124 protein-coding genes and 2 pseudogenes (2 of these 126 only partly in view) are annotated in these 108,366 nt (G+C 67.2%); 63 read left to right on the top strand and 63 right to left on the bottom strand.

All coding sequences use genetic code 11. The features are described 5' to 3' along the window. From M0R89_RS23540 to M0R89_RS05745, 4 genes and pseudogenes are all read right to left on the bottom strand, one after another. Nucleotides 1-640 (bottom strand): annotated as a pseudogene (locus M0R89_RS23540) (CbiX/SirB N-terminal domain-containing protein) (its annotated part extends 218 nt beyond the left edge of the window); the annotation flags it as partial. Then, nucleotides 633-956, bottom strand: coding sequence for a DUF6360 family protein (locus M0R89_RS05755; protein ID WP_248651608.1), 324 nt, complete (start codon nt 954-956; stop codon nt 633-635). The gene M0R89_RS05755 and the pseudogene M0R89_RS23540, both read right to left, overlap by 8 nt. A gap of 1 nt (nt 957) precedes the next feature. Then, the gene (locus M0R89_RS05750; protein ID WP_248651607.1) at nt 958-2,736 is read right to left on the bottom strand and encodes a nitrite/sulfite reductase; all 1,779 of its coding nucleotides are present in this window, start codon (nt 2,734-2,736) and stop codon (nt 958-960) included. A gap of 167 nt (nt 2,737-2,903) precedes the next feature. Continuing rightward, complete coding sequence (locus M0R89_RS05745; RefSeq protein WP_248651606.1) at nt 2,904-3,242, bottom strand: DUF8134 family protein; 339 nt, start codon at nt 3,240-3,242, stop codon at nt 2,904-2,906. 248 nt (nt 3,243-3,490) lie between these two features. Here M0R89_RS05745 and M0R89_RS05740 point away from each other — a divergent pair, with 248 nt between their 5' ends. After that, nucleotides 3,491-3,658: a DUF8595 family protein gene (locus M0R89_RS05740; protein ID WP_248652331.1), complete on the top strand. Its 168-nt coding sequence runs from the start codon at nt 3,491-3,493 to the stop codon at nt 3,656-3,658. A gap of 129 nt (nt 3,659-3,787) precedes the next feature. On the opposite strand, the gene M0R89_RS05735 is transcribed toward M0R89_RS05740, so the two are convergent. The 4 genes from M0R89_RS05735 to thpR all read right to left on the bottom strand — a co-directional run bounded on the left by M0R89_RS05735 (nt 3,788) and on the right by thpR (nt 5,562). Then, nucleotides 3,788-4,453 (bottom strand): translation initiation factor IF-6, encoded by a 666-nt coding sequence (locus M0R89_RS05735; protein WP_248651605.1) that lies wholly within the window; start codon nt 4,451-4,453, stop codon nt 3,788-3,790. A gap of 4 nt (nt 4,454-4,457) precedes the next feature. Further along, a complete protein-coding gene (locus M0R89_RS05730) occupies nt 4,458-4,736 on the bottom strand; it encodes a 50S ribosomal protein L31e (protein WP_135853401.1) in 279 nt (92 codons plus the stop codon). Then, entirely contained in the window at nt 4,736-4,888 is a 153-nt protein-coding gene (locus tag M0R89_RS05725; RefSeq protein ID WP_128476843.1) for a 50S ribosomal protein L39e, read from the bottom strand. The genes M0R89_RS05730 and M0R89_RS05725 overlap by 1 nt, the downstream gene beginning before the upstream one ends. 116 nt (nt 4,889-5,004) lie before the next feature. Beyond that, entirely contained in the window at nt 5,005-5,562 is a 558-nt protein-coding gene (thpR, locus tag M0R89_RS05720; protein WP_248651604.1) for an RNA 2',3'-cyclic phosphodiesterase, read from the bottom strand. 129 nt (nt 5,563-5,691) lie between these two features. Between thpR and M0R89_RS05715 the strand changes: the two genes are divergently transcribed. The 3 genes from M0R89_RS05715 to M0R89_RS05705 all read left to right on the top strand — a co-directional run bounded on the left by M0R89_RS05715 (nt 5,692) and on the right by M0R89_RS05705 (nt 7,184). After that, on the top strand, nt 5,692-6,021 hold the full coding sequence (locus tag M0R89_RS05715) for a YbjQ family protein (RefSeq protein ID WP_248651603.1): 330 nt from the start codon (nt 5,692-5,694) through the stop codon (nt 6,019-6,021). A gap of 120 nt (nt 6,022-6,141) precedes the next feature. Further along, nucleotides 6,142-6,897, top strand: a complete 756-nt coding sequence (locus M0R89_RS05710) for a tetratricopeptide repeat protein (protein WP_248651602.1) — start codon at nt 6,142-6,144, stop codon at nt 6,895-6,897. After that, entirely contained in the window at nt 6,894-7,184 is a 291-nt protein-coding gene (locus M0R89_RS05705) for a DUF424 domain-containing protein (protein WP_248651601.1), read from the top strand. The genes M0R89_RS05710 and M0R89_RS05705 overlap by 4 nt, the downstream gene beginning before the upstream one ends. A 93-nt stretch (nt 7,185-7,277) precedes the next feature. On the opposite strand, the gene M0R89_RS05700 is transcribed toward M0R89_RS05705, so the two are convergent. Both M0R89_RS05700 and M0R89_RS05695 read right to left on the bottom strand, forming a co-directional pair. Further along, nucleotides 7,278-7,565 carry a GYD domain-containing protein gene (locus M0R89_RS05700; RefSeq protein ID WP_248651600.1) on the bottom strand — a complete coding sequence of 96 codons (288 nt, stop codon included), beginning with the start codon at nt 7,563-7,565 and terminating at the stop codon, nt 7,278-7,280. A 66-nt stretch (nt 7,566-7,631) separates the two neighbouring features. Continuing rightward, nucleotides 7,632-7,832: a hypothetical protein gene (locus tag M0R89_RS05695; RefSeq protein WP_248651599.1), complete on the bottom strand. Its 201-nt coding sequence runs from the start codon at nt 7,830-7,832 to the stop codon at nt 7,632-7,634. 248 nt (nt 7,833-8,080) lie between these two features. On the opposite strand from M0R89_RS05695, the gene M0R89_RS05690 reads away from it, so the two are divergent. From M0R89_RS05690 to sufU, 5 genes are all read left to right on the top strand, one after another. Then, the gene (locus tag M0R89_RS05690) at nt 8,081-9,325 is read left to right on the top strand and encodes an aminotransferase class V-fold PLP-dependent enzyme (RefSeq protein ID WP_248651598.1); all 1,245 of its coding nucleotides are present in this window, start codon (nt 8,081-8,083) and stop codon (nt 9,323-9,325) included. A gap of 131 nt (nt 9,326-9,456) precedes the next feature. After that, complete coding sequence (locus M0R89_RS05685; protein ID WP_248651597.1) at nt 9,457-11,190, top strand: right-handed parallel beta-helix repeat-containing protein; 1,734 nt, start codon at nt 9,457-9,459, stop codon at nt 11,188-11,190. 87 nt (nt 11,191-11,277) lie between these two features. Next, a complete protein-coding gene (locus tag M0R89_RS05680) occupies nt 11,278-11,904 on the top strand; it encodes an HD domain-containing protein (RefSeq protein ID WP_248651596.1) in 627 nt (208 codons plus the stop codon). Nucleotides 11,905-11,958: 54 nt separating this feature from the next. After that, the gene (locus M0R89_RS05675; RefSeq protein WP_248651595.1) at nt 11,959-12,405 is read left to right on the top strand and encodes a hypothetical protein; all 447 of its coding nucleotides are present in this window, start codon (nt 11,959-11,961) and stop codon (nt 12,403-12,405) included. Between the two features lie 60 nt (nt 12,406-12,465). Then, nucleotides 12,466-12,894: a Fe-S cluster assembly sulfur transfer protein SufU gene (gene sufU, locus M0R89_RS05670; protein WP_248651594.1), complete on the top strand. Its 429-nt coding sequence runs from the start codon at nt 12,466-12,468 to the stop codon at nt 12,892-12,894. Between the two features lie 60 nt (nt 12,895-12,954). On the opposite strand, the gene M0R89_RS05665 is transcribed toward sufU, so the two are convergent. The 4 genes from M0R89_RS05665 to htpX all read right to left on the bottom strand — a co-directional run bounded on the left by M0R89_RS05665 (nt 12,955) and on the right by htpX (nt 16,961). Next, on the bottom strand, nt 12,955-13,944 hold the full coding sequence (locus M0R89_RS05665; protein WP_248651593.1) for an AI-2E family transporter: 990 nt from the start codon (nt 13,942-13,944) through the stop codon (nt 12,955-12,957). A gap of 280 nt (nt 13,945-14,224) precedes the next feature. Beyond that, on the bottom strand, nt 14,225-15,259 hold the full coding sequence (radA, locus tag M0R89_RS05660; RefSeq protein ID WP_248651592.1) for a DNA repair and recombination protein RadA: 1,035 nt from the start codon (nt 15,257-15,259) through the stop codon (nt 14,225-14,227). 174 nt (nt 15,260-15,433) lie between these two features. Beyond that, a complete protein-coding gene (pspAB, locus tag M0R89_RS05655) occupies nt 15,434-16,057 on the bottom strand; it encodes a PspA-associated protein PspAB (RefSeq protein ID WP_248651591.1) in 624 nt (207 codons plus the stop codon). A 37-nt stretch (nt 16,058-16,094) separates the two neighbouring features. Further along, nucleotides 16,095-16,961 (bottom strand): zinc metalloprotease HtpX, encoded by an 867-nt coding sequence (gene htpX, locus M0R89_RS05650; RefSeq protein ID WP_248651590.1) that lies wholly within the window; start codon nt 16,959-16,961, stop codon nt 16,095-16,097. Between the two features lie 126 nt (nt 16,962-17,087). On the opposite strand from htpX, the gene M0R89_RS05645 reads away from it, so the two are divergent. The 5 genes from M0R89_RS05645 (at nt 17,088) to M0R89_RS05625 (ending at nt 21,611) form a co-directional block, all read left to right on the top strand. Next, nucleotides 17,088-17,846: a CPBP family intramembrane glutamic endopeptidase gene (locus M0R89_RS05645; protein WP_248651589.1), complete on the top strand. Its 759-nt coding sequence runs from the start codon at nt 17,088-17,090 to the stop codon at nt 17,844-17,846. A gap of 25 nt (nt 17,847-17,871) precedes the next feature. Continuing rightward, nucleotides 17,872-18,768 (top strand): NAD-dependent epimerase/dehydratase family protein, encoded by an 897-nt coding sequence (locus M0R89_RS05640; protein ID WP_248651588.1) that lies wholly within the window; start codon nt 17,872-17,874, stop codon nt 18,766-18,768. Nucleotides 18,769-18,812: 44 nt separating this feature from the next. Further along, nucleotides 18,813-19,262 carry a DUF2243 domain-containing protein gene (locus M0R89_RS05635; RefSeq protein WP_248651587.1) on the top strand — a complete coding sequence of 150 codons (450 nt, stop codon included), beginning with the start codon at nt 18,813-18,815 and terminating at the stop codon, nt 19,260-19,262. Between the two features lie 61 nt (nt 19,263-19,323). Then, nucleotides 19,324-20,472, top strand: coding sequence for a 60S ribosomal export protein NMD3 (locus M0R89_RS05630; protein WP_248651586.1), 1,149 nt, complete (start codon nt 19,324-19,326; stop codon nt 20,470-20,472). Next, nucleotides 20,469-21,611, top strand: a complete 1,143-nt coding sequence (locus tag M0R89_RS05625; protein WP_248651585.1) for a class I SAM-dependent methyltransferase — start codon at nt 20,469-20,471, stop codon at nt 21,609-21,611. Before M0R89_RS05630 ends, M0R89_RS05625 begins: the two co-directional genes overlap by 4 nt. A gap of 33 nt (nt 21,612-21,644) precedes the next feature. Here M0R89_RS05625 and M0R89_RS05620 read toward each other — a convergent pair whose 3' ends face one another. From M0R89_RS05620 to M0R89_RS05610, 3 genes are all read right to left on the bottom strand, one after another. After that, entirely contained in the window at nt 21,645-21,860 is a 216-nt protein-coding gene (locus M0R89_RS05620) for a hypothetical protein (RefSeq protein ID WP_248651584.1), read from the bottom strand. A 42-nt stretch (nt 21,861-21,902) separates the two neighbouring features. After that, complete coding sequence (locus M0R89_RS05615) at nt 21,903-22,619, bottom strand: type 1 glutamine amidotransferase (RefSeq protein WP_248651583.1); 717 nt, start codon at nt 22,617-22,619, stop codon at nt 21,903-21,905. A gap of 113 nt (nt 22,620-22,732) precedes the next feature. Then, nucleotides 22,733-24,271, bottom strand: coding sequence for a hypothetical protein (locus M0R89_RS05610; RefSeq protein ID WP_248651582.1), 1,539 nt, complete (start codon nt 24,269-24,271; stop codon nt 22,733-22,735). 165 nt (nt 24,272-24,436) lie between these two features. Here M0R89_RS05610 and M0R89_RS05605 point away from each other — a divergent pair, with 165 nt between their 5' ends. Beyond that, complete coding sequence (locus M0R89_RS05605; protein WP_248651581.1) at nt 24,437-25,507, top strand: DHH family phosphoesterase; 1,071 nt, start codon at nt 24,437-24,439, stop codon at nt 25,505-25,507. A 21-nt stretch (nt 25,508-25,528) separates the two neighbouring features. Here the strand turns inward: M0R89_RS05605 and M0R89_RS05600 are convergent, their stop codons facing one another. Together M0R89_RS05600 and M0R89_RS05595 are read right to left on the bottom strand one after the other, a co-directional pair. Further along, entirely contained in the window at nt 25,529-27,073 is a 1,545-nt protein-coding gene (locus tag M0R89_RS05600) for a class I adenylate-forming enzyme family protein (protein WP_248651580.1), read from the bottom strand. A gap of 144 nt (nt 27,074-27,217) precedes the next feature. Continuing rightward, nucleotides 27,218-28,036: an alpha/beta fold hydrolase gene (locus M0R89_RS05595; protein WP_248651579.1), complete on the bottom strand. Its 819-nt coding sequence runs from the start codon at nt 28,034-28,036 to the stop codon at nt 27,218-27,220. A 433-nt stretch (nt 28,037-28,469) separates the two neighbouring features. Between M0R89_RS05595 and M0R89_RS05590 the strand changes: the two genes are divergently transcribed. From M0R89_RS05590 to M0R89_RS05575, 4 genes are all read left to right on the top strand, one after another. Next, nucleotides 28,470-29,396 (top strand): hypothetical protein, encoded by a 927-nt coding sequence (locus M0R89_RS05590; protein WP_248651578.1) that lies wholly within the window; start codon nt 28,470-28,472, stop codon nt 29,394-29,396. A 2-nt stretch (nt 29,397-29,398) separates the two neighbouring features. Continuing rightward, nucleotides 29,399-31,096: an outer membrane protein assembly factor BamB family protein gene (locus M0R89_RS05585; RefSeq protein ID WP_248651577.1), complete on the top strand. Its 1,698-nt coding sequence runs from the start codon at nt 29,399-29,401 to the stop codon at nt 31,094-31,096. A gap of 3 nt (nt 31,097-31,099) precedes the next feature. Further along, on the top strand, nt 31,100-32,296 hold the full coding sequence (locus M0R89_RS05580) for a CHRD domain-containing protein (RefSeq protein WP_248651576.1): 1,197 nt from the start codon (nt 31,100-31,102) through the stop codon (nt 32,294-32,296). A 121-nt stretch (nt 32,297-32,417) separates the two neighbouring features. Next, entirely contained in the window at nt 32,418-33,581 is a 1,164-nt protein-coding gene (locus M0R89_RS05575; protein ID WP_248651575.1) for an HD domain-containing protein, read from the top strand. Nucleotides 33,582-33,627: 46 nt separating this feature from the next. On the opposite strand, the gene dps is transcribed toward M0R89_RS05575, so the two are convergent. Further along, entirely contained in the window at nt 33,628-34,383 is a 756-nt protein-coding gene (gene dps, locus M0R89_RS05570; protein ID WP_248651574.1) for a DNA starvation/stationary phase protection protein Dps, read from the bottom strand. Nucleotides 34,384-34,729: 346 nt separating this feature from the next. Here dps and M0R89_RS05565 point away from each other — a divergent pair, with 346 nt between their 5' ends. Continuing rightward, complete coding sequence (locus M0R89_RS05565) at nt 34,730-35,971, top strand: YihY/virulence factor BrkB family protein (RefSeq protein ID WP_248651573.1); 1,242 nt, start codon at nt 34,730-34,732, stop codon at nt 35,969-35,971. A gap of 35 nt (nt 35,972-36,006) precedes the next feature. Here M0R89_RS05565 and M0R89_RS05560 read toward each other — a convergent pair whose 3' ends face one another. The 6 genes from M0R89_RS05560 to M0R89_RS05535 all read right to left on the bottom strand — a co-directional run bounded on the left by M0R89_RS05560 (nt 36,007) and on the right by M0R89_RS05535 (nt 43,470). Further along, nucleotides 36,007-36,528 (bottom strand): hypothetical protein, encoded by a 522-nt coding sequence (locus M0R89_RS05560; RefSeq protein WP_248651572.1) that lies wholly within the window; start codon nt 36,526-36,528, stop codon nt 36,007-36,009. 70 nt (nt 36,529-36,598) lie between these two features. Further along, nucleotides 36,599-39,391 carry an alanine--tRNA ligase gene (gene alaS / locus M0R89_RS05555; protein ID WP_248651571.1) on the bottom strand — a complete coding sequence of 931 codons (2,793 nt, stop codon included), beginning with the start codon at nt 39,389-39,391 and terminating at the stop codon, nt 36,599-36,601. A gap of 91 nt (nt 39,392-39,482) precedes the next feature. Next, nucleotides 39,483-41,189, bottom strand: coding sequence for a hypothetical protein (locus tag M0R89_RS05550; RefSeq protein WP_248651570.1), 1,707 nt, complete (start codon nt 41,187-41,189; stop codon nt 39,483-39,485). Then, nucleotides 41,186-41,968, bottom strand: coding sequence for an ABC transporter ATP-binding protein (locus M0R89_RS05545; RefSeq protein WP_248651569.1), 783 nt, complete (start codon nt 41,966-41,968; stop codon nt 41,186-41,188). The genes M0R89_RS05550 and M0R89_RS05545 overlap by 4 nt, the downstream gene beginning before the upstream one ends. 168 nt (nt 41,969-42,136) lie before the next feature. After that, a complete protein-coding gene (locus tag M0R89_RS05540; RefSeq protein ID WP_248651568.1) occupies nt 42,137-42,319 on the bottom strand; it encodes a hypothetical protein in 183 nt (60 codons plus the stop codon). 152 nt (nt 42,320-42,471) lie between these two features. Continuing rightward, on the bottom strand, nt 42,472-43,470 hold the full coding sequence (locus M0R89_RS05535) for a replication factor C small subunit (protein ID WP_368408898.1): 999 nt from the start codon (nt 43,468-43,470) through the stop codon (nt 42,472-42,474). Between the two features lie 249 nt (nt 43,471-43,719). Between M0R89_RS05535 and M0R89_RS05530 the strand changes: the two genes are divergently transcribed. Beyond that, nucleotides 43,720-44,778 carry a bactofilin family protein gene (locus M0R89_RS05530; RefSeq protein ID WP_248651566.1) on the top strand — a complete coding sequence of 353 codons (1,059 nt, stop codon included), beginning with the start codon at nt 43,720-43,722 and terminating at the stop codon, nt 44,776-44,778. Between the two features lie 83 nt (nt 44,779-44,861). Here M0R89_RS05530 and M0R89_RS05525 read toward each other — a convergent pair whose 3' ends face one another. After that, a complete protein-coding gene (locus M0R89_RS05525; protein ID WP_248651565.1) occupies nt 44,862-45,500 on the bottom strand; it encodes an NAD(P)-dependent oxidoreductase in 639 nt (212 codons plus the stop codon). Between the two features lie 162 nt (nt 45,501-45,662). Here M0R89_RS05525 and samp2 point away from each other — a divergent pair. From samp2 to M0R89_RS05505, 4 genes and pseudogenes are all read left to right on the top strand, one after another. Beyond that, nucleotides 45,663-45,857, top strand: a pseudogene (samp2, locus tag M0R89_RS05520) (ubiquitin-like small modifier protein SAMP2); the annotation flags it as partial. Continuing rightward, on the top strand, nt 45,834-46,472 hold the full coding sequence (locus tag M0R89_RS05515; RefSeq protein WP_248652322.1) for a peroxiredoxin family protein: 639 nt from the start codon (nt 45,834-45,836) through the stop codon (nt 46,470-46,472). The pseudogene samp2 and the gene M0R89_RS05515, both read left to right, overlap by 24 nt. Beyond that, complete coding sequence (locus tag M0R89_RS05510; RefSeq protein WP_248651564.1) at nt 46,469-46,954, top strand: GNAT family N-acetyltransferase; 486 nt, start codon at nt 46,469-46,471, stop codon at nt 46,952-46,954. Before M0R89_RS05515 ends, M0R89_RS05510 begins: the two co-directional genes overlap by 4 nt. Before the next feature lie 190 nt (nt 46,955-47,144). Beyond that, a complete protein-coding gene (locus M0R89_RS05505) occupies nt 47,145-47,348 on the top strand; it encodes a hypothetical protein (protein ID WP_248651563.1) in 204 nt (67 codons plus the stop codon). On the opposite strand, the gene M0R89_RS05500 is transcribed toward M0R89_RS05505, so the two are convergent. Beyond that, nucleotides 47,345-48,745 (bottom strand): phosphoglucomutase/phosphomannomutase family protein, encoded by a 1,401-nt coding sequence (locus M0R89_RS05500; RefSeq protein WP_248651562.1) that lies wholly within the window; start codon nt 48,743-48,745, stop codon nt 47,345-47,347. The genes M0R89_RS05505 and M0R89_RS05500 overlap by 4 nt on opposite strands. Nucleotides 48,746-48,841: 96 nt before the next feature. Continuing rightward, entirely contained in the window at nt 48,842-49,501 is a 660-nt protein-coding gene (locus M0R89_RS05495; protein ID WP_248651561.1) for a helix-turn-helix domain-containing protein, read from the bottom strand. Nucleotides 49,502-49,584: 83 nt separating this feature from the next. On the opposite strand from M0R89_RS05495, the gene M0R89_RS05490 reads away from it, so the two are divergent. The 3 genes from M0R89_RS05490 (at nt 49,585) to M0R89_RS05480 (ending at nt 52,550) form a co-directional block, all read left to right on the top strand. After that, entirely contained in the window at nt 49,585-50,949 is a 1,365-nt protein-coding gene (locus M0R89_RS05490; RefSeq protein WP_248651560.1) for a cytochrome P450, read from the top strand. Nucleotides 50,950-51,032: 83 nt separating this feature from the next. Next, the gene (locus tag M0R89_RS05485; protein WP_248651559.1) at nt 51,033-51,647 is read left to right on the top strand and encodes an NADPH-dependent FMN reductase; all 615 of its coding nucleotides are present in this window, start codon (nt 51,033-51,035) and stop codon (nt 51,645-51,647) included. Between the two features lie 6 nt (nt 51,648-51,653). Next, complete coding sequence (locus tag M0R89_RS05480) at nt 51,654-52,550, top strand: SDR family oxidoreductase (protein ID WP_248651558.1); 897 nt, start codon at nt 51,654-51,656, stop codon at nt 52,548-52,550. 9 nt (nt 52,551-52,559) lie between these two features. Here the strand turns inward: M0R89_RS05480 and M0R89_RS05475 are convergent, their stop codons facing one another. The 3 genes from M0R89_RS05475 to larB form a co-directional block, all read right to left on the bottom strand. Continuing rightward, nucleotides 52,560-52,823: a GIY-YIG nuclease family protein gene (locus tag M0R89_RS05475; protein WP_248651557.1), complete on the bottom strand. Its 264-nt coding sequence runs from the start codon at nt 52,821-52,823 to the stop codon at nt 52,560-52,562. Nucleotides 52,824-52,880: 57 nt separating this feature from the next. Continuing rightward, nucleotides 52,881-53,036, bottom strand: coding sequence for a DUF7563 family protein (locus tag M0R89_RS05470; RefSeq protein ID WP_248651556.1), 156 nt, complete (start codon nt 53,034-53,036; stop codon nt 52,881-52,883). A gap of 199 nt (nt 53,037-53,235) precedes the next feature. Then, on the bottom strand, nt 53,236-54,093 hold the full coding sequence (gene larB, locus M0R89_RS05465; RefSeq protein WP_248651555.1) for a nickel pincer cofactor biosynthesis protein LarB: 858 nt from the start codon (nt 54,091-54,093) through the stop codon (nt 53,236-53,238). A 181-nt stretch (nt 54,094-54,274) separates the two neighbouring features. Here larB and M0R89_RS05460 point away from each other — a divergent pair, with 181 nt between their 5' ends. Further along, nucleotides 54,275-54,442: a DUF1931 family protein gene (locus tag M0R89_RS05460; protein ID WP_248651554.1), complete on the top strand. Its 168-nt coding sequence runs from the start codon at nt 54,275-54,277 to the stop codon at nt 54,440-54,442. Between the two features lie 157 nt (nt 54,443-54,599). Here M0R89_RS05460 and rpiA read toward each other — a convergent pair whose 3' ends face one another. Then, nucleotides 54,600-55,286: a ribose-5-phosphate isomerase RpiA gene (gene rpiA / locus M0R89_RS05455; RefSeq protein ID WP_248651553.1), complete on the bottom strand. Its 687-nt coding sequence runs from the start codon at nt 55,284-55,286 to the stop codon at nt 54,600-54,602. Between the two features lie 161 nt (nt 55,287-55,447). Here rpiA and M0R89_RS05450 point away from each other — a divergent pair, with 161 nt between their 5' ends. Both M0R89_RS05450 and M0R89_RS05445 read left to right on the top strand, forming a co-directional pair. After that, nucleotides 55,448-56,251, top strand: coding sequence for an ABC transporter ATP-binding protein (locus tag M0R89_RS05450; protein WP_248651552.1), 804 nt, complete (start codon nt 55,448-55,450; stop codon nt 56,249-56,251). Then, nucleotides 56,251-57,495: an ABC transporter permease gene (locus M0R89_RS05445; protein WP_248651551.1), complete on the top strand. Its 1,245-nt coding sequence runs from the start codon at nt 56,251-56,253 to the stop codon at nt 57,493-57,495. The genes M0R89_RS05450 and M0R89_RS05445 overlap by 1 nt, the downstream gene beginning before the upstream one ends. Nucleotides 57,496-57,507: 12 nt before the next feature. On the opposite strand, the gene M0R89_RS05440 is transcribed toward M0R89_RS05445, so the two are convergent. Together M0R89_RS05440 and M0R89_RS05435 are read right to left on the bottom strand one after the other, a co-directional pair. After that, nucleotides 57,508-58,122 carry a class I SAM-dependent methyltransferase gene (locus tag M0R89_RS05440; protein ID WP_248651550.1) on the bottom strand — a complete coding sequence of 205 codons (615 nt, stop codon included), beginning with the start codon at nt 58,120-58,122 and terminating at the stop codon, nt 57,508-57,510. Nucleotides 58,123-58,262: 140 nt separating this feature from the next. Beyond that, nucleotides 58,263-58,565, bottom strand: coding sequence for an amphi-Trp domain-containing protein (locus M0R89_RS05435; RefSeq protein ID WP_248651549.1), 303 nt, complete (start codon nt 58,563-58,565; stop codon nt 58,263-58,265). Nucleotides 58,566-58,732: 167 nt separating this feature from the next. On the opposite strand from M0R89_RS05435, the gene M0R89_RS05430 reads away from it, so the two are divergent. Next, entirely contained in the window at nt 58,733-59,041 is a 309-nt protein-coding gene (locus M0R89_RS05430) for an ArsR/SmtB family transcription factor (RefSeq protein WP_248651548.1), read from the top strand. 390 nt (nt 59,042-59,431) lie between these two features. Then, on the top strand, nt 59,432-60,724 hold the full coding sequence (locus tag M0R89_RS05425; RefSeq protein ID WP_248651547.1) for a hypothetical protein: 1,293 nt from the start codon (nt 59,432-59,434) through the stop codon (nt 60,722-60,724). Nucleotides 60,725-60,824: 100 nt separating this feature from the next. On the opposite strand, the gene M0R89_RS05420 is transcribed toward M0R89_RS05425, so the two are convergent. Further along, nucleotides 60,825-61,958: an ORC1-type DNA replication protein gene (locus M0R89_RS05420; RefSeq protein ID WP_248651546.1), complete on the bottom strand. Its 1,134-nt coding sequence runs from the start codon at nt 61,956-61,958 to the stop codon at nt 60,825-60,827. Between the two features lie 227 nt (nt 61,959-62,185). Next, the gene (locus tag M0R89_RS05415; protein WP_248651545.1) at nt 62,186-64,225 is read right to left on the bottom strand and encodes a MutS2 family protein; all 2,040 of its coding nucleotides are present in this window, start codon (nt 64,223-64,225) and stop codon (nt 62,186-62,188) included. 175 nt (nt 64,226-64,400) lie between these two features. Here M0R89_RS05415 and larE point away from each other — a divergent pair, with 175 nt between their 5' ends. Continuing rightward, complete coding sequence (larE, locus tag M0R89_RS05410; RefSeq protein WP_248651544.1) at nt 64,401-65,327, top strand: ATP-dependent sacrificial sulfur transferase LarE; 927 nt, start codon at nt 64,401-64,403, stop codon at nt 65,325-65,327. 224 nt (nt 65,328-65,551) lie between these two features. Here larE and tatC (M0R89_RS05405) read toward each other — a convergent pair whose 3' ends face one another. Beyond that, entirely contained in the window at nt 65,552-66,388 is an 837-nt protein-coding gene (gene tatC / locus M0R89_RS05405) for a twin-arginine translocase subunit TatC (RefSeq protein ID WP_303657512.1), read from the bottom strand. Nucleotides 66,389-66,481: 93 nt separating this feature from the next. On the opposite strand from tatC (M0R89_RS05405), the gene tatC (M0R89_RS05400) reads away from it, so the two are divergent. From tatC (M0R89_RS05400) to M0R89_RS05370, 7 genes are all read left to right on the top strand, one after another. Then, nucleotides 66,482-68,758 carry a twin-arginine translocase subunit TatC gene (gene tatC / locus M0R89_RS05400; RefSeq protein ID WP_248651543.1) on the top strand — a complete coding sequence of 759 codons (2,277 nt, stop codon included), beginning with the start codon at nt 66,482-66,484 and terminating at the stop codon, nt 68,756-68,758. 97 nt (nt 68,759-68,855) lie between these two features. Beyond that, nucleotides 68,856-69,029: a ribbon-helix-helix domain-containing protein gene (locus tag M0R89_RS05395; protein WP_248651542.1), complete on the top strand. Its 174-nt coding sequence runs from the start codon at nt 68,856-68,858 to the stop codon at nt 69,027-69,029. Nucleotides 69,030-69,043: 14 nt separating this feature from the next. After that, a complete protein-coding gene (locus tag M0R89_RS05390) occupies nt 69,044-69,772 on the top strand; it encodes a queuosine precursor transporter (RefSeq protein ID WP_248651541.1) in 729 nt (242 codons plus the stop codon). 92 nt (nt 69,773-69,864) lie between these two features. Beyond that, nucleotides 69,865-70,623, top strand: coding sequence for a DUF7537 family lipoprotein (locus M0R89_RS05385; RefSeq protein ID WP_248651540.1), 759 nt, complete (start codon nt 69,865-69,867; stop codon nt 70,621-70,623). A gap of 78 nt (nt 70,624-70,701) precedes the next feature. Beyond that, nucleotides 70,702-70,908 (top strand): DUF8132 family protein, encoded by a 207-nt coding sequence (locus M0R89_RS05380; RefSeq protein WP_248651539.1) that lies wholly within the window; start codon nt 70,702-70,704, stop codon nt 70,906-70,908. 85 nt (nt 70,909-70,993) lie between these two features. Beyond that, nucleotides 70,994-71,203, top strand: a complete 210-nt coding sequence (locus M0R89_RS05375) for a hypothetical protein (protein WP_248651538.1) — start codon at nt 70,994-70,996, stop codon at nt 71,201-71,203. A gap of 60 nt (nt 71,204-71,263) precedes the next feature. Continuing rightward, a complete protein-coding gene (locus M0R89_RS05370) occupies nt 71,264-71,806 on the top strand; it encodes a GrpB family protein (protein WP_248651537.1) in 543 nt (180 codons plus the stop codon). 56 nt (nt 71,807-71,862) lie between these two features. On the opposite strand, the gene M0R89_RS05365 is transcribed toward M0R89_RS05370, so the two are convergent. Further along, nucleotides 71,863-72,627 (bottom strand): SAM-dependent methyltransferase, encoded by a 765-nt coding sequence (locus M0R89_RS05365; RefSeq protein ID WP_248651536.1) that lies wholly within the window; start codon nt 72,625-72,627, stop codon nt 71,863-71,865. A gap of 140 nt (nt 72,628-72,767) precedes the next feature. Here M0R89_RS05365 and M0R89_RS05360 point away from each other — a divergent pair, with 140 nt between their 5' ends. Continuing rightward, the gene (locus tag M0R89_RS05360; protein ID WP_248651535.1) at nt 72,768-73,511 is read left to right on the top strand and encodes a DNA polymerase sliding clamp; all 744 of its coding nucleotides are present in this window, start codon (nt 72,768-72,770) and stop codon (nt 73,509-73,511) included. A 163-nt stretch (nt 73,512-73,674) separates the two neighbouring features. Beyond that, entirely contained in the window at nt 73,675-73,908 is a 234-nt protein-coding gene (locus M0R89_RS05355) for a DUF7385 family protein (protein WP_248651534.1), read from the top strand. Nucleotides 73,909-73,973: 65 nt separating this feature from the next. On the opposite strand, the gene M0R89_RS05350 is transcribed toward M0R89_RS05355, so the two are convergent. Continuing rightward, a complete protein-coding gene (locus M0R89_RS05350) occupies nt 73,974-74,564 on the bottom strand; it encodes a DUF7474 family protein (RefSeq protein ID WP_248651533.1) in 591 nt (196 codons plus the stop codon). Between the two features lie 204 nt (nt 74,565-74,768). After that, on the bottom strand, nt 74,769-75,470 hold the full coding sequence (gene merB, locus M0R89_RS05345) for an organomercurial lyase (protein WP_248651532.1): 702 nt from the start codon (nt 75,468-75,470) through the stop codon (nt 74,769-74,771). 75 nt (nt 75,471-75,545) lie between these two features. Here merB and M0R89_RS05340 point away from each other — a divergent pair, with 75 nt between their 5' ends. Together M0R89_RS05340 and M0R89_RS05335 are read left to right on the top strand one after the other, a co-directional pair. Beyond that, nucleotides 75,546-75,968, top strand: coding sequence for a winged helix-turn-helix transcriptional regulator (locus M0R89_RS05340; RefSeq protein WP_248651531.1), 423 nt, complete (start codon nt 75,546-75,548; stop codon nt 75,966-75,968). Nucleotides 75,969-75,993: 25 nt separating this feature from the next. Further along, entirely contained in the window at nt 75,994-76,431 is a 438-nt protein-coding gene (locus M0R89_RS05335; RefSeq protein ID WP_248651530.1) for an MOSC domain-containing protein, read from the top strand. 27 nt (nt 76,432-76,458) lie between these two features. Here M0R89_RS05335 and M0R89_RS05330 read toward each other — a convergent pair whose 3' ends face one another. Continuing rightward, nucleotides 76,459-77,253 (bottom strand): aldo/keto reductase, encoded by a 795-nt coding sequence (locus M0R89_RS05330; RefSeq protein WP_248651529.1) that lies wholly within the window; start codon nt 77,251-77,253, stop codon nt 76,459-76,461. Nucleotides 77,254-77,386: 133 nt separating this feature from the next. Then, nucleotides 77,387-78,706 carry an MFS transporter gene (locus tag M0R89_RS05325; RefSeq protein WP_248651528.1) on the bottom strand — a complete coding sequence of 440 codons (1,320 nt, stop codon included), beginning with the start codon at nt 78,704-78,706 and terminating at the stop codon, nt 77,387-77,389. Between the two features lie 106 nt (nt 78,707-78,812). On the opposite strand from M0R89_RS05325, the gene M0R89_RS05320 reads away from it, so the two are divergent. Together M0R89_RS05320 and M0R89_RS05315 are read left to right on the top strand one after the other, a co-directional pair. After that, entirely contained in the window at nt 78,813-79,064 is a 252-nt protein-coding gene (locus M0R89_RS05320) for a hypothetical protein (RefSeq protein ID WP_248651527.1), read from the top strand. 281 nt (nt 79,065-79,345) lie between these two features. Next, on the top strand, nt 79,346-79,666 hold the full coding sequence (locus M0R89_RS05315) for a 4Fe-4S dicluster domain-containing protein (protein WP_248651526.1): 321 nt from the start codon (nt 79,346-79,348) through the stop codon (nt 79,664-79,666). 110 nt (nt 79,667-79,776) lie between these two features. Here M0R89_RS05315 and M0R89_RS05310 read toward each other — a convergent pair whose 3' ends face one another. Both M0R89_RS05310 and M0R89_RS05305 read right to left on the bottom strand, forming a co-directional pair. After that, nucleotides 79,777-79,941, bottom strand: a complete 165-nt coding sequence (locus M0R89_RS05310; protein WP_248651525.1) for a DUF6757 family protein — start codon at nt 79,939-79,941, stop codon at nt 79,777-79,779. Between the two features lie 180 nt (nt 79,942-80,121). Further along, nucleotides 80,122-80,913: a PHP domain-containing protein gene (locus M0R89_RS05305; RefSeq protein ID WP_248651524.1), complete on the bottom strand. Its 792-nt coding sequence runs from the start codon at nt 80,911-80,913 to the stop codon at nt 80,122-80,124. A gap of 144 nt (nt 80,914-81,057) precedes the next feature. On the opposite strand from M0R89_RS05305, the gene M0R89_RS05300 reads away from it, so the two are divergent. Beyond that, nucleotides 81,058-81,342 carry a DUF5789 family protein gene (locus tag M0R89_RS05300; RefSeq protein ID WP_248651523.1) on the top strand — a complete coding sequence of 95 codons (285 nt, stop codon included), beginning with the start codon at nt 81,058-81,060 and terminating at the stop codon, nt 81,340-81,342. A gap of 283 nt (nt 81,343-81,625) precedes the next feature. Here M0R89_RS05300 and M0R89_RS05295 read toward each other — a convergent pair whose 3' ends face one another. Further along, entirely contained in the window at nt 81,626-82,645 is a 1,020-nt protein-coding gene (locus tag M0R89_RS05295; protein ID WP_248651522.1) for a DUF5784 family protein, read from the bottom strand. Nucleotides 82,646-82,972: 327 nt separating this feature from the next. On the opposite strand from M0R89_RS05295, the gene M0R89_RS05290 reads away from it, so the two are divergent. Continuing rightward, complete coding sequence (locus M0R89_RS05290; protein WP_248652321.1) at nt 82,973-83,149, top strand: DUF5786 family protein; 177 nt, start codon at nt 82,973-82,975, stop codon at nt 83,147-83,149. Nucleotides 83,150-83,224: 75 nt separating this feature from the next. Here the strand turns inward: M0R89_RS05290 and M0R89_RS05285 are convergent, their stop codons facing one another. Then, the gene (locus M0R89_RS05285; protein WP_248651521.1) at nt 83,225-84,109 is read right to left on the bottom strand and encodes a YkgJ family cysteine cluster protein; all 885 of its coding nucleotides are present in this window, start codon (nt 84,107-84,109) and stop codon (nt 83,225-83,227) included. A gap of 117 nt (nt 84,110-84,226) precedes the next feature. Between M0R89_RS05285 and M0R89_RS05280 the strand changes: the two genes are divergently transcribed. Then, nucleotides 84,227-84,577, top strand: coding sequence for a DUF7967 family protein (locus M0R89_RS05280; protein WP_368408854.1), 351 nt, complete (start codon nt 84,227-84,229; stop codon nt 84,575-84,577). Here M0R89_RS05280 and M0R89_RS05275 read toward each other — a convergent pair. Then, nucleotides 84,574-84,897 carry a HalOD1 output domain-containing protein gene (locus M0R89_RS05275; RefSeq protein WP_248651520.1) on the bottom strand — a complete coding sequence of 108 codons (324 nt, stop codon included), beginning with the start codon at nt 84,895-84,897 and terminating at the stop codon, nt 84,574-84,576. The two genes, M0R89_RS05280 and M0R89_RS05275, sit on opposite strands and share 4 nt — an antisense overlap. A 116-nt stretch (nt 84,898-85,013) precedes the next feature. On the opposite strand from M0R89_RS05275, the gene M0R89_RS05270 reads away from it, so the two are divergent. The 3 genes from M0R89_RS05270 to M0R89_RS05260 all read left to right on the top strand — a co-directional run bounded on the left by M0R89_RS05270 (nt 85,014) and on the right by M0R89_RS05260 (nt 88,322). Continuing rightward, on the top strand, nt 85,014-85,223 hold the full coding sequence (locus M0R89_RS05270; RefSeq protein ID WP_248651519.1) for a DUF7561 family protein: 210 nt from the start codon (nt 85,014-85,016) through the stop codon (nt 85,221-85,223). Between the two features lie 110 nt (nt 85,224-85,333). After that, on the top strand, nt 85,334-87,229 hold the full coding sequence (locus M0R89_RS05265) for a helicase C-terminal domain-containing protein (protein ID WP_248651518.1): 1,896 nt from the start codon (nt 85,334-85,336) through the stop codon (nt 87,227-87,229). A 142-nt stretch (nt 87,230-87,371) separates the two neighbouring features. Next, a complete protein-coding gene (locus M0R89_RS05260) occupies nt 87,372-88,322 on the top strand; it encodes a cupredoxin domain-containing protein (protein ID WP_248651517.1) in 951 nt (316 codons plus the stop codon). Between the two features lie 302 nt (nt 88,323-88,624). Here M0R89_RS05260 and M0R89_RS05255 read toward each other — a convergent pair whose 3' ends face one another. From M0R89_RS05255 to M0R89_RS05235, 5 genes are all read right to left on the bottom strand, one after another. Continuing rightward, nucleotides 88,625-88,804 carry a hypothetical protein gene (locus M0R89_RS05255; protein ID WP_248651516.1) on the bottom strand — a complete coding sequence of 60 codons (180 nt, stop codon included), beginning with the start codon at nt 88,802-88,804 and terminating at the stop codon, nt 88,625-88,627. A gap of 25 nt (nt 88,805-88,829) precedes the next feature. Continuing rightward, nucleotides 88,830-89,069: a hypothetical protein gene (locus M0R89_RS05250; RefSeq protein WP_248651515.1), complete on the bottom strand. Its 240-nt coding sequence runs from the start codon at nt 89,067-89,069 to the stop codon at nt 88,830-88,832. Between the two features lie 95 nt (nt 89,070-89,164). Then, a complete protein-coding gene (locus tag M0R89_RS05245) occupies nt 89,165-89,755 on the bottom strand; it encodes a uracil-DNA glycosylase (RefSeq protein ID WP_248651514.1) in 591 nt (196 codons plus the stop codon). Nucleotides 89,756-89,837: 82 nt separating this feature from the next. Further along, nucleotides 89,838-90,410 (bottom strand): endonuclease dU, encoded by a 573-nt coding sequence (locus tag M0R89_RS05240; protein WP_248651513.1) that lies wholly within the window; start codon nt 90,408-90,410, stop codon nt 89,838-89,840. 33 nt (nt 90,411-90,443) lie between these two features. Next, on the bottom strand, nt 90,444-90,635 hold the full coding sequence (locus M0R89_RS05235) for a DUF5786 family protein (RefSeq protein WP_248651512.1): 192 nt from the start codon (nt 90,633-90,635) through the stop codon (nt 90,444-90,446). Between the two features lie 83 nt (nt 90,636-90,718). Here M0R89_RS05235 and M0R89_RS05230 point away from each other — a divergent pair, with 83 nt between their 5' ends. Further along, entirely contained in the window at nt 90,719-91,330 is a 612-nt protein-coding gene (locus tag M0R89_RS05230; RefSeq protein ID WP_248651511.1) for an MBL fold metallo-hydrolase, read from the top strand. A 44-nt stretch (nt 91,331-91,374) separates the two neighbouring features. Continuing rightward, on the top strand, nt 91,375-91,680 hold the full coding sequence (locus tag M0R89_RS05225) for a MazG nucleotide pyrophosphohydrolase domain-containing protein (protein WP_248651510.1): 306 nt from the start codon (nt 91,375-91,377) through the stop codon (nt 91,678-91,680). An 83-nt stretch (nt 91,681-91,763) separates the two neighbouring features. Here M0R89_RS05225 and M0R89_RS05220 read toward each other — a convergent pair whose 3' ends face one another. Further along, complete coding sequence (locus M0R89_RS05220; protein ID WP_248651509.1) at nt 91,764-91,913, bottom strand: 50S ribosomal protein L40e; 150 nt, start codon at nt 91,911-91,913, stop codon at nt 91,764-91,766. Between the two features lie 107 nt (nt 91,914-92,020). Between M0R89_RS05220 and M0R89_RS05215 the strand changes: the two genes are divergently transcribed. Further along, a complete protein-coding gene (locus M0R89_RS05215) occupies nt 92,021-93,283 on the top strand; it encodes a right-handed parallel beta-helix repeat-containing protein (RefSeq protein ID WP_248651508.1) in 1,263 nt (420 codons plus the stop codon). Here the strand turns inward: M0R89_RS05215 and M0R89_RS05210 are convergent, their stop codons facing one another. The 7 genes from M0R89_RS05210 to M0R89_RS05180 all read right to left on the bottom strand — a co-directional run bounded on the left by M0R89_RS05210 (nt 93,284) and on the right by M0R89_RS05180 (nt 100,137). Next, nucleotides 93,284-93,805, bottom strand: a complete 522-nt coding sequence (locus M0R89_RS05210) for a DUF367 family protein (RefSeq protein ID WP_248651507.1) — start codon at nt 93,803-93,805, stop codon at nt 93,284-93,286. A gap of 587 nt (nt 93,806-94,392) precedes the next feature. Continuing rightward, nucleotides 94,393-95,556 carry an acyl-CoA dehydrogenase family protein gene (locus M0R89_RS05205; RefSeq protein WP_248651506.1) on the bottom strand — a complete coding sequence of 388 codons (1,164 nt, stop codon included), beginning with the start codon at nt 95,554-95,556 and terminating at the stop codon, nt 94,393-94,395. Between the two features lie 95 nt (nt 95,557-95,651). Next, nucleotides 95,652-96,068 carry a DUF7344 domain-containing protein gene (locus M0R89_RS05200; RefSeq protein WP_248651505.1) on the bottom strand — a complete coding sequence of 139 codons (417 nt, stop codon included), beginning with the start codon at nt 96,066-96,068 and terminating at the stop codon, nt 95,652-95,654. 158 nt (nt 96,069-96,226) lie between these two features. Beyond that, nucleotides 96,227-97,129 (bottom strand): DUF7537 family lipoprotein, encoded by a 903-nt coding sequence (locus tag M0R89_RS05195; protein WP_248651504.1) that lies wholly within the window; start codon nt 97,127-97,129, stop codon nt 96,227-96,229. 197 nt (nt 97,130-97,326) lie between these two features. After that, nucleotides 97,327-98,334: a phosphonate ABC transporter, permease protein PhnE gene (gene phnE, locus M0R89_RS05190; RefSeq protein ID WP_248651503.1), complete on the bottom strand. Its 1,008-nt coding sequence runs from the start codon at nt 98,332-98,334 to the stop codon at nt 97,327-97,329. Continuing rightward, nucleotides 98,331-99,086: a phosphonate ABC transporter ATP-binding protein gene (gene phnC, locus M0R89_RS05185; RefSeq protein ID WP_248651502.1), complete on the bottom strand. Its 756-nt coding sequence runs from the start codon at nt 99,084-99,086 to the stop codon at nt 98,331-98,333. Before phnC ends, phnE begins: the two co-directional genes overlap by 4 nt. Before the next feature lie 82 nt (nt 99,087-99,168). After that, entirely contained in the window at nt 99,169-100,137 is a 969-nt protein-coding gene (locus tag M0R89_RS05180; protein ID WP_248651501.1) for a phosphate/phosphite/phosphonate ABC transporter substrate-binding protein, read from the bottom strand. A gap of 179 nt (nt 100,138-100,316) precedes the next feature. On the opposite strand from M0R89_RS05180, the gene hisH reads away from it, so the two are divergent. After that, complete coding sequence (gene hisH / locus M0R89_RS05175) at nt 100,317-101,003, top strand: imidazole glycerol phosphate synthase subunit HisH (RefSeq protein ID WP_248651500.1); 687 nt, start codon at nt 100,317-100,319, stop codon at nt 101,001-101,003. A gap of 56 nt (nt 101,004-101,059) precedes the next feature. Here the strand turns inward: hisH and M0R89_RS05170 are convergent, their stop codons facing one another. Then, entirely contained in the window at nt 101,060-101,407 is a 348-nt protein-coding gene (locus M0R89_RS05170) for a hypothetical protein (RefSeq protein ID WP_248651499.1), read from the bottom strand. A 267-nt stretch (nt 101,408-101,674) separates the two neighbouring features. Here M0R89_RS05170 and M0R89_RS05165 point away from each other — a divergent pair, with 267 nt between their 5' ends. The 3 genes from M0R89_RS05165 (at nt 101,675) to M0R89_RS05155 (ending at nt 104,990) form a co-directional block, all read left to right on the top strand. After that, the gene (locus M0R89_RS05165; protein WP_248651498.1) at nt 101,675-102,784 is read left to right on the top strand and encodes a tRNA (guanine(26)-N(2))-dimethyltransferase; all 1,110 of its coding nucleotides are present in this window, start codon (nt 101,675-101,677) and stop codon (nt 102,782-102,784) included. 72 nt (nt 102,785-102,856) lie between these two features. Beyond that, nucleotides 102,857-104,095 (top strand): YihY/virulence factor BrkB family protein, encoded by a 1,239-nt coding sequence (locus tag M0R89_RS05160; RefSeq protein WP_248651497.1) that lies wholly within the window; start codon nt 102,857-102,859, stop codon nt 104,093-104,095. Between the two features lie 67 nt (nt 104,096-104,162). Further along, complete coding sequence (locus M0R89_RS05155) at nt 104,163-104,990, top strand: phosphatase PAP2 family protein (protein ID WP_248651496.1); 828 nt, start codon at nt 104,163-104,165, stop codon at nt 104,988-104,990. A gap of 51 nt (nt 104,991-105,041) precedes the next feature. Here M0R89_RS05155 and glnA read toward each other — a convergent pair whose 3' ends face one another. Then, nucleotides 105,042-106,412, bottom strand: a complete 1,371-nt coding sequence (gene glnA, locus M0R89_RS05150; RefSeq protein WP_248651495.1) for a type I glutamate--ammonia ligase — start codon at nt 106,410-106,412, stop codon at nt 105,042-105,044. A gap of 125 nt (nt 106,413-106,537) precedes the next feature. Here glnA and lrp point away from each other — a divergent pair, with 125 nt between their 5' ends. The 3 genes from lrp to M0R89_RS05135 form a co-directional block, all read left to right on the top strand. Further along, nucleotides 106,538-106,999, top strand: coding sequence for an HTH-type transcriptional regulator Lrp (gene lrp, locus M0R89_RS05145; protein WP_248651494.1), 462 nt, complete (start codon nt 106,538-106,540; stop codon nt 106,997-106,999). A 72-nt stretch (nt 107,000-107,071) separates the two neighbouring features. After that, a complete protein-coding gene (locus M0R89_RS05140; RefSeq protein WP_248651493.1) occupies nt 107,072-107,725 on the top strand; it encodes a helix-turn-helix domain-containing protein in 654 nt (217 codons plus the stop codon). A gap of 51 nt (nt 107,726-107,776) precedes the next feature. Further along, nucleotides 107,777-108,366, top strand: partial view of a TrkH family potassium uptake protein gene (locus M0R89_RS05135; RefSeq protein ID WP_248651492.1) — the beginning only. Its footprint extends 970 nt past the window's final position; the window shows 590 of its 1,560 coding nt (coding positions 1-590); the start codon lies at nt 107,777-107,779; its stop codon lies off the right edge, out of view.

Below are 108,366 nucleotides of genomic sequence, written 5' to 3'. Positions count from 1 at the left end.
CCTGCGTGTGGAAGCCGTCGGCGGTGAACAGCGGGACCACGGCGATTTCCTCGGCCGCGAACTCGTCGAGAACGTCGTCGACGTAGGGCGCTTCGTCCATGAACAGCGCGCCGACCTCCGCGAACTCGCCTCGCTCGCGGAGCGCCTCGACGTGGTCGTACACCGCGTCCGCGCTGTTGGGGTTGCGCTCGGTGCCGTGGCCGATTACCGCGAGCGCGGCGTCTTCGGTCGCGACGGGCGCGGCGTCCGCCGACGACTCGTCGGCGGACTCGCCTTTCAGCATCCGTCGAGCGCGGGCCGCGATGACCTCCGTCATCGCGGGATGGGTACCTATCGGGTCGGCGTAGCGCAGCGTCGGCGCGTCGTCACCGCGGTCGTCCTCGCCGAGACCGAACTCTCGGGGGAGGACCTGCTCGACGAAGTAGCCCTCGCTGACGAACAGCGGGACGACGATTGCCTCGTCGGCGTCCACGGTGTGGACGACCTCGCGCAGCGACGGGGCCTCCTTCCAGAACGCCGGGCGGACCTCGGCGAAGTGGCCCTCCTCGCGGGCGGCCTCGACCGCCCGGTGGACCGGCGTCGCGGAGTCCGGGTTCCGGTGAGAGCCGTGGCCCGCGACGACGAGCGCCTGCTCAGTCATCGTCGGTGGCGGTGGCCGTGGTTCGCTCGCCGGCGCTCTCCTGCGCCCGCTCGACTCGCTCGGCGTGCTTCTCCAACTCCGCGGCGAGCGTCCGGGCCTGTTCGGGCGAGAGGTCCACGCTGTCGGCGTGTGCCGGGAGCGCGTCGAGGTCCGTGTTGTCGAGTTCGAGTTGCAACTCCACGCTCTCGGGGTCGTTGCGGGCCGCGGTCGCGTTCAGCGTGGCGTACGCCGACTCCTCGAAGTCGTGGCCCTCGGCGCGGGCGTCCACGAGGTCCAGCGTCGTGTACGCGTTGACTTTGAGGACGCGGTCGGCCATCTCAGTCGTCCCCCGTGATGGGCGCTCCCTGCGCGTCGGTCGGCGCGGGCGAGTCGGCCATCTCGTCGTCGTCGGCGTAGGGGTACCACGTCATCTTCGTGTTGTGCATGTAGGGGTCCTCGTAGTCGGTCTCCTCGGGGTCTGCGAGGGCCTGCATTTCGTCTTCGTCGCGCTCTCGCACGAAGTCCCGGAAGCTCTGGCCCGACTCTCGCTCCTCCTCGTAGGTCGCGAGCAGGTTCCGGACGTAGCCCGGAATTTCGTCGGCGGGGACGCGCATCTCCACCCAGTCGGCGAACTCCGGATTCTCGCCGAGTCCGCCGCCGAGACCCACGTCGAACGCCTCGACCGGTTCGCCGTCCTTGCGCGCCTTCATCCCGCGGAGCGAGATGTCCGCGATTTGGGGCTGGGCGCAGGAGGCCGTACAGCCAGAGAGGTGGATGTGGAAGTCCTCGACGCCCTCGGGGACCGGCACGTTCTCCTTCAGCCAGCGGCCGTAGCGCACCATCCGGTTCTTGGTCTCGACGATGGACAGCGAGCAGTACTCGGTTCCGGTGCAGGCGATGGACCCGCGGAGGAACGGGTGAGGGTCGGGCGAGTACTCGTCCAGCAGCGACTCGCCGAGGAAGTCGTCCAACTCCTCGGAGGCGATGTCGCCGACGATGACGTTCTGTCGCTGAGTGAGTCCTATCATCTCCGACCCGTACGACTCCGCGAGGTCGGCGAGGTCGATGACGTCCTCGGCGGACATCCGGCCGACCAGCACCGAGAGACCGACGAAGTGGTCGCCGTCGTTCTGGTCGTGGACGCCGACGTAGTCGCCGGGTGCGTCGGCGCGCCCGGCGTTGTAGTCGTACTGCTCGCGCAGGTTCTCGCCCGCGGTCGGGAGGTCGTACTCGACGTACTCCTCCTGAAGCACGTTCCGGACTTTCTCCGGTCCCCACTCGTCGACGAGGAACTTCATGCGGGCGCTGAATCGGTCGTCGCGGTCGCCGTAGTCGCGGAACAGGCCCGAGAGGCCCGCGGCGACCTCGGCGGCGTTCTCCGGTCGGCAGAACACGTCGATGTCGCGGGCGAACCGGGGTTCCTTCCGGGCGAGTCCGCCGCCGACCCGGACGTTGAACCCCGCGATTCCCTCGCCGTCGTCGCCTTCCTTGACGGCCGGTTCGAAGGCGAGGTCGTTGATGTCGCCCTGTCCTGCGCCGCGAGTGTCGCCCGTGACCGCGACCTTCCACTTCCGGGGCAGGTTCTCGTAGAGGTCGTTGCCCTTGAACTCGTCGTGGAGGTCCTGCACGACGGGCCACACGTCGAGGAGTTCGTCGGCGTCCCGTCCCGCGACCGGAGAGCCGACGATGTTGCGCCACGAGTCGCCGCAGGCCTGAATCGTAGAGAGACCGACAGACTCCAGTTTCTCGAAGATATCGGGCACGTCCTCGACCTTTATCCAGTGGAGCTGAATCGACTGGCGCGTCGTGAAGTCGGCGTAGGCCGCGCCGAACTCCGGGTTGTCTACCGGGCCGGTCGCGTAGTCGCGGGCGATTTCGCCCACGACCCGCAACTGCTCGGGGGTCAGCCGACCCATCGGGACGCCGACCCGCATCATGAAGTACGACTCTTGGCCCTTCCGCTGGTGGTACAGCCCCCACCACTTGAACCGCTCGAACCACGCGTCGTGTTCGTCCTCCGGAATGGCGTCCCACCCCTCCTCGGCGAATCGTTCGAGGTGGTCCCGAATCTCCACGCCGTAAAGCTCGTCCTTCCAGCTTTCGACTTTACTCGGCATGGGCGTTGCAACGCGAGCGGACAGTAAAGGGGCAGTTGCTCCGTCAAACTTCCCCGAGGCTCTCGTTAACCGGCGGACGTTGCCGGTGTTCGGGACGGCCCGGCGCGTCGCTCCGCCGACGCGACCGACCGGGTCCGGTCACGTCGGGGCGGCTAGCCGAGTTCTCGTCACTCCGCAGGCGTCGCCAGCCGAGTCCGGCGCTCGGGCACGTGAACGCTCGACGGGTCGACCCGACGGAACTCTCCGGTCGCGCGCTCGACGCGACCGAGCGCCAGCCAGTCGGTGACGCCGCTCGCACCGCAGCGCACGCACTGGCCCGCGATGCGACCCTCCACGTCGGGCCAATCGACGCCGACCTCCACGAACCCCTCCGCGAGGAAGTCGGCGGGTTCGCACTCGCAGAAGTCGTGGCGCGCGAGTAGCCAGAGTTCGCTCACCGGCACCGACCGCGAGTCGTTGACGCTGAGCCACGCGCCGTCGTCCAACTGGTGGATAGAGACGACCATGCTCTCGTGGAGGACCAGCCGTCGAGTAAGCGTGTCGCCGCCCGCGACGCTTGCCGAGTGTTCCGGGATTCGTTGACGCTGACGAGACGCAGAAAGTATCCCGACGCGGCGTCTCAGAGCGCCTCCCGAACGCCAGCGCCGACTGGCGCCCGTCACGATTACCGGAAAGAACCGCCTCCGAAGGAGAGCATCGGTAGCGATTACACCTGAGCGCGGGTTTATTCGCTTCGTCCCACTATCGCGTATCAATGACCGCCGAAGAGAAATTCGACGAGCAGTCCGCGGGCGAGGAGTCGGCCGACGGGGACGCCGACGCCGAACGGAGCCATCTGACGGACGTGGAAGACGGGGCGGGATGCACGGAAATCTGGGAACACCTGAGCGAGCGCCGCGAAGAGGAGTCCGACGAGGAGTGAGGCCGACCGCGGCGCGAGCTACCGAGGCGCGGCGTCGTCGACATTCGACTGCCTGAATCGACTCTCAGAAGACGAAATCGTTCGGAAGGAGAGAATCGGCAACAGCCTGCTCTGGTACGCCGAATAGCGCTACTCGATGTAGCCGAGCGACTGCTCGATGCGACCAAGTTCCGGCCCGGTCGTCTCCTGTCCGACGACGTAGCCGTTTTCGTTCGCGAGCAGGCCCGACCCGACCAGCGGCGCGCCGTAGTTGATGGTGCCGATGTCGGCGGGCACGTCCAGCACCTCCTCCAGACGGTCGAGTTGGGCGTCGGTCGCCTTCGGGTGGCAGAGGACGCCGTCGTTCGTGGCGACACCGGCGGTGCCGACCGTCCGAACGTCGGCGAGTTCGCCGCGCTCTATTTCCACTTCGAGCGCGTCCTCCACGGCCTGCATCGCCTTCCGGGAGAGGTCCGGGTGGACGTAGGCCCCGTTGTCGTTAGCGAGGACGACGTTCCCCGCGGCGTTGATTTTGCCCGGCAGCTCGGTCACGTCCACGTCCGCGGCGTCGGCGATGCGGTCGCGCTCGCGGTCGGTGACGCGGCTACTGACCAGTAGCCCGTTCTCGTTGCCGACCGCCAGCGCACCTACGGTCGACGAACCGCCGACCGTGGTCTCGATGGCGTCTACGTCGAGTTCGTCGCTCACGTCGGCGACCATCTCGTCGTCGATGTCGGGGCGCACCAGCAGATACTCGTCAGTGGCGCGAGCGAAGACACCGACGTACGACGACCCGACGAAAGCGGCGCGGAGCAAAGGTCTACTCGGCGTGTTCCGCTTCGACGACCGTTTCGCCCTCTTCCTCGAACCGGGCGGCGCGGACGCGAAGCTTGCTCGGGGGCTTCTTGCGACCGCGCGACCAGACGGCCTCGTTGATGGAGGGGTCGAGGCGGACTTCGTCGTCGTCTACCTTGAAGTGCTGTGCGAGGTGGTCGCGGACGAGCGTCATCGCCTTGTCGGCGCGCTCGTGCTTCGCCGCGGCCTTGGCGTCGCGAAGCGGCACCGTGATGACGCGCTCCTCGAAGTCGTTGGCACTCATTATTCGTCGGTGTCGTTACGCCGCCAGTTTCGGCGCTTGGGGTTGCGCTGCGTCTCGCGGTCGGTCTTCATGATGACCCACGCGGGAACGCGGCTGTTCTGCCGGTCGAGCTTAGAGAGGCGCTTCTTCTTCGCCTTCGATTTCTTACTCATGGTACCATGCTCTTCCCCGTCGTAGCTTAAAATCGTGTTGCTTTGGGCCCGGTCCCCGTAGTCGGCAATCGACGGGCGATTCGCCCGCCGAGAGGCCGGTCCGGAACGAGGCCGTCTCACTCCAGTTCGAACGACTCGACCGTCGAGTACTCCGGCCCGTCGTCGGTCAGGACGCTCTCGGTCAGTCGAATCTCGGACACTTCGGTCGTCCCCACCGTCGGAGTCAGTTCCTCGACGTTCTCCTGTACGAGTTCCTTGCCCCCGGCGTGTTCCATCCGCGCGAGGGTGACGTGGGGCGTGAAGTCGTGGTCTTCGGGGTCGAAGCCGAGTCGCGTCACCTCGCGTTCGATGGCTTCGTGGAGTCCGGTCATCTCCTCGCCGCCCGCGCCGACCCCGAGCCAGAGGACCTGAATGTAGCCGAGGCCGGGGAAGACGCCTAGGCCCTCGTAGGTGGTCTCGAAGGGACCGACCTCCGCCTTCCCGATTGCACGCCGGACGGCGTTCTTGACCCGCGGGAGTTCGCCCTGATTCACCTCGCCGAGGAACTTGAGCGTGACGTGGGCCTGCTCCGGGTCGGTGAAACTCAGCCCCGAGGCGTCCGCGAACTCGTCTTGGACCGCCTCGACTTCCGCGGCGAACTCGTCGGGGAGGTCGATGCTAACGAAGAGTCGCATGGTCTCGTGTGGTCGTCCGAGGGCTTGAAGGTAGGTGGTCAGCGAACGCCGGGACTCGCCGGTCGTGCGCGACCTTGCCGCCCGCTCTCACGGCGAATTTATGTTACATCGCGTTCAATTCGACCCCGTATGGATGAAGTCACCATCACGACCACGGACGGTCTCGACGGCCGCGAAGTCTCGGAGTACCTCGGCGTCGTCTCGGGCGAGGCGGTCGTCGGCGCGAACGTCGTCAGCGACATCGCGGCGGGCATCCGCGACGTGGTCGGCGGCCGGAGCGGGTCCTACGAGAAGAAGATAGAGACGGCTCGGACGGAGGCCATCGAGGACCTCCGCGCGGAGGCCGAGGACCTCGGTGCCGACGCGGTCGTCGGCGCGTCGTTCGACTACGAGGAGATGGCCGAGGGCATGCTCTGGGTCAACCTCTCGGGGACTGCGGTCGAGACCCAGCGCCAGTAGCGCGGCGGCCCATTCGCGACGCTCCGTCGGTCGCCGAAACGCACGCCCGGAACGACTCGGCGCGACCGCGGAATCTCGATAGCGTAGTTCTTAACCCCGCTGAACGCCAAACCCCGAGACATGACTGAGCCCGAGGACCACGATTTCTCCGAGGACGAGCGGTTCGACGACCCCTACGAGGGGTTCGACCTCGACCCGCCCGAACTGGACGTGGACCCCGACAAGGTGGACCCGGTGGACTCGCGCGTCGTCGCCGACCTGCTCGACGACCAGAGCGTCCCCGACGAGGAAGTAGACGTCGAGGAACTCATCGACGTCGGACTGAACTACATGAAGATAAACCGGTTCGAGCAGGCCGCCGACACCTTCGAGCGCGCGGCCCAGTTCGCGCCCGACGAGAGCAAACTCGAACAGGAGGCGTGGACGAACAAGGGCGCGGCCCACGCGGAACTCGAAGAGTGGGACGCCGCCATCGGCGACTACCGGGAGGCCATCCGCATCGACGACGACAGCGAACACGCCGCCACCGCCGAGACGAATCTGGCCTACGCGCTCTGGGAGGCGGGCCAGAGCGAGCAGGCGCTCGAACACGCCGAGAAGGCGGTCGAGATAGACGAGCGGTTCGCCGAGGCGTGGTTCAACCGCGGGTTCTTCCTGCTCGAACGCGGCCTCGCCGAGGACGCGCTGAACAGCCTAGAAAACGCCATCCGACTCGGACTCCGGAACTCGCAGGTGCTGGACGAGAAGGCACGCGCCCTCGAAGAACTGGGTCAGTACGACGAGGCCGAGGAGATAGCCGAGGAGGCCGAGGACCTCCGCGAGCAGGCCGAGCAGGAACTCATCGACCAGCAGGAGCAACAGCGACAGGAGCGATGATTCTGAACGAGCGCCGGACCGACGAGGGACTGCTCGTGGCCGTCTGCGACGACGACGTTCTCGGCGAGACGTTCGAGGACGACGGCGTCTCGCTGACCGTCACCGAGGAGTTCTACGGCGGCGACGAGGTGGACGAGCAGGCCGTAGTGGACAGCCTCGCCCGCGCGTCGGTGGCGAACCTCGTGGGGACCGAGGCGGTCGAACTGGCGATTCGAGAGGGGTTCGTGGACGAGGCCAACGTCCTCGACGTGGAGTCGACGCGCCACGCCCAGTTCCTCCGGATGTAGTCGCCCACCGCCCGGGCGGGAGTTCGGTCTGTCTCGCGAACTCGTTGATTCGAACGTAAGCCAGAGCGGTCAGTCTGCGTTCGCACGCTACTCTCAAACGTCGTCGACGAGTTCGCCCAACCGGTCGATAGACATCGCTCGCATCGTCTTCGTGTCCAGCCCGTGCCGCTCGATAGCCATCGCGATTTGAATCGCGGCGTCCTCCTCTTCGACCTCGAACGTGAGTTGGAAGTCGTAGTCGCCGATGAGCGCGTAACTCTCGCGTAACTCTCCGCCGAGTCGTTCGATGTCCGCTCGGATTTCGCCCCAGACCGTCACTAGCTCCTGCGGGTTCTGGAACTCCTGTTCGTTCACGTCGGCGAGTACGGTGTACGTTACCATGCTATACTACCGGGCTTCGTTTCGCATAGCTCTTATCGCCACCGAGCGGCGCGCCCCGAGCGTCGTTCAATCGGCGTCGTCCCCGCTCCCCCCGCCGAGCGCCGGGAGGTTGACGACAAGCAGCGACAGCACGGAGATGCCCGCCAGTCCCGCCCCGACCGAGGCCAGTCCGGTGTCGAACGCGACGGCCGCGACGGCGTGAAACGCACCGACGAACGCCAACCCAAGCAGGAGCATGCTCGCGCCGAGTCGTCGTTTCGAGACCATACCGTGGCATCGGGTCGAAACGTCTTAACCCCGTCCCCGGTGGTCTTCTCCGACTTCCGTCCGGTTGTCTCGCTTGACTCCTGTCCGGTGGTCTCGCCCAACGCTCCCGGCGGTCCTGCCCGACTCCCGTTCGGCGGTTCGACTTCGGTTTCACCGACGCGCGCTCGGCGGCGAACGAAACTAGTTCCGGTTACGGACTGTCGCCGGGACCGAAGGAATGTTCTTGCTCGAAACCCTACCTCCGGGCAATGGGACTACAACAATCGGACGCGCTCGACGCGGCGCGGATACGGGAGGACTTCCCCATCTTAGAGCGGGAGTTCGACGGCGAGCAGGTCGTCTACCTCGACAACGGCGCGACGACTCAGAAGCCCAATCAGGTCATCGACGCCATCGCGGACTACTACCGGAACTACAACGCCAACGTCCACCGCGGCATCCACCACCTGAGCCAAGAGGCCTCCATCGCCTACGAGGAGGCCCACGACACGGTCGCGGAATTCGTCGGGGCCGACGGACGCGAGGAGATGGTCTTCACGAAGAACACCACCGAGGCCGAGAACCTCGTGGCCTACGCGTGGGGCCTGAACGAACTCGGGCCGGGCGACGAAATCGTCCTGACCGAGATGGAACACCACGCCTCGCTGGTGACGTGGCAGCAAATCGGCCAGCGGACCGGCGCGGACGTGAAGTACATCCCCGTGACCGAGGACGGCTACCTCGACATGGACGCCGCCGCCGAGATGATTACCGACGACACCGAGATGGTCAGCGTCCTCCACGTCTCGAACACGCTCGGGACCGTCAACCCCGTCTCGGAACTCGCCGACATCGCCCACAATCACGACTCGTACATCTTCGTGGACGGCGCGCAGGCGGTGCCCAATCGCCCGGTGGACGTGAAGGACATCGACGCCGACTTCTACGCCTTCTCGGGCCACAAGATGGCCGGACCGACCGGCGTCGGGGGTCTCTACGGCAAGCGGGAGATTCTCGAAGCGATGGAGCCGTTCCAGTACGGCGGCGACATGATAACGAAGGTCACCTTCGAGGAGGCCAAGTGGAACGACCTGCCGTGGAAGTTCGAGGCCGGGACGCCGGTCATCGCGCAGGGCATCGGCCTCGCCGAAGCGGTCGAGTACCTCGAAGATATCGGCATGGACGCGATTCGGCGCCACGAGGAGGCGCTGGCCGAGTACGCGCTCGACCGGATGGCCGAGTTCGACGACATCGAAATCTACGGCCCGACCGACCCGACCGACCGCGGCGGCCTCGTCGCGTTCAACCTCGACGGAGTCCACGCTCACGACCTCGCGTCCATCATGAACGACCACGCTGTCGCTATCCGCGCGGGCGACCACTGCACCCAACCGCTCCACGACAAACTCGGCGTGGCGGCCTCCGCGCGAGCGTCGTTCTACGTCTACAACACGACCGACGAAATCGACGCGCTGATGGACGCCATAGACAGCGCGCGACAGCTGTTCGCGTAGACTCTTCTCTCGACTTTTCGCGGGCGACCGACGGAACTCCGTGAGCAACCGACGGAAGCGAGCGGGCAAAACGACGACCTGTTGCCGTCCGGCCAAAGAAGCTACGACGCTCTCGCGGGTCCTTCATACGCATGGGGGAGATTCCCCGGCGGACGTTCTGCGCCCTGCTGGCAGCGTCGGCCGGAACCGCGTCGGGGTGTACCACGATGAGTCAGGACCGGCCGGCGGAGACGAACCGACAGAACGACGCGGGGGACGTCACCGTCGTCACCACCCGGAAGGGACTCGAATCGGCGTTCGAGACCCTCTCTCCGGGGGACACGATACGCATCACGGACGAGAACGCGCCCTACCGCACGACCCAGTGGCTCGACATCGACGCGGACGGGGTGACGGTCATCGGGCCGGGAGTCCGGGCGCTAATCCAACCCGCCGAGAGCGCCGACGTCGGCGGATTCCGAATCGGCCACGACGGCCAGTGTTCGGAGATAGACATCCGCGGAGTCGGCTATCACGGGACTCCGTCGGGGCGACCGAAGCGGACCGAACGGCTTCACGCTATCGCCGTTCGGGACGCGACGAACGTGACCGTCGAGCGGAGCCACATCCGTCGGACGTACCCCGTCAAGCACGGCAACGGCGGGAGCGGAATCAGCGTCACGCACAACTGCTCTGGCGTTCGAATCGTCAACAACCAAATCCACGAGTACGGCGACAGGGGTATCCAACTCGCCGGGAAGCGCCACGTGGTGTTCGGAAACGTCGTCACGAACGGACTCGACCGACCGATAGCGTGCGACCTCTGGTCGTCGAAGGGCAAGAACCCCACCGCCCAGAGCGTCTCTATCTTCGGTAATCTGTTGGGCAACAGCGTTCAGGGAAGCCTCGTCGGCATCGCGCGGAACACCTCATCGTCGGTGAGCGACGGATACGTCGGAATCTACGGCAACGTGGGGTTCGGAACGCACAAGTCGTTCTGTCACGTTCGCGGGTCGAAACCGCTCCGGAACGTGAACGTCCAGAACAACGTGAGCCTCCAGAAGACCGACGACCTCAAAACGAAGCAGACGACGAACTTCTCGGGCGTCGCCGTAGACGTCTCGGAGATACGCAACCTCGCCGTCAAGAACAACGAGTTCTACGACTACAGCGGCCACGGCGTCCGCGTCGACAGCGACGTTTCGGACACGAGCATCCAGAACAACACCCTCGCCAGTCCGGGACTCGCCGGAATCCGATTCGTCGGCGGCGCGGACAGTCTCATCGACGGCAACCTGATTACGGACGCGACGAAAGCCGGGATTCGACTCGAAGAGGCTACCGACACCGTCGTTCGTGGCAACTTCGTCCGCGGGGCCGGCACGGAAGGCATCGCCGTCGGCGGTTCGCAGTCGCCGACTGGCAACGAAATCGCCGACAACTACGTCGAGAACAGCGGCCGGCGGTCGTCGAAGTCGTCCCCCGGGATTGCAGTTCGCGACGGCGGAGTGCGAGTTCGCGGCAACGCCGTCCGCCGGAACGACGCCGCCGCGATAGCCGAACCCGCCGGCGTCGAAGGGAACGTCTACGAAGGGAACTGGGCGGACGGCGACGACCCGTGGCGGTTCGCCAGTCCCGCGTCCCGAGTCCGGAACAACGACCCGCCGACGGGCGTCCATCGGGGCCTGTCGGCGGACTCCGGGACGGAAGTGAGCGTGGAGTTCGACCGGGCGTACTCTCGCCCGCCGAAACTCGCGTTCGGTCGAGCGAACGGCGGAGTCGAGGGCGTATCGTACGCGACGAACGACGACGGGAACTTCGTCGGAGCGACGGTGACGTTGGGAGAGAACGACGGGACGCTCGACGTTTTCGTGACTCAGCCGTAACGGGCGAATCGACCGACCGGACACCGTTCGTCCTCGTTCGACGTACGAGTCGGTCGTTTTTTCACCGCCTCGTTTGTCTGTCGGATTATGCGAGACGAGGTGCGCGAACGCGCCGAGACGTACTTCGGAGACGTGTCGCCCTCCCACGACTGGCAGCACGTCCGGCGAGTCGCCAGACTCGCCGAGACGCTCGCCGACGAGTACGACCCGGACGAGGACGTGCTGTTCGCGGCGGTCTGGCTACACGACATCGGCCGCGCGAAGGAGGACCGCGGGGAAATCGAGGACCACGCCGAGTGGGGCGCGACCGAGGCCGCGGACATCCTCCGGGACCTCGGCGCGGACGACGACACCGTCGAGGCGGTCCAGCACTGTATTCGCGCCCACCGCTACTCCAACGACGTGGAACCCGAGACCCGCGAGGCCGAGATTCTCTCGGACGCCGACAACCTCGATGCGCTCGGTGCGGTCGGCGTCGCGCGCACCTTCGTCTACGGCGGCGAACTCGGCCAACCGATGCACGACCCCGACCTGCCGCCCGAGGCCGACGACACCGAGACCGGAGAGACGCAGTTCAACCACCTCCACAAGAAAGTCCTCTCGCTCCGCGACCGGATGTACACCGACGCGGGCCGGGAGATAGCGGCGGCCCGCAGCGAGTACGTCGCCGAGTTCGCCGGGCGGTTCGAGCGCGAAGTCGCGGGTGACGCCTGACTCCGAGAGACCGGAACCGGCCGCTTTTTGTCGGTTCCGTCGCACCTTCCGGTCATGGTAAACTGGACGCTCGCGGCCGTGATGTCGATTCACGTACTGATGGCCGTCCTCTGGACCGGCGGCTACCTCGTGACCGGTATGCTCGTCCTGCCCGCGGCCCGGCGCAACGACGCGCCGGAGTTCGCGCTCGACGTGCTGGACTCGCTGAAGTGGTTCGCGTTCGGCGGCATCGTCGTGATGGGCGCGTCGGGCGGCGCGGCGCTCTGGTACATCTACAACAACGAACTTCCGGGGGGAACGCGGGGAACCGCGCTCATTGCCATGATGACGCTCTACGGCGTCTTCGCGCTGACGAGCGTCTGGTCGTGGTACGAGACCAAGAGCGCCCGCGAGGACGGCGTCCGGGAACTCCCGACCCGACTCAAGATGGCCTTCCGGACGAACTCGCTGGTCGCCACCCTGCTGGTAGTGGACGCCGCGCTCATCGGCTACGTGGTCTGAACCGGCGAAACCGCGTCTGCGCAACTCTTTTACGCGATACTCACCTACCCTCTTTCAACAATGGGCATGGGCTCGGACATGTATCGCCAGCAGATTCTCGACCACTACAAGAGTCCCCGCAACTACGGGGAACTGGAGGAGAAGACCTTCTCCCACGCTGGCGAGAACCCGATGTGCGGCGACGAGATAACGATAGACGTGCAACTCGACGAGGACGACGAGGTCATCGAACGCGTCGCCTTCCGCGGCGATGGCTGTGCCATCAGTCAGGCCAGCGCGAGCATGCTGACCGGCGAGTTGCAGGGCATGACCGTCGAGGAGATGCAGGACCTCGACCGCGACGACGTCATCGACATGCTCGGGGTGGACATCAGTCCGATGCGCGTCAAGTGCGCGGTCCTCGCCGAGAAGGTGGTGCAGGACGGCGCGGACATCTACGAGGGCGAGAAGCAACTCGACAAGACGACGACCGAATCGGACGACGAGTAAGCGAGTTCTCGATTCTGCGTTCCGGTCTCCGCGGAGAGCGTCGCGAGCGTCGCGGTCGTCTCAGGTGAGGTCGTAGTACTCGACGAACACCTCGACAGTCTCCTTGAACAGCGCGAGGATTATCGGACCGACGAAGATACCGATAGCGCCGAGGAAGTAGGCCGCCCCGAACACCCCGAGCAGGATGACCCCCGAGTGGAGCGACGACTCCTTGTCGATGACCAGCGCCCGGAGGTAGTCGTCGGTGACGGCGACCACCGTCATGCCGTAGACGACCAGCAGCGCGGCCGCGAGGATTCGGCCGTTCACCACGAGATAGACGGTCGCGCCGCCGAGAACCGGCGAGACGCCGACGATGGGAATCATCGCCAAGAACATCAATACCACGGTCCAGAACATCGCGTTCGGAACTCCGAGCGCGATGAGTCCGAGACCGGACACGAACCCCTGCACGGTGGCGACGAGGACGTGACCCTTCAGCACCGCCCACGCCGCTTCCTCGGCCTCGGCGTAGAGGTCGTCCTGCACGTTCCGGGGAAGCGGCGTGACGCGCTTGGCCCACCGAACCAGCGTGTCGGCGTCCTTAAGCAGGTAGTAGAGCAGGAACAGCAACAGGAGGATGCCCAGCGTGAAGTGGACTCCGGCGCTCGCCAGTCCGGAACTCCGCTGGGCGAGCGCGGAGGTGAAACTCCCGAGAACCTGGTCGAACTGCGCGCCGATTTGGACGCCGAGGGAGCGCTCGACGATTCGCTCGACCGACCGATACGTCGGCAGTTCGCTCACGCTAGTCGGCAGGTCGTCCACGTCCGAGAGCACGACTCGCACGAACAGTCCGACCGGACCGACGAACAGCAGGACGGTCAGCGTGACGAGCGCGAACGCCGAGAGCCGCGCTCCGATTTCCGGCGCGAGTCGGCGCTGGGCGGGCCTGAGGACGAACGCCAGCAGCATCGCCGCGAGGACGTAATCGAGGAACGGCCTGACGACGAGCACCGACAGGACTGCCAGTACCCCGACCAAGATGGCGGCGAACGCGGTCCGCGCCTTCATGTGTGGGAACAGACGCTACCGCCGCGTAAATGGCAAGCGGCCGACTCGCTGCGTTACGGCGGGACACGCGCGTTCTGGCCGCGCTTCGACTCGGCAGTGGCGAAACGTGGCGTTCGTCGGGGATTTCTCGGCAGGCCGAGAGGGGAGACGAAGGCAGGGAAACGAACGGGGGCGAAAACAGCGGCGAACGTCGAAAGCAGAGCGCCGAACGCCCCAAACAGATGCGAGAAGACGAAAGTAGAGAGAAGAGACGCGAACCGAGAAGGCGGCGGCGAAACGCTTACTCGGGCTTCAGGCCGCCGTCCTCGACGCGCATCACGGCCTCGCCGTCGGCGAGGTTCGGCGCGTCCACGAGTCGGACGATGCGCTTGTCGCCCTTCGACTTGCGGAGGTAGATGCGGAAGGTGGACTTGTGCCCGAGGATGTTACCACCGATAGGCTGGGTCGGGTCGCCGAAGAACGAGTCGGGGTTCGACGCGACCTGATTCGTCACGACGACCGCGGTGTTGTGGAGGTTGCCGACCTTGTCGAGGTCGTGGAGGTGCTTGTTGAGTTTCTGCTGGCGCTCGGCGAGTTCGCCACGGCCGACGTACTCCGCGCGGAAGTGGGCCGTCAGCGAGTCCACGCAGAGGAGGCGGACGGGGTACTCGTCGTCCTGCGTCTCGTTGGCGAGTTCCTGAGCCTTCTCGGCCAGCAGCATCTGGTGGTTGGAGTTGAACGCCTTGGCGACGTGAATCTTGTCGAGGAAGTCCTCGACGAGCGCCTCCATCGCCTCGTCGTCGTCCGGCGTGCCCTCGATTTCGCGGTCGTCCATCGCGGCCTGAATCGCCTCGTCGGGCAGGCCCCGGACCATGTCGTCGATACGCTCGGGTCGGAACGTGTCCTCGCTGTCCACGAACATGGCGCTGCCGCCGAGACCGCCGTGTTCGCGCGGAAGCTGGACGTTGACCGCGAGTTGGTGGGTGACCTGCGACTTCCCGGCGCCGAACTCGCCGTACACTTCCGTAATCGACTGAGTCTCGACGCCGCCGCCGAGGAGGTCGTCCACCTCGTCGATTTTCCACTTCAGTTTCCCGATCTTCTCGCGGCGCTCCAGCACGGCCGCGCCGGTCTCGAACCCGCCCACGTCGGCGGCCTCGCGGGCCGCCTGCACGATGTCGGAGGCGGTCGAGTCGCCCACGTCGGCGGTGTTCGAGAGTTCGCTGGGGGCCGCGACTGCGAGGCCCTCGTAGGAGTCGAAGCCTGCGTCTCGGAGCTTTTCTGCGGTCGCCGGACCGACGCCCGGCAGTTCTTCGAGGTCTACGTCTGCTGCCATCGTATGCTTGCCTTGTGCCCCACTTCATATAAACCCCCGTTAACACCATACTGAAAGTGAAAATGCGGGAGGGCGACGGCGTGATGACGCACGTCTGACGCAGTTTAAGATGAGAAGATTCGAGCGAACGACGTCACGCGGGCGGTGCTCTCGCGGACCGCTCCCGACCGCGAATTACTCCCACGGATGCTTACCGGACGTACTCGGCAGCAGCGCGTACCAGTACTCCTTGTCGTTCTCGATGTCGAGTTCGCCGTCGAGTTTGCTCTCCAGCTTGAACTCCGCGCTGGAGTCGCGGTCGTTGGTCCCCTTCGGCACGAGAGGGTAGTACGCGCCCCGGCGGAACGAGTAGACCCAGTAGGCGTACCGGCCGTCCTGCTGTCGGCCCGACGTGTCCCGGAATCCAAACAACGCCGCGAGCAGGCGCGACCCGTACCCTCGCTCCATCAGCGTGTCGGCGGCGAAGTTGAGGCTGGTCACGAGGTCCTCGAAGTCGGAGTCGCGCAGAATCACCCACGAGTAGCCGTAGTCGTCGGTGTGGGCCTCGGTCTCGGTGCCGGTCTCCTCCGCGCCGACCTCCAGAATCTCGTGGACCTCCTCGACGGCGTCGGAGAAGTCGGCGCTGTCGACCTCCGAGAAGCAGAGCGCCGCCTCGCCGACCGCTTCGTAGCCCAGTTCGGCCTCCATCGTGACGTAGGCCGTACTCATCCCGAACAGGTCGTCGGGGTCGGCCTTCCGAGTGGCGTCGGTCTCGGCCCGGATACCCAGCACTTCCCGCAGTCCGTCGAACAGTCCCATGGCTCTCCCTTCGGGTCCGCGGATAAAAAGAGTCGTTCTACAGTTCGCGTTCCAGTTCTCGGAGTCGTTCGACGCGGGCCTCCGTGCTCGGATGGGTGCTGAACACCTTGCCGATGAAGTCGTTCTTCAGCGGGATAATGAAGAACGCGTTCATCTCGGACTGCTCGCGGAAGTCCTCCTTCGGAACCTTGCTCATGCCGCTGTCGATGGTCATCAGCGCCGAGGCCAGCGCCGAAGGCTTGCCCGTGATGGTCGCCCCGCCGCGGTCGGCCGCGAACTCGCGATAGCGCGAGAGCGCCCGGATGAGCAGGAAACTCACGACCCAGACAACCAACGAGGCGACGATGGCGACCCAGATGGCCGGTTGCCCCCGCTCGCGGTCGCCGCCGCCGAACCACCAGCCCCACCGGACCACGAGGAACGCGATGGTCGAGAGGAACGACGCGACGGTCATCACCATCATGTCGCGGTTCTTGACGTGGGCGAGTTCGTGGGCCAACACGCCCTCCAACTCGTCGCTGTCGAGCGTGTTCATGAGACCGGTCGTGACCGCGACCGCGGCGTTCTTCTGCGAGCGCCCGGTCGCGAAGGCGTTGGGAACGCGGCTATCGACCACGGCGACCTTCGGTTTCGGCAGGTCGGCCTGCTGGGAGAGGCGGCCGAGCATGCGATGCAGTTCCGGGTACTCGTCCTCCGTGACCTCCTTCGCGCCCATGCTCCACAGCGCCAGTTTGTCGCTGAAGAAGAACTGGGCGATGGAGAACCCGCCCAGCAGTACGACCGCGAAGAAGATGTTGTTGAAGTACAACAACAACCCGCCGACGAAGGCGACGTACAGCGCGAACAACAGGAACATCGTCAGGGCCATGCGCCCGCGAAGTCCCCAGTCTGCTTTCCACTTCATGTCCGACCGTAGGGTTTCACACCGTTTAAACGTTCGTCGACGCTCGTCCTCGCGGCGACGACGACACGGGCGGGCGGTTCGACCTCCCGCAAATCTACTTGTTACTCGGCGTTGTCAGTACTCGCGATGTCTCACCAGTCCGTCAGTCCCGCCCGGCGCGTCGGAGTCGCGACCGGTCTCGCGGTCCTCGGCGTCGTCCTCAGCGTCCTGCTGTCGATTCCGGTCTTCGTCGTCTCGCTGGGAACCGTCGCGCAGTTCGCGGTCGCACTCGTCCTCTCGGAGTTGGGATTCGTCGCGGCCGGACTCGTCTTCCTCCGAGCGACCGACGAGGGCCTCGACTTCCTCCGGATTCGGACGCCCGACCTCCGGGCGCTCGGCGTCGTCGTCGCCGGGACCGTCGCGCTGTTCGGCTACCGACTCGTCGCCATCCTGACCGCGCAGGCCGCCGGTCTCCCGCTGGCTGGCAACTCGGTGACGCAACTCGCCGAACAGGGCGTCCTCGCCACTCTCCTCCTGCTCGTCCCGCTCTCCGTCCTCGTGGTCGGTCCGGCCGAGGAGTTCCTCTTTCGCGGGGTCATCCAACCGTACCTTGACGGCGCGTTCTCGCGTGCGCTCGCGGTCGTCCTCACCAGCGCCCTGTTCGCGCTGGTCCACCTGCCGACGACGTGGATAGCCACGCCGAACCCGATTGCGGTCTCGGTGACGCTCGTCATCCTGTTCGGCCTCTCGCTGCTGCTGGGGTATCTCTACGTCTGGACCGACAATCTGGTCGTCCCCATTCTGGTCCACGGCTTCTACGACGCGCTCCTGTTCGGACTGGCGTATCTGGTGCTGTCCTCGGAGACGCTTCCCGACGGAGCCTCTGCCGTGGCCCTGAACGTTTAGACCCGTCTGGCCGTACCCCGAACCGATGCCAGAGCAAGTCATCGTCACCGGCGGCCTCGGACGCTCGGGGCGCTGGATAGTCGACCACCTCGCGGACGACGGGCGGGAGGTCGTCTGCGTGGACCAGACTCACCCCGGGTGGGAAATCGACGCGCGCGAGAACCTCGATTTCCGCGCGGCGGACCTCACGAACCGGGGCGAAGCCTTCGACCTCCTCGCGGACCTCGACCCCGACGCCGTGGTCCACTGGGCCGCCCTGCCCTCGCCGACGCGCCACGCCGGGGGCCGGGTCTTCGAGACGAACGTGCTGGCGGCGTACAACGTCCTCGTGGGCGCGGGCCGGGCGGGAGCGCGCGTCGCGTGGGCCTCCAGCGAGAGCGCCTACGGCTACGCCTTCGCCGAAGAGAAGCGCCTGCCCGACCGCCTGCCGATTCGGGAGGCCGACGCCCTGCGCCCCGAGGACCCCTACGGGACCTCGAAGGTCGTCGGCGAGGAGGTAGCCAAGATGGTGACTCGGCGGTTCGGCGTGCCGGTCGCCTCGATTCGTCCGTCGTGGATTCAGTACCCCGGCGAATACGAGTGCGTCGAGGGCCGAGAGGACCTCGCGGCGGGTGCGGGCAACTTCTGGTCGTACGTGGACGCCCGCGACGTGGCCGGCATCGTCGCCCACGCACTCGACGCCGACTTCTCGGGCCACGAGGCGTTCCACGCCGCGGCCGCGGACAACTATCTGGAGCGCCCCATCGAGGAGGCGCTCGAATCGTTCTTCGGCGAACTCCCCGACCACTGCAACGTCTCGGGTGACGAGTCGGCGCTGTCGGTGGCGAAGGCCGACGAAGTGCTGGACTGGGACCCCGACCACTCGTGGCGCGAGGCGGCGGACGAGGAAATCGCGGGGCCGGAACTGGTCCGGGACGAGTAGGGTTCGGCCGCCGGTTCTTTCGCTCTCTCGCTCGAACCGCCCGTATGGCTCGACCCGAGGGTGAGCGAACCGTCCTGTTCGGCGCGGGCGTCTTCGGCTTCGGGTCGGGGGCGCTCCTCGACGTGCTCGTCTTCCACCTGATTTTCCAGTGGCACCACCTGCTCTCGGACTTCTTCACGCCGAACACGCTCGCCGGCCTGCGGACGAACATCTACTACGACGGACTGTTCTCGCTCGCCATGGTCGGCGTGATGGCGGTGGGGATGGGGGCGGTCTGGCGAGAACTGAACCGGGCCTCTGAATCGCACTCGGCCGTCCGGGCGCTCGGCGCTATCTTCGTCGGTGCTGGACTGTTCAACCTCTTCGACGGTATCGTGGACCACTACGTGCTGGGGATTCACGACGTCGTTCACGGCACGCAGGCGTTCAATCCCCACTGGGTCGGGGCGAGTCTGTTGCTTCTGGGCGCGGGAATTCTCGCGGTGACGCGGTGAGTCGGCTCCGGACTTCCGGCGGTTCTTCAGACTTAAACCCGCCAAACCCCTACCGACTCCCATGACTACCGAAGCCCGCGAGTTCTGTCCCAACTGCGGGGACCCCATGGAAGTGGACCCCGCCGAGCGGACGCCCCTCCCCGATACCGCCGGCAAGCGCGGCAAGGAGCAGAAGCTCTGCGATTCGTGTTACTTCGACCGATTCGACCTCGTGGACGCGCCCGACCGCATCGAGGTGCTGGTCTGCGCGCGATGCGGGGCGGTCCACCGCGGCAACCGCTGGGTGGACATCGACGCCCGCGACTACACCGACGTGGCCATCGAGGAGGTCAGCGACGCGCTCGGCGTCCACCTCGACGCCTACGACGTGTCGTGGCAGGTCGACCCCGAGCAGGTCGACCAGAACACCATCCGGATGCACTGTCACTTCTCGGGCATCGTCCGCGAGACGTTCGTGGAGGAGACGGTCGTGGTCCCAGTGAAAATCTCGCGCCAGACCTGCACGCGGTGCGGTCGCATCGCGGGCGACTACTACGCCAGCACGGTGCAGGTCCGAGCGCGCGAGCGCGACCCGACGAGCGAGGAGGTCGAGCGGGCCGAGGAAATCGCCCACGAAATCGTCGCGGAGATGGAGGAGACCGGCGACCGCAACGCCTTCGTCACCGAGGTCAGCGAGACCGACGACGGCGTGAACATCAAGGTCTCGACCACCAACATCGGGAAGAAAATCGCGGCCAAGATGACAGAGGAGTTCGGCGGCGACTTCTCCGACTCCGAGACGCTCGTGACCGAGGACGAGGACGGCGAGGAGGTCTACCGCGTGACCTACGCGGTCCACCTGCCGCCGTACTCGCCCGGCGAGATAATCGACCTGCAGGACGACGACGGCGGCCCGGTCCTCGTCCGGAGCGTCCGCGGCAACCTGAAGGGCACGCGACTCACCACCGGCGAGGACTACGAGGCCGGATACGAGGTCGGCGACGCGCCCGAGGCCCGGCGACTCGGCCGCCTCGCCGACGCCGAGGAGACGACGCTCGTCGCGGTCGAGGACGAGCGCGCGGTCCAAGTGCTGGACCCCGAGACCTACCGGACGAAGACCATCGCCCGGCCCGACTACGTGGACACGGACGCAGAGACGGTGCCGGTGCTGAAGAGTCGCGCGGGCCTCCACATCGTGCCGGACGAACGCGGAGACGGCGAGGACGAATGACCGAGCGCGACGGTCTCGGCGACGAGAGCGACGCAGACGACGCCGAACGTCACCTCGCCGCGGTCGTCCGGAAACCCGAGAGCGAGGCGACCATCGCGGCCCTGCGCGGGGAGGGCGTCTACGACGCGACCCGGAAAGTCCGGGAGCACGACGAGGCGTTGGTCGAACTCCCCGTGACCGACCCGCCGAGCGAGACCGACGTTCTCGACGTTGTCGAACAGGTCGCCCCGGACCGACGCCTGCCGGACCTCGAATCCCGCCTCCGCGAGCGCGGGTGGACCGAGGCGGAAATCGAGCGCGCGCCGGGGTCGTGGGCGGTCGTCGGAAGCGTCGTCCTCGTCACCTTCGAGGACTGCCCCCGCAGGGAAGAAGTCGGCGAGGCGCTACTCGCCCTCCACGGCGAGGCCGACACCGTGCTGGCCAACGAGGGCGTCTCGGGCGTCCACCGCGAACCCTCGGTGTCGGTCGTGGCGGGCGCGGGCGACACCGAGACGGTCCACACCGAACACGGCACCCGGTACGCGCTCGACTTGGCGGAGGTCATGTTCTCGCCGGGCAACAAGGCCGAGCGCGCCCGCATGGGCGAGGTGGTCGAACCCGGCGAGCGCGTCTTCGACATGTTCGCCGGCATCGGCTACTTCACCCTGCCGATGGCCCGGGCCGGGGCCGACGTGACCGCGGCCGAGCGCAACCCCGCCGCGTTCCGGTTCCTGATAGAGAACGCGATGCTCAACGACGTGTCCGAGCGCGTCTCGGCGTTCCGCGCCGACTGCCGCGACGTCGTCGAGCAGTTCTCGACTGGTAGCGAGACCGAGTCCAACGACGCGGAGACGGACCCCCGCGCCGACCGCGTCGTCATGGGCTACTACGACGCCTCCGAACCCCGGTCGGCGGACGCTCCCGATTCGTCGGACGCCTCCTACGAGTACCTCGATTCGGCGCTCGCGGCGCTGAAACCCGGCGGCGTCGTCCACATGCACGAGGCCACTCCCGAGGAGTTGCTCTGGGACCGGCCGGTCTCGCGCCTGCGCGAGGCGGCCGCGAACGCCGGACGCGACGTCGAGGTGCTGGACCGCCGGAAAGTAAAGAGCCACAGCGAGGGCGTCTGGCACGTCGTCGTGGACGCCGAGGTGACGTGAGGAGTAGTCGTCCCCGCCGGGGTGGAGTGGGGATTAGTCGTACTTCCCGGCCCACCACAGTATGAGGATGACTGTACCGAGACAGAGCGCGGCGAGATAAAAGGCGAACTCGACGTCGTTCGAGGAGAGGTATCCCAGAACCTCCGCAAGTACCGTCGCGACGCCGAACACCACGAGGAGAACGAGCGAGAGTTTCGCTTCGAAGAACTTGTACTCCAACAGCGTGTCGAACCGCCTCGGCGGAGCCATCACTCACCGCGTATCTGATTAGAAATATAAAACGACTGGTCGCTACGCCGAGACGGTTCCGCTTCCGCCCTCGGAGTCGCGCTCGCGGACCTCGCGGACGAAGTCACAGAAGTTCTCGAAGACGAGTTTCGCCTCGCAGGCCGCCCGGTAGTTCTCCTCGTTGATGCCCGAGAGCACCTCGTCCATCCGGTCGTCGGCGAGGTCCTTGCCCTTCGTCACCGATTCGGCGGTCTCGGTGTCGTACTCGGGGTGGAACTGCACGCCGAACACGCGGTCCTTCCGGAAACCGTGGTTCGAGTAGTCGTTCGCGGCGATTTCTTCCGCGCCCGGCGGGAGTTCCGTTACCGCGTCGGAGTGGGTCGTGAACACCGTGAACCGGTCGTCGATGCCGTCGAACAGTCGCGCGTCGCCCGTCTGTTCGACCTCCCGATACCCGATTTCGTACTCGCCCATGTCGGCGACTTCGCCGCCCAACACGTCCGCGAGCAGTTGGTGGCCCCAACAGACGCCGAGGCAGGGGAGTCCGGCGTCGATGGCCTCGCGGACCCACGCTTTCGTCGGTGCTATCCACTCTTCGTCCCAGTAGACCGACGACCGGGACCCCGAGACCACGACGCCGTCGAAGTCGGTGGTCTCTGGCAGGTCGCCGCCGGTCGCGTCGAACTCCACGAGGTCGGCGTCCAACTCCCGCCGGAAGTTCCGCCGAGTGTCTGCGCCGTCGTGGGCGGCGTTGACGAACGCGATTCGCAATCGACTCATTACCAGATACGAAATGCTTCTACCTCAAAAGGCGTTCCCCTGTGGGGAGTACTGCCGGTACTCGCGACTGGCGGCGATATCCGACGGTGGGAAGCGACCCCGACGGTCTCCGGTCAGGACTGGCTGTCGAGTTCGACGCCGACCGGCCCCTCGACAGCGAACTCGGTGATGTCGCCGCTGAACCGGTAGGCGTCCTTCCCGCCGATAACTCGGCCGGTTATCACGCCGTCGTTCACTTCGTCGGCGACGTTGATCGAGCCGAGTTCGCCGCTCTTCGCCGCGCTTCCGCTGACCGCGAACCTGTAGGTGCAGGCCGCGTTCGGCGCGCCGCCTCCGTCGATTATCAGCGTGTTCGGGAGGTCGCCGGTCCCCGACGCGGACCCCGAATCGGCCCCCGAACCGGAGTCGGTCGTCGTGCCGGAGTCGGACCCGGTGGCGGTCAGGTCGGCGACGCTGGTCTGTTGGCCGCCGTACCTGAGCGTCCACTCGCTCTTGTCGAGTCGCATCGCCGTAATCGAACCCTCGACCGCGTAGGCGTCGCCGTAGCCGTTTCCGGACGCGCCCGTCACCGTCACCGTGCCGTCGCCGTTGTCGGTGAGCGTGTCGTTGCCCTCGGCCGCGATTCCGTCGCTGACGGAGTGTTTCGTGACCGTGCCGTCGACCGTGAACTCGTACGCGGCGTTCTGCGCGTCCGCGTTTGCGACGAGTTCGAGGACAGTCGCCTGCTGGTCGCTCTCGGACGAGTCCGAGTCGGAACTACCGCCGCCGCTGCTGACCTCCCTCCACGTCGGACCGGTCGCGCTGCTGGTGCCGTTTTCGGCCTCGGACGCGGTCATCGGCACGCCTTTCGGCGGATTGATTGTCGGGTTTCGCCCCGAGTTCTGGAGCGTGATGTTGCCCTCGTGGCCCCTAATTTCGCCCGCCACCTGCGAGTTCGAGACGGTGACCGTCGGGATGTTCGACCCGTAGTCGCCGTACGCGCTGGTCGAACCGCGGGTCATGAGCGCGAGCGAGTTGCTCCCGTGTTTGACGTTCGACCCGTCGATGTCTATCTGGCAGTGGCGCATGTTGATTTCGCCGCCGCCTTCGTAGTACGAGAAATGACCAGCACAGAGGTAGCCGCGGGTCGGGAAGTTCTCGCCCGTGTTGTGGATGTGGGTGTTCCGGACCTCGGTGCCGCCGTTGACGCGGAGGTTTCCCCGCGTGTTGTCGTGGAAGTAGCAGTCCTCGATGGTGAGGGTCCCGCCCTTCCCCCACGGTTCGTGGAGTTCGGCGTAGACCGCGTTGTCGGCGTGTCCCTCGATGTGGACGTTCCTGATGGTCAGGTGGCCGAGGTGCTGTTTCGGGTCGACCCAGATGGCGGGTTTGTCGCTGCTGTCGGTCGACCGGATGTAGACGTGTTCGATGACCCCTTCGCCGTCGGGGTCCGTGACGGCGCACCCGATGCCGAGTTCGTTGCTGCCGGTCTCGATGTAGCGGTTCCGAATCTCCCAACTCCCGCTCACGGGACTGGCGGCCCGTGCGGTGGTCGCGGTAACGCCCGCGCCGGCGACGGCCCCGACCAGCGCCGTGCCGGTCGCCCTGAGATAGTCGCGCCGGTCGAGACGCGACTCGCTTCGTCCGTCCTCGCCTGCCCGCTTCTTGCGTGCCATGCGAATTCAATGTATTATGGCTATTTTAAATACTCTCTGGTCCTCCGCGAAACGTGGCGCGAGTCTAACGATTCGGGCCTCCGCCGTCCCCGGGGTCGAAGCGTTCGACCCCGGCGTGCGACTCCATGCACAGTCTCTTGGCGCTGTATCGAGTAGAGAGAGGAAATGAGCAAGGCCGAGACGCTCCGCGAACTCCTCGCCGACGGCGAAGAACTCGCCATCGTCTGTCACAACAACCCCGACCCGGACTGTCTGGCCAGCGCGCTCGCGCTCGGCCGCATCGCGGCCGCCGCGGGCATCGACGAGCGCCGCATCCTCTACAGCGGCGACATCTCCCACCAGCAGAACCGGGCGTTCGTCAACCTGCTGGAGGTCGACCTCCGGGAGTTCGACCCCGAGAGCGTCCGGGACCGGGCGGAGAACTCGCTGGTCGCGCTCGTGGACCACTCGGTGCCCGGCGTGAACAACGAGGTGCCCGAGGACGTGCCGATAGACGTGGTCATCGACCACCACCCCGCCGAGGGCATCGAGGCCCGGTTCGTCGACCACCGCGAGGCGGTCGGCGCGACGGCGACTATCCTGACCGAGTACGTCAGCGAACTCGACGTGGCGTTCGACGAGGTGCTGGCGACCGGCCTGCTGTTCGCCATCCGGCGCGAGACACTGGGTTTCCTCCGAGGCGTGACCCGCGACGAGTACGAGGCCGCCCGGACTCTCCACGACTACGCCGACCCCGACATGCTCCGGCGACTCTCGACCCCGGCGGTCAGCGGCGCGACGGTGGACGCCATCGCCGACGCGGTGGACAACCGGACCGTCAAAGGGTCGGTCCTCATCTCCCACGTCGGCCGGACGAGCGAACGCGACGCGCTCCCGCAGGCCGCCGACTACCTCGCGACGCTGGAGGGCGTCGAAACCGCCATCGTCTTCGGCATCGTGGACGACGAGATAGAACTCAGCGCGCGCTCTACCGACCCGCGAATCCACATCGGCAACGCCCTCGGCGACATCTTCGGCGACGTGGGGAGCGCGGGCGGCCACCGCGAGATGGCCGGCGGTCAGATTCCGCTCGGCGTCTTCGCGGACCTGACCGCCAGCGGGACCGACGCCGAACTCGTCGGCATCGTGGCGCGCGTCGTCACCAACCGCCTCGTGTCGGGTCTCAAACTCGCGAGCGACTCCGGCGACTCCGGCACCTCCGGCAACTCCGCGGACTCGGGAAGCGACGCGAACTGAGTCGTCGGGCGCGGGTCGGCGTCACCCCTTGCCGATGCGCTCCTCGTCGTCCAGTTGCCGCCGGAGCGCGGCCCGGTCTATCTCGCCGGTCCGCCGCCGTGGAAGCGATTCGACGCGGTTGACCTCCCGAACCGTCGCGTCCTCCGGCAGTTCGTCGCCGAGGACGCCCTGCAACTCGCCGGGGTCGGCGTCGCCGACGAACGCCGCCAGCACGCCCTCCGCGTCCGGGACCACTCCCGCCGCGGTGACGCCGTTTCGCGCCTCCAGCGCGCGCTCGATTTCCCGCGGGTGGACCCGGGCCGACCCGTCCGCCCCCGAATCCAACGCCTCGGTCGCCGGCCCGAGGAGGTAGTAGTCGTCGCCCTCGCGGAAGCCGAGGTCCCCCGTCGGCACCCACTCGGGGAACGCCTCGGTCGTCCCGTCGTCTGTCAGCCGTCCCTTCGGCGTCACGACCCCCCTGAACCGGAGTTCACCGATTTCGCCGTCTTCTACCGCCGTTCCGTCGTCGTCGGCGACGCGGACCTCGCAGTCGGGGAACGGTCGGCCCACCCGGTCGGCGTCGCGCTTCGGGGAATCGGCCGCGCTCCCGGACTCGCCGGGCGGCACGAAGAGGTTGCTCGGACCGGTCTCGACCCGGCCGTAGGTCCGGACCACGGGCGCGCGCCGGGCCAGTTCCTCGCGGGCGTCCGCCGGGAGCGGGGACCGCGTGCCGACCCACTCGACGGCGTCGAAGTCGGTCGCGCCGAACTCGTCGCTGGCGACGAGTTCGCGGTACTCGGTCGCGCCGCCGAACAGCGCGGTCGCGCCCTCCTCGGCGATCGCGGCCAGCGCGTCCTCGGGGTCGAACGCCCGGAGCAGGGGGACTCGCCCGCCGACGTAGAGCAGCGGCAGGACGAGGCGGAGGAGGCCGTCGGCGTCCGAGAAGGGAAGCAGGGCGGGCGCGCAGTCGCTCCGGCCCAGTCCCCACGCGGCCGCGGCGGTGACGCAGTTCCACTCCACGGCCCGCGCCGGGTAGTCCACCACCTGCGGGGCCGTCGTCGGGCCCTCGCTCAGCGACTCGTCGCGGCGTTCGCGCTCCTCGTCCTCCCCGACCATGGGCCGGTCGGCCTCGGCCTTCGAGTGGAGGTAGACCAGCGAGTCCTCCGGGTCGCGGTCGGCGCGCTCGTAGTCGGCGCCGTCGCGGCGACCCAACTCCTCGAAGGAGTGGGTCCGCTCGTCTGGTAACTCACGGACGAGGTCGCGCTGTCCGGCCTCGTGGACCACCACCGCGGGGTCGATGCGTTCCAGCGGTCCCTCGACCGTCGCGGGCGTGAGCCGATACGAGACCGGCGCGAAGACGCCGCCGAGTCGCCGGACGGCGAACAACAGCGCCAGCGTCTCGACCCGATTGCGCGAGACGACCGCGACCGGGTCGCCCGGTCCGACCCCGAGCGCCGAGAGTCTGCGCGCCATCGCGTCGGCCTCCGATTCGAGGTCGGCGTAGCTGACCCGGCGGTCGGCGCTCGCGTCCACCACCGCAGTTCGGTCCCCCCAGAGCGCGGCCCGGCGTTCGAGCGAGAGCGTCATGTCGAGAGGTTCGGCGTCACCGACCGTAGGCGTTGTTGCGAAGACGGGGGTACTCCGTCGTCTCGGAGGTGGTGGGAGAACTACCGTAGAAATCGGGTGTCTCTCGGCGAGTGTCTCGGAGCAGTCCGGCGAAATCCGGCCCGCTCACTCCTCGGTTCGGTCGGTGAGGAATCCGACCAGCGAGTCGTTGACCGCCTTCGAGCGCTCGACGTAGAAGAGGCGTTCGCCGGGGAACGCCTCGAACTCGCCCTTCGGGAGGCCGTCGGCCAGCAGGCGGCCGTCCTCGGCCGGAATCACCCGGTCGTCCGCGCCGTGGCAGACGAGCGCGGGAATCGTAATCTCGTAGAGGCTGTCGCTGGCGTCGAACTCGGCCATCGCGTCGAAGTGCGCGAGCTGGACCGTCTCCGAGGCGTCCTCGTCGCGCCGCCACGCCGCGATTCGCTCCACGAGGTCCTCGGTCTCCAGCAGTTCCGCGGAGGCGACCGGTTCGAGCGACCGGCGGAGGGACCCGGCGTCGTCGGGGTCTGCGCGCAGTCGCTCGCGCAGGCCGTCGGCGACGGGCGTCGCGCGCGGACCGCCCGGCGAGGTGCCGAGCAGGGTCAGCGTCCGAGCGCGCGAGAAGTCGAGCGCGTACCGGAGCGCGACCATCCCGCCCATCCCCGCGCCGACGAGGTGGGCCTTGCGCGCGCCGTAGTCGGCGAGGACCGCTTCGAGGTCCGCGGCCATCGTCTCGATGCTGTACGAGTCGGCGGCGTCCGGGTCCGGGGTGTCGGAGTCGCCGGTTCCGCGCGTGCTGGGGATGACGACTTCGAAGGGGCCTGCGAGCGCCGAGTACTGCCAACCCCACTGCCACGGGCCGTAGCCCGCGTCGGCCAGCAGGACGACCGGCGCGTCGCTCTCGACTGCGCCGTCGCCGCCGACCTCGTAATGGATAGAGACGCCGTCGTTGTCCGCGTGTGGCATGGCCGGGGGTTCGAGGTCGGGTCGTTTCAGTGGTTCGCTCTTCGAGTCGGCCGCGTGGCGCACCGAGACAGACTCGATCGAACTTCGAGCGCGGACTCTCGTGTGACGCCACTGTCAGCCCGGCGGACCGGACTGCGAGTGATGTTAGAAATCTTACGCCCCGCCGCCGTGTCGGCGCTCGTCTTGGCGACTCCCGCGGCGTCGGTTACTCGAAACTTGACCGAGTTCGCGCGACCGTCGCGAGCGGTGACGAGCAATACTCGCGCACTCGATTGCGAAACGGCGTCTTCGAACTCTCCCGGACCGTTCCGGAGACGGCGCTCTCCATCGAACCTCGCGTTTCGCGTTGAACGATTGTCGGTAGGTATGTGTGTAGTTAGCGTACGTCGTCGCGGTTCACCGCACTCGGCTATCCGGTGAATGAGGAGCAAGAATGCCAGGAGAACACCACTACTCACAGATATCGGACGAGGATCGTCGGGAGTTCCTCAAGGTACTCGGCGTGGCCAGTGCCGCCGCGACCGGCGGTTCGGCCGTCGACGACGTGACACTGAGCGACCTGCAGGACCTCGTCGCCGTCGAGTCGGCGGGCGAGTTCGCTCGCCGCGGGGAGGCCATCCGAAACGACCTCTCCGGCGCACTCGACGCCGAACTACTGGCGACGGAGATGACGGGCGTCGCCGACGCGATAGAGGGCCTGTCGGCGGTACGCGCCGCAGGCGTTCCGGACCGCGGCGAGGAACTGTACGCGGAACTGACGACTCCGGCGTGGCGAATCGACGACCACCTGACCGAGGTCGACTTCTACGCGAGCGCCGAAGCCAACCTCCCGCGGTTCACGTCCGAACACATCGAGCGCATGACGAAACAGCTCGTCCACACGGCGTCGCTCGCGGGGACTCTCTCTGAAGTCGGGTTCGACGAGCGCGAACAGACGGCACTGGTCGCGAACGTGGTCAGTCAGGCCGACCGACTCGCGCTCTGGGAACCCACGTGGGTGCTGGAGGAAGCGCCGGTCGAAGAGGTGAATCCCGACTACGTCTCGCCGCTCCAGAAACGGGCGGCGAGCGGCGCTCTCCTCTGGATAGACGGGTTAGACAAGCACCTCCGCAAGAACGAGGTGCTGATAACCGACGAGATGCTCGACGACGGCATCGCCGACGTCCGCGCAATGCTCGGTGGGTTCTACCTCCTGAGCGCGGCCGCGGACCGACTCGGTCGCGGGGAGATCTCCGACGAGGAACTGACCGCGCTCGTGTCCGGGAGTGCGGCAATCATGATCGCCGCGCAGACCGACTTCCAGTACGACCTCGTCCGCATCAGCGACGACATGCGAGCGCCGCGACTCGGAGGCGACTGACTATGCAGGACGGACATATTCCCAAGCCAGGCACTGCAGAAATCGAACAGTACGAAAACGTCGACGACATTCCGAAGCGCGAGGTGACCCAGAAACAACTCCTCGACAGCGGCGACGACCCGGAGGGGTGGCTACTGTACGGCAACAACTACGAACGTCACCACTTCAGCACTGCCGACATCATCACGCCGAAGAACGTCTCGAATCTCTCGCTCGAGTGGAAACACGAGACCGTCCAGAACGCGAGGCAGGCCGCATGGTTCCAAGGCTCGGTGCTCGTCATCCCCGGCGATCCCCCGATTATCTATCAGACGAACGGCACCGAACAGACGCGGGCGATCAACGCCCGCACCGGCGAGGTTCTCTGGTTCCACCAGTACCACCCCAAAGGAATCGTGAGCGAATCCGAACCGCCCGCTAACCGCGGCGTGGGCGTTCTGGGTGACACAGTGTACAAGGCGACGCTCGACCACGGCGTACTCGCGCTGAACCGCTACGACGGGACCGAAAAGTGGTACTACAACGGAGCCTACGAGTACCGGGGCGAAACGGCCGAAGGCTCCCGTCAGTTGGCGATGCACGACGAGCTACAGACGTGGAAGCGCAACCGCAGTCAGGCGTCGAACTACCCCATCGTCCCCTTCGAGGACATGTTCGTCATGGGGAGCAGTGGCGGCGAGTGGGGCGTCCACGGGTGGGCCGATGGCGTCACGACCGACGGCGAGCAAGCGTGGCACACGGGGATGACGCCGCCGGACCAGTGGGTCGGCGACGCGTGGAAGCACGGTGGTTCGACCGTCTGGCAGGCTCCCGCTATCGACCCCGAGTCCGGGACGACGGTGCTGCCGACCGGAAATCCGGGCCCGTGGTTCGGCACCGTCCGACCCGGGTGGAACCCCTACAGTGCCGGGAAGGTGGCGGTCGACTTCCACAGCGGCGATGTGAAGTGGAACTATCAGGAGTCGCCCCACGACTGGTGGGACTACGACTCGCCGAGCCCCGCGGTCATCTACGAAGCGGAGATGGACGGCGAGACGCGGAAGCTCGCCTCGTGGCCCGGCAAGACCGGATGGGTGTACACCGTGGACCTCGAAACAGGCGACCTCGTCGAGCGAAGCGAGGAGTACGTCGAACACATTAACACCTGGGCGATCCCGCCACAGAACATGGAGGATGCGGAGTGGACGGCTCCGCACCTCCTCGGCGGGACTGACCCCCAGCCCTCGTCGTTCGATCCCCAGCGCCGGACGTTGTTCCTGAAGGCGAACAATCAGCCGATGAAGATGGCGTGGTCGTACATCGACTACGAGATGGGCGAAGAGTACAAGGGCGAGACGTTCATCACGGCCAGCGACAACCAGCAAGGTTCGATTCCCGAGTGGGAGAAACCGCCGGGGAACATCACGGCGCTGGACCCGGTGACCGGGAAGATAAAGTGGCAGGACTGGATGGACGAAGCGCCCTGGGGCGGGCTGCTCTCGACGACGACCGGCCTCACCTTCGCCGGCACGCCGTCGGGGAACCTCGTCGCGTACGATTCCGAGACGGGCGACCGGCTGTGGACCGAACAGATCATCCCCCGCCTCGACGGAAATCCCGTCACGTGGGTCGACCCGACGACTGGGAAACAGTACGTCTACATCCAAGGCGGCGGTGGAACCGAGCAGAACGTCATCGCGGTCTACTCGATGGAGGGCTAATTCATGGCAGATAACTCGACGGGAGGGTCGTCCCGGCGGCGGTTCCTCTCGACGACGGCGACGACCGGAGCGGTCTTCGGACTCGGAGGCATCGCACGCGGCCGCCAACAGGTCGCAACGTCGTACGCCCTCGGTGGTGTCACGAGCGGTTGGCGAGGGCGCAGACCGGAGTCGATCGCGGACGCGGTCAACCCGACGTTGAGATTAGAAGCGGGGAAGAAGTACGAGGTGACGTGGGAAAACGTCGACGGTGCCCCGCACAACTTCGCCGTGCTCAGTCAGAACGGAGACGTGATGGTGCGAACCGAGATCATCAGTCAAGGTTCCCAGACGGTGACGTTCACGGCCAAGGAGAGTATGGCGGAGTATCTCTGTCAGGTCCATCCGTCGTCGATGCAGGGACCGGTCCAGTTCGGCGGTGGGGGACAGACGACCCAGACGGCACAGAATCAGACGACCCGGGCCCAAGGGACGACGCAGAACCAGCTCGCCTCGAACCAGACGACCGCAACCCCGACCCAGAATCAGACGACCACGGCGGGACCCGGAACGACTACCGAGCAAATTCCCCAACCACCGGAAGGGGCGCTCGGGGAAGGGCCCCAGAAGTATATCGCCCGTTTAGCGCCAGCACAGGGGATACAATCGGACGCCAAGGGAACGACCTACTTCACGCTACATCCGCCCAACGGTGTCCGAGCGAAGCTCATGTACGCGCTGTACGTGCAGAACGTCAACGACGTGACCGCGGCGTACCTCCGTCTGAACCGGCCGGGACGAGACGATCCAATCGTGGCTCGACTGTTCGATACGACAAACCCCGTCGATCACGTCGAAGGAACGCTAGTAGACGCCGTACTCACGGCTTACGATCTCGAGGGACCGTTCGAGGGTCGGCCTCTCGTCCCGCTGATCCAGGCGATACGCAGTGGCAACGTGTACGTCGAGGTACAGACCGAACAGTATCCCGATGGACTGTTGCGCGGACCGGTTCGACCGCTCGGAGGAGCGAGGACGCGAACCACCAGGAGGACTACCTTGAGTCCGGGGACCACCGAGCGGAATCAGACGACGGCAGCGAACGATATCGGTGCGAGCGAGGTAGCACAACGGGCACGCGCACCCGGTTTTGGAGTGCTCACCACGCTCGGCGGACTCGCCGGAGCCGCAGGGTACCTACTGAATCGCGGCGACGACTGACCACCTCGACCGCAGATACTTTTTGCAGTCGGTCGTGCGACCGCCCGTCCGAGGGAGACCGCCGACGCGCGAAGGCGACGAGACGGGCCACTTTTGCCATCGGTCTGTCAATCCGGACCCAATGAAGGCCATCAAGGACAGCGTCCACGACCACGTCCCCGTCTGCGACCTCGCGGCCGACCTGCTCGACACGCCCGAACTCCAGCGCCTGCGCCACATCAAGCAACTCAGCACGGTCCGCCTCGTCTACCCCTCCGCGAACCACACGCGATTCGAACACAGTCTCGGCGTCTACCATCTCGCCCGCGAGGCCTGCTCGCTCCTCGGCGTCGAGGGCGACCGTGCGCTGGCGGTGCGGGCGGCCGCGCTCCTCCACGACGTGGGTCACGGACCCTACGGCCACCAGACAGAGGGCATCATCGAGCGGCGACTCGGCCGCCACCACGACGAGGTCGGCGACCTGCTCACGTCCGGGCGACTCGCCGCGGTGCTGGAGCGCCACGGACTCGACCCCGCCGAGGTCGCCGCGCTGGTCGAGGGGAGAGGGCGACTCGGGCAGTTGGTCGCCGGGGAACTCGACGTGGACCGCATGGACTACCTCGTCCGGGACGCCCACCACACCGGCGTCCCCTACGGCACCATCGACCACTCGCGCCTGCTGGCCGCGCTCCAGTTCCGCGACGACGACCTCGTCCTCTCGGCGGGCAACGTCCAGACCGCCGAGGGGACGCTCGTGGCCCGGACGCTGATGAACGCCACCGTCTACCGCCACCACGTCTCGCGCATCGCGGGCGCGATGCTCGAACGCGCGGGCGAGCGCCTGCTCGACGCGACCGACCTCCTGCCGGAGGAGTTCGCTCGGATGACCGACGACCGCCTGCTCGGGGCCCTGCGCGACTGCGAGGCGACGGCCGACGCCGCCCGGCGACTCGAACGCCGCGACCTCCACAAGCGGGCGGTCTGGGCGAAACTCGACGCGGTTCCGCGAGCGGTCGTGACCGCCGACCGCGACGACGTCCGGGCGTTCGAGCGCGACATCGCGTCGGTCGCCGACGTGCCTCCCGAGTCCGTGCTGGTCGATACGCCCGGCGAACCCAGCATGCCCGAGTCCTCGACGCGCGTGGTCGTGGACGGCGAGGTTCGGCGACTCGCCGACGAGTCGCCGCTGGTCGAGGGCCTGCGCGCGGCCGGTCGCTCCCAGTGGCGGCTAGGCGTCTACGCGCCCGAGGAGTCGCTTCCGGAGGTCGAGGCGGCGGCCGAGCGCGTCCTCGGACTGGCGACCTGACGGCGCGAACGGAGCGACGGGACCGCGGTTCGGAGCGTCGCTCGCGCTACTGTCTGGGTCCGCCGTACCGGCGCTGGCCCGGCGGGTGGCCCGTCTGGGACTGCTGGCGGTACTGCGACGGGAGGTCTCCCTGTGACTGCTGGCCTCCTTGCAGCGACCCGCCCGGGTTCTCGGGAATCGCCTCGGGGCTGACCGCTTGCAGGTGTGCTTCGAGGAAGTAGAGCTGCTTGTCCACCTCGCGGGAGAGTTCGGTGTACATGTCGGCGGTGTCCTCGTCGTCGCGCTCGACCGCGATTTCGATTTCGCGCCGGAGGTTGTTGGCGTGGATGCCGACGCGGTCGACCAGCGCCGCGACGTACTCCGGGCCGGTGGTCGCGTCGGGCGGAATCTCGGGAATCCGACTGTTGGCGGCGGCGGTTCGGACCGTCCCGGTCGCCTCCCCGCCGAGCGCCGTCGCTCGCTCGGCGACGATGTCGGCGTGTTCTTCGAGCGTCTCGGCGATTTCGTCGAACAGCAGGTGCAACTGGTAGAAGTTCATCCCCTTGACGTTCCAGTGGGCGAACTTGCATTGGGTCATCAGGTCGGTGGTGTCGGCGAGTGTCTGGTTGAGCAGTCCCACCATCGCTCGCCGGGTCTCGTCCGGGAGGCCCACCGCGCTCCGGTACGTCCGTCCGTGGCGTCGGCCGTTTCCGGACTGCTGGCCGGTCTGGAACGGAGTTCCGGTCCGGGACTGCTGGCTCCCCTGTCGCTGTCGTTCGGTCGGTCCGGACTGTCTGCGTCGTGACTGTCGCTGTGAACTCATCGTTTCTCCCCCGGACAGCGAACGACGACGCCGGGTAAGAAGGTTCGGGCGAGAAATCGAAATCGCCGGACGACGCGGCGTCGAAGCGCGCGGCCGACGAGCGGAGCGCGTCGGTTCCGGCCGACGGCGTGCCGCCGTAACGCCACCGCCGAATCGGAAGAATCCGACACCGACGAGATGTAACACCGACGCGGCGCGACACCGAAGCACAGCACCGACGAGACCGCTTCGAGCCGTCTCGGACAGATATAGACACTCTTACCACGTACGAAAGATTATATGAAGAAGAAAAATCGTTCTCCAACGGGCAACGACGTTTTACCCCGGAGGACCGTGACGTAGTGGCATGGGGCGTCGGGGGAGGGAGGTCTGGAGCGCGACCAAGCGGGTCGTCCGCGCGTCGTGGCGCGAGATACACGACCAGAACATCACGTTCATGGCGGGAAGCATCGCCTACCACGCCTTCGTCTCGATGCTCCCGCTGTTGCTGTTCGTCATCGTAATTCTCACGACGGTCGGCAGCGAGGCGTTCACGGCGTCGCTGACCGAGGCGACCGAACCGTTCCTGACGCCGTACGCCCGCGAGTTGCTGGCCGAGTCGCTCGACGTCGCCACCGCTCGGACCGGCATCTCGGTACTCGGGGCGGTGACGCTCCTCTGGGGCATGTCGAAGATATTCCGGGGTCTCGACGTGGCGTTCTCGGAGATTTACGGCACCCAGTCGAACAAACGCCTGCTCGCGCAGTTGGAGAACGCCGCCGTCGTGTTCGTGGCGCTCGGATTCGCGGTGGCCGCCTTCCTCGTCGTCGGCGCGGTGGCTTCGCGGGTCCCCGACCTGCCGTATCCGGCGGTCCTCAATCCGCTGTTGCTCGCCGCGGGACTCGGGGTCGCGTTCTTCCCCATCTACTACGTCTTCCCCGACGCGGACGTGACCGCCCGCGAGGTCCTGCCCGGCGTGGTCGTCGCCGCCCTCGGGTGGACCGTGCTGGAGGCGCTGTTTCAGGGCTACGTCGTCCTCGCCGGCCGCTACGAAGCCGTGTACGGCACCCTCGGGAGCGTGTTCATCCTGCTCATCTGGCTCTACTTCAGCAGTCTCGTCCTGCTCGTCGGCGGCGTCGTCAACGCGGTCCTCGCGGGCCGCATCCGCGACGAACGCGCGCTGGCGGCCCTCTATCCGGAGCGGAGCGAGACCGACCGGACCGACCGCGGGACCGGGCCGACCCGCGGCCGCGCCTCGGACCGCAGTTCGACGGCCGACCGCGCTCCGAACGGCGGGTCGTTCTCGCCCTCGGACAGCGGTCTTTCCTCGGACCGCGCCCGGACCGCGGAACTGGCACATTCGGACGGGGAATGGTCGCGTTCCGATACGGAACTGCCGCCTTCGGACGCCGAACTACCGCACTCGGACGCGGAACTCCGTCAGGCGTACCGCCGACTCGACGCCGACCGCCGGCGACTCCGCGAGGAGGCTCGACAGCTAGAGGCCGACAACGAGCGACTCCGTCGGGTCAACGACGCGCTGAACCGGCGACTCACCCGCCGCCGGTCGGTCGCGGAACGGGCCAAGCGGTGGCTGTTCGACCGGTAGTCCGCCCGAACGCGGCGGCCCGGACCTGCCGGTCGTTACGGGTCGCTCACGCGGAGCGTGAACTCCCACTCGGCGACGGCGTCCCAGTCGGCGACGTAACTCCGCCCCCCGAACGAGTAGCGGCCGACCGGCAGACACCCCTCCGCGCGGTGGTCGGTCCAGAGTTGGGCCTCGCAGGCGAACTCGTCGCCCGGACCAACCTCGCCGGTCCACAGTCCGAGGCCGTAGCCCTCGCTCGGGTCCTTCCCGACCCGCCAGCACTCCGGTCGGGCGTCGTCCCGGTCGAAGCGGTCGCTCGGAACGAGCGCTAGCGTCGGGTTCGAGACGTCGTCCACCACAGGGAGTTTCAGCGGGGGCGGACCGCCCTCCAGTCGCACCTCCTCGTCGCCGGTCCAGCGCAACTCGACGCGAACCGTCGCGGGCGTCTCGCTGGTCACGTCTCCGTTCAGCATCTCGACCGAGAGGTCGGCCGGAATCACGCTCGGCGGCGGAACCTCCGCGACCGAGACCCGACGGAACGGCGTCGCGTCCCCGGTCGTCGGCGTCGAGTCGGTCATCGTCCGTGCGAAATCGCTCGCCGCCTTAAAAGAGATGTCGGAGGTGTGAGAGCGGTTCTGGAGGTGTTCCTCAGGCGTTCCGAACCTGCTTCAGCACGTCCGGGGCCTCGTCCAGCGCGTCGTCCAGTTTGTCGGCGTCCGGACCGCCGCCCTGCGCGAAGTCCGGCGGGCCGCCGCCGCCCCCGCCGACCTTCTGGGCGAGTTCGCCGACGACTTCGCCGGCGTTGACGCCGACGCCGTCGGGCACCGCGACCACGAACGTCGCGCCGTCAGCGCCGCTTCCGAGGACCGCTATCTTGCCCTCCTCGACGAGCGCGTTGGCGGTCGCCCGGAGTTCGTCCATGTCGGCGTCGAGGCGCTGGACGACGGCCACCGCGTCGCCGACCTCTACCTCCTCGCCGCCTCCGCCGCCCGAGGCGCGGGCCTCCGCGAGTTGTTCCTTGAGGTCCTCTATCTGCTTGCCCCGGCCCTTCCACTCGTCGAAGAACCGCTGGGCGGTCTCGGGGACCTCTTCGGGGGCAACGTCCAGCACGTCGGCGGCCTCCGCGAGCGCGGTTTCGGTGCGCTGGGTCGCCTCGATGGCGGCCTCGCCCGCGGCGAAGGTGATGCGCTCGACGCCGTCCTGCACGCGCTCGGTGTTCAGAATCTTGATGGTGCCCACGTCGCCCGTGCGCCGGACGTGGGTGCCGCCGCAGGCCTGCACGTCCTCGGAGACGTGGATGAGTCGGATGTTCTGACCCGCGGGGATGCCGCCCTGATACAGGTCGAAGCCGTACTCCTCCTCGGCCTCGTGGCGGTTGGGCCACTCCTGCTGGACCGACGTGTTCTCCATCACGAGTTCGTTGGCGACCATCTCTATCTCCTCGCGGGTCTCGCGGTCGATGCGCTCGTAGTGGCGCACGTCGATGCGAGAGCTATCGATGCCCTTCTGGGCGCCCGCCTGCCGGACGTGGTCGCCCAGCACCTCGCGGGCCGCGTGGACCACGAGGTGGGTCGCGGTGTGGTGGCGCATCAGGCGACGACGGCGTTCGCGGTCTATCTTCCCGCGGACGATGTCGCCCTTGTCGATTTCGTCGTCGGTCCGGTGGAGGATGACGCCGTTCCGGGTCTGAACGTCGCTGACCTGCACGCTCTTCTCGTCGGTGGTCAGCGTCCCGTGGTCGGCGGGTTGGCCGCCGCCCTCGGGGTAGAACATCGTCTGGTCCAGCACCACGTCGTACACCGGTTCGCCGTCCTCGCCCTCGCGCTCGAACACGTCGAGGACCACGGCCTCGAAGTCGGTGCCGTACTGGTCCTCGTAGAACTGGCGCTCGGTCTCGGGCAGGTCGCCGAGTCGGTCGTCCTGCTCCTCTTCGTCCTCGAAGGCCTGCCCGGAGTCGTGGCGCGAGGCGACGACGCTGTAGAAGTCGTCGGGCACGTCCACCTCCGCGCCGAACTCCGCGGCTATCTCCTCGACCATGTCGGGTTGGATGCCGTGGGAATCGTAGAGTTCGACCAGTTCGTCGGTCGGAATCGGGTCGCCCCGCTCGGCGTACTCCTCGGCGAGGCGCTCGACGCGGCGGCCGCCCTGTTCGAGCGTCTCGCGGTACTTCTCGACCTCGGTCCGGACGATGTCGCGGACGGTGTCGCGGTTCTCGTAGCCCAGTCGCTCGGCCTGCATGTCCACGAGTTCGTCGAGCGGCGCGTCCACGCCGACGTTGTCGCAGAGGCGCTTGGTCCGCCGGAGGACCATCCGCGCGAGGTAGCCCGTGCCGACGTTGCTCGGCACGATGCCGTCGCCGAGCATGTACGCCAGCGTCCGGCAGTGGTCGGCGATGGCGTAGATGTCTTCGAGGGGTTCGAGCAGGGCCTCTAGCTCGTCGGTGGACACGTCCAACTCGCGGGCGATGTTGTCGCGGGCGGCCTCCATGTCCTCGGCCTCGTCGATGTCCATGTGGCCCGCGAGTTTCGAGGCGCGGTGGACCAGCGTCTCCTCGTCGTCCGAGTGGTCGATTCCGGCGTTGTCCTTCAGGAACGATATCATCTCGGGGTAGACCGCCTCGTAGACGGTCGGGGTGCCCTGCGAGACCCACGTCCAGCGCTCCAGTCCGTACCCGGTGTCCACGATGTAGGTGTCCATCTTGGAGTACCGGTTGCCGTCCTTCATCTCGTACTCGCCGTCGGGGTCCTGCTCCATCGACATGAAGACCAACGTCGCCAACTCCGCGCCCTTGTAGATGACCTCGATGGCGGGGCCGGCGTTGCCGCCGCCGACCCACGGGTCCTCGATGTAGGTGATTTCGTCCAGATTGGCCCCCATCGACTCGAAGAACCGGTCGCAGTACTCGACGGTCTCGTCCTTCCAGTAGACTTCGCCCTGATAGGCGTACTTCTCGGGGTCTTCGAGGTCCTCGCGGGCGTTGAACGCGTGGTGGGCCATCATCTCGAAGGCCATCGTGTGGCGCCCGGTCTTGCCCACGTTGTCGATGTCCTGCATCCGGATGCAGGGTTGGCTGATTGTCAGCGGGTTGGCCGGCGGCGGGGTCTCGCCCGACGTGACGAGCGGCTGGAAGTCGTAGATGGACGCTTGGGTCAGCAGCACGTCGTCGCGCCAGCGGTTCGCCGCGACCGGGTAGGGTTCGATGCGCTCGTGGTCGTTCTCCTCGAAGAACGAGAGGAACGCCTCGCGCATCTCTTCGAGCGTGTGTCGCTCGGGGAACCCGGGGTCGTCGATGAACTGGTAGTTCTCGCACGGCGGTTCGCCGCAGGTCTCGCGGTCCTCGTCGCGCGTCCAGAAGAAGTCACCGCACTCGGTACACTCCTTCCTGACGAAGCCCTCTTCCTCGAAATAATCGAGGCGGTACTCCTCTTCGAGTTCGCTCATTATTACCCGTATTTCGCCAACGAACGGGTAAAACAGTTCCGCAAGTCTGTGACTGCGTCGGAGACGGCGATGCGAGACGGTCCCGACGCGCTCAGTCCACCACGAACGTCTCGAACTTCCGGGCCGCCCACCGGAACCCCGCCGCCGGACCGACGACGCCGACTGACACCGCGAGGACGCCGCCGACCGCTCGGACCGCAATCGCCGGCACGCCGACGACTCCGGCCGCGAATCCGGCCAGCGGTGCTAGGAGCGCGACCATCGCGCCGACCGCTCCGCCGACGAGCGCCAGCGAGTAGGCCGCGAACGCGCCCTTGCTCGGCATCGTGACCTCGCGGCTTCGGAACACCTCGACCGTGCCGAACCGCGGGAAGAGGGTGCCCACCGCCACCGCCAGCACGGTGCCCGAGACCACGAGGACCGCGGTCGCGGCCGTGACTGTCAGCCACTTCGCGGGCGCGAGCGGACTCAGCGCGCCCGCCACCGCGGTCGTCAGCGCCACGACCGGCACCCCGAACAGCGCCGCCGAGAGGACGTGCCCCGCGACGAACTGGCGGCCGTCGATGCCCGACAGCAGGGTCGTCGGCAGGACCGACCCCTCGTCGCCCAGCGGGTTCAGCACCGTCGCGCCCGCGGCCCACGTCCCGTAGAGCGCCAACACCACCGGCAGGACGGTCGAGACGCCGGTCTCGAACGCGGTCCGGAGCGGCGCGTAGAGCAGGAACAGCGGGTAGGCCACGTAGAGCAGTCGAATCGGCGAGCGCTTCGTCCGGCGCCAGACCGCGAGCGTCACGATTCGGGTCGGCCGGGCGAGGACCCCCGAGAGCGGTGCGAGCGCACGCTCGCCGACGCTCGACGCGCCCGTCCGCTCGCCCGCACTCGATTCATCTTCACCTGTCGCGCCGACGCGGCCGTTCGCGGCCCCGTCGGCCGTTTTGCGGTCCGATTCGTCGCCCGTCGTCTGCGCTCGGTCGGTGTACCAGAGCGTGGTCGCCGAGCGGAGTCCGACGGCCGCGAGCGCCGGGAGCAGGACCGCCGCCAGCGCGGCCGCGCCGACCGCGTGGACCGGCACCGCCGAGATGCCCGGCAGACCGAGCAGGGCGGCGTCGCCGAACCACGCCAGCGGCGTGTCCCGGAGCGCGCGCTGGAGGACCGAAACCACGTCGTCGAACGCCTCCGACGTGATGGCGACGAAGTAGAGGGCGAACGCGGCGACCAACAGCGCGGTCCTGTGGCGGGCCAACCACGGGGTCCTGAGCGTGATCCACTTGACGCCGATGCCGACCGGGAAGCCGACCGCGAGACCGACCCCGAGCAGGACCGCGGCGGTCGCCGGGACCGCGAGAAGCGGCGCGACCGCGCCCGCGCCGACCGCGAGCGCCGCGGCGACGGTCACTACGGGAATCGCGGCGACCGTCGCCATCCGGGCGTACTCCGCGAGCAGGAGGCCGAGCGCGGCGTCCCGCGCGGGCACGGTCGTCAGAACGCCCTCCGGCGAGTCGAGTTCGCCCTTCTTGCCCGCGGTCCGGGCCGCCGCCAGCGCCGCGAGTCCGACCCATCCGACCGCGGCCCCGCCGCGGACCGCGTCCAGCACCGGGAACCCGAACGGGACTTCGGGGAGTTCCTGCCCGAGTCGGTACGCCAGAAAGCCGCCGCCGAACGTCGGGAGCGCGACCCAGAACAGGAGCGCGACGCCGAACGCGGCGGTCCGGGTGTTGCTCGACCGGACCGCCCGGACGCTCCGCCGGACCTCGACCCGGGCGATTCGCGTCGCGTGCGAGAGGTTCGGGACCTTCATCGCGCGTACTCGGAGGACCCCTCGGCGACCGTCTCCTCGGGGCGTTCGCTGGTCACTTCGAGGAACACCTCTTCGAGCGTGGACTCCTCGCCCGACTCGGCCCGGTGGGTCAGCGACTCGGGCGACCCCTCGGCGACGAGGCGGCCGTCGTGGAGGACGCCAACGCGGTCGGCGAGTTCCTCGACGACGGGCAGGATGTGCGTCGAGAGGAAGACGGTCATCCCCTCCTCGCGCAACTCCGCAATCAGGTTCCGGACGGTCCGGGCCGCGCGGGGGTCCAGCCCCGAGGTGGGTTCGTCCAGAAACAGCACCGCGGGGTCGTGGACGAGGGCCTGAATCAGCGCGGTCTTCTGTTTCATCCCCTTCGAGTAGGTCGAGATGCGGTCGTCGGCGTCCGCCGCGAGGTCGAAGCGCGCCAGCAGGTCCCGAATCGTTCGGTCGGCCTCGGCGTCGGGCAGGTCCCGGAGGCCCGCGACGTACTCCAACTGCTCGCGCCCGGTGAGTTCGTCGTAGACGGGCGGTTCCTCGGGCAGGTAGCCCAACTGTTCGACCACCGCGTCCCGGTCGGTGACCGGTTCGCCCGCGACCCACGCCTCGCCGGCGGTGGGCCGGGTCAGCGTCGTCAGCATTTGCATCGTCGTGGTCTTGCCCGCGCCGTTCGGCCCGAGAAAGCCGAACACCTCGCCCCGCTCGACTTCGAGGGTGAGGTCACGGACCGCGACCGCGTCGCCGTACCGCTTCGTCAGCGACTCGGTCCGGATGGATGGCGTCGCGGTCATCGATGGCCGAGAGCGCAAAGCGATTCGAGGAGTGCGAGCGCGTCTGTCGTCGGGTCGAGACGGGCGTTGCTCATGCACGCTCCTTCGCCGACCAGTGACAAAAATATGGTTCGTGTCGGTGCGGCCGAGTGACGGTCGGTCGCCGGTGTCGGCGCGCCCGAACGGCGGTCAGTCGTCCGCTGGAGACCGCGCGTCCTCCGAGGCGGACGCCGTCGCGTTCGACCGGGCGCTAATCGGCGCGGCACCGCAGTCCACGCAGGCGTAACTTCCTTCGACCGTCTCGACGACGGGCGCGTTGCACTCGATACACTTCAAGCGCGCGTCCCGTGCCTCTCGCGGATAGCGTCCCATGTGTACTCCTTCGGGGCTACACCGGTCTGAGGTATAAGAGAGGTGGCCGTTTTGAACCGTTTTTCCTCACAACGCCGGCTTTCTCGGGAGCAACGCGCGTCGCTCGCGCCGAACGGTCAGAAACGGTCGATTGCGTCGGCGTCAGTCCCGCTCTAATTCTGTTCGAGCGACAGCGACGCCAGCAGCGCCTCCAACTGGACGCGCTCGTTCGCGCCCTCGGTGATGCGGTAATCGACCTCGCCCACGCGGTCCATCAGTCGGACCGTGGCCTCGTCGCTCAGGTCGAACTCCCAGACCGACCGGTGGAGTTGGTCGATGATGTCGCCGCCCGCCATCCCCTTGTTCGTCAGGAGGTCGTCGAGAATCGAGCGCGACTTGCTGAAGTCGCCCTCGATGGCGTGAGTGACCATCTCCTCTATCTCCTCGGGGCGGGCCGTGCTGGTGATAGTGAACACGGCCTCCTCGTCGACGACCTCGCCCATCACGGCCGCGGCCTGTAGCGCGTTGATGGCCTTGCGCATGTCGCCGTCGGCGGCGTAGACCAGCGCTTCGACGCCGTCCTCGGTGGTCTCGATGCCCTCCTGCTCGGCGACCTTCAGAATCTGCTCGGTGACGCCCTCGTCAGAGATAGGGCCGAACCGGAACGTCGCGCACCGCGACTGGATGGGGTCGATAATCTTACTGGAGTAGTTACACGAGAGGATGAACCGGGTGTTCGACGAGAACTGCTCCATCGTCCGGCGGAGCGCCGACTGGGCGTCGCTGGTCAGCGAGTCGGCCTCGTCGAGGAAGATGATGCGGTAGTTGTACCCGCCGAACGACGACCGCGCGAAGTTCTTGATGCGGTCCCGGACCACGTCGATGCCGCGCTGGTCGGAGGCGTTGAGTTCGAGGAAGTTGCTCTCCCAGTCGTCGCCGTAGAGTTCCTTGGCGATGGCGACCGCCGAAGTCGTCTTGCCGACGCCCGCCGGTCCCGAGAACAGCAGGTTCGGCAGGTCGTCGCGCTCGACGTATCGGCTCAGGCGCTCGGTGATGTCCTCGTGGCCCGCCACCTCGTCCAGTCGCTCGGGCCGGTACTTCTCGATCCATATCTCGTCGCGCCCGGCCTCGGCCGCCTCGTCCGGTTCGACGGCCTCGTCCGATTCGGCCACCTCGTCGGCCTCGCTCTCGACCTCGCTCATGAGAGAGACGTGGGGCTTCCCGGTCTTAAACTCCCCGAGGTTCCGGCCGGCCGTCCCCCGCCGGCGTCGGACTCCGACCCCGACCGACGCTCGATTTCCCCGGAGCGTTTGGCCCCGTCTCCTCGACATTCCGACTCGTCGGCCCGTAGGGCGGGCTTAACCTTCGGTTTTGACGATAACCGCGAAACTACTATCCACCGACCCGCCGACAGGTTCGACATGGACAAGCGATACGCGTTCCTCCTCGCGGTGCTGGTCGTCCTCGCCGCGGTGCCCGCGCCGGTCGCGGCCGACGAGACCCGGAGCGGCGGCACCGTCGTCGTCGAGGAGGGCGAGACGGTCGCCGAGGACCTGACCGCGTTCGGCGGGACGGTCGTCGTTCGGGGCACGGTCGACGGCGACGTGACCGCGTTCGCGGGCAACGTGTTCGTGGAGGGGCGGGTGAACGGCGACCTCGACGCCTTCGCGGGGAACGTCCGGGTCAACGGCACCGTGACCGGCGACGCCAACGTCGCGGGCGGCAACTTCCTCCTCGCCGAGGGCGGTCGAATCGGCGGTCAGTTGGAGGCCGCCACCGGCAACGCCGTGGTCGAGGGCGAAATCGGCGGGACCGCGCGGGTCGGTGCGGGAACCATCAGACTCGGCCCGAGCGCGGCCGTGGGCGGCGACTTCGTCTACGACGGCGACCTCGACCGGGCGCCGGGCGCCCGAATCGACGGCGAGGTCCGCCGAGAACCCGACCTCGACCTCGGGGTCGGGTTCACCGGGCCGCTGTTCCCGAACTGGGTCGGCGCGGTGTACGGGTTCGTCGCGAACTTCGTCCTCGGCGCGATTGCGCTGTTGGTCTTCCCGCGGTTCTCCGCGGGCGTCGCCGACCGGGCCGCCGCGGACCCGCTCCGGTCGGCCGGAGTCGGTCTCCTGCTGTTCGTCGGGGTTCCGGTACTGCTTGTCCTGCTATTCATCTCGCTCGTCGGGATTCCGCTCGGTCTCCTCGGAATACTGCTCTACGGCTTCGCGCTGTGGCTGGGATACGTCTACGGCGCGTTCGCGCTCGGCGGATGGCTGGTCGGACTCGCCGACGGCGACAGCAGGTGGGTCGCGCTCGCGGTCGGTCTCGCGGTGGTCTCGCTGGTCGGCTTCGTCCCGATTCTCGGCGGCCTGCTCCAGTTCGTCGTCCTCTTGCTCGGCCTCGGCGCGTTGGCCGCGGGCGTCTGGGGCGGCCTGCGGAAGCGGCGCAGTCGCCGGGCGGACGAGTACGACCGCGAGACGGCGGTGTAGCTCGCGGGGTCGCCGCCCCGCACGATTCCGCGTCCGACCGCGGGTTCTCGGCAGTGCAATCGGGGCGCGTCGGAAGCCGCCGGTCAGTAGCCGGTCCCGAGGTAGGTGTGGACCGCGTTCTCCTCCTCCAGTTCGTCGGCGAGCGCGATGGCGAAGTCCTCCATCGAAATGTAGCTGTCGCCGTCCTCGTCGGCGACGAGTTCGCCCTCGGCGGTGCGGTACTCGCCGGTCCGCTCGCCGGGTTCGATGACGGCGGCGGGCGCGACGTACGACCAGTCGAGGTCGTCGGCCTCCCGGAGGACATCGTAGGCGTCGATGGCGGCCCGCGCGAGCGACTCCCACTCCTCGGGGAAGTCGTCGGTCTCGACCAGTTTCGTGTCCGGGGCCACTTCGAGGCCGCCAGCGCCGCCGGTCCAGACGAGTCGGTCGACCGAGGCGCGCCGCAGTCCGTCGATGACCGCCTCCATCATCTCCGTGAGGACCGCGGGGTCCTCCTCGCCCGACGGGCCGAGCGTCGAGACGACCGCGTCGTGGCCCGCTGCGAGCTTGGCCACGTCGTCGGCGTCGGTTGCGTCGCCAGCGACGGCGGCGAAGGCGGGGTGGTCGACCTCCTCGACGGTGCCGCTCCGGGAGACGCCGGTGACGGCGTGGCCGCGCTCCAGCAGTTCGTCTGCGGTTCGTCGACCGATGCGTCCGCTCGCGCCGAGTAGAAGTACGTCCATCGTGCGAACGTAGCGTCGTGGATTCCATAGATTTTCGCAAAGCGGCCGCTCCCTCCGGATTCGATCGACGCTCCCGAAGCACTCTCGGACCGCCGCGAACGCGATGCACGCTCTCCGCCACTCCCGACACGCTTACCACTCGCGACGCGGAACCTCGCTAGCATGAACGTGACCGTCGAAGTCGTCGGCGAGGGGAGCCACGACTTCGAAGTCGAGGACGCGACTTACGCCGACCTGCTGGCCGAGGTTGACCTCAGCCCCCACGAGGTCTCGGTGATGGTGGACGGCCGCCCGGTGCCCGAGGACCAACCCGTCGAGACCGACCACGTGAAAGTGCTTCGACTCATCAAGGGCGGGAGCGGCCCCAGAGAAGAAGTCGAGGCCGGACTCGTCCACGAATTCGACCGCGAGCGCCGGGACCTCGGGGTCTCGGAACTCGACTTCGAGTTGCCCAACGCCGGCGCGGGGCCCGACCCGCTCCGTCTGTCCGACCTCGCGGCCGACCCCGACACCGTCGGGCGACGCCGGACGGCCAGCAAGACGCCGCCGGACGACAACGCCGCCGTCGTCCTGCTGTTCCACCGCGATTACCGCTGTCGGAACTGCCGCCAGCAGGTTCAGGAGGTGGCCGACCGGTACGGCGAGTTCCGCGAGCGCGACGCCGCGGTCGTCTCGGTCCTGCCCGAGTCGCGGGAGAAGGCCGAGAAGTGGCAGAAAAAGACCCACTCGCCGTTTCCGGTGGTCGCCGACGCCGACAAGTCGGTCGCCGAGCAGTACGGCCAGCCGACGCGACTGGGCAAACTCGGCGGTCTCCACGACCTCGTGGGTCGGCTTCCCGAGACCGCGATTCTGGACGGCCGCGGCGGCGACCTGCGACTGTTCGCCGTCCACCGCGGCGACAAGCCCGCCGACAGGCCGTCGGTGGACGACGTGCTGGCGATGGTCGACCGCATGCTCGCAGACGGGGAATGAGCGGGGACCGGGGCGCGGACGGCCCGGACCGCGTCGCGGTCCGCGAGGCCACCGCGGACGACCGACTCGGCGTCCGGCGCGTCCTCGACGCCGCGATGCTCGACGTGCGCGACGACCTCGAAGCGCGAATCGACGCCGGAGACGTGCTGGTCGCTAACGAGCGAGACCGCGAGAACGGGCCGATTATCGGCGCGCTCGTGCTGGTTCCGCACGGCGACGGTGGGCCGGACGCGACCGACGAGGCCGCGCCCACCGTGACCGGCGACGCCGCGCACATCGACGCCGTGGCGGTCCGGCGCGCCCGCCGCGGGCAGGGCGTCGGGGCCGCGCTGGTCCGCGCCGCGGCCGAGCGCCGCGCGCCACTCACCGCCGCGTTCGACCCCGGCGTCCGGCCGTTCTACGACTCGCTGGGCTTCGAGATTTCGCGGAGCGAGAGCGACGCCGACCGACTCCGCGGGCGCTACGACGCCGACGGGGCGTGACTGACCGGGGAGACGCGACGCCGACTGCTATCAGTCACGTCCGGCGGTCGGTATCGAAGCCTCAGACAATGATGTGTGATTGTAAAAGAAATCTAGAGATGTTCCAAACGCCTCTACACCGTGGCAGATGCGCCAAACCGCGCCGGACGAGTCCAACAGACCCAACTTCCCCGACGCCCCTCCACCGTGCATGGACGAGCAACGACGCCGACGAGTCGCCGTCATCTGGACCGCGTTCGCGGCCGTGATGGCCTACATCGTGCTCGCCGACGGGTTCACGGTCGGCGCGAGCGACGTACTCGGACTGGTCGCGGTGCTTCTGGGTCTCGGACTGGCGTACGTCTACTACGCGAACCCCGGCGGAATGCTGGACCTCGGCGAGAGCGAACCTTAGACCAACGGCTCGACCAACTCGCGCCCGGCGTCCAGCAGTTCCGACACCCTGTCCTCGCTCGCGGCCTCGGCGTAGATTCGCATCTTGGGTTCGGTCCCGCTCGGCCGCACCAGCAGCCACGACCCGTCTTCGAGCAGAATCTTGAACCCGTCGGTGTCGTTGACCTCTTCGACGCGCTCGCCGCCGACCTCCTCGGGGAGTTCGGTTTCGAGGGCGGCCAGCACGTCCTGTTTTCGGTCGTCGGGACAGTCCACGCTGACCTTGCTCTGGTGAATCTCGCCGAACTCGTCGAGCAGGCCGTCCACCCGGTCGTCGTAGGAGCGGTCGCTCTCGACCGCACCGGCGAGCAGCGCCATCAGCACGCCGTCCTTCTCGCGGACGTGGCCTCGAATCGAGAACCCGCCCGACTCCTCGCCGCCGATGAGCGCGTCGTGTTCGCCCATCGCCTCGGCGACCCACTTGTAGCCGACTGCGGTCTCGACTATCTCCTCGCCGTGGGCCTCCGCGACCCGGTCCACGAGGAAGGTGGTCGAGACGGTCCGGACCGCCGGTCCCGAGTCGCTTTCGAGCAGGTAGTCGTACGTCGCCGCGAAGAAGAGGTTCTCGTCGAGGAAGCCCCGGTCGGGCGTCACGACGGCGATGCGGTCCGAGTCGCCGTCGTTGGCGATGCCGAGGTCGGCGTCGCGTTCGCGGACCTCCTCGACCAACCCCTGCAGGTTCTCGGCGCTGGGTTCGGGATTCGTGCCGCCGAACTCGGGGTCCCGCTCGCAGCGCCGCCGGTGGACGGTCGCCCCGGCGCGTTCGAGCAGTTCGTCGGTGAACCCGCGGCCCGACCCGTGCATCGCGTCGTAGACGACTTCGAGGTCGTCCAGATTTCCGTCCTCGTCGGGACCGACGCCCACCACGTCGAACACGTGTTCGGCGTAGGGTTCCAGCAGGTCCTCCTCGCGGACGCTCCCCTGTTCGTCGTCGGGGAGCGCGCGGGGTTCGGCGATGCGGGCCATGATTTCGTCGGTCACGTCCGGCAGGGCGGGCGCGGCGTCGTGGGGGAAGAACTTCACGCCGTTGTAGTTCGGCGGGTTGTGGGAGGCCGACACCACCAGCGCGCCCGCCAACTCGCGGTCCGCGATGGTCCAGACCGCCAGCGGCGTCGGGCAGTCCCGCGGCGGAATCAGCGCGTCGAACCCGTTGGCCGCCAGCACGCGGCACAGTTCCTCGGCGAACCCGCGCGAGGTCTCGCGGGCGTCGTAGCCGACCGCGACCGTGCCGCCGTCGCGGTCCTCGACCTCCCGGAGGTAGTCGGCGACCGCCTGCCCGACCATCCGGACGCGCGGTGCGGTGAACTCGTCGAGCGTCGCTCGCCAGCCGTCGGTTCCGAACGAAATCGGCGTCTCCATACCTCCAACGTCGCCACCCCGGCCGAAAAAACCACCGCGTGGGCCGGTCGCACGCCGACCCCGTAGCGCCCGGATTCGCGCCCCGGCGACGCCGCCTCACCGCTCGCGGGCGAACTGCGCGAACACTCGCGACTCTATCTTCCGGAGGTGCTCGCCCGCGGTGCCCGGCGAGACGCCGAGTTCGTCGGCCACGTCCTCGTGGGTCGCCTGCCGGGGGTTCTCGTAGTAGCCCAGTCCGACCGCGGCGTCCAGCACTTCCCGCTGGCGCTCGGTGAGGCGGGCGAAGAGGTCGTCGGCCCGCGGCGGACGCTCGCCGGTCTCCAGCAGTTCGACCTCGTAGTGGTCGGTGTCGGTCGGCATCGCGGCCGCGAAGGCGTCCTCGTCGCCGACGAAGGTAATCTCGCGCGCGCCGTCGGGCAGGGCCTCGATCGGCATCTCGACCATCAGTTCCGAGTCCCGGAACGCGGCCAGCGTCTCCCTGACGCGCTCGTTCGGTTCGAAGTGGACGTAGGCGTACCAGTCGCCCTCGGCCCCGGTGACGGCGTAGTCGTGGACGAACTCGCTGTCGGCGAGCACTCGCTCGTACCGGTCCCGGTCGCCGCTCGCCTCGGCCAGCAACAGGCCGGTGCCGTCGTCGAGGAGTTCGATGCGGTGGACTCGTTCGCGCTCGACCCCCTCGACTTCGGCGAGGCGCGCGCCGAGCGGATGGTCGCCCGTTCCCTCGGTCGGCGTGACTCGGACTCGCGCGTATCGCACGGGTTCGGCTACGGTCGCCCCTGATAAAGAAGCCGCGTATCCACGGCAGCAGAGTCAGGCCGCACGCTCCCTTACGTTCGCACATGACGACACGAACTCCGCCGGGGCCGCGCGGCCTGCCGTTCGTCGGCAACACCCACCAGTGGGCGCGCGACCCCTGCGACTTCCGCGAGCGTTGCGCCGAGGAGTACGGCAGAGTGGTCAACTTCGAGATAATCGGCTGGGACGCCTACATGCTGACCGACCTCGCCGACGTCAAGCGCGTGCTGGAGGACACCGACACGTTCCCGAAGCACGACAGTAGCACGGACGAACTCCGCGAAATCGTCGGCGACGGTCTCCTCACCAGCGAGGGCGACCGCTGGGAGCGCCAGCGCGAGGCCATCCGACCCGCGTTCTTCATGAGCAACATCAAGAACTACGCCGACGTCATGGTCTCGCGGACCGAGGACACCGTCGGTCGGTGGCGCGACGGCGGCACGGTGGACCTCCGCGACGAGATGATGCGCACGACGCTCGAAATCCTCGTGGAATCGATGTTCGGAGAGGATATCGACTTGGCGGCCCGCGGCATCTACGACGCGGTCGAGGCGATGCAGGAACCAATGAAGCCCCAGAACCAGCCAGTCACCTTCCTCGCGCCCGACTGGGCGCCCGTGCCCTTCCTCCGGCGGGCGAACCGCGCTCGCGACCACCTCGACGCGCAGGTCTACGACATCATCGACGAGCGCCGCCGCGCCGACACCGACCGCGAGGACCTGCTGGCGATGCTGCTCGACGCGGACGCCGAGATGGGCGACGACCAGATACGCGACGAGATGCTGACCTTCCTGTTCGCGGGCCACGAGACCTCCGCGCTCACGCTGACCTACGTCTGGGACCTGCTGTCGCGCAACCCCGAGGCCGAGGCCCGACTCCGCGAGGAGGTCGACGCCGTCGTGGACGAGCGCCCGACCGTCGAGGACGTGTTCGAGTTCGAGTACGCCGAGGCGGTCGTGAGGGAGGCGATGCGCCTCTACCCGCCCGCCCACGAGATTCGGCGCGAACCCGCCGAGGAGGTGACGTTCGGCGACTACGCGGTCCCGGAGGGGTCGATGCTCGTCCTGCCGACGTGGGTCCTCCACCGCGACGACCGGTTCTGGGACGACCCCGAGGCGTTCCGGCCGTCGCGATGGCTCGACGGCGAGAGCCGAGACCGGCCGGAGTACGCGTTCTTCCCGTTCGGCGGCGGTCCCCGCCGGTGCATCGGCCAGCAGTTCGCCATGACCGAGGCCCAACTCGTGCTGGCGACGATGGCCGACGAGTGGACGATAGAGCGCGAGTACGGCGACCTCGACCTCTCGGCGGCGGTCACGCTTCAGCCGAAAGGCGACGTGCCGGTGACGACCCGCCGCCGCGAGCGCGACGACCGAGCGCCCCGAGCGACGCCGAAAGCGGAGCGACGCTGAGCGCCCACCGGTATTCTCACAATTTTTACAGAAACGAGGTTCCGGAAACTGTTTTCCTTCTCAGACCCCTACCACCGACCAAGATGACTCGAACCCCCGTCGTCGTGGCGCTCTCCGGGAGTATGCGCGACGGAAGCTACACCCGCATCGCCCTGACCCACGCCCTCGACGCGGCGGCCGAGCGCGGTGCCGACACCGAACTGCTGGACGTGCGCGAGTACGACCTCCCTGTCTTCGACCCCGACGAGGACGAACCGCCCGCCGCGACCGAGTTGAAGCGCAAGATTCGGGAGGCCGACTCGGTAATCTGGGGGAGTCCGGTCTACCATGGGTCGTACTCGGCGGCGTTCCGGAACGTCCACGACTACTGCGGATTCGACGAGTACGAGGACACCACGGTCGGCCTGCTGGCGTCCGCCGGCGGCGGGTCGTTCGCCAGCACGCTCGACCACATGCGAATCACCGCCCGCGGGGTCCACGCGTGGGTCCTGCCCCATCAGGTCGGCGTCCGGAGCGCCCGGAACAAGATAACCGACGGCGAAATCACCGACGAGGACATCGCGGAGCGCGTCCGGAAACTCGGCGAACAGGCCGTCGAGTACGCCTTCATCCACCCCGACGTGACCGCGCCCGACGCCGGAGTGGACGAGGTCGAGAGCGCCGACGGCGACCAGACCGAGGCCGACGCGGACGACTGATTCGCCGTGAGTCGCGTCGTCCTCCTGACCGGCGCCACGAGCGGTATCGGCCGTGAGGCCGCCCGGCGACTCGCCGAGCGAGGCGCGACCGTTCTGTTCACAGGTCGGGACCGCGACGCGGGGCGAGCGGCCCTGTCCGAGGTCCGGCGCGCCCACCCCGAGAGCGAGGGCGCGTTCTACCCCGTCGATTTCGCGGACTTCGACGCGGTCCGGCGACTGGCCCGCGAGGTCCGCGCCGACCGTGACCGCCTCGACGTACTGGTGAACAACGCCGGGACCTCCCGGAGCGAGCGCCGGACGACCGAGGGCGGCGTCGAACTCACCTTCGCGGTCAACCATCTCGCGCCCTTCCTGCTCACGAACCTCCTCGCGTCGCGCCTGCGCGAGAGTGCGCCCGCACGAGTCGTCACGACGACCAGCGGTCTCCACGAGAGAGGGTCACTGGCCGACCTCGACGCGGTCGTTCGCGGCGAGGACTTCGACGGACTCGACGCCTACGCCGACTCGAAACTGGCGAACGTCCTGTTCACTCGCGAGTTGGCCGCTCGACTGGACGGCGCGGGCGTCACCGCGAACTGCGTCCATCCCGGTTGGATTCCGAACACGAACCTCGTCCGGAACGCCACGGGGTTCTCGCGCGTCTTCACGAGCGCGGCCGCTCTCGCGGCCAGCGTCGCGCCGGTCGGTCCCTTCGAGCGAGTCGAGGGGGCCGCCGACGCGCTGGTCTACCTCGCGACGAGCGACGACGTGGCCGACGTGTCGGGCGCGTACTTCGACCGGAAGAAGCAGTCGTCTGCTGCGAGCGCGGCCGACGACCCGGCGCTCCGGCGACGCCTCTGGGAGCGGAGCGCGGAACTGGTCGGCCTCCCAGTGTCTGCGCCCGAGGGCGACCCGCTGGCGTGAGCGGACCCGTCACCCCTCGCAGTCGCCGTCGCCTTCGACCAACCGCTCTTTCTGCCGGCGCGAGAGCTGTTTGATTTCGTACTCGCGGGACATCGCCGCCGACCGGGTCTCGAACTCCTCGGCGTGGACGAGTTCGACCGGAGTGCGTCCGCGGGTGTACTTCGCGCCCTCGCCGCGGTCGTGTTCGCGGACACGCCGCTCTACGTCGGTGGTATAGCCCGTGTAAAAGCTGCCGTCAGCGCACTCGATAACGTAAGCCCAGTGGACCGACACGCCTTACAGGCTTCGCGTGGTGGTTCTTATCGTTTCTGTTCCCGCTCGCGAGGCGGGCTATGCTCCGGCCTCTCTGGCGCGTTGACGCGCGACTTCTGCGATTCCGGCGTTCGCCGAGCAGGAGACGCACGCTCGCACGTCACCGTTCTCGTCGGCGAACACTCGGACGAACTGTTCGGAGACGTGCGCGCCACAGTGGTCACACTTTGGCATTGGGTTTCATCTGGCAGGGACGCTGCCAGCACTTCGACCTTCGCGCCGCACCACCAAAAATCCTTCTCAACTGCAAATCGCTTTTTCGGAAACGCAAAGAACATTTCCGAAAGTTCCGTTTCATTCTCTCGGACGTAATCCGAGAACGCCGATTGTAACAGTCCGTTGTATCGCGGTAAGGCGGCGTATCGGTCGGGAGCTACTCGGAGACGGTGTCGCCGTTACTGTCTGAGTCGGTCGCTCTCCCACTCCCGCCGCCATCGGTCGATTCGTCGCTCTCGGCGCTGTCACTGGACGACCCGCCGCCGTCAACCGCTCTGGCTATCAGGCCGGCCTGCGCGCCCGCGACGAATCCCGCGTCGACGTTGACGACCGACAGCACCGAACAGGACTGGAGCATCCCCGAGAGCGCGGCCTCGCCCTCGCCGCCGTGGCCGTACCCCGTCGAGACGGGTAGGCCGATTACCGGAGTGTCGACCAGTCCCGCGACCACGGTCGGAAGCGCGCCCTCCCGGCCCGCGGCGACGATTAGCACGTCCGCGTCTCGGAGTCGGTCGAGTTGGTCGACGATGCGGGTCAGCGCCGCGACGCCCACGTCGTCGATTCGCTCGACGGTCGCGCCCGTCTCCGCTGCGAGGACCGCGGCCTCGCCCGCGGGAACGGCGTCGCTCGTGCCCGCGGTGACGACGCCGACGGTCGCGCTCAGGTCGGGCGGTTCGAAGTCCGCGGCGTGGGCGACCACGACCGCCGACCGCTCGTGAACTGTCACCTCGGCTGCGGGGTGGTCGTCGGCGAGTCGCCGCCGGACCGCCCGCTGTTGGTCGTCGTCGGTCCGCGTCACGATGGCCCGCCCGGTGGTCTCGACCGCGGTCGCGGCGAGCGACGCGGTCTCCTCGGGCGTCTTCCCGTCGCCCAGAATCGCCTCCGGGATGCCTCTCCGGGTCTCTCGCGCGGCGTCGAACCGCCCCGCTTCGTCTGTCGCGTACCCCGCGAGTCGCGCCTCGGCGTCGGCCGGACTCACCTCGCCCGCCGCAACGGCTTCCAGTAATTCGCGCATGTCCGACTCTGGGCACTCTACGTACTCCTATCCTCCGACCCCGGCGAGCCGGCGGCACACAACTCGCTAGTATTTAGTATTTTTGGCCTTCTTGATAGATGACCGGGAATTGAACGACACAGGCCCGTTAGCCCGGAGATTTGAGAAGCTTTATTAGGGGTGGCAGGAAAGAAAAGCCCGTATGGCAGACCTCATCGTCAAAGCAGCTGTCAAGGACGCACTGGACGACAAGAACGTCGCGTCGGATTTCTACGACGCCCTCGACGAGCGCGTCGACGAACTCCTCGACGAGGCCGGCCGCCGCGCCGAAGCCAACGACCGAAAGACCGTCCAGCCGCGCGACCTGTAAATCGGGAACCGTCACGTTTCTTTTATTGCACCCACTGTTCCGTAGCTCGTAGCTTCTCCGTCGAACGGCGAGCGCGAGCGAGGCGCCGAGAGGTGAAAGGTCGAGAGGCGAAAGGCCGAGACGCGAGACGAACCGCCAGAGGACTCAAAACCGCGACTCAGAAGGTCTTCACGTCCGCACCGTCCTCGCGGCCGACGTGAATCTCGTCGGCCATCCCGACGAACAGGCCGTGTTCGACGGCGCCGGGGAGTCCCGCGAGGTCCGCCGCGAGTTCCGCCGGGTTGGCAATCGTCCCGAACTCGCAGTCCAGCACGAGGTTGCCGTTGTCGGTCACGACCGGGCCGTCCTTGCGCTCGGCGCTCCGGAGCGTCGGCGACCCGCCGAGTCCCCGGACCTCCGCGGCCACCGTCGTTCTGGCGTCGGGCAGGACCTCGACGGGGACCGAGTGGTCGAGTCGCTCGGCGGCCTTGCTCGGATCGGCGACCACCAGCAGGCGGTCGGCCGCCGCGTCCACGATTTTCTCGCGGGCGTGTGCCGCGCCGCCGCCCTTCACGAGGTGCGGGCCGGAGAACTGGTCGGCCCCGTCGATGGCGAGGTCCACCGTTCCGGCCTCGTCGAGCGTCGTGAGGGGAATCCCGGCCTCCTTGGCGAGTTGTCGCGACTGGAACGAGGTCGGAATCCCGCGGACGTCGAGTCCGCTGTCGACCCGCCGGCCGACGGCCCGAATCGCGTGGGCCGCGGTCGACCCCGTGCCGAGACCGACGACCGTGCCGTCTTCGACCGCTTCGGCCGCGCTCTCGCCCGCCGCGCGCTTCTCCGCGTCGCTTCCGCCGGTCGATTTCATGTCTCCACGTCGGTCGCCGCGGGTGAAAAGTCTGGTCGAAGGCGCGCGATGGAGCCGGCGGGAGGGCCGGGGCGATTCACCCGCCGAGGGCGGGCAACGGAACGTTTCGGGTCGCAACGGGCGCTAGTGTTTTGGCGACGCCGCCCGTATCACCCGAAACAATGGCTGCCAGCGACTCGGACACCGGGTCCGACGCGGACGAGGGGTCGGGGCCCAGAAACGACGGGGGCGACGAGGCGCAACGAGAGTCGCGCGAGGCGGCGGTGGAACTCCGCGACGTGCGCAAGACCTACTTCCTCGGCGAACCGGTTCACGCGCTCGACGGAGTGGACCTGTCGATTCCGAAGGGGTCGTACACCTCGGTCATGGGGCCGAGCGGGTCGGGCAAGAGTACGCTGCTCAACCTCATCGGCTGTCTCGACACGCCCACCGAGGGCGAGGTGTGGGTCAACGGCCGAGAGACCTCCGGACTCTCTCAGCGCGAGCGCACGACGGCCCGCGGCGAGGAAATCGGCTTCGTCTTCCAGACGTTCAACCTGATGCCGAAACTCACCGCGGCCGAGAACGTGGCGCTCCCGCTGGTCTTTCAGGGCGTCTCGAAGAGCGAGCGCATCGACCGCGCCGAAGACCTGCTCTCGCAGGTCGGACTCGGCGACCGGGGCGACCACCGGCCGAACGAACTCTCGGGCGGCCAGCGCCAGCGGGTCGCCATCGCCCGGGCGCTGGCGGCCGACCCGGCCATCATCCTCGCCGACGAACCGACCGGGAACCTCGACAGCGAGACGGGCCAGCAGATAATGGGCCTGTTCCAGCGCCTCCACGACGAGGGCAACACCATCCTGATGGTCACCCACGAGCGACCCATCGCCGAACACTCCGAGCGCGTGGTTCACGTCCTCGACGGGACCGTCGAGAAGGTCGAGGAGATAGAGTCGCCCCGGCGCGTTGAGTCGGAACTCCCTTGATGGAGTTGGCAGAGAGCCTCCGCCTCAGTTGGCGGTCCATCAGGAGCCACAAACTCCGCTCGACGCTGACGACGCTCGGCATCGTCATCGGCGTCGCGGCGGTCATCACCTTCGTCACGCTCGGAACCAGCCTCCGGGCCGACGTTCTCGGACAGGTCGGGGCCGACCGCACGCCGAACGTCTACGTCTGGGCCGGACCCGAGGGCGAGGAGGGCGGGCCGGGCGCGGGTTCGCAACCGGTGTTCACCGCGAGCGACGTGGACGCGCTCCGTAACGTCTCGGGCGTCGAGTCGGTGGTCCCGCGGGGCGTGGTACCCACCGCGGCCATCTCGGCGGGCGGCGAGACGGTCGCCCAGCGACAGGTAATCGCCACCTCGCCGAGCTATTTCGACGACGGCGCGTTCGTCGAGGGCCGAGCCTTCCGGCAGGGGTCGCGCGAGGTCGTGTTGAACCAGCAGGCCGCCAGCCTGTTCGAACCCTCGGTGAACGTCGGTCAGAACGTCACGCTCAGGCTCGCTTCCGGCGACTCCGTCGAGGCCGAGGTCGTCGGCCTGCTCAACGGCTCGTCGGGCGGCGGGGCCTTCGAGGGACTGGGCGGCTCTCAGCCGCTGGTCTTCGTGCCGACCGACCCGTTCTACCGGACGACCGTCGAGAGTCCGACGACCGGCGAGAGCCAGCGCGTCTACCCCACGCTCACGGTCGTCGCCGAGGACTTCGCGGCGGTCCCGGAGGTGAAGGCCGGCGCGCAGTCGTACCTCGCCAACGAGTCGGACGCGTCTCGACTCGTGCCCGACGACTACGCCTTCTCGGTCCAGACCGACCAAGACCTCGTGGACCGGATAGAGGAACTTCTGAACACCCTGACGAACTTCATCACGGGCATCGCGGTCATCTCGCTGGTCGTCGGGTCCATCGGCATCGCCAACATCATGCTGGTCAGCGTCACCGAGCGCACCAAGGAAATCGGCATCATGAAGTCGGTCGGCGCGCAGAACCGCGACATCCTCCAACTGTTCCTGCTGGAGTCCGTGATGCTCGGCCTGCTCGGCGCGGTCGTGGGCATCCCGGTCGGCATCGGCGGGGCCTACGCCGCCGGTGAGTACATCGGTCTGAGCCTCGTCCTGCCCTACGAGTGGTTCGCCATCGCGGTGGCCGTCGGGATTCTGGTCGGCGTGGTCGCGGGACTCTACCCGGCGTGGAACGCGGCCAAGACCGACCCCATCGACGCGCTCCGGTACGAGTAGTCCGACATCCGATTACGCCCGCTCGACCACAGCGAGCAGTCCCGGCACCGCCGCCTCGCGCGTCTCGAACTCGACATCACGCATCTCGCGGACTGTCCACTCCACACCAGCGAAAGCCCCGCGCACGTCGGCCCGACCGAAGGGATTCGGCCCCCAGTCCTCGGGTGCGCCCTCTCGAAACCCGACGAGCCACACCTGCCCGCCAGCGGAGACGAGCCCTGCGAGTTCGTCGGCGTAGACTTCGCGCTGGGCGGTCTCGAACGCGTGGAAGAGGCCGCTGTCCAGTACGGTGTCGAACGGGCCGAGGTCGTCGGGCATGTCGAGCGCGTCGGCGACCCGAAACGTCGCGTCGAGGTCCGAGTCGTCAGCGCGCGTTCGGGCGCGCTCGATTCCGCGTTCGGACACGTCCGTGCCCGCGGCCGAGTGCCCGCGCTCGGCGGCCCAGCGGGCGTGCATCCCGGTTCCGCATCCGATGTCGAGGACGCGACCGTCCAACCTCCCTTCGGCAGCGAGGTCCACGAACGCCGGTTGTGGCTCGTCGGTGTCCCACGGTGCGGGGTCGTCGCTGTCGTAGGCCTCGTCCCACCACGCTGCAGGGTCCTCGTCGTGTTCGCCGTCTTCGGACATGGAGGCCGAAATTGTAACATAGGATATAAATAGGTTCTCGTCTCCCTCCAGCGGCCGGCGGCGTGGTCGCTGTGTCGCAGGTTCGGACGCGGTCGATGCGACAGACAGCGAGGACGCGAGCGCAGTTTTTGCCTCGGCGGTCACTCCACGCTCAGTTCCTCGCCCCCGCGCGGTTCGGTGAACTCCAGTTCGACCTCCAACTCGGACTCGCGCCCGCCCGAGAACTCGACTTCGACTTCGACCGGTTCGCGGTAGTCGAAGGGAATCTCCCACTCCTGCGAGGAGAGCGTGAGACTCGTGTCGGTCTCGATTTGGTCGGCCAAGTCCCGCAGGAAGTTCGCGGTCGCCTCCCGCGAGAGGTGGATTTCTCGCTCGAAGAAGCCGTCGGTCACGGTCGTTCGCTGTCGGTCCCTGTCGTCGGGCAGATTGACCCGGTCCCCCATGGCGTCCGCTACGGCCCGGCGCGCCTAATACGACCCGGCCTCTCGGTGTCGATCTCCTCTGCGCTCTCGATGCGAGTCTCCCCAGTCCTCTCGGGGGTCTCGCGACCGTCACTCGCCCCGCTGACCGCCCAGTTACTTTTGAGGAGCGACGACGTACCAGCGACACCGTGTCGCTCATCGACCTGCTCGGGAGCAAGGCCCGAATCGAAATCGTCCGGGAACTCTCGCGGGAACCCCAGTACGTCTCCCAACTCGCCGAGACGGTCGGCATGGACGGCAAGACCGCGGTTCACCACCTCTCGAAGATGGAGGACGCCGGACTCGTCGCCCACTACGAGCGGGGCAACCGGAAGTACTACTACCTCGCCAAGACCGTCGAGTTGCGGGCCGCGCCGCCGCCCGAGCGAACCTTCGTCCTCCAGACCGGCGAGCGCCGCGACGACCCGACCGCGGTCGAGTCCGCCACCGACGACTGAGATTCCGCGTCGGCGGTCCATCACCGACTGCTGAGGTTCTACCTGCGTCGATTCACGACGACGTTCGAAGTCGCGCACCGTCGGGTGCGCCGCCGTTCGAAGGCGTGTGCCGTCGGGTACATCGCCGCCGACCGGCGTGACCGACCGCCCGAGTAAACACGGGATTTTGGCCCGTTTCGGTCGGGCTACGGCCACCCTAACGACAGACCGATTACTGTAACACGCTGTTATCGACGGAGTACGCGCGTCCGACCGCGACCGGCGTCGAACGCGCCGGACTCGAAGTGTCGCGAATTATCTCGGTGGAAAACCCGGCTTATTTCCGTGAACGATTGAAACGGTATCTCCGATTTATTCGAGTGTCCGGATTAGAACTGCGGCGTGAGAAGCATGAAACGGCGTCAGTTCGGCGCGATGCTCGCAACCGCAACGTTCTCGCTCGGTGGCGTATCGAGCGTGGCGGCCGACGCATCCGCACAGGAGACCGAACCGTTGCAGATCGAAGACGTGTCCGTGGACCTCGGCGAGGCGACCGCGTCGGTCGGCCGCGCCACGTTCCGCTATCAGAACGGCACGATGCGGTTGCAGTTGAACGACTGGTCGATGGAGACCGGGAGCAAGTCGCTGTCGATAGCCCGCACGCGCGTCGACGTGAGCGACGTGTCGGCCGAGACCTACGCGACGGTCAGGGCGGCGATGGTCGAGGCCTACGAGGGGCAGTCGCTGTCGCCGTTGCTCTCCGCGCTCGCGGAGGCCGACGTTGACCCGGCGAGCGGCCTTCAGGTCACGCTCGGCCCGGTCAGGAGCGACGGTTCGCTCCTCGCGAACAAGGTCGTCGCGACCGGCACGGTCGGGAGCGTCGTCCCCTCGGGGACCCGCGACCTCTTGGCGGGCGGCGCGTCGCTGTCGGCGCTCGCGTCGCTCGGCGCTTCGGAGTGGAGCGAACTCACCATCAAGCGCCGCAACGCCACGCTCACGGCCAGCGACGTGACGATGCAACTCGAGGGCACGACGTTCGCCATCTCCTCGCCCAGCGGAACCGCGAAGGTCTCCGGCCGGACGTTCGAGTTCAGCGACCTGATGCTGAACATCATGCCGCCCGAGACGATTCCCGCGCCCCACATCGAGTTCCTCTCGCAGGTGCGCCAGTTGGGCGCCGAGGGGAACCTGACGCTCTCGGCCATCAAGTCGGCCGCGGCCGACGCCGGCGTCACCGCGGCCAACACGCTCGAGGCGCTCCGGAGCGCCCAGTTCGAGCTCTCGTTCGCCGAGGTCACGGAGGGCGGCGAGGCCGTCGTCTCCGACTTCCAGACGAGCGGAACGCTCGCGGAACTGATGCAGGCGGTGCGCCAGCGGACCGGAATGGAGAGCCAACAGGACCAGGCCGAGGACGACCAGGCCGAAGACGACCAAGCGCAGGACGGCCAATTAACGAAGCAAGCTATCGTCTCCAGTCCGAACACCGACCAGCAGATGAACTACGTCTTCGAGGTGACGGGCGACCTCGAAGAACTCGAACCCAACGAGGACGGCGGCGCGGCCGTCGACCAAGTGTCCCGGACGGGCGACAGGGTCCGCGTCGAGGGCACGGTCGGCGAGGGCGACGACCGGTTCGCGTTCTCCGGGGACCTCATCGAGGTGGAGGTGCCGTCCGGCGTCCAGATAGAAGTCACCCAGCGGTAGTCCGCACGCTCGCTACTGCGGTCCTTATTTTGCGTCCACGTCGCGAGTAACAGTCGTCGCGTAATCCGGGGAGCGACGCCAACGCACCCGTGGCCGACGCCTAACTTCCTTCGAGTCGATTAAGCACGGCCTCGGGTTCGTAGCGCAGGGAGAGTTGCCGCGAGCGCCCGCGACCCTCGACGTTGGTGTAGGTCGCGTCGATGATGTCGAGTTGGTCGAGTTTGTTGATTATCTCCGAGTAGCGCGTGTAGCCGAGTCCGGTCTGGTCGTGGAAGGAGTCGTACACGTCGCCCGCACGCTCGCCGTCGTTCTCGGCGATGACTTCGAGCAGTTCGATTTCGCTCTCCGAGAGCGCCTGTAGACTGTGGCTCAGGTGGACGTACTTCGACTTCTCGTAGGCCTGCTCTACGTCTTCGAGGTTGACGGTCCGACTGGCGCGCATCTCGGCGTTGAGGCCCGCGCGCCGGAGCAGGTCGATGCCGACCCGGAGGTCGCCGCTCTCGGCGGTGAGTCGGGCCACCTCGTCCAGCACCTCGGTGGAGACGACGCCCTCGTGGAAGCCCCGTTCGACGCGTTCGCGCAGGATGTCCACGATTTCCTCGCGGTCGTAGACCGGGAAGTACACCTCCTCGGGTCGGAAGACGCTCTGGACCCGGCCGTCCAAGTCCTCGATGACGTCGAGGTTCAGGTCCGAGGAGACGACGATGACGCCGATTTTCGCGCCGGAGTGGGCCTCGTGGGCGCGCAGCAGCGAGTAGAGCGTGTCGGAGGCCTCGCCCTCGTAGAAGAGGTAGTTCACGTCGTCGAGCGCGACCACCAGCACCTCGTCCTCCTCGACCAGTTTCTCGGTAATCTGGCGGAAGAGCTTCTTGAACGAGATGCCCGAGGAGGGCGGTTCGTACTCGAAGATGCCCTCGAAGACCCGGGAGAACACCGAGTAGCGCGTCGAGTCGACCTGACAGTTGACCCGGACGGTCCGGACGTCGGTCTGGGTCCCGAGTTCGCCGAACACCTTCTGGACCGCGGTGGTCTTGCCGGTGCCGGGCGGACCGCGGGTGATGACGTTCAGGGGCCGGGATCCACGCGCGGCGGGGCGGAGCGCGTACTTCAGGCTCCGCATCTCGCTTTCGCGGTGGGCGAACGTCTCCGGGACGTAGTCGATTTCGAAGACGTGTTCGTCTCGGAACACGGACTCGTCCCACGAGAGCATCCCCTCCTCGGGGTCGTCTGCCATCACTTTCACCTCGCTGTCCCAGCTACTTAACCTTTCGGCAGCTAAAAATATTAACGCATAGAGGGTTCCAACACGCCGATTTGGAGGTTCTCGACTCGGCCGAAGTCACTTGAGCCGACCGGCTGTCAGCCGCCGGACCTCTCCGGCGACGAGGTGGTTCGTCGCCCGACCTGCGGCACCTCGCCGTCCGGCCCTTCGTTTCCGGTGGAGGTGGAGTCGGCCGACTCTCAGAACTTCTCCAGCAGTCTGTCGTAGAACTCCCCGTCGGAGTCCCCGGCCAGTTTCTCCACGATGAGTTCGGGCGTCGAGCGCGCGAGGTGGTTCTTCACCGGCGAGCGGTTCACGACCAACTCGCCGTCCTCCAGTCCCTTCGCCTCGATGCCGTCCACCGGCACGTCGTAGTCGGCCATCTCCCGAATCTCGGCCGCGAGGTGGGAGACGAACACGCCGGTCACGTCCCGGCCGCGCAACTCCTCGAGGATTCCGGCGATTATCTTGGCGCTCGCGCCGGGTTCGGTGATGCTCTCCAGTTCGTCCACCAGCACCAGTCGGTTCGCGCCGTTCGTCCCGTCGGCCCCGCCCGACCCGTCGGCGGCGCTCGCCCGGCCGTTCGCCGACGACCGCTCGCCGCCGGTCGCCAGTCCCGCGAACTCCCGGAGCGTGGACTCGAAGGCCCCGGCGTCGAGGGTGCCCTGCGTCTTGGCGTGGTAGTGGAGTTCGCCGAATCGCTCGATGCGGACCGACTCGGCGGGCACCGGCAGGCCCATGTGTGCCAAGATAGCGACGAGCGCGACCAAATCGAGCGTCGAGGTCTTCCCGCCGCTGTTGACGCCCGAGAGGAGCGCGACGCCCGACACGTCGTAGTCCACCGGTTCGACCGCCTCGAACGACACGTCAAGTAGGGGCGAGCGCCCGCCGACGATTTCGAAGCCCGAGTCCGTGAACTCCGGCATCACGCAGTCGAAGTCCCGAGCGAAGCGCGCGACGGCCAACTCCACGTCCAACTCCAGCGCGGTCCGGACCAGTCGCTCGGCGTCCTCGCGGCGGTCCGCGAGGTCGGCCGCGAGTTCGCGCTTCCGGCGGGTGGCCCGGCGGTCCTTGGCGGCCTGCAGGTCGTCGCGAAGCCGCGAGACGACCTCCTCGTCGCGTTCGACCGGGAAGGTCGGTTCCTCGGAGAACGCCCGGCGGGCGACCTCGGCCTCGCCCGAGTCCAAGTCGAGCGAGTCGATTAGCTCCTCGCGGGCCTGTTCGACCGCGGCGGCGTACTCGTCGCTCAACTCCCGGGCGAGGAGCGAGTCGACGCCCGCGCCCTGCTCGACCAGCGAGAGCAGGTCCGACCCCTCGACGGTCACGTCCTGCTCCTCGATGGCCTCCCGGAGCGCGTCGTTGGCGACGCTCTCGGCGGTCGAGGCCGCGGCGTCGAGGTCGTCCACGGCCCGCGAGAGGCGGTCCAACTCGTCGTCGCCGACGACGGTCCCCTCCGAGTCCACCCGCGCCAGCGCGTCTTCGAGCGCGTCCAACTCCAGCGGCGGGTCGATGCCGGCGGCGCGGTGGACCCGCGCCGCGGCCTGCAGACACTCGCGGTTCGCGGCGTAGAAGGCCAGCACGCGCTCGGGAACGACCTCCGCGGGGCGCTCCAGCGCGTCGGGTTCGACCCGCACGTCGCCGTCGACGGCCACGCCGGCGAACTCCTCGTCGAGCGCGACCACCGTCGAGTAGCCCCGCGCGAGGTCCGCGAGGTCGCGGGCGTCCTCGACCACCTCGACGCTCAGTTCGGGAATCGCGTCCTTCGCCTCGGTGTACCGCTCGGCGTCGGCGGTCGCCAGACACCGGTCGCGGACCGACACGTCGCGGGGCGGGGAGAGCGGTTCCACGTCGGCGAGCGCGTCCAACACGTCGGGGTCGGGGGACCGTTCCAGCGCCGACTCGGCGAACTCGCGTGCCTCCTCGATGCGCGACTCGACGCCGCTCGGGTAGAGCGTCTCGAGGCGCTTCTCGCCGTAACTCGTGACGGTCCGGTCCTTGAGCAGGCCGAGCGCGTCGCGGTATATCTCCTTGGCTCGGTCGGTCGCCAGAAAGCCGCCGGGGTCGTCGTGACGCCGTCGGACGGCACCGCGCGCGATGGCCGCCGCTCGGCCCTCGGTGATGCCGGGGGCGCTGGCGAGTTCGGCGACGTCGCCGGTCTCCAGCGCGCGCTCGGGGTCGTCCAACTCCGAGAGCGCCGCCGCCGTCTTGGACCCGACGCCCGGTATCGCCTCCAACTCCATTCGGCGACTCCTACCGACCCCGTGGTAAAAAAGCTCGTGGGTCCTCACGCGGTCCTCCGGCGCTCGCGAGTCGGCGCGGGGCCCGCTGAACGGCATCTCCGACGGGTAACCTGCTCACTCACACCGACCGCCGCGTTCAACGCACTTTTTGCCCGCAGACTCCAACCGCCGGGACATGGCTACTATCGAGGAGAAGGCGCGGGCGGTCCGGGAGGACCTCGCCGAGCGCGAGGGCGTACTCGTCGCGTTCTCGGGCGGAGTGGACTCGTCGGTCGTCGCGGCGCTGGCCCACGAGGCGCTGGGCGACGACGCCGTGGCCTGCACGGCCAAGAGCGAGACCCTGCCGGAGGCGGAACTCGACGACGCCAAGCGAGTCGCCGACGAAATCGGCATCCGCCACGAACTCGCGGAGTTCTCCGAACTCGACGACCCCGACTTCGTGGCGAACGACGGCGACCGGTGTTACCACTGCCGGACGATGCGCCTCGGCAAGATGTTCGAGACCGCCGACGAACTCGGTCTTCCGGTGGTCTGCGACGGCACGAACGCCAGCGACGCCGACGGCGGCCACCGCCCCGGTCTGGAGGCCGTCGAGGAGTTGGACGCCTACTCGCCGCTGTTGGCCCACGATATCGACAAGGAGGAGGTTCGGGAACTGGCCGACGCCTACGACCTGTCGGTCGCCGACAAGCCGTCGATGGCCTGTCTCTCCTCGCGGATTCCCACCGGTCTGGAAGTGACCGAAGCGAAACTCTCGCGGGTCGAGCAGGCCGAGACCCTGCTCCGTCAGTGGGGCTTCTCGCAGTTCCGCGTCCGGGACCACGACGGTCTCGCGCGCATCGAGGTCGGCGAGGACGAACTGGAGGCCGCGCTGAACCCCGACTTCGCGGCGGCCGCCCGCGAGCATCTGACCGACGTCGGCTTCGACCACGTGACGCTGGACCTCCACGGCTACCAGACCGGGAGCGTCAGTCCCGAAGGTACTGATAGCGCGGAAGACGAAGGCGAGACACCCGCGAGCGGAGACGACGCGGGTGGGGCCGGGGAGGACGAACCGCTGGTCGAAGACGTGTTCGCCTCGGAGTATCCGACTGCGGAATAGCGCGATTCGCACCGCTAGGCAGTCTGGTTCTAGAAAGTGGCATGGGCGTTCGCACCCAGGGTGGCAGTTTGCTGGCACGCGAACTGCGGTTTGTAGCTGCTGGCACGCGAGCTATGTGGCAGGCGCGAACGCTATCTCTCCGTTGGTACTCCTTCCCCTTAGTTATATGCCGGTTACGCCGGTGGAAACGAGTCGTTGGCGCGGTCGAAAAAGGTGCGACGGGGTCAGTTTCCGGTCCACTTGAGGAGGAACAGCGTCCCCTCGAAGAGCGTAATCATCGTCAGCGTGACGAGGATGGGTGCCATCCCGGTCGGGTCGGGGGTGAACAGGAACGAGATGCCGAGGAACGCACCCCAGAACAGCAGGCGGCGGTCGGCCAGCCACTGGCGGGTCGTCAGTCCCATCATGATGGCGAGCATGATGAACAGCGGAATCTGGAACACGACCGCGAGATAGCCCATCAGCATCAGGATGAGGTTGAACGTCTTGGTCAGGCCGAACGCGAGCACGGCCGCCGTCTTGCTGTAGGAGATGAAGTACGTGAACACCGCGGGCAGCACGAGGAAGAAGGCGAAACTCACGCCGACGACCGCCAGCACGAGGCTGGTCGGGACCGCGGCGAGGTAGTAGCGACGTTCGTGGGGGTAGAGACCGGGCCGCATGAAGAGGTACGTCTCGTAGACGAACACCGGGAGCGCGACGATGACGCCCGCGAGGCTGGCGACCTTCAGTTTGGTCAGAACCAGCGCGAGCGGGTGGTAGAGCCGCGGCCGCGCCTGCTCCCCGAGCTGGTCGAACGGGATGATGTTGTACCACAGGAAGTTGATGACCTGTTCAGAGGCCGGGAGCGCGACAGCGGTAACGACCCCTGCGACGGCGATGACGACCGCCAAGCGTTTGACCATCTCCTCGATGTGGTCGGCCAGCGGCATCTCCTCGTCTTCCAGCGGCTCCTCCGGCCTCGCGGCCGGGTCGTTCAGCGCCTCCGTCTCCCGCGGCGGCGTCCCGGCGTCCTCCGCGGGCGAGAGATTGCTGGCCGTCGCCTCCGATTCGTCAGCCATTCAGTAGCTCTACGTCCTGCCGTTCTTATAGGTCTTCTGTGACCGTCTGTACGAGAAGATTGATAACTGAGACACGGCTACCATTTCCAAAGAATGTCCGGGTCCGGAAGTAGCGTCGTCGACGAGGACACCGCCCGCGCCGTCAACAGCGGCCGAGAGACCATCGGAGCGATGCTCTCGACGGCGCAGACGCATCTCCAGAAGGTATTCATCGTCTTCCTCGTCGGCTTCGTGGCGTCTTTCTACGCGCTTCGTTCCGTCGGGTGGCCGTTCCTCAAGGAGGTCACGAAGGCCCAGATGCCGCCGTCGCTGGCCGAAAGCGTCACCATCATCGCCGTGACGCCGTTCGACGTCATCCTCTTGCAGGCGAAAATCGGGGCGGTGGCCGGCATCGTCATCGCCCTACCGGTCCTGTTGTACTACTCCCGCGACTCGCTCCGACAACGCTCGTGGTATCCGGGCGCCCCCATCGCTGGCTGGAAGATAGCGATTCTGGCCTTCCTCGCGCTGGCGCTGTTCACCGGCGGCATGCTGTACGGCTACGGCGTCTTCTTCCCGCTGATGTTCAAGTTCCTCGCCAACAACGCCATCACCGCGGGCTTCGAGACGCGCTACTCCATCGTGAAGTGGACGGAGTTCATCGCGTTCCTCTCGCTGTCGTTCGGTCTCGCCGCGGAACTCCCGCTGGCGATGAGCGGACTCGCCTACACCGGCATCGTCCCCTACGAGACGTTCCGCGACAAGTGGCGCTACGCCATCATGGGAATCTTCGTGTTCGGGGCCGTCGCATCGCCGCCGGACCCGTTCACCCAGATTATGTGGGCGACGCCGCTCGTCCTACTGTACGCTTTCAGTCTCTATCTCACCAAAATCGTCGTGACGCTCAAGCGCGGCAGCGAGCGACTCAGTTTCGTCGGGGTCGCCAGAGAGAACGCGATTCGTCTCCTCGGCGCTCCGGCGCTGGTCTTCCTGCTCGTCCGGTTCTTCTTCACGCGCGCCGGCGTCGATGCCGTGAACGCCGAACTCCCGACCAAGTACGCGCTCCCGGCCGTCGAGTCGGTCGTCGGTCTCCCGCGTAGCGAGTCGATACTCGTCGTCTCCGGGGCCGTCGCGGCGGTCGCGCTCGTCGTCACGTTCTTCTACTACCTGACGCAGGAACTCAACGAGGTCGCCGCGAACGTCGCCGCGCCCGCCCCTGCCCCCGGAGCGCCCGGCGACATCGACCTCGGGAACCTCGACGCGGGCGCGGTCCGCGCCGCCCCGCCCGAGGTCTTCGCCGACATGAGCGAGGAGGACGCCGTGGACTACGCCCGCGAGGCGATGGAGGCCGACGACGCCGAGAAGGCCCAAGCCATCCTCGACCGCTACGACGAACTCCACCCCGAGGACGAGGACGACGCCGAAGAGGCCGCCGCGGGTGCCGCGGCGGGCGCGGAGGCCGCGGACGGTGCGCAAGCGGCCGACGCCGAGGCGGCGGACGAGGCGACGTTCCCCCGCGAGTCCGACCGACCCGAGGAGGCCGAATCCTCGGGCAACGTCTTCGAGAGTACGGCCGCGGGCATGGCCGACGCGTTCACCGAGGACGAGACCACCGAGGAGGACATCGGCGGATGGTTCTACGACCTCCGGTTCATCTTCGAGAGTCTCACGTCCAAGATGTTCCGCATCGTGGCGGTGTTCATGCTCGTCCTCGCCGGCGTGTTCATGTTCCTCTACCGAGGCGGCATCGGCGTCATCCGCGAGGACTTCCTCAGTCGACTTCCCGCGGAGGTCCGGCCCGAGATGGGGTCCGGCGAGACGGTGCTGAACATCGTGACGCTCCACCCCGTCGAGGCGCTGGTGTTCGAGGTCAAGATTTCGACGCTCCTCGGGGCCGTGGCGGTCCTGCCGCTGATACTCTACTACGCGTGGCCCGCGATGAAGGAGCGCGGACTCGCGGCCGGCGACCGCCGAGTGTTCGGTCTCTGGGCGGGCACCATCGCGGTCGGTCTCGTCGCCGGGAGCGCGCTCGGTTACACCGTCGTCGCGCCGAGCGTCATCTCGTGGCTGGTCGCCGACGCGCTCCGCGCCGAGATGATAATCTCCTACCGGGTCAGCAACTTCTTCTGGCTCGTCTTCTTCACCACCGCGGGCATCGGCCTGCTGGCCGACGTGCCCCTGACGATGTGGCTGTTCGAGCGCGGCGGTCTCGTCTCGTTCGACGCGATGAAAGACCGGTGGCGCGAAGTCGTCATCGCCATCTTCGCCGTCGCGGGACTGGCGACGCCCGACAGCATCTACACGATGTTCCTGCTCGCCATCCCGCTCTCTATCGCCTACCTCGTCGGTCTCGGCGGTCTCTGGGTCGTGACGGTCGGCGGACGCCGGTAGAGCAGTCGCTCTCCACCGCTTGCTACTTCTCGTCGGTTGTCGGCTTCTATCGTCGGACTCTCGAACCGTTTAAATCCTCGAGGGATAATACCCCAGTATGAGCAAGATAAGCGTCGAAGTGCCCGACGAACTCCTCGAGGACCTCGATGCCCACGTCGGCGAGGAGGGCAAGTTCGTCAACCGGAGCGAGGCCATCCGGGCCTCCGTCCGGAAGATGCTGGACGTACTGGACGAGATAGACGAGCGCCACGGCCGACTCGAAGACGAGTGAGCGAGGACTCGACGATGACCGACCACTACCGCGACACCACGCCGCTCCCGACCGGTCGTATCGCGCTCGTCGCGCTGTTCGTCACCGCGCTGGTGACGGCGCAGATGACGGCCTCGAAACTCCTCGGGTTCTCCATCCCGTTCTCGCTCCCGTTCACGCGGGACATGCTCGTGATGCCCGGCGCGGCGCTGGCCTACGCGCTGACGTTCTTCGCGTCGGACTGCTACTCGGAACTCTACGGTCCCGACGAGGCCCACAAGATGGTCAACGTCGGCTTCGCGATGAACTTCGTCCTGCTCGCGCTGGTCTACTCGACCATCGCCGCGCCCGCCGCGCCGTTCAGTTCCGTCGACCCCGCGACGTTCGAGCGCGTCCTCGGCGCGAGCCTGAACATCGTCGTCGCCAGTCTGCTGGCGTACGTCGTGAGCCAGCATTGGGACGTGCGCGTCTTCCACGCGATTCGGGAGGCGACCGACGGCGACTCGCTCTGGCTCCGGAACGTCGGTTCGACCGCGAGCAGTCAGCTCCTCGACACGCTCATCTTCGTGGTCGTCGGGTTCGCCGCGATGCCCGCGCTTCGGGGCGGAGACCCGATGACTACGAACGCCCTGCTCGGTCTCGTCGTCGGCCAGTACGTCCTCAAACTCCTCATCGCGGTCGCGGACACGCCGTTCGTCTACGCCGTGGTCGGCTACCTCCGGTCGCGCGGGTCGGCCGGCCCTGTCCCGCGGACTGCCGACTGAACCGAACGCCGACCGCGAATTGCCCAGACGGCGCGGACCTCCTCGCCCGACACCGACACCTCTTTCTTACCCCTCCGACACCGACAAGTCACATGCGACGTAAAGTCCTCCAGTTACTCGTTATCGGTTGCCTCGTCGCCCTCGCCGGTTGCTCCGGCGCGCTCTCGGGCGGCGACGGCGCTCAGACACTCGACGACGTGACGTATCCCGCGGGCGTCTCGGACAACGGGACGAACCTGACGGCGCTCGCCGCCGCTCACGAGGAGCGGCTTCAGAACCAGAGCTTCACGCTACAGGTCAGTTCCACGGTCAACGCCTCGCAGATGAATCAGTCGGTCGAACTCGACGCCGCGGTCGGAGCGGACCGCGAGCAGGTCCGGGTGAACGGTTCGGCGATGGGACAGGACGTCTCGATGTACGTGACCGAACAGAAGCGGTACACTCGTCTCAGCGCCGGCGGCGACGCCAAGTATCGGGTCACCGAGCGCACGCCCGATTCGATGCAGATCGTTCCGGGGTCGTACACCGGTCGGAGCTATCTCGACCGGTTCGCCGGGTCGGGGAACTTCACGCCGAGCGGAGTCCGAGTCGTCGACGGGACGACGCTCCTCGTCCTCCGGGCCGACGGCAGTAACGCCACTCAGAGCCAGCAGGTCAACGTCACCGACTACAACGCGACCATGCTGGTCGACGAACAGGGCGTCGTCCACTCGGTGTCGGTCGACGTCTCGGCGACTCGTCGGGGTCAAGAAGTCAGAACTCGCTTCTCGATGAACGTCTCGGACGTGGGCGAGACGACCGTCGCGGAACCGACGTGGCTCGACGAGGCCCGCAACTCCTCGGACGCCTGACGCACGAGTTTTCGATTCGACGGCCGAGCGCTTCGGCCGTAAACGTTTCTTCGCTGTAATAGAGTTAGCCATACAGACATGCGAAAATTACTCGGTGGGTTCACCGCCACCTTCGGTCTCGCCGTCTCCCTGCTCGGCGGTTGGATGCTCGTTCGCGGCCCGTTCTTCGGCGGCCCGTCGCTCGAATCGATTCCGATGGTCGCGGCGCTGACCGCGTTTCTGGTCGGCGTCGTCATCTTCTTTCGCGGACTGGTCCGGTGGGCCGGCGTCGGCGCGCGAATCTGACTCCTGTCGGCAACCCCGTCCAGACGACCCCTCGTCTGAACGAACCGCCCGTCCGGCTTTTCCGCCTGCGTAGCGTTCGTCCGGCATGGGCAGCGACGGTCTCATCGAACTCGACGAGTCCTGCTGGTCGGCGCTGGCGAAGTACAACCTCGTACTGGCGACGGCGTTCGCGCTCATGTTGTTGGTGGTCCGTCAGGTAGACCCGAGTCAGGCGCAACTTCTTCTCGTCGTCGAAAACGGCGTTCTCGCCCTCGTTTTCGGCGGGATTCAGACGTACTGCTGGATTTCGCGGTGAGACGGAGTGGGCGACCCATTCGGACTCGGCGAACGATTCAAGCGAGGAGGGGCCGAAAGAGTGCGTACGACCGTGGGAAACCCCCGAATCGAGGTAGTCGAGTACGACCCCGCGTGGCCGGTCCGGTTCGAGCGAGAGGCCGACCGCATGCGGGAACTGCTCGGCGAGAACGTCCTCAGTATCGAACACGTCGGTAGCACGTCGGTGCCGGGACTCGCGGCCAAGCCGATAGTGGACATCTGTCCGGTCGTCGCCGACACGGACGACGGCGAGCGGTGCGCCGACCTCCTCCAGCGAAACGGCTACTATCGGAGCGAGAAAGACCGGGGCGACGACTGGATCGAACTCGGTCGGACCGCGGACGACGGCCAAGAGTTCAACGTCCACGTCCGGCCGCGTCACTCCGATGCGGTGACGAGGTATCTCCTGCTCCGAGCGTATCTCCGCGACCATCCCGATGCCCGCGAGGAGTACGCACGAGTCAAGCGGGCGGCCGCGGAAACGCACCCGAACGACGTTTCGGGTTACACCCGCGAGAAATCAGATATCATCGAGTCCATCGTCGAGAGGGCCCGCGCCGAGGGGTACGACCCCGAATTCTGACCGGCGGAAAAATCGGACCCCGGCGTCGGAACGACGCTCGGAGCGATGGAGATTCTCTACTCGTCGGTTTGCTCGGCGAACCCGAACCGGGGCTTGACCTCGGTGACTTCGACTTCGACCGTCTCGCCCTCGCTGGTGTCGGGGACGAACAGCGTGTAGCTTTCGACCTTGGCCACGCCGTCGCCCTCCGACCCCTCGTCTACGATTTCGACTTCCACCACGTCGCCCTCCGCGACCGGCGCGGTCATCCGGCCCTTGGCGACGAGGTAGACCTCCGAGGAGGAGTCCCGCGAGGCGTCGGGTCGGAGCGTCCGGACGTACTGGAACTCCTCGTCGAGGTCCTCGCGGAAGTCGTCGAGGTCCTGCCCCTCGAATACCTTCACCGCGAAGTCGCCGCCGGTGTCCAACACGTCGAGCGCCGTCTCGAACGCCTGCCGGGCGAGGTGGACCGACCGGGCGTGGTCCACGCTGTACTCGCCGGTCATGTTCGGTGCCATGTCCGAGAGGACCACGTCCACGGCGTCGCCCGCGATGTCGCGGACCTCCTCTCTCGTGGACTCGTCGGTCATGTCGCCGCGAACGGTCTCGACGCCGTCCACGTCCTTGATTCGCTGGAGGTCCACCCCGACGACGGTACCGGTCTCGCCGACCTCCTCGGCGGCGACCTGTAGCCATCCGCCGGGCGCGGCCCCGAGGTCCACGACGGTCTTGCCCTCGTGGAGCAGGTTCTCCTCCCGGTCGAGTTGCTTGAGTTTGTAGGCGGCCCGCGAGCGGTAGCCCTCCTGCTTGGACTTGTTGTAGTAGTGGTCTTTGTGGCTCATTCGATTAGACGAGAGTAGTCGGGCGAGGGGTTTACGCGCTTCGCATGACGAGAGTCGCCGGTTTTCGCCCTCCGGCGTTCCCACGCGCACGCGCCCGAACGGGTGACTTTTTATGCCGGGGGTTCGTACCACTTGCCAAGATGTTTAAGGCTATCGTGAGCGCCGACACGCTCAAGGACACTATCGACTCCGTGGGCGTGCTGGTGGACGAGTGCAAAATCCACCTCGAAGAGGACGGTCTCGCTATTCGTGCAGTAGACCCCGCCAACGTGGGGATGGTGGACCTCGAACTCGACGCGGCGGCCTTCGAATCCTACGAGGCCGACGGCGGTATCATCGGCGTGAATCTCGACCGACTCGAAGACATCGCTGGCATGGCCAGCGGCGACCAGCCGGTTCACCTCGAACTCGACGAGGAGACCCGTAAACTCCACATCCAGATAGACGGTCTCGAATACACCCTCGCGCTCATCGACCCCGACTCCATCCGACAGGAACCCGACATCCCGGACCTCGACCTCCCGGCAGAAATCGTCGTCGAGGGCGCGGACATCGACCGCTCGGTCACGGCCGCCGACATGGTCAGCGACCACATCGCGCTGGCGGTCGACGCCGACGAGGAGACGTTCGTCGTGGAGGCCGAGGGCGACACCGACGACGTGCGCCTCGAACTCGACCGCGAGGACCTCGTGGACCTGCAGGCCGGACCGGCACGCTCGCTGTTCAGCCTCGACTACCTCAAGGACATGAACAAGGCCATCCCGAAGGACGCCGAGGTCACCATCGAACTCGGCGAGGAGTTCCCCGTCAAACTTCACTTCGACATCGCGGAGGGACAGGGCAACGTCACGTTCATGCTCGCGCCGCGCATTCAGAGCGACTAACGCCGGTCTCACTCCTTCGATTCTCGCTGTCCGACTCGACTAACGGAGATACCTGCGAGGCGACGGACGTCCGTCCAGTGTCTCCGCTGCTGTCCGTCCAGTGTCTCCACGAATGTCTGAGCAACAGAACTATCACGATTTCCTACGTCCGGGGCGGTGAGCAATGGACGAGAGCGAGTTCGACGAACTGATTTCGTCGTTGACGCCGTACGAATCGGCGGACACGGTGAAGACGTACCGTAACACGGTCAGTATCGCGTGCCCGGCCTGCGAGGAACCGTTCGACGACCTGGTCGTCTGCAGGGGAGCGTACGACAGCCTCGAACTGAGCAGAGTTCTCGACCTCTGCGTGACGACCGTCGACGATAACGTGTTGCTGTTCACCCACCAGCACTGATGTCGTAGAACCGGCTACCCGAGATTCCTCCCGAGGAAACAGCGCCCTTCGGAGTGCGGAGGCCGTCAGAGGCTCCGGTCGATGACCGCCTTCGCGGCCTCGGCCTTCTCCTTCCATCCGTAGCCCGACTCGTAGACGTGGCGCTTCTTGTTCACGAGTTCTTGGGGCGAGGCCTCCTCGAACCCGCCGCGGGTCCACGTCCCGGTGTCGCGCAACCAGTCCACGACGCGCTCGCGGGTCTCGGTCCACGAGAGGCCGACCATCTCGTACCACGCTATCATGGCGAAGACGGCGTTGTCGTGAGCGCCCGGCACCGACCCCTTCTCGGCGACTGTCTTGATGGGTTCGACGTTCGGGTCGGTGACGTGTTCCTTGTACTCGGCGGCGGTCAGCAGTTCGAGTTGGCCCTCCTCGGTCTCCATCACGCGCTGCTCGTGGACCAGACGGTCGAGCGCGGCCTTGTGGAGGTTGCTCCACCGGCCGTGAATCGCCTCGTGGAGCGCCTCCTCGGGGAGCGCGTTGGCCGAGAGGACCGCCACGAGGTCGGTGTAGGCCTTCTCGATGTCGGACCACGACGCGCCCTCGAACTCGCAGTCCGGGCCGTGGAGGTTGCTCGTCGTCCGGCAGTCTGGACAGGGGTAGTCGAACCGCGGCACGACTGGGAGTGTCTCTTCGGGGGTACAAAACTGGTCTGATTCGCTTCCGGTGTCGCTGCTCCGAACAGCAGTGACGGGAGTCAGGAGCTAGCTACTGCCGACTCCGCGGAGTCACCGCAACCGCACCGCATTCCACTACAACTATGAAAATTCACAACTCTAGGTGCCTGCGATGACCCGGTGACGCACGCCGGACGTGAACGGTCAGGCCCGGACCAGCGCCCGCGCCAGCCCGAACCCCTCCGAGAGCGGCAGGGCGGTCGTCGGCGCGTCGGTCCGCTCGTCCCACCGCTCGTAGGCGTCCTCGTCGGGGAACGCGTGGACGTACGGACAGAGCGCGCCGTACGTCGCCTCCGGCGTCGGAGCGTCGTTCCCCTCGGTCTCGGCGACCCCGAACGACAGCACGGCGTTCTCGGGGTCGGTCTCGATGCCCGTCCGCGAGACGCGCGACGCGACCGTCTCGCCCGTCTCCGGGTCCTCCGAGCGCACCGTCACCGACCCGTCGGTGAGAAACGGGAGCATGACGGCGTCGAGGACGCAGACGAACCGGTAGGTCTCGCCCTCCGTTTCGGCGCGGTGGAGTCCCTCGTCGTCGTGACAGAGGTCCGCGACGGCGGGCGGCCACTCGTCGCCGAAGGCCCCGGCCACCGCCTCGACCCACGCGCCGACAGTCTCGGGGCGGTCCTCCGTATCGAACAGCGCCCGGAGGTTCGCGCCGATTTCCGGCGGAAGCCGTCGCTCTTCGACCGAATCAACGGCGGTCGCTCCGGCGTCGCTCGCCTCGCCACTCCGTTCGTCGCTCGTTCGGTCGCTTCGCTCGTCGGTCGCTCGGTCGCTCCGTTTGTCACTCTGTTCGTCATTCGATGCACCGTCGGATTCGCCGTTCGCGGCGTCTGGGGTACACATCGACTTGACTTTGCATCCCAAAGTGCTTATACTGTCGAGTCCGAAGTATTGGACTAACTTCGAGGACTCGAAGCCATGACTAACGACGCCACACCGCCAGACCCCGCGGACGACGACACGACCTGTTACTGCCCGCTCGGCGGCGTGATGGACCTCCTGAGCCGGAAGTACGCGATGCAGGTCCTCTGCGTCGTGGCCGCGACCGAACCGACCCGGTTCGGCGAGTTTGAGGAGTTGCTGCCCGACGCCAGCACCTCCACGCTGTCGGCGCGACTCGACGAACTCGCCGACGGAAACCTCCTGACCCGGACCCAGTACGACGAGATTCCGCCTCGCGTCGAGTACGGACTGACCGACGACGGCCGGGAGTTAGCGACCCGACTCGAACCGGTGTTGGAGTGGGCCGAGGAGCGGGATTCGAGCGACGACTCGGTGACGGACAGGAACGTGACGAGCGGAGAGACGACGAGCGGAGAAGCGACGACCGGCGAAAACTAAGTGGCTCGGCCCCCGAGGCAAGCATATGGATGGAACCGGAACTGTCGAAGCCGTTCACCTCGCGCCCGAGTCGGGCGCGAACACCGAATCGGTCGAATCGGTCGAAGCAGTCGCCGGCGAGGGCTTGCGCGGCGACCGTCACTTCGGAGAGGAAGGGGCCGACCTGACTCTCATCGAAGCCGAGGCGCTCGACGCCGCCGCCGAGGAAGGCATCGACCTGCGCGACGGCGAACACCGACGGAACCTCACCACTAGCGACGCCGCGCTGAACCACCTCGTCGGCGAGCGGTTCCGCGTCGGCGACGTAATCTGTGAGGGCGTCGAGTTGTGCGAACCCTGCGGTCACCTCGAATCGCTGACCGAGGAGGGCGCGGTGTCGGCGCTCCTCCATCGCGGCGGCCTCTGCGCCGACGTGGTGGAAGGCGGCGTCGTCGAACCGGGCGACGAAATCGAACAGCTCTGAGTCGAGGCGACAGCGCGGAATCGACGGCTATCGATTCCACGCCGCGCCGTCGGGGTCCACGAGTCGCTCGCGCTCCTCGATAGCGTCGATGCGCGCGACTTCTTCCTCTGAGAGCGTCGGCGGGTCGAAGTTGGCCCGGAGGTGGTCTTCGCCGGTCGCCTTCGGAATCGGGACGACGCCGTCGCGCTGGTCCAACCACGCGAGGCTGACCGCCTCCGGCGTGGTGTCGCGGGCCTCCGCAATCTCGGCCAGTTCGTCTACGTCGCCCGCCTCGCCCTGCATCAGGGGCGCATAGGCGACGACCGTGATGTCGCGTTCACGGCAGTAGTCCAGCAGGTCGTCCTGCGGGAGCAGGGGATGCATCTCGACCTGATTCGCGGCGATGGGGCTATCCAGAATCTCGCGGGCCTCCTCGATGAGTTCGGTCGTGAAGTTGCTCACGGCGACGCGCTCGGTCTTTCCGGCCTCCCGCAACTCGTCGAAGACCGGCAGGGTCGCCTCGGCGTCGTAGGCGCCCGTCGGCCAGTGAACGTAGAGCATGTCCACCGAGTCTACGCCGAGTCGGTCTAAGCTCTCCTCGGTCGTCTCGCGGACGTCCTCGGGCGCGAGGTTCGCTGGCAGGACCTTCGTGGCGAGAAACACCTCCTCGCGGGGGACTTCGCTGGCGGCGACGCCGTCGCCGACCGCCGACTCGTTGTCGTACATCTGGGCGGTGTCGAGGTGTCGGTAGCCGACGTCGAGCGCCGTCCGAACGGTCTCGGCGCACTGCTCGGGGTCGTCGTTGCCGGACGTGCCGAGGCCGGGACTCGGAATGGTCGTCATGGTCGTTAGGTGTCCGGCCGCGCGGAAAAAGCTACGCGCGTCGGCAACCGCGTCGCCGGCCGTGTCGCCCCCCAGCGACTCGTTTCCATCGTCGCCCTCGCTTCCTGTCTCCGGACTCATTCCGCGCCCGGTCTCACTTCCCGTCCCCGGCCTCGCTCTCGCCGACCGGCGACGCGAACGTCCGGACCGCCGCGATTCCGGCGAGGAAGACGCCGCCGAGGACGCCGAACGCGACCAGCGCGGAGGTCGCGTCGGCGACCGCTCCGCCGAGGAGGTACAGCGGGAGTTTGACCAGCGCGTACGCCATCGACGCCGCGCTCAGGACGGTCGCGCGCCCGACCGACGCCACCTCGTCGTTGACGCGTTGGGTGACGATGGGATACAGGAGCGAGCGCGACCCCTTCATGACGAAGAACGTGGGGAGCGCCAGCAGCGGCCACAGCAGGGGCGCGACCAGCGCGACGCCGAGGACGAGCGGAATCGCGAGGACCGCTCCGCGGACGCCGAGGCGGTCCTGCACCGCCCCGGCGTAGTAACTCGCCACGGCCGAGACGCCCGCGAAGGCGGCGTACAGCAGGCCCATCGAGGCGACCGGGACGCCGAGCGTCTCGGTGCTGATTGGCTGGACGTAGGTGTCGGCCGCCGCGACCACGCCGAAGAAGAGCGCGGCGTACGCGACGAACCACCGGAGTCGCGGCCGGGTCAACTGCTCGCGGAGGACGGCGAGAGCGGCGAGGGTCCCGAGACGCTCGTCGTCGGTGGCTCCGCCGGCGCCGTCTCCGCCTGCGTCCGAGTCGCCGTCGAGATACTGGCGATTCTTCGGGAGCGTGAGTAGGACCACCACGCCCGCCCCGTTGAGGACAGCGGAGGCGACGAAGGGAAGCGTCGGCCGGACGCTGTAGAGGACGCCGCCCGCGAGCATGGTGACGACGGTCACGGCCTTGTTGACCGACTGACCTCGACCCCGGACGTGAGCGAAGCGGTCGGCGTCGAGTCCGCCGTCCGAGCGCGACTCCGACGTTCCGCTCGCTTCGCTCGCGCGACCGGCGGCGAGCGCGTCGTATAGCCACGCGTCGCCGGTACCCGACCGGAAGACCAGCGAGAGCGTCCAGAGGACGTAGAGGACCGCGAGACCGACGTACGACCGGACGAGCGCGAACCCGAGGATGGAGAGCGTCATGAACGCCGAACTCAGCAGGAGGCTGGCCCGCCTGCCGAGTCGGTCGCCGACGTAGCCCGTCGGAATCTCGCCGCCGACGGTCAGCACGGCGTACAGCACGCTCAGCGACGCGATGGCCGTGTAGTCGAGTCCGCGGTCGAGCAGGAACAGCGTGAAGATTGGCGAGAAGAAGCCGAACGAGACGGTCGCCTGATAGCAGTAGTACTTCAGGACCGGCGACGGCGGGAGTCGGTCGGACGCGAGCGACGGGGGCCAGCGAGCGCGGTCGGACACGGGACGACCGGGAGTTGTTCGGGACCCGTCAAAAACGCTCGCTGAACGAGATTGATGTAGAAGTGGTGACAAAAGAGCGAAAGGGCGCGGGCGCGAATCCGGGGACATGACCGATGGCGACCCGCCGTGGCGACTGCTCGGAATCGGCGGACTGGCGAGTCTCTGCTGCGTCGGCACGTCGGCGGTCGGCGGGGCCGCGCTGGCGAGCGGTGCGGTCGCGGGCGGAGCGGGCGCGAACGTCGCGCAGGTGCTGGTGACGGTGCTGACGGTCGGAGGTCTCGGGATGGCGTGGACGCGGTTCGGTCCCGACCCCGCGCGAGAGCGCGACCGACCGGTCTCCGACGGCGAGCGCGAGTAGTCGAACCCTGTTTTCCGCACCGCAGACCTCCGGCCGCGACGGGCGCGGATGCACTTCGCGTCGGTAGAATCGGTGTGCGACTCGACCGTCTCGGTGCGAACTGTCTCCGCGTCCGGCCGCCGCCGCCCGATGATATTTAAATCATCGCGTCGCCCCGACGTCGTCCGTCGGGGTGCCCCGCCTCCGTACCGGGGTTTTAGCCCGGCCTAAACCCGATACGGGCGGTTTCAGGGGATTGTTTTAAGTGTTCGCTCGCCGTGGACACCGATAGGTGATCAGCAATGGCCATTGACCCGCAATTCCACGAAAACCGCGAGAAGGTAGACACTCACGAGGGCCACGACGTGTGGGGCCCCGTCGACGAACCCGAGGAACTGGGCATCCACGGCACTCACGTCGCCGTGGACTTCGACCTCTGCATCGCCGACGGCGCGTGTCTGGAGGACTGCCCGGTGGACGTGTTCGAGTGGGTGGACACGCCCGACCACCCCGAGAGCGAGAAGAAGGCCGACCCCGCCAACGAGGCACAGTGCATCGACTGCATGCTCTGCGTGGACGTCTGTCCCGTGGACGCCATCGACGTGGACGCGGGCCGGGCCTGATTCCGTAATTTTCTCAGAATTTTGACGAGACGTGCGAGGAGATGGGAGCGATAGCCCTCCGCACGTACCTCGCGGTCGAGCGTCGGCGAAAATCCGAGTGAGAACCGCCGCTACTCCGGCCGGTCTACGTCCAGTTCCTGTCGGAGGTAGGCCAGCGCGTCCGTCTCCGCGAGGTACTCGAACTGCTCGCGGAAGTGCGCGTCGCACAGGCCGACTCGGACGCCGTTCAACTCGGGCGCGAACGCCGCGTCCCGGTCGCAGTAGTGGCACCGCATATCACGGTATTGTTCCCGACCGAATTTAACGCCTGCGTTCGGGCCGTCGGACCTGTCGAGGCGGCGAGAGTACGCTCGAACTCCGAGTTCCGACCCCGACTCGAACCATCGTCACGAAGAAAAATAGTTCCAAAACGTTGCTCTTCAATTCCTAAACACAACTATAGAATTCCGACCCGCCTACAGGTTCACCGACGACCGGAAGTGTCGGTACTCGGGTTTCGACAGCCCGGACTTCCCGAGTTCGCGGCCGTGGGCGTCGCTCCCGCCGGTCGGAATCAGGTCGTGTTCGGCGATGGCGCGTTCGACCGGCCGCGGGTCCACCTCCTCGTCGTAGGGGTAGTATCGCTCCACGGCGTCGAGGTCGCTGGTCAGGTCGAGCGCGGCCTCGGGGTCGTCGTAGCGGTACGGGTGCGCGAGGCCCACGAGTCCGCACGCGTCCGAGAGCAGTTCGACGCCGCGCTCGAACGGGGTCACGTCGCGGGCGACGAAGCAGGGACCGTCGTCGCCGATGAGGTCGGCGAACACCGCGTCCGTCTCGTCGTAGTCGGTCTCGGGGTGGTCCACGACGGCGCGGGCGACGTGAGGCCGGCCCAGACCCTCGCGCGCTTCGAGGTCGAGTTCGACGCCGAGGCGGTCCTCGACGTTCTCGATGAGTTTCCGACCGCGCTCCTTCCGGTCGGTCTGGACGCGTTCGAGTTCGGCCGCGAGGTCCGGCGTCGAGTCGACCCCGTAACCCAGCAGGTCCACGCGCTCGCCATCCTCGGGTTCGACGCGCAACTCGATGCCGTGGACCACCGTCACGCCCTCGAAGGCCGTGACCGGCGTCGGCAGTTCGGGGTGGAGGCGGTCGTGGTCGGTAACCGCCACGACCGAGACGCCCGCCTCGCGGGCGGCCTCGGGCACCTCCGACAGGCGCATCTCGCCGTCGGAGTTGGTCGTGTGGACGTGAAGGTCCGCGAAGACGCTCATACCCGCAGAACGGGCGGAGTCCCCGAAAGCGCTTCGCTACGTCGTCGGGCGACTGTGCTACCGTTCACCAACCTTAGATACCTTAAATTCCTCAATCGCATCCCGCAGGAAGCTTTATCATTAACTTTGATGTAGAAACTGCCGATGACACTGCAACAGGCGACCGAACTGCTCCGCGACCACGAGTACCCCGCGACGACCGACCAACTCACCGACTCCTACGGCGACTACGAACTCGACCTCCCGAACGGGACCGAGACGCTGGGCGACGTGTTCCACCGCGTCGAGTCCGAGACGTTCGCCACCTCCGGCGAGGCCGAGGAGACCCTCTTCTCCGCGGTCAGTAGCAAGGCCATCGGTCGCAAGGGGTACAGCGACCGCGACCCGACGACGCTCGGCACGGTGGGTCCCGGGCAAGTCTCGTTCTGAAACGACCTTTTCCAGCGGTCGAAAATTCGCCTCCGGCGAATTTCTCCCTTGCAAAAGCTCGACCAAAGACACCGGAAGACGAACCGCGTCTTCCGAGCAGTCGGTCACTCCGTTCCCGACGACACGGCGTCACCGCCTCAGAAGCGCCGGAGGCGCTTCTTCGACGGTTCCTTGGTCCACTCGCTCTCTCACTCCGTTCGCTCGCTCGCGGTAGAAGTACTGTTTCCGCACAGCGACCGCACTGCACTCAACTGCGCCCGCCCGCAATCTTTCTCGGGACTCGCTACACCCACTTCACGGCACCGCCGAGGTCCAGCGGGACCGACCCCTTGCTGTAGGCCTCGACCGTGCCGGAGGGACGCGCCCGGAAGACGACCGCGGGCCGGTGGCGCACGCCGGGTTGCTCGCCGCGGACCGCGTTCCACTCGTCGTCGCGGAAGCCCGAACAGTCCACGAACAGGACCGCGCCGCCGCCGTGCTTCTGGAGTTGCCCCGAGGTCTTCGTCTCGGCGGTCTCGCGCACCGCGGCGACCGGGGTGTCTGCGTGGCGGCGCGTCGGCGGCCGGGGTCGCGTGACCTCGACCAGCGGAGATTCGCCGCCGTCGCCGGGCGACTCGGCCCGGAAGTCCAGCGAGTGGCCGGTCGTGACCTCGATTTCGGGCGTCACGTCGTAGCCGGCGTCGGTCAGCAGTTTGGCCGCGGTGAACTCGCTCATCGCGGAGGCCATCCGCACGGGGTCGACCTGCGGACTGGTGCCGAGTTTCGACGCCATCTCGTAGCGATGCTCGTCGAGCGCGCCCGTGTGGAGGAACTCCTCGTAGAACGACAGCGCGTCGTCGCGGTCCGCGTCCGGGAAGCCCATGGCGTGTTCCCGGAAGAACTTCCGAGAGGAGTGTCTGCCGTCCTTCGAGAAGAGGACCGGGAGGAAGAACCACGAGAGGTGGTCGTAGTCGGCCAGCCACGGGGCCTCTGTCCGGAGGTCGCCGAGGAGTTCGCGCTGGGCCCACCGCGCGACCGGATACGGAATCTCCTCGAAGGTGAACTTCTCGGTGCGCCAGAGCGCGGAGGGCGTCTCGGTGTTGCCCAGCCAGTAGGCGACGCTCTCGCTCTCGTTCCAGAGGAACAGCGCGAGGTCGCCGTTGTTCATCTCGATGCGCCGAGTCTCGTACCCCGACGGGCCGACGTAGTGGGGCGTCAGTAGTTCGGCACCGAACTTCTCGTCTAGCGGTTCGTAGAGGTCGCGTTCGACCCTTTCTTCAGTCCACCGCTCCGTAGAGCGGCGAAAGCGGAGCGGACTTGCCACGAGCGGTTCTAACCGCGCGAAGGGTTTACGTTTTGTGTCACGACCGGTTTCTCGGGTCGGGTTCGCTGGACGAATCCGGGGCGTCGGTACGTGGAAGCCGAGCCTCTCGATAGCTGAACGCCAATTTCTCGCGAAACGAAACGTCAAACGCTCGAATCGGGCTACTTACGGGGAGGCTCCGACCGTCGGCCGCCGGGGACGACCCGCCGACTTCGAACCGGTCGGAATCTCGGATGGCAGATTTCGACCTGCTTTCGAGGTGCGAAAAGAATGTGATTATCCGTTACATTCATTACCGGCCGAAGCTTACCCATGAGTGTGGTTGTCATGTCAATGGGTGCCTATGACGAAGACGAACACGAGCGCCGTGAACGCAAGAACAACACAGTTGACGTCAGCGAGGACGACGACAGAACGACGTATCACGGCTCCGTAGAGTACGATTCGGGAGATTCCGCGGAAGCGCTCCTCGACCAGTTCGAGGAAATCAAGTCGGAGACGTAATCTATACTGATTATACTGGTATTCCGCCTACATCGGTCCTTCTCTGTCCCTCATCGCCCGTGAGCCGACCGGCCGTCACTCGCGCCAGCCGGGGGTCTCGGGAGCACCGCGCGCGACTTCGACTTCTTCGGCCAGTTTCGGGTCGGCGACCGGAGTCTCGTCGCCGTCGGCGTCTGCCCGGGAGCCTCCGGCGCGCTCTTCCCACTCGGCGATGGCCCGCCCGACCCACGAGTCGGCCTCGCGGGCGGCCGAGAGCGCGGACTCGAACCTGTCGCGGTTCACCTCCGTCGTGCCGGGCGCGGCGGCGACGGCGGCCGCGACGAACAGCGCGCGGTCCTCGTCGGTGAGTGCGCCCGCCGCGGCCCTGCCGACGACGCCGGACAGGCGCTCGGGGTCGGGGAAGACGAACACCTTCTGGCCGACGGCCTGCGGGCCGAGCAGGAACCCCGGGAGGTCGGCGGGCGGGTCGTCGTCCACCAGTCGGTTCCCGCCGAAGGCGTCCTCGACGCGCTCGCACTCGGTCCGTTGCTCCAGTTTCAGGTTGTGGCCGGGGTAGTCGGCGCACTCCTCGGGGTAGGTCTCCGTCCCGTGAATCCGACACTGGAGGGTCGTCGGGTCGAGGAAGGCGCAGGTCGGGAGCCACGTCGGGTCGGTGTCGAACGGGCCCACCGGTTTCGGCGGCTTGCGCAGGCCGAGGAAGAACGCGGGCTTGCCGCCGATGGCCGAGACGGAGACGCCGTCGATTTCGACGCCCGACTCGTCGCGCCAGAGCCGCGGGGTCAGCGCGTCGGCCAACCCCGCGTCGAGGAACTCGCGGGCGTCGTCGCGGGTCAGCGGTACGAGGTTGTAGGTGTCGTCCAGCGGCTGGCGCGGGCCGCGGCGCTCGTGGTCGCTCGCGGCGGGCGCGATGGCCCGCCAGTCGATGCAACACCCCGCACACCCCTCGCAGTCGACCTCCATCGAATCACCTCGGTCGATTCCGCGGCGAGATACGCGACGAAGTGGCATAAGCGATAGGGAGGCCCGACCCGACGTGTTCGGGACCGGAACTAAAGCCGCCCATCGAAAATCCCCGACATGGAGCGAGCGCCGACGGAGACGCCCGACGGGGAGATGTCCGACGGGGAGATGTCCGACGGAGAGACGCCCGAAGGTGAGACGCCCGACGGAGAGTCGATTCGCGTTTGGATGGTCGAGCGGACCTACGCCCGCGACGAACAGAACGTCGTCGTCACCTACGCCACCCGCGACGGCGCGCGCTGCCTCCGCAAGCAACTGACTAGGCGCATCCATCTCGACCCGGTCACTGCCGCGCTCGACGCGTCTCCCGACCGACTTCGACCTGTCGAGGAGACCGAACGCCGGGAGCGATACGCCGCGGAGGCCGCTCGGATGGCCGACGGCCACGACCCCGACGACCGAGTTTAGCGCGCCCGACGGACGAAGACGTGACCGCTGGCGTGGAGGTCGACGGCGAACTCGCCGATGGTGAACGCGACCCGGCCGTCGTTCCGGCCCGGCCCGCGTCGCGTCGGTCGGAAGATGTCGTTCAGCGCGTCGGGGTCCACCGCGTCGTAGAGGCAGACGCTCAGTTCGTCCGCGGGGCGGCCCGACGCCTCGGCCAGCGCGTCCACGACGGTCTCGACGAGCGGTTCGTCGTCGTCCGGGTCGTTGAACGCCCGGTGGATGGTCTGGGAGCTATCTCCGAGGTCTACGGCTGTCGCTACGAGAGATTCTGAATCGTGCATTTGTCCACCCACGTCGGCCGAGGCCGACTCTGATACACACTCTCACTACGAACTCGGATATATACGATTCGGTATCCGTCGGCAGGGCTTTGTCGCTGGGACCGGTGGGTCCGACCATGGCCACGGAACCCTGCGAGGGATGCGGCGAGCAGGTCAAAATCGCGGGCGGCATCGCCAACCTCTGGACCCTCGACCACGACGCGACCGGCGGGATGACGCTGGAGTTCGACGCCGACGGGAGCGAGCATTTCCTCTGTTTCGACTGCATCGACGACCTTCCGGACGACCCGCGCGCCGAGGACGTGGACGCGCTCGGCGAACCGTAGTTACGGCCCGGAATCGTAGCCGCGACTCGGAATCGGTTCGCGACCCTCCGCCCTAATCGAACCGCCGCGACCAACAGATTTTATTCCCGATACCGCCGTGACTTCGAACAGTGAACCCCGACCGGATTTTCGACGAGTTCCCCGCGCCCTCCTATCGGGGCAACCAGCGCGCCGCCCTGTCGGACATCAGGGACGCCTTCGCCGAGGGAAACGACGTGGTGCTGGTGCGCGCGCCGACCGGGAGCGGCAAGTCGCTGCTGGCGCGCGCCATCGCGGGGTGCGCTCGCCGACCCGACGACGCCGCGCCGAGCGACGCGACCGGGGCCTACTACACCACGCCGCAGGTCTCCCAACTCGACGACGTGGCCGAGGACGACCTGCTGGACGACCTGAAGATAATCCGGGGCAAGCGAAACTACTCGTGCATCCTGCCGGGCGAGACCGACACGCCGGTCGACAGGGCACCCTGCGCCCGCGAGAAGGGGTACGACTGCTCGGTGAAACACCGGTGTCCGTACTTCTCGGACCGGGCCATCGCCAGCAACCGCGACATCGCGGCGATGACGCTGGCGTACTTCATGCGGACCGCCGGGTCGGAGGTGTTCCGCAAGCGCGACGCGGTCGTGATAGACGAGGCTCACGGCCTCGCCGAGTGGGCCGAGATGTACGCGACCATCGACCTGAACCCCCGGACGGTGCCCATCTGGGACGACCTGACGGTGCCCGAGATTTCCGGGATAGACCGCGCCGTCGAGTACGCCGACCGACTCCAGAACGTCTGTCGCCGGCGCAAAGACGAACTCATCGCCCAACAGGAACTCGACCCCCACGAGGCCGCCGAGCGCGACCGACTGCAGGAACTCATCGGCGAGTTGGACTGGTTGGTCGAGGACTACCGCGACACCGAGAGCGCGACGACGTGGGTCGTCGACCAGCAGGACGGACGGGGGTCGGGCGACGGGGGCGGCCCCATCACCATCAAGCCGATGAACCCCGAGCGGTATCTCAGCCACACGGTCTGGGAGCGGGGCAACAAGTTCGCGCTCCTCTCGGCGACGATGCTGAACAAGCAGGCGTTCTGTCGGCAGGTCGGTCTCGACCCCGCCAACGTCGCGCTAGTGGACGTGGGCCACACCTTCCCGGTCGAGAACCGGCCGCTCTACGACGTGACGCAGGGGAAGATGACCTACGAACACCGCGACGAGACCCTGCCGGACATCGCCCGCACCGCGGTCCGCATCATGCAGGAGCATCGGGGCGAGAAGGGCATCGTTCACGCCCACTCCTACGCGATTCAGGAGCGTCTCGCCGACCGACTCGACGACTTCGGCGTCGGCGACCGGGTCCGGACCCACGACAGGGACGACCGCGATGCCGAACTCGAATCGTGGAAGGCGACCGACGGCGAGGAGGTGTTCCTCTCGGTCAAGATGGAGGAGGCGCTCGACCTGAAAGGGGACCTCGCCCGGTGGCAGGTCATCTGCAAGGCCCCGTTCCTCAACACCAACGACTCGCGGGTCGCCCACCGCCTCGAAGAGGGCCAGTGGGCGTGGTACTACCGCGCCGCGCTCCGGACCGTGATTCAGGCCTGCGGGCGGGTGGTCCGTGCGCCCGACGACTACGGCGCGACCTACCTCGCGGACTCGAGTCTCCTGCAGGTGTTCGACCGCGCTGAAACAGACACGCCCGACTGGTTCCGCGAGCAGGTAGAGCGCATGTCTCGCCCGGACCTGCCCGAGTTCGACCCCCGGAGCGCCAGCGAGTCGGCGGCCGGAGCGGACGCGGCCGGCGGACGGGGCGCGGGTCGGCGTCGGGGGTCGCGGACCCGTGGTCGGTCCGACGCCGGGTCGTCGTCGGGCGGGCGCTCCTCGGGCGGGCGCTCCTCGAGCGGCCAGTCCGCGAGCGGGCAGTCCTCCGGCGAGAACTCGTCGGGCGGAGCCTCTTCCGGCGGTTCTTCGACCGACCGAAAGAGTCCGATGGCGGACGTGTGGGACGACAGCGTGTAGGTGCGCTCGGTCGCCCGAGCGGAAGTTCTCCGACGAACCTTTCCTTCCGAACTGCTGTCGCCGCGGAGTCCGAGACGTTCCGAGAGTAGCGTCTGACCGTGGCGTAGCTTTATTCCAGACCGCGATGAATCCCCGCTCGGACATGGGGGACTCCGGACGCGAGACGCACGAGGCCGACCGAACGACCGCCGACCCGACCGCGCGCCGGCGGAGCGTGCTACGGGCGCTCGGCGGTGCGGGCGCGCTCGCGGCGTTCACGGGCGTGAGTACCGGCCGGGAACGCGCGGCGGCCGCCGCGGACGCGACGGACGCGCAGAGTCCCGCGGAGACCCGCGAACGGGCGCGACAGGACGGCGAAATCGACCCGGTGTGGGGGTTCCCGGCGCTGTCCGACGAGACCGACCCGCCGACCAGTCCGAAGCACGAGGTGGAACTCCAGATTCGGCCGCACGACGCGCCGATTCCCGAGTTCGTCTTCGAACCGACCGGCCTCTACGTCGAACCGGGCGACACGGTGCGGTTCAGCTACGAGTCGCCCCACCACACCGTGACGGCCTACCACCCCGCGTTCGGCTACGTCCAGCGCGTGCCCGACGACGTGCCACCGTTCTCGGCCCCGGCGCTCCCGCAGGGCGGCTACTGGCTCTACACGTTCGACCGAGAGGGCGTCTACGACCTCCACTGCGCCCCCCACGAGATATTCGGCCACGCGATGCGAATCGTCGTCGGGTCGCCGAGCGGACCGGCGGCCGACGCCCTGCCCGACCTCTGCGCACAGCAACCGGCGGAGACGCCGGGTGCGGGCGGGGAGACCACGGCCGCGATGGACGAGCAGACGACGACCGGGACGGGGCGAGAGACCACGGCCGACGCCCGAACGGCGACGGCCGAACCCGGAACGACCACTGGTAGCGGCGAGGAAGGAGACGGCGGGGAGGAGCCGAGTTTCCCGCGGCTCACGGCCTACACCGTCCTCTCGGACCCGGCGCTCGCTCCCGACGCCATCGTGGACGAGCGTCGAGTGTCGTGGGACGACCTCGCGCCCGAGAGCAAGCAGTTGTTCGTCCAAATTCGGGGCTTCCCGCCGTGTTGACCCGCGAGGTCCCGCGCTCGACCGGCCGAGAAGCCCGTTTCGTGGCGGGGCGACCGGGCGACGCGAGACCACGCGACGCGAACCGCTGACCGCTAAAACCGCGGTCCCCGGCGGAAAATTTCGAGCCGAGAGTCGCTCAGAGTAGCGAAATCGTGAACGCGATGCTCGAACTGAGCAGCATCAGTACGAAGAACAGCGAGATGAGTTTCTGTCTCGTGTCGTCGTCCATATCGAACGGAAGCGACGGGCGCGAGATAACGCTTTGGGTCGCGGCGCGTCCGAGCGGTGCAGCGGTCGCCCCGCTACCGCCGGTCCTCGACGGTCCCGAGGACGGCGTCGCAGTGGGGACACAGCACCATCCAGTACCGTTGGCTCGTCGTGGCGGTCACGGTGACGCCGTCGCGGTCGGCCTTCGGTTCGATTCGCTTCTGGCTGTAGTTCGGGTCGCCGGCGTCGCGGCCGCAGGACGCACAGGTTGGCATACGCGGGCGTACGGCGGCCGGCGGCTTAACGGCCGCGCACCGCGACGTAGCACGCCGCGACGACGACGCATCCGACGCCCGAGAAGAACGTGGTCGCGCCCCACGCCACGGGTGCGAGCGACGCGCCCCGGGAGCGCGGGGACCCTCGACGCCTGCGCGCGTCGGCGTACACGAGCGTCGCGAGGACCAGCGGAACGAGGACGGCCGCGGCGGCGAGCGCGAGCGTTTCGAGTTCGAGGCTGAGCGACGGGTGAGGTAGGGGCATGGACCCCTTTCTTCCGACGGCGGACCCATTGTTATTGACTCGTTACCGGCGTCTCGGGGGGACGGATAAATCGAACCCCGGCGGCGAGCGCCGGGTCAGAACTCGCCGAGTTGCGACTGACCGCCCGAGTCCTCGCCCGCCATCGCGGCCGCCTTGTCGAGGGCGGCGTCGAGCGTCTCCTCCTGACTGCTGTCGTAGAGGGTCGCCGCGGGGTGGACGCAGATAAGCACGTCGCGGACCTCGCCGCCGAGTTCGGCGGTCCTGACCGACCCGGCCTCCTTCGTGACCGCGACGTCGTCGTCCAAGAGGTGTTCGCTCGGCACCTTTCCGAGCGTGATTACGACCTCGGGGTCGACCTGTTCGATTTCGCTCTCGAGGTAGGGCCAGCAGTTGTCGAGTTCCTCGCTGGTCGGGTCGCGGTTCTCCGGTGGGCGACACCGCACGCAGTTGGTGATGCGCACGTCCTCGCGGGCGAGTCCCCGGTCGCGCAACTTGTCGTCCAGAATCGTGCCGCTCCGCCCGACGAAGGGTTCGCCCTGCTGGTCCTCCTGTTGGCCCGGCCCTTCGCCGACGAACAGGAGGTCGGCGTCCGCGGGACCCGTGCCGTTGACTATCTGGCTTCGGCTATCCACGAGTTCGGGACAGCGCGTACACTCGGTCACTTCGAGGCCGTCCATTTCTCCCATGCGTGAGGGCACGGGTCGGTGGTATTAAGAATCGGCGGCCTTCCGTCGAGGTGCGGACCTCGCTCCGGTTCGGTCCGGAGTCTCACCCCTCCGAGGGCCCGCTGTTCCGCCGGAGGTCGTCGCCCGCTCTCGCGGCCAGTCTCGCCACCCGGAGCGGTTCGGGCCGACCGCCCTCCGGCGTGAACGCTCGGACCGCCTCGCGGGCCTCGCTCGCGTCGATGCCCACCGAGCGCACGAAGACCGTCTCGTCGTTGACCGAGACGCGCTCTCTGGCCGGTTGGCGCTCGAACGCCCGCTTTCGCCGCTCTAACGCCTCGCCCTCGAACTCGGCCTCCAGCGCCTCGACCAGTCCCGGACTCTCCTCGAAGGTGACGGAGACTACCGGGCGGTCGGTCTCCTCGTGAATCGTTCGGAGGTCCACGACGTTGTACCACGCCAGTGCGATACCGGCGACGAAGACGTATCTCACGTCCTCGCGGCCGAGGTCGGAAAACAGGTCGGTGACTGCTTCGGTGGCGTCCGTTCCGCCGACGGTGCAGGTCTCGAAGGCGAATCCGTCGGTGACGCGACTCGCGCGGGCGACGACGCCCGCGAGCGTGCTACGACGTTCTCGATAGGACTCGGCGATACCCAGCGCGCGGACGCCGGACTTCACGGGTCGGGGTTCACGGAGTCTAATCTCACGGAGTCAGGTCTCGCTCTGCTCGTCGTCCTTGATGTCCTTGAGACGGTCGATGAGTTCGTCGTTCGAAGCTCCGATTTCGAAGTCCACGCTGCCTTCGTGGGAGTTCTCTTCGGTGTTTACGCCGTTATCGTCGTCGAGGTCGGCATCGTAGTCCTGATTCTCCTGTTCGGACTCGTCGTAGCTCCCAAATCCCATGTGTAAATGTATGTAGGTGCTTCGACCACTAAAGTCTCCTGCCGCCCGTCAAGGTTTTGAGGGGTGCGGCCAAATAGCCCGGCGTGCAAGTACACAACGTCACCGCCGACGCGGAGACGTTCACCTGTAACGCCTATCTCGCCGAGGGCGAGAGGACGGTGCTGGTGGACGCCGGCAGCATGCCGGGCGTCGTGGACGTCGTCGCCGACCGCGTCGAGGACGTGGACGCGGTGGTGCTGACCCACCAACACGGCGACCACGTCGGTCAACTCGACGCCGTGCTGGACGCCTACGACCCCGAACTGCTCTGCTATGCCGACCACCCGCGCCGGACCGAGGAGATTTCGGACGGCGACACCGTCGAAATCGGCGACGAGGAGTTCGAGGCGGTCCACTCGCCGGGCCACGCCGACGACCACCTCGCGTTCGTCTCGGACTCGACCCTCTTCAGCGGCGACGTGGTGGTGTACAACGACGGCGCGTTCGACGACGGTAGCTTCGGCCGGACGGATATGGCCGGCCAGTCACGCGAGCGCGAAATCGAGAGCATCCGCGAGATTCTCGACAGGATGGGAGAGGGCGTCGGGTCGATGTACGCCGGACACGGCGACGAATTCCACGGCGACGTGCGCGAGGTCGTCGAGCGTGCGCTGGAGCGGGCCGAGCGCCGGGAGCCGAAGTATCCGGACGAGTAGGTGATAATATTTTTACCGGTCGCGCGTCCCCTTCGTGTCGAGAGATGAACGCTCAAGAGACGGTCGCCGAGTTCCTCGCGGAACACGAACTGGACAGCGAACCGGCGTATCGGATTCTCGACCTCGCCTCGGAGGTCGGCGAGTTGGCGAAAGACGTCAACGACTCGACCGACTACGGGGCGGAACCCGAGGAGGTAGACGTGAAGACGGACGAACTCGGCGACGCGCTCTTCTCGCTCCTCGCCGTCGCCGAGTCGCTCGACGTGGACGCCGAGGAGGCCTTAGACGAGGCGCTGGCGAAGTATCGTGCGCGAATCGAGGCGACCGGCGACCCCGGGTCGGGCGAGTAGGGGTCCGGCGGTAGCGAAACGTCTTCGAGAGCGAACGGAGGCGTAGCTGTCCGAACGCGAGCCAAGGAGAAACCGAGCGACAATCAGGCGTTGCGCGGTTCCTTGCTCTTGGGTCGGAGCTTTCCGTAGCCGCACTTGCGGCAGTTGTCGGCTTCGTGGGGGTTACGAGCGTTGCACCGCATGCAAATCATCTTGTCGAGGATTCGCGCTTCCGCTTTCTCGAAGCTGGCCATACCGACGGGTTAGCCGCCACGGCATTTAAACCTTACAGAGTCGCGCTGGCCGGGCGTCCGCTCGGGCGGCGACAAACCCTAACTTCGCGTCCGGTGACACCGGACTCATGCCAGAACGACCCGCGGTAACGGTCCTCGCGCTGGTGGTTCTCCTCGCTGTCGCACCCGCGAGTAGTGCGGTTTCGGGCGGTGCAGCGATGGGAACCCAGACAGAGACCTCCACGACCGAGATTTCGAGTTGTACGACCATCACCGAGTCCGGCGAGTACGTCCTCACGGGCGACGTGACGAACGAGTCGCCGACCCGACCGCGGAACGGCCTCGGGGCCTGCATCGCCGTCCGGGCCGACGACGTGACTCTTCGGGGCCGGAATCACACCGTCGCGGCCGGACCCGGCGGCGCTCCCGGCGTCGTCGGCGTCCTCGTGAGTCCGCGAACGAGGGCTCGGGGAGTTACGCTCTCCGGCGTGCGGGTTGGCGGCCGCCAGTCGCGCTCGAACGTCACCGTACAGAATCTCACGACGACTCGGTGGGGCGCGGGCGTCGCGGTCCTCGGCGCGACCGGCGTCACTCTCCGGAACGTCTCGGCGGCGAACAACCTCGGGGACGGGATTTTCGCGGAGAACGCGACCGACCTCCGACTCCGGGGCGGGTCGGTCCGGGGGAGCAACACCGGCGTCTTCCTCCGGCGCTCGCCGGACGCCAGCGTCGCGAACCTGACCGTCGCCGACAACCTCGCCGGCGTCTCGGTCCGGCGCTCGGACGACGCGACGCTCCGGAACCTCTCGGTCTCCCGCCACTCGCAGTACGGCGTCGCGCTCGTCCGGTCGGCGAACGCGACCCTCGAAAACGCGACGCTCCGGGACGACGGCTTCGCCGAAATCGCGCTCGCACGCTCCTCGGACGCTCGCCTCGTCGGCGTCTCGGTCGCCGACTCGCCGGGGTGGGAGGTCTACGCGGTCCGCGACTCCGCGGCGGTCGGCGAGCGCGTCCGCCTCGGCGCGACGACCCTCTCCTTCGAGGTCCGCGACGCGGCCCTCGACGCCGCTACCGAGACGCCGCCGCTCCCGCTGACTGACCGACAGGTCGTCGGCGACTCGCTGTTCGTCCGGCCGACGGCGGCGGACGCTCGCCTCTCGCTCTCCCTTGGCTACGCCGATTCCGCCGTCGAGCGCGCGCGGACGACCGAGGACACCCTCTCGCTCTGGCGGTTCGACGCCGGGTCGGGGTGGGCGCGCGCCGAGACGACGGTGGACGCCGAGCGAAACCGCGCGTCGGCCGACTTCGAAAATCTGAGCGAGAACGGGACGGTTGTCGCCCTCGTCGGCGAGGGACTCGCGGAGTCGGAGAACGCGACGGACCGAAGTTAGCTACGAATCGGTCGCAGACTGCTCTTCCCCGGCGTCGAGATACTCCTGCTGGACCGCGACCACCTCGGTCGAGTCCTCGCAGTCGGCGTATCGCCGGAGTGGTTCGGCGTTGAGTTCGAGGAAGGTCTCGCCCCACGTGAACTTCGAGAGAATCTCTTCGGCATGCTCGCGTTCGCCGAGAATCGTCAGGGCGGCGGCGAACGCCTCGACCGTGTTCAGGCGGAAGGGCTTGCCGTAGCTGACGGGGTTGGCCGCCACGAGGAACGGGAGCGCGCGGTGGACGCCCGGCATCTCGAACAGCGCCCGCTCGGCGGTCTCCCACGAGCAGTCCAGCGCGACTAGCTTGTCGGTCTCGGCCCTGTCGGCGGGCGAGAGCGCCTGCTCGGCGTGGGGGTTCAGCACGATGCCGTAGGGAGTCGCCGACGCGCTCCGATGGAGTGTGGCGAGGTCGAACCGGGCGAGTTTCCGGGCCGTACACTTGTCGGGGTCGTCGTCGCCCTCGTAGCGGACGTGGAGATTCACCGAGTAGACGTAGGCAAGTAGCCTTCAAAAGTTGCTCGGAGAGTCGGAAGCTCAGCTTCCAACGCGGTGTAAGCAGAGATGGTGATCATTTAGAAAGCCCCCGGTCGCTCGCGGTCATTGGCCGACATATTCTCGGTTCCCTTCGCTCACCTCGGATAGGGGTCGGCCAGACGACCAAGATGAACGCCAGCGACCGGCCCCTTTCAGTCCCGCCGGCAGTTTGGTCGGCCAGTCGTCGCTGGATGGACCGTTCCACCCGGCGCGCACTGGTGCGCCCTCGTGGCGCGCCAGTGTGCGTGAGGGAGGCGCCGCGTTCAGGCGGCCGCCGAGGCTGGGGAGGCGTGAGGCCCGTGGTTGCGGTGATTCCTTGGTGTCGGCAGAAGCTAGCTACTCGTTCACTCTGGTCTTCGTTTCGCTGCTCAGAAAAAGAGCCCTCAGGAAAAGCTCCGAAGGCGTGTTCTACTCGTAGGCGGCAATTCCGGTCAACTCACCGGTATTGCCGCTGTACTCGGACTCTAACGAGTCACTCGTAGGCGGCAATTCCGGTCAACTCACCGGTATTGCCGCTGTACTCGGACTCTAACGAGTCACTCGTAGGCGGCAATTCCGGTGAGATCCTCGCCCAGAATCAGGGTGTGGATGTCGTGGGTGCCCTCGTAGGTGTAGACCGTCTCCATGTTCGCCATGTGGCGCATCGGCGAGTAGTCGGTCGTGATGCCGTTCCCGCCCAGCATCTCGCGGGCGACCCGCGACTGGTCGCGGGCCATCCGGACGTTGTTGCGCTTGGCCATCGAGACGTGCTGCGGTCGCAGGTCGCCTCGTTCCTTCAACTCCGCCAGCCTGTAGGCCAGCAGTTGGCTCGTCGTGATTTCGGTCGCCATCTCCGCGAGTTTCTGCTGCTGTATCTGGAATCGCGCGATGGGGCCGCCGAACTGGTCGCGCTCGGTGGCGTACTCGCGGGCCGTCTCGAAGCTATCGCGGGCCGCGCCGACCGCGCCCCACGCGATGCCGTACCGGGCCTGCGTGAGACACGAGAGCGGTCCCTTCATCCCTTCGACGTCGGGCAGGACCGCGTCCTCGGGCACGTACACGTCGTTGAGGCCGATTTCGCCCGTCACGGAGGCGCGCATCGAGAGCTTGTCGTCTATCTTGTTGGTCGTCACGCCGTCCGTGTCGGTTTCGACGAGGAAGCCCCGGACCGGGTTATCCTCGGCCGAGCGGTCGCGCGCCCAGACGACCGCCACGTCCGAGATGGGCGAGTTAGTAATCCACGTCTTCGAGCCGTTGAGGACGTACTCGCCCGCGTCCTTCTCCGCGTAGGTCTCCATCCCCGAAGGGTTCGAGCCGTGTTCGGGTTCCGTCAGCCCGAAACAGCCGACGAGTTCGCCCCGGCCCAGTCCCGGGAGCCAGCGCTCTTTCTGCTCCTCGGAGCCGTAGGCGTGAATCGGGTACATCACGAGCGCGCCCTGCACGCTCGCCATCGAGCGGATGCCGGAGTCGCCCGCCTCCAACTCCTGCATCAGCAGGCCGTACGCGGTCTCGCTGACGTTCGGCGAGCCGTACCCCTCCAGATTCGGCGCGTAAAACCCCAGCTCGCCCATCTCCGGGATGAGTTCGGTCGGGAACGTCCCGGCCTCGAAGTGGTCCCCGATGTCCGGCTTGACCTGCTCCTCGACGAACTGACGGGCGGTGTCCCGAATCATCTGCTCCTCCTCGTCGAGGTCCTGCTCCAGTGAGACGTAATCGAGCATGACGGAAACTGAGTCCGGAACCGTAAAAAACGCTCCTACTCGTTCGCAATTGTTGCCGCGAACGAGCGCCGTGTCCCCGACCCCGATTCGGGACCTCAGACCTCGACGTTCTCGTCGCGGCTGGCCGCGATGTCGAGGTACGCGTCGGCCTGTTCGGCGTAGGGGCCGCGCTCTATCACCGCGTCGTCCTCGTCGTACTCGACCAGTCCCATCATCGCCAGTTTCGGCAACTGGGAGTGGCGAAGCGAGGTGAACACGCGCTTGCAGTGTTCCTCCGAGACGAGGTCGATGGGCTTGTTCGTCTCCCACGCGGCGACCGTATCGACCAGTTCGCGCAGGTCTATCGCCCCCTCGGCCTCCCGGAGGGCGACGAGGACGTACCGGCTCCGCTTCGAGGCGAGCGCGTCGAAGATGTTGTCCTGCGAGAGCGGCGGCGCTTCGAAGCTCGGCTCGCGCGGAGACGGTGCGGGCGACGCGGGAGTTTCGTTACCCTCGGCTAGGTCGTCTCTCATTACCCTATCATAAACTCCCAACCGGGGTGGCTCTGCTGGTTCACAGGTAATGGTGTTTAAGAGCGCCGCGGCGAAAACCGACCGAGAGCGGTTGCCTCACTCGCGACCCTCGCCGGCCGACTCGCTCTGGCCGGACGCGAGTCGTCGGCGCGGGCCGTCTACGTCCCGTTCTCCTGCGTTCGGTTCGCGTGTACCGCCTCGGCCTCGTCGACCCACGCCGGAACCTCGACGGTCGTCTCCCCGACCGCTGAGTACCGAACCGTCATCGTCCGGTGGCCCGAGACGCTCCCTCGCTCGAAGTCGTACTCGTAGGTGACGTTCCGGACGAACCCGGAGGGCGCGACCAGTGCGGTGGCGGTGACGTTCGTCGCGTTCACCTCGACACTGCCGTTCCGCGGCCGGTAGGTGAACGTCCGGTTCTCGCCCTCGGCCCGGACGCGGTACCACTGCCCGCCGTCCGACTCGACCCCGCCGGTCTCCTCCGGGGGCGCGACCGACGTGACGCTAGTCGCTGACCCGTTCAGCACGTCGGCGAGCAACTGCTCGCTACTGAACGTGGTCTCGGCGAACCCGCGACCCGCCACCCTGCGGTAGCCGTCGCGGTAGGCGCTGGCGTTCCAGAACGTGACGCTGCCGTTCGTGTAGACGCGACTGTCCTCGATGGTGATGCCCGCGACGCTGACGCCGGTGCCGGTCTGGGTGTGGTTGAACCGTAACCGTTCGGCCCCGACCTGCGTGTGCTGGCCCCACCGGCCGAGTTCGCTCCCGTTGTCGGCGACGACACGAACCTTCCGGTCGTAGGTGTACGTCTGGTTCGCCAGCACCTGTTCGTGGGCGGCCGCGAGCGCCGCGGCGTCGGTCACCGAGTTCGCCGAGAGACCGGGCGGTAACGCCGAGCCGCCGGCGGTTTCCGTCGGTTCCCCGGTGGTAGCCTCGGAAACGGTCGTCCCGTCTGCGCGCGTCGTCACTTCCGATGTCGTGTCCGTCTCGCCGCCGGGGAACGCGTTACAGCCCGCGAGGACGAGAAGAAGGCCGACGGCGAGTGCGAGTGAGCGGCGCATGCCGGTGGTTCGACGCTTCCGGATAAAGATTTACGGGCTGACCTGTTTGGGCGGGCGGCACTGAGACGGCCGACGGACGGCATCGGCAGTGGACGGGAGCGCCGGAACTGGACCTCACTCGGGAGGGATAACCCCGAACCGGCGCGGAAAACGGCGAAAACGTCGAGAAACTCGGTGGTTCGCAGCGGTCGCTCGTACTACCGCCACATCGACTCGGCCATCCGCTGGGGGAACTCCCGGACGAGTCGGAGGAGGTGCTTGAAGATGCCCTCCTCGTTGCTGTCGCCCCGGAGGTACGACCGAGTACGTTGGCTGATTATCTCGACGCTGACGACCAGCACGAAGATGACGATGATGGTCGCCATCATGTTCGTGTAGTTGAACAGTCCCCGCTGCGTGTTGAGGATGCCACCGATACCGCCCGCGCCGATGAGACCCATCGTGACGGCGATGCGGACGTTTATTTCGAGGATGTACATCGTCCACGCGATGAAGGGCGTGAACACCTGCGAGAGCATCCCGAAGGTGATGGTCTGGGGTCGATTCGCTCCCGTCGATTCGATGGCCTCTATCGGACCGTCCTCGACCTCCTCCAAGGCGTCGGTGAACAGTCGCCCCAGGTTCCCGACGGTGTCGGTTCCGATGGCGAGCGTCGCCGTGAACGGCGAGAGGCCGCCGAGTGGGATGTAGATGAGCGCCCACACGAGCGCGGGAATCGACCGAATCGTGCTCATCGTGCCCCGGAAGATGAAGTTGAACGGGAACGGAGTGACCCGTTCGCTTCCGAGGACGCCGAACAGGAGCGCACCGGGGACGCCCAGAACCGTCCCCGCGAATCCGATGGCCAGCGTCGTGAGCGCCGCCTTCGGGATGGACGGACCGGTCTGGTTGGCCAGGAACTGCTGGTACTGACCGAAGTCGAGGAACGGTACCCCGAAGTACGTCGTCACCGGGAAGAACCCGCCGAGCGCCTCCTTGAACTCCGGCCAGTAGTAGATTATCTCCGCGATAGTGAACTGCACCATCTCCAGCGCGGAGAGAAACAGGTACGCGAACGCGACGACTCCGACCAGCCAGCCGACCCGCCGAATCGTCTTTCTGCGTTTCAGTTCCGTCAACCGCTGCTCGATGCGGTCGTCCGTTCGATAGCCGATACCGAAGTACGCGCGCAGGCGCTCGCCGAGGCTATCGTCGCTGGTGCTCATGCGTCTACCTCCTGACCGCTCCGGATGGACTCGGTCTGAATGTCGCCGTATATCTGGTCGATTACGTCGATAGTCAAGTCCTCCCGATAGCCGTCGAACACGAGGCGGCCGTCTTTCATCCCGAGGAATCGCTCACCGAACTCGCGTGCGAGGTTCACCTGATGCAGACTGGCGAGAGTCGTCAGGTTCCGCTCGTCCGCGGCGTCCCGGATGTACCCCATCACGGACTCGGCGCTCGCGGGGTCGAGGCTCGCCACCGGTTCGTCCGCGAGCAGCAGATTCGGTAACTGTACGAGTGCCCGAGCGATACCGACGCGCTGTTGTTGACCACCACTCATCTGACTCGCCTGTTGGCCCGCCTCGTCGAGTAGGCCGACCGTGTCGAGCGCCTCCAACGCCGCGAGTTTGTCCTCGCGGTCGTTCCACTGGAGCAGACTGCGTCCGAAAGACGTACGATTGAGCGACCCGGTGAGCGCGTTCCCGTACGCGCTCATCTGTTCGATGATGTAGTGTTGCTGGAATATCATCGCCACGTCGTCTCGCGGTCCGGTTATCTCCTCGGCGTCGATGCTGATACTTCCCGAAGTCGGTTGCGTCAAGCCGTTGAGACACCGCAGGAGCGTGGACTTACCGGCACCGGACTCGCCGAGGATGACGACGAACTCGCCGTCGGGAATCTCGAACGAGACGTCCCGTAAGGCCTGCACGTCTCCGTACGATTTGCTCAGGTTTTCGACTTTTATTGTACTCATTTTCCGGTTTTCGCTAGGTTGGCTTCCGTTGGGGGCTGAAATAGTCCAACGACTAAAACAGTACGAAAGTTAGCGGGCTAACTTACGAGTCGCTACCGAATTCGAGTCCGAGAGCGTTCTTGACGTTCTTGACCGGTTTGTAGTCGCTGGCGTCGCCCTTCTTGAGTCCCGTGAACCAGAGGTCCTCCGCGCTGTTGTCGTTCTTGAGGTCCTTCGCTTCGGCTTCGAGGAGGGCCGTCTTGATGTCCTCGCGTTTGTCCGAGTCCCAGTTCGAGCGCATGAGGATGGGCGCACGCGGAATCGGCTGAGAGGCCTTCAGAAGCTGCATCTCGGGCTTCTTCGAGCCCGCGTCGTCGAACCCGGCCGCGATGTTCTTGACGCGGTCCGGGAACTGGTCTTTCGGCACGTGAGGCATCGAGACGAACGCTCCCGTCCCGGCCGCCGCAACGTCGTCCCGGTTCTTCATGGCCTTGAACGCTTGGTCGTGACCGGACCACTTGCCGGTGAAGTCCTTCGGGTTGCCTTCCGGCGCACCGCCGATGTCGAGACCGGCCTGCTTGAGCATGTAGAGCGGGAAGAGCGATCCGCTCGTCGAGAGTTTGTCGGCGAACGCGACGGTCTCGCCTTTCAGGTCGGTGAGTTTGTTGATGTCGTTGTCCGGCTTGGTCGTGATGAGCGAGAAGTACTTGGCGGCACCGTAGGCGACGCGGATTCCCAGGATGTCGGCGACGCCCTCGTCGGTGCCGACGACACCGAGCGTCGGGGACGCGTCCGCGATGTCGGCCTGGTCGCTCTTGAGCGCCTGATAGACGGCGGCGTAGTCGCCCGCCTTCTTGGCCTTGATTTTGACGCCGGTCTCTTGCTCGATGTAGTCGAACACGCCCTGGTACTGCTTCTTGACACTGACCGAAGACTCTGCGGGCGTGAGGATGAATCGCACTTCCTGACTGCCACCCGAACCGGAGAGATTACCGATACACCCTGCCGTTCCCGTAATACCGACTGCACCGGCTGTCGCCGCGGTTTTGAGGAATCTACGTCGGTTTTCCATGACTGAAGTCATGTTTAGCGTCAGACAGGCACCGAATAAATCTTCCTATTTCTAATATATACTCTTAGGTCGTTCGCTCTGGGCGACAGACGTTGCCGATTTCTATGCCACGTCTTTCAGATACTCACGGCAGAACGACGAGGGAAAGGGCCTTTGCCGTGCCGTCGGAACGCTCTGGTATGAGCATCACCGAAACGCGAGACCGTGACGAACGGACCGGAGCGTCGGTCGTCGTGGTCGATTACGGACTGGGCAACCTCCGGAGCGTCACCCGAGGACTGGAGCGTGCGGGCGCCACCGTGACGGTCAGCGACGACCCCGACGCGTTCGAGTCGGCCGACGGCGTCGTCCTGCCGGGCGTGGGCGCGTTCCGCGAGGGCGTCGAGAACGCCGGACCGTACCGGGACGCGCTCCTCGACGTCGCCGAGAGCGGGACGCCCGTCTTCGGCATCTGTCTCGGCATGCAGATGTTGCTCACGACCAGCGAGGAGGCCGAACGCGCCAGCGGCGGGCGCGACGGTGGGCACGCGAGCGACGTGCGCGGACTCGACCTGATTCCGGGGACGAACGTCCGGTTCGCGGAGGGCCAGAAGGTTCCCCACATGGGATGGAACGAACTCGACGTGAAACGCGACCACCCGCTCGTGACGGGCGTGGACGGCGAGTACGCCTACTTCGTCCACTCGTACTACGCGGTCCCCGACGACGAGAACGCCGTCGTCGCCACGTCCGATTACGAGACCGAGTTCCCCGCGATAATCGCCGACGAGACCGGGAACGTCTTCGGCACGCAGTTCCACCCCGAGAAGAGCGGCGAGACCGGTCTCACCATCCTGCGGAACTTCGTGGACATCTGCGCCGAGTGATTTTCCGGTCGCTCGAACGAATAATTCGGTCGCTCGAATCGAGTGATTCGGTTCGTTCAAAGGAAGTCGCGCACGTCCGAGTACCACATGTCGTGGTCGTCCACCTCGCCGACCCGACGCGCGATGGCGACGGCGATGACGTGCCAGCAGAGGTCGGTCGGGTCCTCGGGGTCGAGGTTGTACTCGCTGTCCCGACAGCCGCAACCGCGACCCTCGACGACGTACTCGTCGTCGTGCCCGACGACGACCGTGAAGTCCCGGTACTCCTTGACCCGACTCTCCGAGACTGCCTCGATGGCCTGCGCGCCTCGGTCGTCGTGGACCGACAGGATGCGGTTGGTGACCGCGGGCGTGAGTTCACCCGCCGCTTCGAGGTCGGCCTGCCACTCCTCGACCTCGTTCACGGGGACCGCCTCCGAAGCGCGCGCTCGGAACCGTCGGGCACTGGGGCGTCGGCCGGGAACACGCCAGAGGGGTTTGGAGGGCGGGCCTAAACAGGTTCCGGTGTCGCGCGTTCGCACAACTGTCCGGAGGCGAGGCCGGGGACCGGAGTCCCGCTCCACCGAGAGGCCTGCGCCGGCGTGACCGCTGGGAGAACGCGACGGCACCGCGAGAGAGAAACGGTGGTTCCGCATCGGTTCGCTTTTCGCCGGCGAGTCACGACTACGGGTATGCGCGTCAGCGAAGGCGGGGTCGAGGTCGAAGTCCCCGAACAGGCCGACGAGGGAATCGGCGACGAGGTGTTCTTCAACCCGGTACAGGAGTTGAACCGCGACCTGACGGTGGCGACCCTCCGGGCCTACCGGGACCGCGAACCGCGCGCGGAGTACTACCTCGACGCGATGGCCGCCAGCGGCGTCCGGGGCGTCCGCGCCGCGGCCGAGGGCTGGAACGCCACCCTCGCGGACATCGACGAGGACGCGGTCGAACTCTGCCGGGAGAACCTCGCGCGAAACGACCTCGACGCCGACGTGGTCCAGCGCGACGCCAACGCGCTCATGCACGAGGAGGTGTTCGACGTGGTGGACATCGACCCGTTCGGGACGCCGATTCCGTTCGCGGACGCCGCGTTCGCCAACACCCGCGACCTCGTCTGCGTCACTGCGACCGACACCGCGCCGCTCTGTGGCGCCCACTTCCACAGCGGCGTCCGGAAGTACGGCGCGGTCCCGCGCAACACCGACTATCACGCCGAGATGGGCGTCCGCGTCCTGCTGTCGGCGATGGCCCGCACGGCCGCGCGCTACGACGCGGGCGTGACGCCGATTCTCACCCACGCCACGAACCACTACGTCCGGACCTACCTCGAACTCGACCACAGCGCCAGCGACGCCAACGCCGCCATCGAGGAGTTGGGCCACGTCTACCACTGCGAGGACTGCCTCCACCGCGAACACGACGACGGTCTCATCGCCGACCCGCTCGATAGCTGCCCCGAGTGCCGGAGCGAGCGGGTGCTGACCGCCGGACCGCTGTGGCTCGGCCCGACCCACGACGCCGACTTCGTGGCGGCGGTCCGCGAGAAGTTAGACGACTCGATGGGGACCGCGAGCAAGGCCGAGCGACTACTCGACACCCTCGAAGGCGAACTCCACCTGCCGACCCACTACGACCAGCACCGACTCTGCAAGGAGTGGGGTCGGGCGGCCTCGGGGATGGACGAGTTCCTCGGCAACCTCCGGGACGCCGGGTTCGAGGCCTCGCGGACTCACTACGGCGGCACCACCTTCAAGACGCGGGCGACCGTCGAAGCTATCCGCGAAGCGACACGCCACTCGTAACCTCGGTGCTGGGCACCGGATACCCGACGTAGTGCCAATGAATATTTGTATCTCGTTAGCGAAATGAGTCGCGTGCCCAGTCTCGGAAACGCCGTGAACGTCGGTCGCTCGGTCGTCGAGGAGGCCCGAGAGCAGGAGATTACGTTTCTGGCGGCGAGTACGGCCTACTACGCCTTCGTCTCGCTCATTCCGCTCCTCCTGCTCGCGTTCGTCGTGGTCTCGTTCGTGGCCGGCCAGCAGTTCGCCACGCAGGTCGTCAATCGGGCGTCCGGCCTGTTGACCGCGACCGGCGAGGACCAACTGCGCCAGTTCATCCTCAACCCGCAGGGGCAGGGCGGGACGACCGCCATCGGACTGGTGTTGCTTGCGTGGAGCGCGATAAAGGTGTTCCGCGGGTTCGACGAGGCCTTCTCGGCAATCTACTCGACCGACGCCAAGACCGGAATCGCAGATCAGGTGAAAGACGCGCTGCTCGTGTTGGCCGCCATCGGCGCGGGCGTCGTGGTGGTGGTGCTGACCGGCGCGGCGACGGCGCTGTTTCCCCAGTTCCCGTTCGTCGGCGTCATCACGACGCTGATTCAGTTGGTCGCGCTCGTTCCGGTGTTTCTCCCGCTATACGTCGTCTTCCCGGACGCCGGCGTGTCGGTTCGGGAGGCGCTCCCCGGGGCCGTGGTCGCGACCGTCGGCTGGACGATACTGCAGGTGCTGTTCCGAATCTACGCCGCGGCCTCCTCGACCGGCCCCTCACAGTTTCTCGGCACCGCGCTCCTGTTGGTGACGTGGCTGTACTTCGCCAGTATCCTCGTTCTGCTCGGCGGCGTCGTGAACGTCGTCCTCGCCAATCGCGGGAGTTACGCCGAGCGGACGAAGGAGTCCGAGACCGACCGCATCGAACGCAAACAGGAACTACTCTCCCAATACATGACCGACGACGAATCCGCTCCCGACATCGTGGAACTCCGCGACGAGTTACGGGAGTTGCGAGCCGACGTTGAATCGTTCGAAGAGGACATCGAGACCCGGACCGTCGAGAAACCCGAGGTCGAGTCGGAACTCAAGCAGTACGTCCGCAAGCGGATGCGTCGCGGCCACGCCCGCGGCTGGGGTCCGTACCTCGTGTTGCTGTACGGGACCGCGATGACCATCGCGGCGTTCTTCTGGCTCGAGCAGTTCTGGGCCATCTTCGCGATGGCCGTCATCTGGCTCTCGACGCTCGGACTCTACGCCCTGATGGTGATGCTCGGGTTCGGCGTCGGCGTGATGAGTCTCCCCGGCCGCATCAGCGACCGCATCGGCAATCTCCGGTCGTAGCGCGCCCGTCGGTCGGCGCCGCGCTCGGTCGTAGCGTATATCCTTCCCCCATGAGTATCACCGCTCCATGCCCGGACGCGGAGTCGGTGTCACCGCATCGCTCGAACGACTGCTCTCGCCGTGGGTCCGCGAACTGTTCGCGCTGCTCACCCAACTGGGCGACGCGTGGTTCCTCTTTTCCGCGGTCGCTCTCGTCTACTGGTTCGGCAACCGGCGGCGCGGCGCGTTCGCGCTCTCGGCGGTCCTCGGCGCGCTGGCGCTGACCCTCGCGCTCAAGGGACTGTTCGCGCTCCCCCGTCCGCCGACCGAGTTGTACGCCGGTCACGCCAGCGGCTACGGCTTCCCGAGCGGTCACGCCATCGGCGCGACGGTTCTGTGGGGACTGCTCGCGCTCGTCCTCGAACGCGGCTCCCACCGGTGGCGCGCCATCGGGGCGGGAACCGTCGTGGCCGTCGTGGCGACGTCGCGTCTCGTCATCGGCGTCCACTACGTCGTCGACGTGGTCGTCGGCGTCGCGGTCGGACTGGCGTACCTCGCGGCGCTCCTCTACGTGACCGAGTGGAGTCCGACCCGCGGGTTCGTCGTCGCCGCCGGCTTGACCCTCGCGGCGGTCGTCACGAACGGTCTGACCCACGACTCGGTCGCCATGGTCGCCGGCATCACCGGTGCCGGCGCGACGTGGTCGGCGCTGGACGCGAGGCCCGGCGAGTCGGTCCACCTGCCCGCCGCGGCGGTCGGACTGGCCGCGCTCGGCGCGGTCGGCTACGCGGGCAACAGACTCACGCTCCCGCTCGCGGGCGTGTTCGTCCTGAACCTCGTGGTACCCGTGGGAATCCTGCTGTTGCCGCTGGCCGTCGAGCGCGCGAAAAGCGTTCGGTCGGCGTCGCCGACCTGAGAAGGAAGCGTCGCGTTTCGAGGTCCGCGCCGGAGCGTTCGGAGACCCGACTCAGAACTTTTCGAGGTACTTCTCTTTCTCCCACGCCGAGACGTGAGTCTTGTAGTCGGCGTAGTCGGCGCGCTTGGCCTCCACGAACTTCTCGGTGACGTGGTCGCCGAGCGCCTCCCGAACTACGTCGTCCTCTTCGAGCGCGTCGAGTGCGCTGTCGAGGCTACCGGGGAGCGTGGTGATGCCGTACTCGTCGAGTTTGGCGTCGTCGAACTCGTAGATGTCCTCCCGGACGGGGTCGCCCGGGTCGGCGTCGTTCTCGATACCTTCGAGTCCGGCCTTGATGACGACGGCGAGCGCGAGGTAGGGGTTCGAGGACGGGTCGGGACTGCGAATCTCGAACCGGGAACTCGCGCCGGCGGCGTCGGGGACGCGGATGAGCGCGGTGCGGTTCACGTCGCTCCACGCGACGTAGACCGGGGCCTCGTAGCCGGGGACGAGACGCTTGTAGGAGTTGACCGTCGGGTTCGTGACCGCGGTGAACGCCTCGGCGTGGTTCAGGACGCCGCCCATGAACTTGTAGGCGGTCTCGCTCAGGTTGAACTCGTCGTCCTCGTCGGCGAAGGCGTTGCCCTCGTCGTCGAAGAGGCTGATGTGGCTGTGCATGCCCGACCCGTTGATGGCGCTGATGGGCTTGGGCATGAACGTCGCGTGGATGTCGTTCTGCTCGGCGACGGCGCGGACGACCGCACGGAAGGTCGCGATGTTGTCCGCGGCCGACAGCGCGTCGTCGTACTTGAAGTTGATTTCGTGTTGGCCGTCGGCCACCTCGTGGTGGCTGGCCTCGACCTCGAAGCCCATCTGCTCCAACGTGAAGATTATCTCACGGCGCACGTCGCTCGCGAGGTCCTTCGGCGCGAGGTCGAAGTAGCCGCCCGAGTCGTGGGGGATGGTCGTCGCCTTCCCCTTCTCGTCCTTCTCGAACAGGAAGAACTCGGGTTCGGGACCGATGCTGACCGTGTAACCCATCTCCTCGGCCTCCGCGAGGACGCTCTTGAGCACCTGCCGGGGACCGCCCTCGAACGGCGTCCCGTCGGTGTTCACCACGTCACAGATGAGGCGCGCGCTCGCCGTGTCGCCGTCCGAGCGCCACGGGAGCACGGCGAACGTCTCGGGGTCGGGTTCGAGACGCATGTCGCTCTCTTGAATCCGGACGAACCCCTCGATGGAGGAGCCGTCGAACCAGATGCCCTCCTCGAAGGCCTTCTCGACCTGCGAGGCGGGCACGCTGACGTTCTTCACGGTTCCGGTGATGTCGGTAAACTGGAGGCGAACGAAGTCGACGTTTTCTTCCTCTATCTGGTCGAGCACGTCCTCTTCGGCTTCGGTCAGCCCCGATTCCTTGCTGGCGGCGATTTGTCCATCCGTCATCTTTGTCGTCGTTGTTCACAACTACATCAACTATTAAAACCTTATTGGTCCGCGCAATTCTGTGTTTCCGGACTAGAACTGGATATTCGTAAAATTCTAAAGGCCGGCGACCGTCGGTGAACGTAATGACGTACGAAAACCTCGACGCGAAGTTGGTGAATGCGCTATTGGGCGACGGACGAGCGAGTCTCCGGAGTCTCGCCGAGGACCTCGACGTGTCGGTCACGACCGTCTCGAACCACCTCAACGACCTCGAAGACCAGGGCATCATCGACGGCTACACGCCGAAGGTCGACTACGACGCGCTCGGCTACGACGTGACCGCGATTATCCAACTCAAGGTCGAGGGCAACGCGTTGGCCGACGTTACCGAGAACCTCCGGAGCCACGACCAGATGATAAGCGTCTACGAGGTCACGGGCGACTACGACATCATCGCGGTCGGCAAGTTCGCCGACACCGACGGGATGAACCGCGGCATCAAGACCCTGCTCAACGACCCGGACATCAAGGAGAGCAACACCAGCGTCGTCCTGAACGCGGCCAGCGAACACGAGCAGTTCGAACTCGACATCGAGGAGAGGTGAGTTCGACTAGGGTGTACGCGAAGTTGATTTAGTATCGACAGGCTTTCAAGCAATCGAGAGTAGTGGTCCCTAATGAGCCTTATTGCCGAGTTCTCCCTCCGGTCGTCGGAACTCGCGCTGTCGGCTGCGCTCGACGCGGCCCCGGACGTGACCGTCGAACTCGAACAGCAGATGGCCACCGAGTTCGACGTGCCCGTGATGATGCTCTGGGCGTTCGGCGGCGACTTCGGCCGACTCGAAACCGGGCTCGAACGCGACGAGTCGGTCCGAGAGAGCGCCGCCATCGAAGCGCTCGGCGACCGGAAGCTCTACCGGATTCGTCTCGACCCCGACAACCTCTGCCCGATCTACCCCCTCTATCAGCGACTCGGCGCGTCGCCGATGGCCGCGACCGGGTCGGCCGACGGGTGGGAGCGACGGGTCCGATTTCCGGACCGGGACTCGGTGGTCGAGATGCGCAGACGCTGCGCCGAACGAGACGTGACCTTCCGACTCCGGCGACTTTACACGCCCGGCGACGGAGAACTCGAAGACGAGTTCGGCCTGAGCGCGGAACAGCGAGACGCTCTGACGACCGCAGAGCGCGTGGGCTACTTCGAGGTCCCGCGAGAGGTGGCGCTGGAGGAGTTGGGCGAGGAACTCGGCGTCAGCGGCCAGTCGGCCTCCGAGCGCATCCGGCGGGGCATCTCGAAACTCGTCTCGAACACGCTGCTGAGCGACTTCTAACTTCGGCGGACGCGCAGTTTACAAGTCTCAAACCCGAACTCCGGAGGGACGATGGAGTGGGACCGGCGCGCAACGTTCTGGAACGTCGGCCGGGCGCTTGAGTACTTCAGTTGCATCACCGCATCGCTGGTCGCCGTCTCGCTCGCCGCTGGCGAGTACTACGCCGTGCCCGGCGTTCTCGGGTCCGCCCTCGCGACGTTCCTCGCGGGCGTCGGGTTCAAGCGGGCGGGCACTCCTTCGGAGACCCGCGACAAGGCGCTGAGTTACGCGTCGGCCGCGGCCGTCTGGCTGGTGGTCGGGGCGTTCGGCGCGCTCCCCTTCCTCTCGCTGGCGTGGACGGTCGCGCTGGAGCCGACGCTGGCGTCGGCCCCGCCGCTCTCTCCGACCCTCGCGGCGTTCCGCTCGCCGACGAACGCGCTGTTCGAGGCGGTCAGCGGACTCACCGGCACGGGTCTGACGGTGACCCGCCACGAGAGTCGGCTTCCGGCGACGCTCCAGTTCTGGCGGTCGCTCCTCCAGTGGGTCGGCGGCGTCGGCATCGTCGTCTTGGTCGTGTCGGTGTTCGAGTCGGCCGGACCGCTCGCCCACTACTACGAGAGCGAGATTCCCGTGGGCGAGATGAAGTCGCGACCGGCCGAACC

The sequence above is a fragment of the Halorussus limi genome, assembly GCF_023238205.1.
Classification (GTDB): Archaea; Halobacteriota; Halobacteria; order Halobacteriales; family Haladaptataceae; genus Halorussus; species Halorussus limi.
This window is presented reverse-complemented; position numbering and strand designations above follow the sequence as displayed.

Coding starts and splice junctions, on each gene's coding strand:
- M0R89_RS05755 (WP_248651608.1), bottom strand. CDS start 956: ATGGCCGACCGCGTCCTCAAAGTCAACGCGTACACGACGCTGGACCTC.
- M0R89_RS05750 (WP_248651607.1), bottom strand. CDS start 2,736: ATGCCGAGTAAAGTCGAAAGCTGGAAGGACGAGCTTTACGGCGTGGAG.
- M0R89_RS05745 (WP_248651606.1), bottom strand. CDS start 3,242: ATGGTCGTCTCTATCCACCAGTTGGACGACGGCGCGTGGCTCAGCGTC.
- M0R89_RS05740 (WP_248652331.1), top strand. CDS start 3,491: ATGACCGCCGAAGAGAAATTCGACGAGCAGTCCGCGGGCGAGGAGTCG.
- M0R89_RS05730 (WP_135853401.1), bottom strand. CDS start 4,736: ATGAGTGCCAACGACTTCGAGGAGCGCGTCATCACGGTGCCGCTTCGC.
- M0R89_RS05725 (WP_128476843.1), bottom strand. CDS start 4,888: ATGAGTAAGAAATCGAAGGCGAAGAAGAAGCGCCTCTCTAAGCTCGAC.
- thpR (WP_248651604.1), bottom strand. CDS start 5,562: ATGCGACTCTTCGTTAGCATCGACCTCCCCGACGAGTTCGCCGCGGAA.
- M0R89_RS05715 (WP_248651603.1), top strand. CDS start 5,692: ATGGATGAAGTCACCATCACGACCACGGACGGTCTCGACGGCCGCGAA.
- M0R89_RS05710 (WP_248651602.1), top strand. CDS start 6,142: ATGACTGAGCCCGAGGACCACGATTTCTCCGAGGACGAGCGGTTCGAC.
- M0R89_RS05705 (WP_248651601.1), top strand. CDS start 6,894: ATGATTCTGAACGAGCGCCGGACCGACGAGGGACTGCTCGTGGCCGTC.
- M0R89_RS05700 (WP_248651600.1), bottom strand. CDS start 7,565: ATGGTAACGTACACCGTACTCGCCGACGTGAACGAACAGGAGTTCCAG.
- M0R89_RS05695 (WP_248651599.1), bottom strand. CDS start 7,832: ATGGTCTCGAAACGACGACTCGGCGCGAGCATGCTCCTGCTTGGGTTG.
- M0R89_RS05690 (WP_248651598.1), top strand. CDS start 8,081: ATGGGACTACAACAATCGGACGCGCTCGACGCGGCGCGGATACGGGAG.
- M0R89_RS05685 (WP_248651597.1), top strand. CDS start 9,457: ATGGGGGAGATTCCCCGGCGGACGTTCTGCGCCCTGCTGGCAGCGTCG.
- M0R89_RS05680 (WP_248651596.1), top strand. CDS start 11,278: ATGCGAGACGAGGTGCGCGAACGCGCCGAGACGTACTTCGGAGACGTG.
- M0R89_RS05675 (WP_248651595.1), top strand. CDS start 11,959: ATGGTAAACTGGACGCTCGCGGCCGTGATGTCGATTCACGTACTGATG.
- sufU (WP_248651594.1), top strand. CDS start 12,466: ATGGGCATGGGCTCGGACATGTATCGCCAGCAGATTCTCGACCACTAC.
- M0R89_RS05665 (WP_248651593.1), bottom strand. CDS start 13,944: ATGAAGGCGCGGACCGCGTTCGCCGCCATCTTGGTCGGGGTACTGGCA.
- radA (WP_248651592.1), bottom strand. CDS start 15,259: ATGGCAGCAGACGTAGACCTCGAAGAACTGCCGGGCGTCGGTCCGGCG.
- pspAB (WP_248651591.1), bottom strand. CDS start 16,057: ATGGGACTGTTCGACGGACTGCGGGAAGTGCTGGGTATCCGGGCCGAG.
- htpX (WP_248651590.1), bottom strand. CDS start 16,961: ATGAAGTGGAAAGCAGACTGGGGACTTCGCGGGCGCATGGCCCTGACG.
- M0R89_RS05645 (WP_248651589.1), top strand. CDS start 17,088: ATGTCTCACCAGTCCGTCAGTCCCGCCCGGCGCGTCGGAGTCGCGACC.
- M0R89_RS05640 (WP_248651588.1), top strand. CDS start 17,872: ATGCCAGAGCAAGTCATCGTCACCGGCGGCCTCGGACGCTCGGGGCGC.
- M0R89_RS05635 (WP_248651587.1), top strand. CDS start 18,813: ATGGCTCGACCCGAGGGTGAGCGAACCGTCCTGTTCGGCGCGGGCGTC.
- M0R89_RS05630 (WP_248651586.1), top strand. CDS start 19,324: ATGACTACCGAAGCCCGCGAGTTCTGTCCCAACTGCGGGGACCCCATG.
- M0R89_RS05625 (WP_248651585.1), top strand. CDS start 20,469: ATGACCGAGCGCGACGGTCTCGGCGACGAGAGCGACGCAGACGACGCC.
- M0R89_RS05620 (WP_248651584.1), bottom strand. CDS start 21,860: ATGGCTCCGCCGAGGCGGTTCGACACGCTGTTGGAGTACAAGTTCTTC.
- M0R89_RS05615 (WP_248651583.1), bottom strand. CDS start 22,619: ATGAGTCGATTGCGAATCGCGTTCGTCAACGCCGCCCACGACGGCGCA.
- M0R89_RS05610 (WP_248651582.1), bottom strand. CDS start 24,271: ATGGCACGCAAGAAGCGGGCAGGCGAGGACGGACGAAGCGAGTCGCGT.
- M0R89_RS05605 (WP_248651581.1), top strand. CDS start 24,437: ATGAGCAAGGCCGAGACGCTCCGCGAACTCCTCGCCGACGGCGAAGAA.
- M0R89_RS05600 (WP_248651580.1), bottom strand. CDS start 27,073: ATGACGCTCTCGCTCGAACGCCGGGCCGCGCTCTGGGGGGACCGAACT.
- M0R89_RS05595 (WP_248651579.1), bottom strand. CDS start 28,036: ATGCCACACGCGGACAACGACGGCGTCTCTATCCATTACGAGGTCGGC.
- M0R89_RS05590 (WP_248651578.1), top strand. CDS start 28,470: ATGCCAGGAGAACACCACTACTCACAGATATCGGACGAGGATCGTCGG.
- M0R89_RS05585 (WP_248651577.1), top strand. CDS start 29,399: ATGCAGGACGGACATATTCCCAAGCCAGGCACTGCAGAAATCGAACAG.
- M0R89_RS05580 (WP_248651576.1), top strand. CDS start 31,100: ATGGCAGATAACTCGACGGGAGGGTCGTCCCGGCGGCGGTTCCTCTCG.
- M0R89_RS05575 (WP_248651575.1), top strand. CDS start 32,418: ATGAAGGCCATCAAGGACAGCGTCCACGACCACGTCCCCGTCTGCGAC.
- dps (WP_248651574.1), bottom strand. CDS start 34,383: ATGAGTTCACAGCGACAGTCACGACGCAGACAGTCCGGACCGACCGAA.
- M0R89_RS05565 (WP_248651573.1), top strand. CDS start 34,730: ATGGGGCGTCGGGGGAGGGAGGTCTGGAGCGCGACCAAGCGGGTCGTC.
- M0R89_RS05560 (WP_248651572.1), bottom strand. CDS start 36,528: ATGACCGACTCGACGCCGACGACCGGGGACGCGACGCCGTTCCGTCGG.
- alaS (WP_248651571.1), bottom strand. CDS start 39,391: ATGAGCGAACTCGAAGAGGAGTACCGCCTCGATTATTTCGAGGAAGAG.
- M0R89_RS05550 (WP_248651570.1), bottom strand. CDS start 41,189: ATGAAGGTCCCGAACCTCTCGCACGCGACGCGAATCGCCCGGGTCGAG.
- M0R89_RS05545 (WP_248651569.1), bottom strand. CDS start 41,968: ATGACCGCGACGCCATCCATCCGGACCGAGTCGCTGACGAAGCGGTAC.
- M0R89_RS05540 (WP_248651568.1), bottom strand. CDS start 42,319: ATGGGACGCTATCCGCGAGAGGCACGGGACGCGCGCTTGAAGTGTATC.
- M0R89_RS05530 (WP_248651566.1), top strand. CDS start 43,720: ATGGACAAGCGATACGCGTTCCTCCTCGCGGTGCTGGTCGTCCTCGCC.
- M0R89_RS05525 (WP_248651565.1), bottom strand. CDS start 45,500: ATGGACGTACTTCTACTCGGCGCGAGCGGACGCATCGGTCGACGAACC.
- M0R89_RS05510 (WP_248651564.1), top strand. CDS start 46,469: ATGAGCGGGGACCGGGGCGCGGACGGCCCGGACCGCGTCGCGGTCCGC.
- M0R89_RS05505 (WP_248651563.1), top strand. CDS start 47,145: ATGGACGAGCAACGACGCCGACGAGTCGCCGTCATCTGGACCGCGTTC.
- M0R89_RS05500 (WP_248651562.1), bottom strand. CDS start 48,745: ATGGAGACGCCGATTTCGTTCGGAACCGACGGCTGGCGAGCGACGCTC.
- M0R89_RS05490 (WP_248651560.1), top strand. CDS start 49,585: ATGACGACACGAACTCCGCCGGGGCCGCGCGGCCTGCCGTTCGTCGGC.
- M0R89_RS05485 (WP_248651559.1), top strand. CDS start 51,033: ATGACTCGAACCCCCGTCGTCGTGGCGCTCTCCGGGAGTATGCGCGAC.
- M0R89_RS05470 (WP_248651556.1), bottom strand. CDS start 53,036: ATGCCAAAGTGTGACCACTGTGGCGCGCACGTCTCCGAACAGTTCGTC.
- larB (WP_248651555.1), bottom strand. CDS start 54,093: ATGCGCGAATTACTGGAAGCCGTTGCGGCGGGCGAGGTGAGTCCGGCC.
- M0R89_RS05460 (WP_248651554.1), top strand. CDS start 54,275: ATGGCAGACCTCATCGTCAAAGCAGCTGTCAAGGACGCACTGGACGAC.
- rpiA (WP_248651553.1), bottom strand. CDS start 55,286: ATGAAATCGACCGGCGGAAGCGACGCGGAGAAGCGCGCGGCGGGCGAG.
- M0R89_RS05450 (WP_248651552.1), top strand. CDS start 55,448: ATGGCTGCCAGCGACTCGGACACCGGGTCCGACGCGGACGAGGGGTCG.
- M0R89_RS05445 (WP_248651551.1), top strand. CDS start 56,251: ATGGAGTTGGCAGAGAGCCTCCGCCTCAGTTGGCGGTCCATCAGGAGC.
- M0R89_RS05440 (WP_248651550.1), bottom strand. CDS start 58,122: ATGTCCGAAGACGGCGAACACGACGAGGACCCTGCAGCGTGGTGGGAC.
- M0R89_RS05435 (WP_248651549.1), bottom strand. CDS start 58,565: ATGGGGGACCGGGTCAATCTGCCCGACGACAGGGACCGACAGCGAACG.
- M0R89_RS05425 (WP_248651547.1), top strand. CDS start 59,432: ATGAAACGGCGTCAGTTCGGCGCGATGCTCGCAACCGCAACGTTCTCG.
- M0R89_RS05420 (WP_248651546.1), bottom strand. CDS start 61,958: ATGGCAGACGACCCCGAGGAGGGGATGCTCTCGTGGGACGAGTCCGTG.
- M0R89_RS05415 (WP_248651545.1), bottom strand. CDS start 64,225: ATGGAGTTGGAGGCGATACCGGGCGTCGGGTCCAAGACGGCGGCGGCG.
- larE (WP_248651544.1), top strand. CDS start 64,401: ATGGCTACTATCGAGGAGAAGGCGCGGGCGGTCCGGGAGGACCTCGCC.
- tatC (WP_303657512.1), bottom strand. CDS start 66,388: ATGGCTGACGAATCGGAGGCGACGGCCAGCAATCTCTCGCCCGCGGAG.
- tatC (WP_248651543.1), top strand. CDS start 66,482: ATGTCCGGGTCCGGAAGTAGCGTCGTCGACGAGGACACCGCCCGCGCC.
- M0R89_RS05395 (WP_248651542.1), top strand. CDS start 68,856: ATGAGCAAGATAAGCGTCGAAGTGCCCGACGAACTCCTCGAGGACCTC.
- M0R89_RS05390 (WP_248651541.1), top strand. CDS start 69,044: ATGACCGACCACTACCGCGACACCACGCCGCTCCCGACCGGTCGTATC.
- M0R89_RS05385 (WP_248651540.1), top strand. CDS start 69,865: ATGCGACGTAAAGTCCTCCAGTTACTCGTTATCGGTTGCCTCGTCGCC.
- M0R89_RS05380 (WP_248651539.1), top strand. CDS start 70,702: ATGCGAAAATTACTCGGTGGGTTCACCGCCACCTTCGGTCTCGCCGTC.
- M0R89_RS05375 (WP_248651538.1), top strand. CDS start 70,994: ATGGGCAGCGACGGTCTCATCGAACTCGACGAGTCCTGCTGGTCGGCG.
- M0R89_RS05365 (WP_248651536.1), bottom strand. CDS start 72,627: ATGAGCCACAAAGACCACTACTACAACAAGTCCAAGCAGGAGGGCTAC.
- M0R89_RS05360 (WP_248651535.1), top strand. CDS start 72,768: ATGTTTAAGGCTATCGTGAGCGCCGACACGCTCAAGGACACTATCGAC.
- M0R89_RS05355 (WP_248651534.1), top strand. CDS start 73,675: ATGGACGAGAGCGAGTTCGACGAACTGATTTCGTCGTTGACGCCGTAC.
- merB (WP_248651532.1), bottom strand. CDS start 75,470: ATGTGTACCCCAGACGCCGCGAACGGCGAATCCGACGGTGCATCGAAT.
- M0R89_RS05340 (WP_248651531.1), top strand. CDS start 75,546: ATGACTAACGACGCCACACCGCCAGACCCCGCGGACGACGACACGACC.
- M0R89_RS05335 (WP_248651530.1), top strand. CDS start 75,994: ATGGATGGAACCGGAACTGTCGAAGCCGTTCACCTCGCGCCCGAGTCG.
- M0R89_RS05330 (WP_248651529.1), bottom strand. CDS start 77,253: ATGACGACCATTCCGAGTCCCGGCCTCGGCACGTCCGGCAACGACGAC.
- M0R89_RS05320 (WP_248651527.1), top strand. CDS start 78,813: ATGACCGATGGCGACCCGCCGTGGCGACTGCTCGGAATCGGCGGACTG.
- M0R89_RS05315 (WP_248651526.1), top strand. CDS start 79,346: ATGGCCATTGACCCGCAATTCCACGAAAACCGCGAGAAGGTAGACACT.
- M0R89_RS05310 (WP_248651525.1), bottom strand. CDS start 79,941: ATGCGGTGCCACTACTGCGACCGGGACGCGGCGTTCGCGCCCGAGTTG.
- M0R89_RS05305 (WP_248651524.1), bottom strand. CDS start 80,913: ATGAGCGTCTTCGCGGACCTTCACGTCCACACGACCAACTCCGACGGC.
- M0R89_RS05300 (WP_248651523.1), top strand. CDS start 81,058: ATGACACTGCAACAGGCGACCGAACTGCTCCGCGACCACGAGTACCCC.
- M0R89_RS05290 (WP_248652321.1), top strand. CDS start 82,973: ATGTCAATGGGTGCCTATGACGAAGACGAACACGAGCGCCGTGAACGC.
- M0R89_RS05285 (WP_248651521.1), bottom strand. CDS start 84,109: ATGGAGGTCGACTGCGAGGGGTGTGCGGGGTGTTGCATCGACTGGCGG.
- M0R89_RS05280 (WP_368408854.1), top strand. CDS start 84,227: ATGGAGCGAGCGCCGACGGAGACGCCCGACGGGGAGATGTCCGACGGG.
- M0R89_RS05275 (WP_248651520.1), bottom strand. CDS start 84,897: ATGCACGATTCAGAATCTCTCGTAGCGACAGCCGTAGACCTCGGAGAT.
- M0R89_RS05270 (WP_248651519.1), top strand. CDS start 85,014: ATGGCCACGGAACCCTGCGAGGGATGCGGCGAGCAGGTCAAAATCGCG.
- M0R89_RS05260 (WP_248651517.1), top strand. CDS start 87,372: ATGGGGGACTCCGGACGCGAGACGCACGAGGCCGACCGAACGACCGCC.
- M0R89_RS05255 (WP_248651516.1), bottom strand. CDS start 88,804: ATGCCAACCTGTGCGTCCTGCGGCCGCGACGCCGGCGACCCGAACTAC.
- M0R89_RS05250 (WP_248651515.1), bottom strand. CDS start 89,069: ATGCCCCTACCTCACCCGTCGCTCAGCCTCGAACTCGAAACGCTCGCG.
- M0R89_RS05245 (WP_248651514.1), bottom strand. CDS start 89,755: ATGGGAGAAATGGACGGCCTCGAAGTGACCGAGTGTACGCGCTGTCCC.
- M0R89_RS05235 (WP_248651512.1), bottom strand. CDS start 90,635: ATGGGATTTGGGAGCTACGACGAGTCCGAACAGGAGAATCAGGACTAC.
- M0R89_RS05225 (WP_248651510.1), top strand. CDS start 91,375: ATGAACGCTCAAGAGACGGTCGCCGAGTTCCTCGCGGAACACGAACTG.
- M0R89_RS05220 (WP_248651509.1), bottom strand. CDS start 91,913: ATGGCCAGCTTCGAGAAAGCGGAAGCGCGAATCCTCGACAAGATGATT.
- M0R89_RS05215 (WP_248651508.1), top strand. CDS start 92,021: ATGCCAGAACGACCCGCGGTAACGGTCCTCGCGCTGGTGGTTCTCCTC.
- M0R89_RS05205 (WP_248651506.1), bottom strand. CDS start 95,556: ATGCTCGATTACGTCTCACTGGAGCAGGACCTCGACGAGGAGGAGCAG.
- M0R89_RS05200 (WP_248651505.1), bottom strand. CDS start 96,068: ATGAGAGACGACCTAGCCGAGGGTAACGAAACTCCCGCGTCGCCCGCA.
- M0R89_RS05195 (WP_248651504.1), bottom strand. CDS start 97,129: ATGCGCCGCTCACTCGCACTCGCCGTCGGCCTTCTTCTCGTCCTCGCG.
- phnE (WP_248651503.1), bottom strand. CDS start 98,334: ATGAGCACCAGCGACGATAGCCTCGGCGAGCGCCTGCGCGCGTACTTC.
- phnC (WP_248651502.1), bottom strand. CDS start 99,086: ATGAGTACAATAAAAGTCGAAAACCTGAGCAAATCGTACGGAGACGTG.
- M0R89_RS05180 (WP_248651501.1), bottom strand. CDS start 100,137: ATGGAAAACCGACGTAGATTCCTCAAAACCGCGGCGACAGCCGGTGCA.
- hisH (WP_248651500.1), top strand. CDS start 100,317: ATGAGCATCACCGAAACGCGAGACCGTGACGAACGGACCGGAGCGTCG.
- M0R89_RS05165 (WP_248651498.1), top strand. CDS start 101,675: ATGCGCGTCAGCGAAGGCGGGGTCGAGGTCGAAGTCCCCGAACAGGCC.
- M0R89_RS05155 (WP_248651496.1), top strand. CDS start 104,163: ATGCCCGGACGCGGAGTCGGTGTCACCGCATCGCTCGAACGACTGCTC.
- glnA (WP_248651495.1), bottom strand. CDS start 106,412: ATGACGGATGGACAAATCGCCGCCAGCAAGGAATCGGGGCTGACCGAA.
- lrp (WP_248651494.1), top strand. CDS start 106,538: ATGACGTACGAAAACCTCGACGCGAAGTTGGTGAATGCGCTATTGGGC.
- M0R89_RS05140 (WP_248651493.1), top strand. CDS start 107,072: ATGAGCCTTATTGCCGAGTTCTCCCTCCGGTCGTCGGAACTCGCGCTG.